The following is a 115,343-nucleotide window of genomic DNA, read 5'->3' as shown; positions in this document are numbered from 1 at the left end:
TCTACATGGGTCACAAAGATTACGGAGGTAAGGCGCACAGACAAGGAGTATTGCGATCGCTACTCTTGAAATGACAAGGATGGACTTCGTTCAATAGCCGGACATCTCAGCCGGGACAATATGAGTTTGATGCGATCGCTCTTCGCCATTGGTTCCGATCACCAAAAGTTGCCAAGACCCTTAATCCTGGCTGAAGTGGATGATTGCAGTCTCGGTTGCAGTTAATCCTGGCTCTGTTACAATTAATCCTGGCTGAAACACAATTATAGTTGCAGTTAATCCTGGCTGAGTTTTCTGGGAATTCTAAGAAAAGCTCCTCCCAGGGCTGTATTTCTTCACCACTCAACAAGGCTGACCAAATGACTTCCAATCCGCTCAAGCCAAATGTCCAATATCTGCAAACAGACGTTATCGAGTTACTGGGGCAAATCAGCACCCTGATGTATCGCGCCAGTACAGCCCTTAGCTCAGATCGGGATAGTAAAAAATATGCAGCCTTCAAAAAGGAAGTGGATGATGCTAACCGGAATGTGGACAAACTGGAATTGAGGATGGCCATTGTCGCGCCGATGAAGGCTGGCAAATCTACGATTGTCAATGCCATTGTCGGTCAGGATATCCTGCCCAGCCGTAACGCTGCAATGACAACACTTCCTACTGAGATTGTCTTTAATGCAGAGTTACTAGAGCCAGCTTTGAGGCTAAGTCCTGAAATTTTAACCGTATTCCAAGAAACACTTCTCACTATCCAGTGCCAAATTCGGGAACTAGGTACTGAGGGAATTGGGAAAAAGATGGAGCAATACCCTCATTTAAACGAGTTATCAGAGCAAATTCGGGATGGAATGTGGGGCTTATTAACCAGTCCAAAGACTTCTGGGCGCGAGCAGATTGTCAAAGCTCTGACAGGTTTAAACGATATTATCCGTCTGTGTAGTTTAATAGCTCCATTAAGCGATCCTTTAGCACAACTTACGGATGTACCTTGCATTGAGACTCCCTTCCGGCGATCTCAAGAAGCTGAGAAATCAGAAAAGCTGGGAAACCTCGCGATTGTCGATACACCGGGGCCAAATGAAGCAGGAGAAAACCTCAAACTAGCAGCGGTAGTAGAAGAGCAACTTCGCAAAAGCTCAATTGTTTTAATTGTCCTTGATTTCACGCAGCTAAAAACGGAAGCAGCAGAAAAAGTGAAGAAGGACGTTCAAAAGGTAATTGATTTACGAGGTAAAGAAAACCTTTACGTCTTAATTAATAAGGTTGACCAACGCCGAGAAGGAGACATGACCCCGGAACAGGTGAGGCAGTTTGTGGCAGCTGAATTCGGCATTGGAGATCCTAGCGATGACGAGCGGGTGTTTGAAATAGCTGGTAGGAGAGCGTTTGTCGCGGCTAACTTCATGCAGGAACTAGAGCTAAATCCAACTGTACCACCTAAACAGATGCAAACAGGACGCGCTTTGGCTCAAGAAGTTTTCGGTATTGATTGGGAAGATGACCTGGAAGACGCAACGATAGAAGAATTACAGAAAAAAGCTCAAAGACTATGGAAAAAATCAGGCTTTGACCTGTTTTTAGAAAAAGCAATAAAGGCACTGATAGAACGAGCGGCTCCTCAATGTATGAGTTCTGCTCTCAAACTCAGTCGTAGCCGACTTGTAGAACTACGGGATGATGTAGAACTCCGCAGTCGTGCCATTGCCCAAGATGCAGAGAAACTACAACGTGAAGTTGGCTCATTAGAAACAGATTTGAAAAGTCTTGAAGCTTGTCGTACACGCTTGCAGGAAGTAGACATAATTAAGACACAACTCAATCGAAATCTCCAAAAAATTCTTCAAGACCTCAAAAAAGCCGCTAAAGTTAGCCTTGAAGACTATTGTGTAAAAGAGGAATATCAACGGTCTGACTGGCTCAAGCAAAAAGATATAGAAGCAAGAAATTGGTTGCTGACTCCACTAGCTGACTTTGAGTTTTTCCCTAAATGGGTTTCTAAACGAATGAAGTCAGCGTTTGAGTTTAAACCTTCTGGATTGTTTGAATTTAAGACTCAAGCAGAAGCAGAAGAATTTGCTAATCAAGCAATTACATACGCTAAGCAAAGGGCTGACAGCTTGCTATCGGGAGTTCGTCAAGAAACAGCCAAAGAAATTGAACTAGCACGCACGGGTTTGTCCAACTTTTTAGAAAAAGAGACAAAGCCCATAATTGAAAGAGCGAGAACTCGTCTAAATGAAGCTTTTAATGTAAATCTTTCGTTACCACAACCTGCTTTAAAAGCTGACGAATTACAGTTGGTTAAACCTCGTGTCAATACTAAAACTCGTTATGTGGATCAGGGATATGAGGAAAAAACAGTAAAAAAACGTGATTTGTGGCATTGGCTTTGGATTGTTCCTTATGAAGAGAAAGTAAAAGTAAAGCGGGCTGACAAACAAGAGAGTTATTACAGTATTTCTTTGGATGAGTTAATTAAGGATGTAAACCAATCCATTGAAACCGGTATTAATAGTATAAGCCAGGGAATAAATAAATACCTTGACGAAGATTTCCAAGAACGAGTTAGTGAATTTTTTAAAGCTCTGGAAGACTATTTAGGTAACTACCGAAATAGTTTAAAACAAGCACAAAATGACCAACGGCTTTCTCTTGAAGAAAAAGAGAAATTGGTGGGCGAACTTAGTTCTTTAGTGCCAGAAGCTACCAGATATGTTGAAAAGGCAGACAACTATCTGAAATACACTATGGAATTGATGGAAAAGACAAAATGAAAGAAAACCCAGTAGATTCTGAGGCGCTGAAATTTCATCTTTGCTCTCTACAGAGAAACGTTATCGAGTTGCTGGGTAAAATCAGCGACCTGATGTATCAGACCAGTGTAGCAGTTGGCTCTGATGAAGCTAGCCAGAAGTATATAAAATTTCAGCAGGAAATTGTTCAAGCTAGCCGTAATGTACAAGACCTAAAACTGAAACTGGCGATTGTCGCACCGATGAAGGCTGGTAAATCCACCATTATTAACGCCATTATCGGTCAGCCTTTACTGCCAAGTCGCAATGCGGCAATGACAATGCTTCCCACTGAGATTTTATTGAATGCCAAACTAAAAGAGCCAGTTTTAATCCTAAGCAGCCAATTTCTCTCAACATTTGAGCAGACGTGGTTGGCGTTGAGGCATTCCATTACTGAATCCGGTATTGAACCAATACTCGAACAAACTAATCAATATCCGCATCTGGCAAAGTTAATACAAACAATATTTTTTCAGGAAAATTTTGCCCTGCTTGCCAAAGCTTCAGGGTGTAAAGCTGTCAACCAAACACTGACTCACCTGAACGATATTAGCCGATTGTGCCACCTAATTACACCACAAATAGAGCCTTTGGAATCTCTCACTGATTTCCCGCGCTTGCACACACCTTTTTGGCGAACTTCTCAGAAAATTGTCCAACCGGAACAGCTTGGAAATTTAGTAATTGTCGATACGCCAGGGCCAAATGAGGCGGGGACACATCGGCTAGCGGCTGTTGTAGAACAACAACTACAAAAAAGTTCAATGGTATTGATTGTTCTGGACTTCACCCAACTCAAAACGCAAGCAGCCGAACAAATAAAAGAAGAGGTACAGAAAGCAATCGAGTTAAGGGGTAAGGAAAACCTGTATGTTTTAATCAATAAAGTTGACCAACGCCGAGAAGGAGATATGACTCCAGAACAAGTGCGGCGGTTTGTGGCATCTGAATTAGGCATCGGTGATGCAGATGATACCGAACGGGTATTTGAAATATCTGCAAGATTTGCATTCGCGGCGGCTAACTTTTTTATGGAGTTGCAGCAGCATCCGCGTATAGCAGTGACCAAATTACAAACAGCACGTCCTTTAGCTCAAGAAGTATTCGGGGTAGATTGGGAAGAAGACCTAGAAGATGCAACGGTAGAAGAGTTACAGCAAAAAGCTCAAAAGCTTTGGAAAAAATCAAGCTTCGCTCCTTTCTTAGAAACAGCAATTGATGCTCTGATTGAACGCGCTGCCCCCCGGTGCATGAAATCAGCACTAAATATTAGTAATAGTCGCCTTTTACAACTTTGTAATGAAGCTCGATCTCTGCCTAGCTCTGTGACCAAACCTGCTAAACGTTTTAGGTCGGAAGCTAGAAGTATAGCTGAGGATTTGATTTTAATTGACCTATGGCGTAAAAGTTTGATTGAGTTGGAGGAAATTAAACCTTTACTCCACGAACAAATTCGGGAAGACTTGGAAATTATCAAGAATAAAACTTTGGTAAATTTGGAAAAATATTTCTTCTATGAAGAGTACCAGCGAGCTAGCGTTATCACAAGATATGCTACATCTTTTTTTGTGAAATTGAATAACTTAGAACGCTTTCCCCAAGCTCATATCGTACAGCGTTTTGGCCGTTGGCTACTATCTAGATTACAGTTTGCTCCCACAGGAGTAGTCTATTTAAAAACTCCTGAAGAGGCAGAAGAATTTTATGATTATGCTTTGAACTATACCAAGGAAAAATTAGATAATTTAATAGAAGTAAGCTCCCAAGATATCAGTATAAAGTTAGAGCAGAAGCGGCAAGAGTTACAAAATAGGTTAGAAGAGGAAATTTCTAAGTTTAGCAAAAAAGTAAGAGACTACTTTCAAAATAACTTTTCTTCAAATAGCAGTTCACCAAATATTTTTATTAAACCAGATGGAATAAAAATTTGGGGAAGTCAATTCAGGACTGAAATCGAGTCAGTAGAGAAATATCAAAAGAAACAAGTAAAAGCGTGGGGTAGATTGAGCTTAATTAAAATGAATCGAACAACGGCGGTTAAATATGCTGTTTCTTTATCAGAACTGAGCGAACAGGTTAACCAATTAATTGAGCAAAGAGGTGAAAGACTAAAGCAGCGGGCTAATGAGTATTTAGAGCAAGAATTTAAAATAGATATGGAAAATCTATTTAAAGAATTAATCCAACTATAGGTACTCCATTAAACAGCACAAGTTAACTGATATCGAACCAATGTCTAATACTTTTTATTCTGAACAATTTGGTTTACAGAAACCCCCCACTGGTTCTCCAAGCCCGTCTACACGCCATCTGGAAGAACTTCAGCACCGAATCCCTGTTGTTGGTGACAAAGCCCTAATTGACCTGGTTAATGGTATTCAAGTCAGTAAAGACATCATCCGCTATCGCAAGAATCGAGGTTTTTTTGGTCGATTGATGGACACATTGGATGGAAGCGATCGCCAACGCCAAATCCTCCTCGATGGCAACCTCATTGCAGGTCAAGAAGCCCTACATCAGTGGGTACTAGAACTGAGTGATTCCCTTCGCATTAGTCAAGTTGCCTTGGAAGTTACCCAGCAATCTTTACTAGAAGCGCGGGATGCCATTCGCCAACAAAAGCGAAGCTTACAAGAACAAAAACAAGCCCTGCTAGCACTCAGCAAACAGTTCGAGCGACTCGCTCAACAAGTTGGTACAAGACTCAACCAATTAGAAGCGCGAGTGCGTTCGTTAGAGGTGCGGGTTGCTGCTAATGAGGATTTAGACAGAATTGTAACAGCTTGGGCAGCAGAACAAACCTATACTAAGCTACCTTGGCCTGTGCAAGTTGTCTTGTTAGCGCGGGAAGTCTTTAGCAGTTCGGTCGCGATCTATGAATTAGAAACTGGCGATACAACCCGGTTTCGTCCGTTACTCGTGAATAAAATACTGTCTACCAGCTTCCAGATGCCTAAAAGTTTTTTTGGGCTGGCTGACTTGTTAGATAGCTCTTGGGGTGAAATGGGAGAGAGCGATCTCGTTCTTACAGCAGCCTTACTAGAAATTCGCTCGGTTCCAAAACATCGGCTCCTGAATACACCCCTTCTGTTTACCATCGGTACAACCCTGGAACTGGCAACCCTTCCAGAAGAAGCTAGACCTGCAAAACCCGGACAGTGCGCTCTGGCACTCTGTCGCACCCAAATTGATTCCATCTCTCGCACCACTGACGCACGGGAATTCGTCACTGCTGTGGTTGAAGAAACTGCCAATGATTGTTTAGCTATGACAGCCAGGAGTTGAAAGAACATGAAATCAGCTACTCCCGACTTTGGACTTGTACTTACTGGTGGCGGTGCTAAAGGAGCCTACCATGCGGGCGCTCTTAAGTATCTTGCCGAACTCGGAATAGAACCCCAAATCATTGCCGGAACAAGTATTGGCGCTCTTAACGGTGCTGTTTTGTCATCTCACGGGTCATTCCAACAGGGTGTTCGTCGTTTGAACGAACTATGGGAACAGTTGGGGACTGCCCCAATCCTTCGCCCGAATACTGGTGCCTTGCTCCATACCATAAGCTACGCAGCCCAAACTTTTGTCCCAACCCTGCGGGGGTGGATGCTTGATTTCCTGGTGTCGGAAGGGATAGTAAAAGACCGTACCGCCATTTTTGACCCAGAGCCAATTGAGCAGCTATTATACGAAGTCGTAAAGCCAGCCCAATTGCAACGGGGCATCGAGTTATGGGTGACAGTCTTTCCTTCTCTGAAAATTCCAGGTTTAGGATACGACTGGTTGATTGATTTCGTCCGCGCTCGTACTGGCACGGATGCCCACTGGCTCTGCGTACAGGATTTGACTGATGAAGAGGCCATCTACAATTTACTTCTTGCCAGTGCTGCCCTTCCTCTGGCATTTCCCAGCCGCGAAGTCAATGGTAAGGCTTATGTGGACGGGGGTTTGGCTGATAATGTCCCGCTAAGAGCGTTGGCAGCGCGGGGCATAACGAGTGCGATCGTCATTCACCTGCAAAACGGGTCGGTATGGAATCGCTACGACTTCCCAGACCAGACCATTATTGAAATTAGGCCAGAACAGCGAATTAACAAGTCTGATACACCGCTCATCGGCTTGGTTGATAGTTGGTTGGACTTTAGCGCCGAACGCATCGCAGAACTCAAACAGCGAGGCTATGAAGATGCTAAGCGTTGCCTTACGCCTATTATCCAAACCTTTAAAGCTGTTAATGACCAGCGTCAGAGTCACAACTCACTGGTTAATTCGACGTGGCGGCTTCTGAATGAGCCACTGCTTTAGAATTGAACTTTGGACAAAACCATCAGGCTAACGGGGGTAAATGAGCAGTCGATACTGTTGGCAAAAGCAATCTTTTATGTAATTAATCGTGCTACAATGACAAGAAATCTTGGCTTTGGGGGTTAGTAATACTCTACGTTAAGATGCCTTGTATTACTTTCGCCAACAGTATCTTCGCTATTTCTGGACCTGCTAGTGGCGATCGCCTTGCTGCTATTTCACCCAGGCGACAATATAGAACCCATTTGACATCTTTTCTTAAAAAATAAGGCGGATAAACAAGCCGTCTCACATAACTCAATAGCCACTTATTAAATAATCTGCTTACAGGTTAATTGTAGGAGACCGCAATCATAATCGCTCAAGACCGCAATCAGGATTTTTCCGAGACCACATTAAATGAAACTGAATCAAAACTTCAGACCAAATTAAGGCTGAAACACAATTATAGTTGCAGTTAATCCTGGCTGAGAAATGTTTTGATTGCAGGTTTGAGCGTTTATGATTGCAGGTCGCTACAACTACTGGTTGTGGTGTCTAGGTTTTCTTGTAGGCTACAAAAGCTAATTGATTTGGTTGCTAGTTCTACTCATGTAGGCAAATCATTAATGAGGCTCTCACATAGACTGATTGCCGATAGGCAATAAGCACTGGCGATACCGACTGTCACTTTGTCACGGGCGGTTGTATGTTGTCCAAAATCAGCTACTTCACGGATATGGTTAACCAAGAGATAGGTGGGCTTAGTGACGTATTTGGAGATTGGATTAAGTTCCTGTCGTGAACCAGTTATTAACTGTAAGATAATGCATTGTGCCCAGGGGCTTGCAGGAAGTTTGCCTCCATCACTAGGAAAGTTAATTGCTTTAGATTGCCATTCAGTAATCCAGCAGTTAGGCAAACTTCGATCAGGTGGTAACTCATGGAACCAGATAATATCTAGAGCGCGATTTACGACACGACGCATCCAATTTGTAGCGTCTACTGGATTTGGGGATATGTCTCGAATTGCTTTTCTAATTAACTCAAACAGATGTGGATCGCAGCCTTGAATTTGGCTGAGCCGTAATTCTAAAACTTCTTGAATGTTTGTCTCAAAATCCTTGTTGGTTTGAAATAAACGGCGTAGCTCTTTGACGCTTGGTGCTCGCAATTCAGCATATTTTTGCATGAGGCGGCAGCTTGATTTAAGTTTATTGCTGGAAAACTGAAGGAAACCACGTTGTTGCAATGCAGTCTTTCGTTCGTGAGGTAGCGTATTTGCGTCTATATCTTCTATAGCTGCTCTAGCTAAATCCTCCCTCATCTCATCCGTACAGTCATCCCATAAATCCTCTAAAAGTTGACGATGGCTAGCAATCATTACCTCACAAACTGTATCAATGTCACTTTTAGTGAGGTTAGTTCCATCTTCAAACTTTTCAGCTAATTCTCTAAGAAGAGCGACCGCAAGAATTGGAATTCCACCCGTCCAATTGCTGACTTCTTTACGGGCAGAATTATCAAGCAAAATATTTCTGACATTCAAAGGCAGCAGAAAGCCATCCCAATCTGAGTCCTCTAATTTTCCCACTAGCAGGGGCATTGGATTAAAAATTTCCCAGAAGTCTGAGACGCGGGAATCTGTTGGCATGAGATCGCGCAGGTTACGCAGATGCAGACGACTACCAGTGACTAGACGCAGACTGCTATGTTGAGCTAAGTTCCTTAGCTGATCCCATAAATTTCTGGTAATTCCTGCCTCTTTAAGAACATGATCAAAGCCATCAAGGATTACAAGTAAGCGATCGCCCTTACTATCCAAATCCTCAAAGACCAAATCTAAAAGCTCGTATATACTGCTGTTCTCATCTGGCTCTAAGTAAGCAGCTAAATCTGAGCTGATTTCGGATAACGTCGTCTTTAACTCTCTAGCAAGGCGTTGTTTGAAATCCTCGTCGGTACTTGGGGGAGAATGTCTTAAGTCAAGATAGACAGCCGCGATATAGGATTCATTACCTTGACGGTATCTCTGTGCCAGATGATGAAGTAAAACACTTTTTCCATATCGTGCAGGACCAACGACACAGACATGATCAGGTGTAGGTTTTAGGAGTTGGCGTTCCAGATTCTTCAGTAAATTTTCACGTCCCAAAAAAGAAGGAACATTTACTCCCAGTACTTGATATGAAATAATCATACTTCCTCCTCCGCCTCTTTCACGGCTTTACGCTGTAGATCAGCAAAATCAACATTTCTCCGAATCCACTCTGCCATCAGGGGAATTGCAAGAGTGTAGGCACCCTGGCGGTCTGACGAGTCAAGTTCTATCAGTTCAAGTTCCCTAAGGAATTCCAAGTCCGCACCCAGTCCAACCCGCCTAGGAATAGGAATCCCCAATTCCTCAAACTTCACCTCAAGTAACTCAAGGTTGACGGGATCGTCCCCTTCAGCCAATTGCTCACAAAGTGCCAAAATTACCCGTCTGCGTTCTTTCCCGGCATATCCCCATAAGGTTTGAAAATGTTCGTTGTCCCCTGCCATTTCCTCAATGGCTTTTTCAATATGTGATGGAGTGATCGTGCGATCGCCAGTTCGGGCGGCATTCTCAAAGACGTGATTGCAGAGTGACTGGACTAAAAAAGGTTGACGAGCACAAAGCTCTACAATGCGATCTCTAGCTTCGGTTAAATAGAGAAGCCTGCCTTCTACGGGCTCAGTGACGAGTGCCCTTGCGGCTTCCACAGGTAAATCGCTAATTCCAATTCGATATCCAATGCCAAACAAAGCCGACCAGTACTCTTCTCGAAGCCGTTTGAGCCTGCGAGAACCTGTGATGATTGCTGATAAATTGGGGTACTCATGCAGCAAGTAACGAATATTTTCTGGAACTTGCGGGCTGGTCACTCCAGAATCAATACCCTCCTGGAGCTTGTCAAACTCATCCAGCATTAGGAGAAGCCGACGGGGTTGGATGGCTTCCAGCACGGATTGTAGATAGAGTTCAAAGGTCTCAAAAGGATGCTCGGTGGAAAAAACTTTGCTTAAGCCTGAGGTAAACTGTGGTTTGAACGGTTTATTGTTTGCTCCTTCGGTTTGCCCAGGCAACCAAACATTAACACCAGCGTCATGGCAAGCCCACCCGATTTTACGAGCCATCAGACGGTAAACATCCTGGGTTTTTATCCCTACCTGGCTCTGATGTCCCTCTGCACCTTGAAAAGAGCAGTCTACTGGAATCCAGTCTGGTAGAACTCCAGGTTTTTGAAGTTGTTTGAGGATAGAGGTTTTGCCGGTGCGTCGATTACCTTCAAGGAGAATTACATTTGCGCGCTTGCTGGCTGAAAGTTGTCCTTTAATTCGTTGAATGACATCGTTTCGACCAAAAAACATTTCTTCCCGGTCAACTGGACTACCCACGATGTAAGGGCTAGTTCCTAACTCACTAGTTAATGCTGAGTTGAGTGTTGATCGAATCGCAAGGGTTAAAGGTACTTCTTCGTGCATAGTTGTCCCATCTAAGCGGGATGCCGTCCATATCATGTTGAAATTGAACGTACCAAATGCCTGCTGCGGTTCTATAAGCAGAGGAAACTTAACCTCACTGCCATCTTGAAGGTATGCTACCTTTCCACTTCCGACTGCTGGGTTAGTCTGAATTTGTAAATTCCTAATTGCGATTGAAGATGCATTTCGGATGTTTAGGGAAACTTCGTTAGGTATCCCAACAACAACGCTTGATGGAGCGAGCCGTGTTGCAATTTCGACTACTGACAAGATTGATTCAACCTCACGAGCAATTAGCTTAGTCACATTAAGACTAACTTCTCTTGCTCTTTCCACTACAGCAAGAGAGGTACTACCCAGCAATTCAAATGCATCTCTCATCCTACGATGAGCATTTTCCAACACTGCTACACGACCTGTTCCATCCGGAATTTCATGAAACCCTCTAAGAGAAGCAGCAGCAGTAGCGGCAGTAACTAACCAAGGTATAATCTCTGGAGAGAACGTTCCTTCTAGCCCATGCACTACTCGGTTTCTAAGGTCATAAAGTTCTTTACCAAAGCGATCAAACCACAGTGGCTCTGCCCTACTTCCGGCTTGTTCGGTTTCTGCGATCATTCGCACTACTTTGGACTGTTCAAGCCAGTTCAACACAGGGTCATCACTAGTACCCATCACCATGCGAACCAAGGCACTTAGAGCATCTGAAATCCGTCCTTGAGTACCTTGCCACAGCCGAGCTTGCATTTGAAGGGGGGGTACAGGTATTTTCAGATCCCTTAAAGCCTCCATCGAAAGATGCTGAATAGTGGCACCACGAGCGTGCCCCTTCAACCAAGATTGGTAGGCAGGAGAACGTAAGAGTTCAGCTAGAAATTGAGCCGTAATACCTTTTCTAGGGCGAATGACGGCAAGACCCTGTGTCGCGATCGCACCTATTGTTCCAGCAATATCTGAAATTAAACCAACTTTACCGATCGTCCCTGATTTTGTAACAACAATATCAAAGGGACGCAGGTAGTGCTTCTCTTTAGCCTTAGCTTCTCCAGCTTTAGTCAGAAAGAGTTCTGGAGCTTTAGCACCAGCACCTATCACATCAGAAACCCGAAGCAGCCCTGCTACAGCGTCAGGGGCTTTAGCATCTTTCGTGCTAATAGACTGGTTATAAGAAATTCCTGTGAAAATATCAGCAATTTGCTGAAGCGATCTCAGCTTAATAGTTGGATCAGTTTCAGTTAGGGCTTTTAACTGTTCAGCTAAGGCATCATCTCCTGTTCGCTTTACAATCAGTTCCCAGTCTCGCTGAGCAAGAGTGGTGATTGAAGTGCTCCAAAGATGTGTACTAGATTTGCCATCATGAAATGTCTGAGCAACTCGCTTTGCCAATAATTGTTGTTCACTAGGTGAGAAGAGTTCTCGTTTTCGTAGTCCAGACGGAAAATCTTCGACTAAGAAAAAGCGCACAGAAGAAGCAGGCTCCTCACGTCGAAAGACTATGAGGTTAGAGTTAAGTCCAGTAAATGGGGTAAAGGCACCTGAAGGTAACGCTAGAATTCCTTCAACATAGAAGTCAGACAGTAGCCGTTCACGAAGTTGTTTTTCGGCACCTGCACGAAAGAGAATTCCATCTGGAAAGGCTACGACGGCTCGACCACCTGGACGCAGAGAAGCCATAATGTGTTGTAGAAAAAGTGCTTCTGTGGTTGAGGTAGGGATTGGGAATTCATTTCGATAAGCATAGGCAGATGATCGTTGTCCCCAAGGTGGAACCGCCAAGATTAGATCGAACCCTTCAGAAGCTCGGTTATGGCGCACTGTTCTCTCTAAAGTGTCGCCGAGTTCAAGCCGAGGGCAATCAATGCCTGCTAGAACAATGCGGGTTAGTCCAACTGCGTAGGCAACAGGGTTGATTTCGACCCCAAAAATGCTATTCTCCTGAATCCCCAACCAGTTTCGGGGAGGAAGAAACTTAGCTTGATCCTGCAAGTGACGAGTACAAGTGACAAGCAATCCGCCCATACCAAAGCAAGGATCGTAGATACGATCGCCTGGTTTCGGATCGGCAAGTGCAACCATAAGATCAGCAACTGGTTGTGGGGTGGTAAATTGCCCTGTACTTCTACCACCCATAGAGTCTGAGATCAAAGCTTCTAGGATAGTTCCAGCATTAGCGCGATCGTCTGCTGAGTCAAAAGGCAAAGAATCGATCCAGCGAAAAAGCTCGAAGACTGGTTCTAGGGTAGTTAATGATTCAGATTGCTCAACTCCAATTTGTTCAAGAGCAATACCGATGCGGTAAAGCTGTTGCCCAAGGGGTGTTGAAATAGCAGATTTTAAAGAGGGAACAAGATTGTATTGAAAGATTTTGATAAAGATTTGAAAATTTTGTTGGCGCAATTTAGACCAACGTAAATAGTCCGGTAGTGCATTTGTGTAATGCAATCCATCAAATTCAGCGATTGCATTTTGTTCTTCTTCGTAAAAGTCTACCCACCGTAAGAATAATAGAGCAGCAGCATGAACTACAGCATCAGGAAATCTTCCGACTCTGTGGTAGCCGTTGAGTGCTCCTCGTAGCTCTTTGACTAAATCTCGCTGTTCTAAAGGGTTCATCCAGTAATCTTTAACTCATTTAGGGGCAACAATCATGATGGCAAGAGGGTTTTGAGTTTTGCAATGACTTCAGCCGTTAAAGTCGGTGGGGCTTTGCCAATAAACTCGGCATTGCGGGTTTGCCAATCTAGAGATTTGATTTGGTCATATCACTTGTATCCGATAGGGATTGAGCCGAGATCCGATACTGTTGGCGAAACATTTCTTAACATTAGGACTGACTAAGAACGCAAGCCACAGTCCAGATTTGCAGAAATTGATGAACTAACCGGCACTGCTACTCGGCGTAAATCCATTCAGGAACTAGGGCGATTATTACATCTGGCAGAACATCAAAATCAGCCATTGTGTTTTATTCTGGATTTAGATCGCTTCAAGCACGTTAACGATCGATACGGCCATGAGGCAGGAGATAGAGTTCTTTCCGTTTTGGGAAAACACTTAAAGCAGTTCTTTCGGTCTGATGATATAGTAGGTCGTTGGGGCGGCGAGGAATTTGTTTTAGGTATATATGGGATAACGCGAGATTTGTGTGCAAAGCGGCTGAATGACTTCCTAAAAACCTGGGGCGAGCAGAAGTTTACTGCTGTTAATAATCAGACATTTCAGGTGACTTTCAGTGCAGGGGTGGTTGAATAACATGAGTCTAATAGCATAGTACCACACTATTCTGCCCAATTGTTCTGGCGTATAAACAGATTTATCGGTATTAGGATGGTGGTAATAAAAGCGAGCGCGGGGCAACAGACTAATTACCAGCATTTCTCCCACCAACCTATTCAACTCTTAGCCAATACCGAACTGCACCAACTGGCTTGCGTCGTGCAATGCTCAGATGCCGAGTACCCAAGGCGACCTGTACACCAACGGGATCGCTCCTGGCTGGCCTAAAAATAGCGAAGCTGTCATCAACCGCAAAGTAGCACTTCAAACCCTTACCAGACGCGGGAACTCTGCTCAACCAACTCAAGAGCGATCGCAAAAAGTCCAGGGCTGATTTGGCAGATGTGGAGGCAATTTTAGAACTGTTGCCAGAGATGCCAGCACAACAGCCAGAGCTACCCGACCTCTATGCAGCGAGGGATAATCTTTTTGAGATGCCCTCTGTGGGTGGGTGGAAGTTTAGGAAGGGTGAGAATCGCGGTCGCTTCTATGCTTTTGCCTCTGCTCTAATTGCAGAGGCCTCAAAACTTGACCAAAATTACACCATAATCCAGCGCTTGCAATCTGACCTCAAGCAAGCAACCGAGCGGTGCGACGGATACGGCAACCAGTTGAGAGAAAAGACAGAAATTATTCGCAAGCTGGAGGCAAATCTAGGACAACGTCCGTTTTAGGTATTCAACCGATAGATTGATATGCAATAGCTGAAAGGCTATCACTTGGCGGCTATTAAAAAAGCAGCCTTAACAGCCTATTCGATTAGTTCTGCTTGCTCAATTGTGAAAGTACAGCTTGCTCTAAATGACACGAGTTACAAGCTTATTCCTTGAATTGGGATTGTAGAGCTTGCTGTTAAATTATTAAATTGATCTTAAGTGTACCGGAACAGTAAAAAACCTCAAAATTAACTTTTTGAGACTGAGTTTTCATGAGTTTTTTTGCATAATTTTGCATAAATTTGAGTTTTTGTGAGTTTTTTTGAGTAAAACTATGCAAGCTCATCTTGAATTATTAGCTGAAGTCGAGGCAGTATTTGCAACTAAAAACTCAAAATAATGCAAATTTATGCAAAATTATGCAAATTTATGCAAGCTGGGAAAGTAAGGAAAAGAACAGGGATGAGCGATAGCAAGCAATGTTTTTGTGATCACAACTTGGCTTTAAAACAGCAAGGCTTGTGCGTTCTGGCGATCAAACTAATGCAGGCTGCAAAACAACTGCATCAATCGGTACTGACTCCCATGCAATACGATCGCGCTTGTCCTTGTAAGCGGATTAGCATAAACTTCTACAGGCGCACATACGAAAAGCAGGTATGGGCAGTAGCAATAGCAATGTTGGGCGATATATTTATACAGATGCGAGGAAAGTTACAGCCGAGTGAATGAAATGGATGGTGCGATCGCAAATCGCTCGCTCCTACAACCGCTTTCTCAGCACAAGCGATCGCTGTACTCCCGAAATAGCTCACGCCCTTCAACGAGCGCCGAACATTAAATTAAAGTCGCCACATCTCAATTATTCGCTATTCGCGAATGTAGAATAAAGGAAAGAAAGCGATGCCAGAGGCTGGCTGAGCCTACGAATAAAGCTATGCTCAAACCGCAAGATATCGTTGCCATACTCAAAGTCCACTGTTGGGAAAAAGCAACCTGGACTTACAGCACCCTCGCTCACAGCTTGGGCATGAGTGCCTCAGAAGTTCATGGTGCGCTTTCTCGCTGTGAAGCAGCAGGCCTCTATGATAGTGAGAATCGCAGGATTTTGACCCAAGCACTACTAGAGTTCTTAGTTCACGGGCTGCGCTATGTATTCTATGCCCAACCCGGCCCCTTAAGTCGAGGACTGCCAACGGCGCATTCGGCTGAACCGTTGAAAAGCAAGCTGGTGGTCTCACCGTCTGAGGTGTATGTCTGGCCTGACCCTCAAGGTGTCGTCAGAGGACAGGCGATCGCACCCCTGTACCGTTCAGTCCCCCAAGCGGCTAAAAACGATCCAGAACTCTACGCCTTGCTTAGCCTGATTGATGCGCTGAGAGTAGGTCGAGTGCGGGAACAGCGTTTGGCGGTTAGCGAACTTGAAAACAGGCTCGTTACTCTATGAACCCGCAAATATTGATGCTAGAAACAGTTGCCAGGGTATTATCGATGGTTTCGAGCTGAGCTTGAAAGTTTGTGCTCCATCGTCCCTGCTTTCCTCTCGCCCGTTGCTAGAAATTCAGGTCGCGCTAGCTTGCTATTACAAAGTATTGAAGAGCAACTGGAGCGCACAAGCCAACTGAACTACAACTCTTGCTATAAAGCGGCTACCGCCCTTGTTCCGAAGATTGATACGAATAGCTGCATAGCGAATAACTGGGGGGCAATCTTTTAGGCAATCTTAACAGTCTATTCGATTAATTCGGCTTACTCAAGACAGTCTATTCAATTAGTTCGGCTTGCTCAAAACAGTCTATTCAATTAGTTCGGCTTGCTCAAGATTGAGATCAAATTATTAATCTTGAGCCAGTTTTGAATCAATTGCAATTTCCATTACTTCAATTCATAATTGCAGAGTTGGCTGTAAAAATCTTAAATAATTCTTAAGCGTACCAGGACGTGAAAAAACCTCAAAATTCACTTTTTTGGAGTGAGTTTTTTTGAGTTTTTCTGCATAAATTTGAGTTTTTTTGAATAAATTTGTGCAAGCTACAAATTGAAGTGTTCGCTGTTTTTGGCTTAATTAGCAACAAAAAACTCATAAAAACTCAAATTTATGCAAATTTATGCAAGGTAGAAAGCTTGCACAAAAAGCAGAGATGGACGGTAGCAAGCAATGTTTTTGTGATCACAAACCCTGACTAATGCGTGCACAACGAAAAATAATCCACCCATAAATACGGCATCCTAACCGCAAGGTCAGGTTTAATACTTTCTTAAGCTTTAATGACAAATGTAACTGTTTGTACTACAAATTAACTGAATATTGTCTCGACACAATAATGCTCCGTTTTTTGGCATAAAGCGATCGCTCGGCTCCGACTGCACAAAAATTACAATTCTGACCCCGGCATGGATAATGTATGCTCGCACCATCGGCTCGCGCAACATTGAGCGGTGGGACAGTTGTTGCCATACCCATAGATCCTCTCAACTTGGGACAGTGCGGTGAGTGTACTGACTTCAAAGAGAGCTGCTACGAATCGACTTCCCGCGATCGCAAGAGCCTCGCGCATAGAACCCACCACTACCACCAGCTTTTTGCTCGCTTGTGACTACCATCGCCGGAGTCAGAGGGCACGCGATCGCACCTCAATTAACAATTTATACAAATAAAGAAAATTATAGTAGTCAATCTCTACTTTAATAAACCCTAATAGCCCTCTCCAATTGGGGGGGATAAAATCACCAGAATAGCGGTGTTCAATTACAGTTGTTAACTTGTATATTTACAAACAGTGATTACCGATTAAAAGCTATGAAAAATTTACCGAAAGTCAGACCCAGAGAGCAGCTATCAAGCCATATCCACATCCGCTTGACTGACTCCGATTACAGCGAAATTCAAACACTAGCTCACCAAGTAAACTTGAGTATGAGCGACTTCATGCGTCGTGCAGCTTTGAGGAGAACTATGCCACACCCTCTATCTGTATTGGATTTGAAAGCCTATCAAGTTTTATGCCAAATTAATGCTCAACTTAAAATTGCCGCAAACAACCTCAATCAGATGAAGAAAGCTTGCAATAGTGCTCTGGTATTGGGAGAACCCGTTATTGTTAATAGAGGACTCTTAGAAAATGTACAGCAACTTATTCGAGAGAACCAAACTGCAATTAAAACAATAGTTGCCAACCTCACCAAATCTACAGTCCGCTAATTCTTAATAAGCCTCAGCAATTGATGTAATAAATCTACTGTGAAACGGCTATGATTGGCAAACAAATCAAAGGTACAGGCTTTCGTGGCTGTCTGAACTACGTGCTGGGCAAAAAAGATGCCGATTTAATTGGCGGTACTATGTGCGGACAGACTCCTGAAGAACTGGCTGCTGAATTTGGGATTGCCCGACAACTAAGACCTAACCTGAAAGTAGCAGTATTTCATGCTACTTTATCTGTCGATTCTACCCAGAAACTAGAAGTAGATGTTGACAATGACCAGCGCTGGCTGGCAATTGCAGCTAACTACATGAAAGCGATGGAATTTGACAATAATCAGTATGCAGTTGTCAAACACAGCGATACAAACCATGACCACATTCACATCGTTGCCAGTCGCATTCGTCTAGATGGGAGTGTCGTTGATGATAGCTGGGATTATTACAGAAGCCAAGAAGTAATCCGCCAGTTAGAAAGAGACTACAATTTAGAAGCTGTTACACCTAGTTGGGAAACATATAAGCGAGCTCCGACTACAGGAGAACATAGGTACTTACAAAGCAAGGGAAACAAAAGTGTCAGGGTGCAATTACAAGACCTAATTGATGAAGTCACCCAAGATAAGCCAACTATGCCAGAATTTGTTGAACGGTTGCAGCAACAAAGCGTAGAGGTGCAAGTAAAAACAACTCAAAGTGAACTAAGTCAAGGCATTTCTTACAAAATAGATGGAGTTGCTTTTAGCGGTACTCAATTAGGTAAAGCCTACACTTTTTCTGGATTGCAGAAGTATCGAAATGTTAGCTATGACCAAGGACGAGATATCGCCCTAATTGATGCTTTAATGCAGCCACAACACTTAGCAATTGTTAGGGGTGAAGCTCAAACAATTGAGTTAGAGTCGTTACAATCTGAGGTAGAAGCAACTGTACCTAAAATTCTGGCAACAGCAAATGAATTAGAGTTGCCACAATCTGAGATAGAAGTCACCGTACCTGTAATCCCTGCAACACCAAATAAATTAGAGTTACAACTATCAATGCTGCCAGAACAAAAGTCTCAGAAACAACAGAAGCAAGAAGAACAGAAACCCCACCAGTCTTGGGGAGATAAAATTGCACCAACTGTACTCGCTCTACTTGATTCTTATCAAGCAGATAGCCTTGAAAGTAACAACAAACGCTATCAAATCGATCGGCTTCCCGAAACCTGCGATGTTGTAGTTCAGCGTGTAGATACCCTTGAACCCGTACCGAATTGTACACAGGTACTAGGTTTTAATTACTCCAAAAAAGGACTAAAAGTTTGGCACAACCTGCTAACTCAAGAGGATGTAGAACACTTTCAGGCCGTTGACCAGCAGTTGTCGGATAAGCAGCAACAACTACAACAGCAACAAACACCGCAACAGCAAATTTTAGAAGCTCAACAAGAAAACCTACAAAACCGCACCCTAGCTGAAGCGATCGTTCCCATTGCAGGAGCAGCATTAGAGCATACACTACTTACTACTAAAACACCAGCACCAGCAATAGATTGGAACCAGTATCACATTAGCTGGAATCGTCAAGAGCTAGAACTTTCCATAACCGTTTCTGACGGTAGAGGCGAGATTCTTCGAGCCAGTTTTGAAGACGACGGAACCTATCACTTACCAGCTTGTTCCGTTACACCAGAAGATGTGAAAAACTTTCAAACTTTGCGCCAAGAATTGCAGGAGCAATTACCATACAAAGCACCCCAACCACAAAAAAGTTTATCCAACCAGCTACAGCGACAACCGCCTAACCGCAAACAAATTGAACTCGACTGAATTTATCCCCCCCAATTGGATCGCTCCGATTTTACTGTTAAGATTCACTCTCTTAGCCGTAGGCAAAAATCCATTTAATATTTTACAATCGTCGAAAGTTACCCGGAATTTATTCCGATTTACGCTGCAAAATTTTACCATGAAATCATCAGAAAATACACCAATAATTACCCCATACCGTTCCCTCCAAATTGGCGAATCTTTAATCGAAATTATCAAACTAGAAGACGAGTATTGCCTATCTCAGACTCAAGCAGAACGAGCTATTGGCAAACAAGATAACTCTACTTTAAGATACCAGCTAGAACGAGCGCAACTGTGGAAATCACCTTGGAATAACTCTCTCAAAGTTAAAAAGCAAGCCCCCAACGGCAAACTCGATCAAATCCGTACCATTCATCCCATCCCTCTCGAAATGGTCTATTTATATTGGCAGCTTCAAGCCCAAACCCGACCCCAAGCTAAAGCCCTAATTGAAACACTCGGAGAAAATGGCCTTGAACAGTTTAAACAAATTGTTGATAGTGCTTTCAGCAGTTCTGAGCAATCACAACCCCCTATTTCCTACCAAAGTAATCTGCCATTGAATCCAGAAAATATCGCGCCAACACACTCGAAAACGGAAACCCAAATTCAAATACAACAACCAGTGGCTTTCACAAATATAGACTATACAGAGGAAATTCCTTGTGGTAAATTACTCAAGTTCAACAACTTTGAGATAGAAATCTTCAAGTTCCATAACATCTACTGCCTTTCTCAAAAAGAAGTTTTTAAGACCATCGACAAATCACCTGCGGGAGCCGACATAGAATATTGCCTCCGACGATTTAAACTTTGGCACTCAACCTTACCGGAATTCATTATTATCAAAAAACTCTGTTGTCCACCTCCTAAATATTTTTTAATCAATTTCCGCCTAGAAGCTGAACGAAACAATCGCATAAAACCTGTTCCTTTAGACATGGCTTACCTTTACTGGAAGGTTCAAGCTATTAACGGTCAGCTTCCAGCTATTGAACTAATGGAAGCTTTAGGAGACAATGGTTTAGAACGACTCATGGAATTAGCTAACGATACTTTTAATGCCACTGTTGAAACCGAAGTAAAGAATGCCTTAAATCCCCAATCTAGCTATTCAGAAATAGTCACATTATCAGCCATTGACAAACCTGAATCTCTTCCAGTTCAACAAACAAGCCAAACTCAGAACTTTCATGAATGGCAGCAATTCAAGTTTGAAGGAAAACAAGTGCGGATGGTAGGAACGCCCGATACCCCTTCATGGATAGCTCAAGATGTTTGCGATGTCTTAGGGATTGCTGAAGCCAGATCCTCAATGCGGGATTTTGATGAAGATGAGAGAGGAGTGCATACTATGCACATCACCGAAATTACTGGAAAACAACGCTTACAGCCCATGCTAACTGTTACCGAACCGGGAATGTACAGATTGCTCTTAAAATCTCGCAAGCCAATAGCGAAGCGGTTTAAGAGATGGGTGTTCCACGAAGTGCTACCAGCTATTCGCAAAACAGGCTACTATAGTACCGATCGCTCTCGCGACAATTCTGAATTCTCTGAACTTGAACAGGACTTAGAGACAGCAAAGCATGAAATCAAACAATATCAAGCAGAAAGCTACAAATTGAGACTGTCAATCGAGCGAACCAAATTTTCTTTTAACCATTTAGTTCAAGAAACAACCCACGTTTTCTCTCTCTTAAATAGCCTATGAGATATTGAGGGTAATTGTAAAAACCGCTGTCCATGTCGGTGAGGGAGCCGCTGAAAGCGGCTTAGTAGAGCTCACTCAATCCATCAGGAAATGAACCTAGCTCTCACCCTAAAACACCTTCCCGGTCTTAGTCCCACTGAAGTTAAAAAACTGAGCCAAATGGGAATTCGCACCATTAGCGACTTACTCTACTATTTTCCCACAAAGCATCTCACCTATAAACGCACTCGCATTACTGAAGCAGTCGCGGGAAGTTACGTAACAATTGCAGGCAAAATTGTCAGTCACAGCATCTTCAACTGCCGAAACAACCCCAAACTCACCTTACAAAAGTGGATTATTCGCGATAAAACGGGTCGAATCACCTGCACTCAATTCTACCACCATAGCTATTACCAATCCCTCGCATGGCGTTCCGAGCAAATCGAACTTTACGCTCCTGGTTCAATTGTAGTAGTGACTGGCCTCATTAAAGAAGACAGCTATGGCAAAAACATCAACAATCCTACTATTCAAGTATTAAGTCTGAGTGATGCCAAAGCCAGCGCAACTTCCATTGTACCTGTCTACAAACAATGCAAAGGGATTGCGTCAGAAACAATCGGAAAATGTACCCGCATAGCAATTAACTGCGTTGGTAAAATTACCGATCCGCTACCCAAAAAACTTCGGGATCGCTTACAACTTACCCCTTTGAAGGAAGCGATCGCGTACATCCACTTCCCCCCTGATTATGAGGCGTTAGAAAGTGCAAGGCGGCGCTTAGCCTTTGACGAATTTTTCTACTTGCAACTAGGACTGTTGCAGCGCCGATATGCCTTGCAGCAACAGCCAGGATGCCCCTTGGCTGCAACGCTCGAATTGCTAGGCAATTTCTACAAAACCTTACCTTTTGCCCTCACCAAAGCGCAGGAACGAGCCATTCTTGAGATTTTAACAGACATGGAACGCCCTGTACCCATGAATCGCCTGCTGCAAGGGGATGTGGGTGCTGGCAAAACTGTAGTAGCCGCAGTTGCTATGCTGGCTGCCGTTGAATCCGGCTATCAAGCAGCACTCATGGCACCAACAGAAGTTTTAGCCCAGCAGCACTACCGCAAAATTAGCCAGTGGTTAGAACCATTGGGGGTAGAAGTCGCCCTACTCACTGGTTCCACTCGGACTCAACAACGCCAATACCAACTGAGGCAGTTAGAATTAGGGCAAATTTCCTTGCTAATCGGTACTCATGCACTGATTCAAGACACTGTGAACTTTAAGAAACTGGGAATGGTTGCAATCGATGAACAGCACCGATTTGGAGTTCAACAGCGGCTCAAATTGCAGCAAAAAGGCGTTAGTCCTCACATCCTGACAATGACAGCTACACCCATTCCCAGAACTTTAGCACTGACACTACACGGCGATTTAGACATCAGCTTGCTCAATGAACTACCACCGGGGAGACAGCCAATTCAAACTCGGCTATTTACAAGTAGAACTCGCCGTCAAGCATATCAAATCATTCGGCAACAACTCCAACTCGGCCATCAAGCTTACATCATTCTCCCTCTTGTCGAAGAATCTCAAAAGCTTGACCTCAAAGCAGCCATTGAAGAACACCGACAATTGAGTGAAAATGTCTTTCCTGATGTTAATATCGGGCTACTACACGGCCGCATGAGTTCAGCAGAGAAAGAAACAGCGCTCGCCAATTTTAACGCCAATCGAACTCAAATTCTAGTATCCACCACCGTCGTTGAAGTAGGAGTTGATGTCCCCAACGCCACCGTCATCTTAATTGAACACGCGGAACGATTTGGCCTTTCGCAATTGCATCAACTCAGAGGTCGGGTAGGACGAGGTACTGCACAATCTTACTGCTTACTGGTGAGTGATTCCAAATCTAGCAATTCCAGAGAGCGACTTACGGTGATGGAGACTTCGCAAGACGGCTTTTTCTTAGCTGAAATGGATTTGAGATTGCGAGGCCCTGGTCAAATTCTGGGTACTCAGCAAACCGGTCTTCCTAAATTTGCTACTTTGGATTTAGTCAACGACCAAGCAATACTAGAACAAGCTAGGAAAGCAGCACAATTAGTTACCAAAAAAGACCCTACTTTGAAACGGTGGCCTGAACTCTCGAAAGAATTGTTCCGGCGACAATAGGTTAATAAGGGGAGGGGAAGGGGAAGGGGAAGGAAGGATAAGTTTTCGCTTTTCTTCAATAAAAGCTAATAATAACCTGGATTTTTCCGTCCCTTTACCTTCCTAACTAATCAGCTTTTTCTCCCCTTCCCCCTTCCCTTTCGACAAGCTTAAATAGCTAAGGCGATAATTAGTTTTAGCCATCTTCCTAGCTTCTGCTGTTGTCCAAGGTTTAACCGGAAGCAACTCAGGTTCAGATTCTAACAGCTTATAGGAAAAGAGATCGCCCGTTACTTCAGCAATGACAAAAGCAATAAACTTGCAACAGCTTAACGGCGCTTGTACTACCTGCTTCTCAGTAAATCTAACCACAATCCAATTCCACTCTAAGAATAATTGATTGCGGCGGACATCGCCCTCAGCATCGCAACAGTGAGTCGGCTGCTTAGATTTACCTGCATAAGGTTCATCAATCTCCACATCAATTCCTATCCCCGATGGAGTGTGAATTACAATAAAATCTGCTGAATAGCTTCTTCGAGATGACGGAATTTTAAACTCTGCTGCTTGGACAACTTCCTTAAAATACCGTTGTAAGTATTGCAAAAAGCGCTCTTCACTCACCCCTTGTCGAGCTTGAGAACAGCCAATATAACTAACCCGAAGTGACATCAAATCCTTGAGCAATCTATTTCTGGAATCAAAGTCAACTTTTACGCTTTTTAAAACTGTCTGCAACCCTTCTTTTTCCAGCTTAAAACTAGAAAATTCCGGCTGCTTTTTGGATAATATCTCTTGTTGCTTATACTCCAAAACCTGCTGCTTATATCTAGATAACAGTTTTTGACGGCAACCAAACACATAACTATAAGCAGCCGCAATTAAACATGAATAAGCCACCACTATCAACAGCATTTCCCACCACAGCCAACCCCAAGAAATAGCTAACAGCGGGAGAGCGATCGCACCATAGAGCCAAAACACCCAAATTAACCACAGCAACTTGACAGGTAACACTACAGGCGGTTGAGGCGGAGTCAGCAAAACAACAGGCTGCCTGAATTGTTGAGTTTCTTGAACTTGGGATGAGGTAGCACCACTAGAATTTACCTCCGGCAAAGGATATTGATGGCAGAACTGCATTACTATTTTGGGGTAAAAAACTATGGGGTAATTCATCTCTTTAAATCCTCTTTTTTTAAGAGCGCTATCGCGCTATTTGTCAGAAAATATTTTTGACCTGTATGCCCAAACCACAAGCATCAAATTCCCAAAAAACAACTGATTTTCCACCAGTTATCAAGATTAAAAACCACAAACAAGATAGGCATCTTGCTCTTGAATTTGACCCAGAAACAATAGCTGCAATTACTCAAATTGAAGCTCGACATGATTACTACCACACCTGCATTAACGGACGATATTGATGAATCTTGCTACTCAATCTCTCGCTCAAACCTCCCTAGCTGCTGCTCAACTTTGGCATCAACTAGAATCAATAGAAACTCCTGAAGAAATTGACCAACTGCTGCAATCCCTTTGGCAAACCCAAGAAAGCCAAGAACTTGCTGTTGACACCCACGCGGACTTAGCTGACCAAATTGATGCCGAAATTGCTGCAATCAAGGCTCGGATGCAGTATTTGATAGAACTGCATTCCACAGCTATCAATAAACTCCAGGGGTGGAGAGAACGCTTAGATAAAACCGTTCTCTACTTCAACGAGTGCGGCGTGTTAACTTCAGAAACTATCGGTAAACACCACCGCATTACTGTTAAGGAAAATCCGCCTACCTGTGAAGTTTTAGTTGACGCTTCTCAACTACCAGAACCCTATCGCCGCACCGAGACAAAAATCGTAATCTCGGCTGACAAAAAAGCGATAGCAGATGCTTGGAAACAAGGAATGCCTGTAGATGGCACTAGGGTTTTCCGCAAACGCCGAGTTGTTTATAGCCTACTCAAAGGCAATAACTTGAATGCCTACCCAGCTAATTTAAACTCCCAGTTGCCAGCCGCAGCATCGACCACTCAACCAAAAGCAAAACGCCAAAAGCGCCACTCTCCTTAGATAGGAAAATGGGAAGTTAGGAGGACACAGAAATTTCATTCGTTGCGCCTTTTTCTTCCCTTTCCTCAGCTAAACCTCGCTCCAATAGCTCAAATCATCAAGCTCCTCTTCTGTTGCACCAAAAGTATTAATCCACCTCATAGCTCGCTCAAATAAGTGGCTATTTAACCGCCGCTTATCGGCATCAGACTGAGGCGGATTAGACCCCTGCCAACAATTATCACCCAGCTCAATTTTATCAAGGCATTGAGGGGACTGTGATTCAAATTTATTCTCTTGCATTCTTTAACCCTACCTAATTGTTACCTTCAGTTTAACCCACTTTATAGGGAGTGGGAAGTTGGGGAGAGTGGGAGAGTGGGGGAGGGGGAGTTAGGGAGAATTTGACGCTTACTTCCTAAACTGTACGGCATTAAAATTTGGTATTTTTTAATGCCAGATAAAAACTCGTCAAATCCTCTCCCACTCTCCCCTTCTCCCCAACTCCCACTCCCACTCCCCCACTCTCCCCCTCCAATTGAGCGGGTAACTATCCCTCAATCATCGGATGTCTTTTCACTTCCAAACTTGTACAAAAGAAATTGAGTGTGTGGGCAAAAAGACATAAATTTACCTACTCTCACTCATGGTTTCACGCTTCCATTGATTAACCCTATCCAATCCATTAGCATCGAAATTCTCAAGTCGAGGTCAATGATTCCCCATTCCCTTTTCATACTCCGCATTCCCCACTCCCCATTATTCCGGTACAACCGGAATTGATATCAATCATCACAACTAACTTTTCAGGTTTCAGGAGATACTCATAATGACCAAAAAGCATTCTCAATCACTAGAGCCTACCTGCCAGTATACTGAGCTTCTAGCAGGAGCTGGGCTAAAAATCCCTGTCTTTGATATGTCCTTCGAGAACGGCAAAGAAAAAGGACGCTACCAAAGAGAACCGGAAATCCTCCGAAATTCAATGCTTGAACTACTCTTTAAACCCGAAGAATTAGCAACACTAACCATCGTCAAACCAGACCCAGATGATAGCAGCCTTGACCCTCTCAAAAACATCGACTTCGGAGACGGTATTGCTAGAAGAGTTGCCTTTAGTTCTGGCAAAAATGTGTACTTTGCTGACAAAGAACTTTCAGCCAAACTGTTAAGCGTATTCACAACTCAACCAGATCATTCCTGTCGCTACGGCTCTCTGCTAGTAAGCAGTTGCACTCAAGGAGTCCAGTTGTTAGACTGCTCTGTTAGTGGTGAAACATTGCGAGTCAAAATTGTTGATTCCCAAAGTGATGACCCTTCTGAAAAAGCTTTAGCTCAACGATATCAAACCGGAGACTGTCACGGCAAGATTTCACCCACATTAGCCCAACAATTAGATGGCATTCACAACCGCCCTTTTCAATTTCGATTTGCTTGGCTTTCAGACTGGGAACAAGAGAATTGTGTCACTCCCCAAATTAACTTCCTTGCTAAAGGAACGCTACTTCCCGATTCCCAATTAACTGATAATTTAGGCTATGATATCATTATGGATCGCTCTTCCATCAAAGGAGTTGCCGCATTGCAATTAGCTGAATTAATCCCTTGCGGAGATTACGAATTTCCCAAAGCGGTACTAGGAAATCGAGGCAATGCCAAAGTAACTGAATACGAAAATTCCTGGCAATTTTCGATTTGGTACTCCGAAGCAGCTATTCAGACTGACATCGCCACCCCCACCAAACTTGAAGCCCAAAAGTTAGCTGACTTGCAAAACAATCGGTTGCAACTTGCTAAATACTTAGTAGAGCAACATGACAAGAAAGTGGCTTTTCAATCTAACATTCACGAAGACAACAACGGATTAGAAGATGAAACCGATGAAAAAGCTCAACGCAACGAATATCGGCTAATTTCTATTTTGAGAAACGACAAACTCGGTCAACTCCTTGACTTTCCCAAAGTCGTCGATTTCATGCAAGAACAACTAGCTAAGAAGTGGCGAGACTTAGCAATTAAAGGAGCAATTCATCATGGTTCAGCAATGGCTCAACCCTGCGAAGACCTAAAACCTGGTACAATTGTTGCCCCCCACTTGAAAAACGGCACAGAAGTCATCGTTACCCGATACCCAATTGTCAGTAAAGATAACATCCGACGCTACACAGTAGACAATAAAAGCCATCCCGAATTAATGCAGTACAAAGGATGCGCCTTCATTCGCCCCGACCAAGCTATGCAGCACCACCAGTGCGATTTTGATGGAGATCAATTAGTAATTACTCCCGCCTCAAAACTGCCCAATATTGCCTCTGAAACCAGACACGCTAATCAAGAAAACGAGTACGAAGCTGTTTCCAAGCGCAGTAAAATTGATTACACCAAAGCTACTGATGAAGAGGGCAACCGTAAGTATACCAAACTGCGGCAAATTGCCGTAGCGATCGCACACAACAAAATCGGCTGGGTTGCTACCTTAATTGGACGAGTACAGTCTTCTGTACCCCAACCAAAACAACCTACAAACTTATTTAACCACAAGAAGCAGAAACTACTCGGTCAACTGTTTGATGCCCTACAAATTGAAGTGGACAGCCCCAAAAGCGCTACTCGCACAGAAGACTACCACCCCAATTTGCTAAACCTTGCTAAGGAATGGTCAAACGAATACCCCTCTTACTTGTTTGACTTCAAAGACGACCCCCGGCTTTACAAAACAGTACCACTGCCCGCAGAAGACAACGCTGCCATCAGTTGCATCGCTCGCAGTGCGGTTAATCCTGAGTGGGAACCCACCCGCTTAACCAGCCGCCACCGCGACGAATTTCGCTACCTGTTCCCCTCTCCTAAAGATTTAGATGAGAGAGAAGATTGGGAGAAATACTACGTGACATGGGCCAAAGATACTAAAGAGCGATATCGAGAACGGATGGCAGAAATCTACGAGCAACAAGGCGATGACCTCAAAGCTATTAGAGAAGCTGTTGGCAAATTGTATGAGAGTTTAAGAACCGACGTAGCTGACGCATTTCCTCACCCCAAAGAGCGGATGTTAGCTGCTAGCGCATTGTGGCACGTAGAAACTACAAATCCCAATTTAGACGTGCCTCGCAAAGCTTGTCTTGAACTGTCGCGCCAACTGAAAATTGAGTTCCACCTCGAATCTGACTATGAGCGGCTACATGAAGCTCTGCCCAAGGATACTTACATTTTGAGCGTCCCTTTTCAAAAATTAGCAAGAGATGGAAGCGGTCAAATTAAAAGGGATAGCAAGCGACAGCCAATTAGCACTGACTTAGCTGGTGAATGGAAGGAAAAGCTAGACAATAAAGGCATTAAATACGAAGCTAGTTTACATCCCAGCTTGCCGATGGTTAACTTTGCCTTGCTCGACCCCAATGAGAAATTGGTAGAAGTCCTAGATCAGGAATTTGGCAACAATGAAAATGACATCGACTCTCTCAATTTAACTTACCGAGATCGCTTGGGTCGAACCCAAACTGCCACTTCGCGTATTGTAGCTCCTGCCAGCTACAATTGGGTTGAATCTAAAGACAGCCAAACTCCCAAAGCTGCATTGGTTCTTAACTTGTTCTCCGATGAAATTTGCCAGCAATTGCAGACTTTTCAGTTTGAAACTGTTGAACTAATTGGTCAAAAGTACAACGATTTCAAAGATGTTGATTTTAGCAGCGAGAAGTGGAAAGGAAAAAGATTGACTTTTGAAGTCGATGCTTTTAAAAGCGACACTGGTAATTACCGAGATGGCAACCCAATTGTCAAGCTCAACGACCGTCAACTAGCCATGTTTTCGCCTAATTCTCCTAAACTGCCTATTGGTGCAACCTTTGAAGCAACTATCGAATCTTCACCCAAAAGCAGTGCTCTCATTTTAAACATCGATCCGGCATCGCTGAGGTTAATTGAAGAAGCGGCTGAAGTGGAAATCCTGTCAGTAAAAGGCAAATCTGCACCCAATAGAGAGGGCTTCGGCGAAGACATTCGACCGGGGAAATCGCTCTCTAAAAGTTCCCAAGAGCAACAGTCCAAACCTCAAGAAAAAAATTGCGATTCCGCAACTATTTCTGAATTAATGCAAGCTGCGATTGGCAATGCCTATCAGAAAACAGGCGCTATTGAATTTCCAGTTGGTTCTTGGGGTGTATTCGTCAACAGCAAAACCCAAAAATGTACCGTTGAGGATGAAAGTGGCGCTATTATCTTTGCTGCTGACTTGAAAAGTGAGCGAATTATCAAAGGATTGTCTGAAGAAAATAGCGCTAAGTTTGTCGCAGAAATCTTAGAAAATTCTAGTCCTAAACGCCATTCGTCTGTTGCTGTCGAACTTTAAATGATGCGGAATGGGGAGTAGAGAAAGAGGTATAGCCGAGATTAACGTGAGTTCGAGGCGATCGCCCGCGTCAAGCTGGGGTGGGGCGGGTTCACCCATATCTTCCTATCAAATGATGAATCCAGAAAACCCGCCCCTCCACTTTAACCAACGGTAGCGCGCTCGCCTGTTGCTTTGCCTAAAGGGTACAAAATCTTTCTACCTAGCTTAACAGTTCCAGTTAGGGTAAGTACGAAAGAAGCAAGTGCGATCGCCTTCTCTAAAAAATCTGCGCTCACACCCCAACCCCAACCCACAGCAGCTATTAAGCCACTGAAAATTCAGTAAATTGCCGCACATAAGGCGTTCTAAATCCCAAAACAATCTCTGTTTTTGGTACACCTAATTCTACCAATTCGTTAGCAATTCCTGCTTCAGTTCAATCGCGCTGAATCCAAATTTTTCCATCTTTGATATCTACATGAACTACACAACCATAAACCCTCTCTTGGTTTTCCCAACCTAAATGAACTAAAAGATAGCGATCGCTCTCTTTATCGAAAATTAACTCTTTTTCCGTATCTTCAGATAAATGATTGGCTGTATGTCTTTTTAAGACAGTCTGGACTAACTCTGAATAGTTTATTCCTTCCATAAAACAATCTCCTGTTGGCTTGCTCTCCACTCACAATACAGGTCAAATGTAAAGTTTTATTAAATGTGCAAAAAGCCCAGGAATTTTACAAATACATTCAGGATTTACGCAATTGCTCCCTTGCACTCATCACACTATACCGCTCCATGAAACCTACTCAAATCTACCTACGGCAGACTTGATGTTCACTTCCTGCTTCTACCAAGGGAGTCGGCTCCAACTTGTCCACAGGCGTAACTTCAGACCGAGCTGGTCTTACTAATTGAGAACGAGACAAATTGATTGCCGCGTTCAAATCTCGATTAATTAACAAATTGCAGTAGCCACAATCAAACACTCGTTCCTTTAATGGCATCGATTGAACATGACCGCAGTTTGAGCAGGTTTTAGAAGAAGGGAACCATCTATCTACTAACTCAACCTTCGTGCCATACATAGAAGACTTGTATTCTAACTGACGACGAAATTCATAAAAACCACAATCAGAAATAGCCGCCGCTAACTTATGGTTAGCCATCATTCCGCTCACATTCAAATCTTCGATGCGAATGTGAGCATATTTTTGGCTAATATTTGTCGTCGTTTTCTGTAGAAAATCTCGACGAACATTTGCAGTTCTCCCATGAATCTTGGCAACTCTAAGATAGTGCTTATGAGCATTCTTTGATGCTTTCACACCCAACTTTCTGTTGCCCAATTGCTTTTTCCGATTTCTCCACTGTTCTTTACTCAGCTTGGTTTTCGCTTTCTTGAGTGGACGAGGAGACGAGTAAGAATTACCATCAGAAAGAGTAGCAAAGGTTGATACTCCTAAGTCAATTCCCACTGGTAAGGCAACGGGATGAAACATTGGTGGGATTTTGTCGGCTTTGAGCGTAAAGGATACATACCATTTATCCGCCGTGCGCGAGATGGTAAATGTCTGCGCTACGCAAGGGAATGGGATGGATTCTTTGAGCCGAAATGTTCCTAACGTGGGAATCTTAATTGATTTGCTAGCTGCCAATAAAATTGAGTGATTCCAATCAGCAGCATCTACAGTGAATGAATCACCATCTTTTTTCCTTTTAAATTTAGGGAATTTCCCCAATCCTTTGAAGAAACGAGATAAAGCCGAGCTAAAATGCCGAAATGTCATCTTGTAAACCCTAGAAGACAGGGTGTTAGTCCATTGATATTCCGGCATCTTTTTGACATGGTTTGTGAAAACTCTTTCGATTGCTGCTACCTTTTTGCTGCTACCATCTGGGAGACTTTTTACTTCTTGATAAAGACTCAATGCGTAGTTGTAGCAAAATCTGGCATAGCCAGAATGTCGCGCCATCAAGGTGCGTTGCTTGTTATTAAGTTTGAGTTCGAGTTTGATGGCGTACATATTCGGTAAAAGCTTTCGCAGCACTTTCTTTGAGTTCTGTGATTATCTACTTGTTTTTTAACTTACTCATGCGGTTATTTTAGCGCAACTTATGAGTAGATATAGGGAAGTTTGGGTAAATTTTTGTAAACAGTTGCAACCCCCCCAATTGGATCGATCCAATTGAACCAGTAAAAAACACCTGTTGTCAGGAAGCCAGAACTCATAGAAAGAATTTAGGTTTGAAAAAGGAAGGGGAGGGGAGTGGGGAGTGGGGCAGAATGGGAGAATTTGACACTTATTTCCTACGAATGCTTGTCTAACTGTACGGCAAAGCCTTCCCACTCTCCCCCTCTCCCCATTCCCCTTCCCTATCCAAGGAGAAATTCAATGGTTACTTACGCCCACAAAAAAAAGTCAAACCAATACATCACGGCTGAAACAGAACAGGGAGAAAAAATACTAAAGTACCTTAAAAGTCGGTGTGAAAAGGCTTTAAATTACTGCCAAGAACAAGGCCTGACTGCTGTTGAAGATTTTGCCGAAGCGGTCGAAGAGTTGACTGAAGCTGACGGCAAACCAGGTATCAGCGTTAAAGTCACACAAGGTGGCTTCGTCCTCTCCCTCACAGACAGACCTGAATATGGTTCTACCACTGGCAAATACATGATGGAACACCTGGGAGAACCAGATGACAACCGATTCACCGCCGTCGGCATTAAAGCCACCCTCACCCCAGAAAAGAGTAAATCTCAGAGGAAAAATAAGCCTTCAGACTTAGACGAACTACTCTCCGAAATTGAGGAAACTGATTCAGTACCCAAGCAAGCGTCAAAAGCTAGTTCCACTGCTAAGAAAAAACTGGAATTAGACGAATTCGATGAAGATCATGACCTTCTCGATGAAATTAATGGCAGCGAACCAACCATCAAAACTAAAGCTAAATCTCAAACCAAAAACAACAGCGATTGGGAAATAGCGGACAGCCGTCATTCTAAGTCCCAGGCTAAATCTAAAATCACTGAAGTCGAAGTTGACGAAGAATTTGTGGTAGATGACCTTGAGGAAGAGGATAAAAAACGTATACCCAAAACTAAATCTCAGGCTAAGCCTAAAACTAAAAATAAAAATGTAGAAAAATTTGTCACTGCTGAAATTGATGAAGAGGAAGAACTTGCACTCCCGCAACAAGTTAAACCAAAATCCCGCCAAAATGAAGAAGAATTTGCAGGTGAAACTGAATCCCACAACCAATTTCGTAGTAAAAAACTTAATCAAAACCAGTTTGAGACAGTTGATAGCATCGACGACCTACTTGAGGACACCCTAACCAAAAGTCCTACAACACAATCCTTGCCATCCGATGCCAATCCCAGAACCCAACGCCGCAAAAAATCAAACGAATTGGATATTGATAGCCTGCTCAAAACAGGCGCACAAACCAGCGAGAGAATAGCCACTTCAGGAAATGAGATAAACGGTACAACCCTCTCTGGACTGAGTGCTCAAGCTGCATTTCTAGCCACCATTGTAGGCATTGATGCAGCACAAAAAGTTATTGGTGCAGCCAGGGAAGCTGGACAAGAACACCAAGTTACTCAACTCATCAAAAGGCTTAAATCTCAAAGCCAGCGTGCCGATCGGCTAACTGAACGAGCCAATCATTTGCCAGCACTCATTGATGAACAAGAAGCATCTATTGATGAACAAGAATCAGAAAATACACCCCTATCTCCTCTCTCCCAAGAAGAACATCAACTCGAAAATCAAGCCTTATCTCAAACTGAAACTTCTGAGTCAGTTGGAGCAATCTTAGCCAAAGCCGTTAATCATGTGACCCACAAACTTAAAACCATCCCTCAACCGGATGATAAAGGTAGAAAACTTAACCCAATTGAGATTAATCCTCATGCTAGTTTTGAAGAACAACTCAAACAAATTAATCAAGCCCTCGACCGCTTAGAAAAACGACTCGATACCCTAGAAAGCCGCATCGAAACTTTAGAAAAAGCACTTCAACAGCACTCTTTGAGCCAAACACCGCCTGCTGCGGAAGTTATGCCAGAAGAAAATAAGGATGATTTTGCCAAACCTACTAACGGAGGAAAACGCTCGCCTTCCCCAGAAAACGAGAGGACGGACGCAAGAGTACCTGCTTTTGCTCAAGGTCGAAATCCGTTAGCTACAGAAAATTCTACCCCTCAAACCGAGCGACTTCCCTCAACTGATGAAGCACTGATTGCTGAAGCACTGGTGCAAATTTATCATGCTGCTGTTGAAGAAGCTGCTCAATATGAAGGCGATCGCTCTCAAGCTACCCCAGCAGCAGCTAATGGTGGTGTTGACCTGGGAAATACCAAACTTTACGTCTTTCTTGAAGGTGAATTGACTACTGTCACCCTAGAAACCAAAGATGGCTTTGAAGTCTTTGAGGCTACCTCAGATGAGACGAGAAAATGGAACGTTACCGCTGACAAACTGACTCCTAAAGACAAACAAGAAATTTTGAAATTGCCTCACAGCTTAGAAGAGTTCCAACAAGTCAGTAACCAAGAACACCTCGCTCTGCTAGTAGCCGAAAGGGGCAAAGATGCCATCAGTTTAACTGACTCTCAAGGCCACAAATTCGAGTTTGAAGCCGGAGAGGGAATCGTGACTGGCTATACAGAACACGGCGAAGTAATTTATGAAGCCATCCTTCAACCAGACCAGGTAGAGGTACTACAATGCGACATCCCCGGCAACGAACTAGAAAGTTGGTTAGAACGAAGACTTCAGCAAACGCCGACTTCTAACTCCCACCGAGAAACTCACAAAGCCAATCGAGAAGTTCAAATCTAGGGAAGTCTAGGATGCTATTTCAATACGGTTCATTTAAGGCTGACAGCATGAGTGGTGATGCGAACTTGTGAGCCTTAACTGAACCGTAATGGATGCTATTTACCTTCTACTTTATACTTCCTCAACGACAACCCCCTCCCAATGGATCGATCCACTTTAGTTACTCAAAAATACCGACTTTGGTGATGTCAAAGCTTAGTGGCAAAACTTAGAGTAGTAATAAGGAAAATAACTACACTATAGAGAGGTTTGCATGACTATTCGTTCCTCATCCCGCTATTTATTCCCAACGGCAAAAGGCTCACAAAGCCCCGCCTTTCAATTTCTGAAACAACACAAAATCCGCCCAGGCGACTTCCTATTTATCGGGATTTGCCTCGCCTCACTTGTCTATTTTACTATCCATGACCCGCTCTTAATTGCGACTTTAGGCTGCTCCAGCATACTCTTTTTAAGTTTATGGCACATCACTAGAGCTATTCCCCTTGTAGAGCGATATATCGGCTGCAAAATCCGCTTTTGGCACATTGCCACAGCTATTATCACCTCTACTGCACTTTGCTCCGTACTCGAATCCCCAGCCAACGCCATCTTCCTCTCCGGCTTAGAAGAATTTATGAAAGAACTCGCAGAAGGAGCCTCTTCAGCAGGAGGGGAAGCTATTGATGCCGAAGTCATTGAACTGATTTTCAACTTAATTCGCGGAGCCTTCCTTTTATTAGTAGCATCCGCGTCTCTTTTTGCTTACAACCAAGCGCAACAAGGCAATGACTGGCGACCAATTGTCACCCAAGTTGCCTTAGCTTTTGCCATTGTAATTGCCATTGATGTAATAACTTTCCTCTTCGTTGGCAATGGCGGAGGCGGGGGTGGAGCCTAATTATCTAAAGGGGAGGGGTTTTCTCTTCCCCAAACCTCTACCTCAAATCTAAACCCGTTTAAATTATGCTCAAAGATCCCGATAAAGACTTTATTTCCGTCAACCAAATTCTTGGTAAACAAGCCAGCATTGGCATCATTCCAGCAGAACAGCTAATTCCGTGGATGCTAATCACCGTAATTTCCTACATCCTCACCAACGGCTTATTCAGCTTAGGAATGCCTTGTTTTTTCACCACTACTTTCTGGCTAATTGCAAGCTGGTGGCTCCTGACAGGTAACAAACCTCACCTTTTTGTAGACAGGTTTAGACCTCCGCCGGGGAACGAGTGGTACAACGGTAATCTTTTATACCTTTCTCCCCTTCCCCAACACCGACCAAACCCGATTCGCCACCGAATCAGCGATTCACAAGTCCGAGTCAAACTTAAACCCAAACTTGCTCCCAATCAACAAGGAGGTAACAGCCGACTTATGCCCTTCCAAAACTACCAAAACCTCCTGTGTTTAGTCACTATCAAAAAGGATGGTCGAGAAGTTTCTGGTTACTTACTGAATGAAGGCAGTCAATACCAAATTGTATTCGGATTCGAGACGGCTGGCTTTCACAACATCCTCTACCGCCAGGAAGTAAACAACGCAGCTACCGCCTTAGAAGAGGGACTAAAAGACATTGCCCCAGGCGAAAAAATGACCTTTCACACCGGCTGCTACAGCAGCGATTGCGTTCGCCAGCAACAGTTAACTGAATTGGCTGACAACTGTCACCTCAAACCCATTTCTGTACTCGTTCGTAACGAACAGAAACGCATTCAAGAACTCAACTTAGCAGGCACCAGACAACTGTGGAACCAAACTATTTTCTGCACTTGGACATTCAACGCTCAATCTGGCTCCAAATCCAACGACCCTCTGAGTAAATTCATCAATGGAATTATCAACACAGCCAACAGCATTGCTGCACAATTTACAGGCAACCAGCGCATCTACTCTGAACGCTTTTACAAACAACTGCTGCTCGATGCTTTCGAGCAAGGCTACATCCGGTGGGAACTCTTGCTAAACACCAAAATTGGACTGGAAATTCAACCCATGAATGCCCAAGCATTGTGGGGATGGCTGTGGCAAAAATTCAACAGCGCACCCGTACCCCCTATTCCCCAACTTCTCACTTTAAAAGAAACCGCATCTGACTACAAACTAACCGAAACCATCAACAGTCACAAACACGCCTGCACCATTTTAATTGAAGGTATGAGCGGCCGTTCGAGCTGCCCCGAACACAGAAAAGCTAGCTCACGCATTTTGCTTCCCGGCAGAAACGCAGAATGCGGCGTGCTAACAATGGAAGAGGGCCCCGGCGGCTGGCTCAATACCAGAGAGCAACTGCAATGGCTCTGGAAAATTATGAGCAACAGCTACGTCCGCGATACTGAAGCCGTTGTCGAAATTAGCGCCGCTCCCAACTTTATTATTCAAGACAACTTAGCAAGGCAAGCTAAACAATCTAAAACTGCCAAAAAACGCGCTTTAGAAAAAGGTCAAGGTCGCGATGTAGGAGCAGAAGTCAAACAGGAAGAATCCTTTGAAGCCCAGAAAAAAATGTACAAAGGTGCAAGAGCAATTCACGCTGCTGTCACCTTCTTAGTCTACCGACCAACCCCGGAGCAACTAACACACGCTTGCCAAATGCTCTCCCACAGCTTCGGCTCTGCCAAGGTATTAAGAGAGCGCAACATTGCTTGGCAACTGTGGCTAGAAACTTTGCCCATTACTGTAAGCTGGCTGTTGCACAGCAGTTCGCTAATTAACGAACGCCGCCTCACCTTAGACACCGAAACTGTCCCCGGTATTTTGCCCTTAACTGCTGTAAGGGACATGGACTCAAAAGGAGTTGAATTCCTCACCAAAGGCGGCAAACCCGTGTACGTTGACCTCATGCACAACCAAACTAGCCGCGCCGTTATTACAGGTGAATCCGGTTGCGGTAAAAGCGTTGTAGGATGGCGATTTGCGGTCGATGCTTTAGCCGCTAATATCCCAGTAGTCGGTATGGACATCTCAGCAGGAAGCGGCAGCACCTTTGAGACAGCAGTGAAACTGTTAGGCGACGACGGTGCTTACTACGACATCACCTCTGGTAGCTCAAATTTACTCGAAATACCCGATTTGAGGCGTTTTGATAGAGAAGAGCGATCGCGCCGACTAGACCAATGGAAAGAGTTTATCAGAAAAGCGCTGACTATTATCAGCATGGGCAAAGTCCGCGACCCAAAATTAGCGCAGCGAGTCGATGCCATTTTGCTGCTAACTCTGAAAAAATTTCTGGAAGACCCAGACATTATCGAGCGCTACAATACGGCCTTTGAAAAAGGCTGGAAATCGACCGCTTGGCAAGAAATGCCAACCCTCACAAACCTCCTGAAATTCTGCACAAAAGAGCAACTAAACCTACAAAACTTTACCGACTTCGACCGCATTGCCATCAACCAAATTATCACTCAATGCAACGCATTACTAGCCTCACCTTTAGGGAAAGCAATTGGCAGACCGAGTACATTTTCACCCGAACCCGCTGTTAAGTTTTTTGCCCTTAGCGGTCTGGGCAACGAACAAGACCAATACCTGATGGCAATTAACGCCCACGCTGCTTGCATTCGCAACGCACTTTCTCACCCTAAAAGCCTATTTATCGGAGACGAACTTTCGATTTTGTTTAAAAAAGACGGATTTGCTGAAGTAGTAGGCGAACTCTGTGCAGTGGGTAGAAAAAATGGCATTTCAGTGCTCTTGCTATCCCAAGATATCGACAGTATTTGCGATTGTAGTGCGGGAACTATGATTATGCAAAACATGGTGTATCGAATTACCGGAAGATTGACATCAAACGGAGCCACTTCTTGGATCAAAAATTTGGGATATCCGGCTGAAATTATTAGCCAGAATGCCACAGAAGCTTTCCTTCCCAGAGCTGCCGACCTTTATTCCAATTGGCTAATTGAAAAAGGAGGTCGTTTCTGGCAAAGCCGATACTATCCAGGCGAAATGATATTAGCAAGTGTCGCTAACAATCAAGCTGAATTGATGGCTCGCGCACGAGTTATGGCTCAATATCCCAATACGTTAAAAGGGCAACTGCTAGCACTCAAACAATTTGCATCGGAATATGTACAAGCCGTTAAAGAAGGGCGTTCATTAGCCAATATTGGCAAGAATGCAGTCACAGATATCAAGGAACACAAATCTCATCAAGACCTTATTGCTAGCTAGACGGAGAAAAACCGATGAAATCACCGAAATTTCTTGTCAAACTTGCCCTCAGTATTCCTGCAATTTGGCTGAGCTTAATACTGAATTCTGTTGAAGCAAAAGCTCAAACATCTGACAGCAATCCGACTGCTACACAGCTTCCAAGCTTAAGCAATCCTAACAGCAGCACTTTCAACCGCTCCAGCTTCACAGTTCCCAATCAACAAATAGAAAGCCAAATCCAACAATCAGCTAATAACTTCTTGAGCAACCCGAAAGAAATAGGAGGTATAGAAAACACAATTAGCGACATAACAGGCGAAATTTCAGATACCATCTCCACCATCTCCGACAGCATCTCAGGCATCTGGGACAATTTGTTAAATAAAGTCGAAGAATTCAGCAGTGAAATAGAGTCAACCCTCTCTTCATTCCTGGGAGAACTGAAAGTTCCAGACCTAAAAGAAGCAGTTAAAAGCATAATGGACGGCAACACCTCCGAAAGCGAAGGGACAAAACTATCCGCTGCTTTAGAGAAGAAACCGCAAGATTCTTACAGCCTCAAAGAGAATACCGCAGAACTCGCAGAAAGAGAAAGTGCTGTCAGTGAAGCCAATAAAGCCACTCTCAGTAAAGAAGCTCAACAAAAGCAAGCTCAGATGAAAGAAATTGTCCAACAAAACGTAGAGAAAACTAATCGCGAGAGCCAAAATTCAATGGAATTGGGTGCTGATTCAGAAGGTCAAGATGTCACACAGAACATTATGAGAAACATATCTCAACAAAGTGCGATCGCAGCTAAGCAAGCAGCCTTATCAGCAGAAAATCAAAGTGCCTTAGTCATGCAGGGCCAGCAAGCTCAAATCGATCGCAGTTTTGCCAACATTCTCAACGCTCAACAAGCTGAAGAACTCAACGAAATTAACACAGCCCAGAGACGGCAGGATGCGGAGGCTGCTACCGCTTCTTCTACTCAAGCCGGACTGTTTCAAATGCCGGGAGGCATCACCTTGGGTGAATAAGGGGAGGGGGAAGGGGAAGGGGAAGGGGGAGGAAGGATAAACTTTCGCTTTTTTGAGTTGCACCTTCTTCTGTCACTTATCAAATTGTAAATAATCAGCTCCCCAATGTAGAAAATGACGCGATTTTCCCCAAATTTTTCTACCCTTCCCCTTCCCCTTCCCCCTCCCCCTCTCTTCCCCCTTCCTCAACTCCGAAACTACCACTAATTAGTAGCGAGCAAAGCTAATAATAACCTGGTTTTTCCTTCCCCTTCCCCTTCCCCCTCCCCCTCTCTCCCTCTCCTTCCCCTTCCCCTTTCCCCTCCCCTTCTCTTAACCTTCCCCTTCCCCTTCCCCCTCCCCTTCCAAAAATGCTGACACAACTAATTGCCCAAACTAGCACAGCAGGACAAGCCCTGGACACTCTATCTGACGCCATAGAAGTCTCTCAAAAAACCGTCGAGTCGTGGAATTTAGTTTGGTTTAACACCTTCAACACTCAAGAATCCTCTCTCTGGATTGCCTTAGTCAAACTAGGACTAATTCTGGCGGGAATATCTGTTACTTACCTCGCTGTCACCAGTGGCAAAGAAATCATCGAAAAACAGTCTTGGTCAGAGCTAGTAGCCATGTTTATCTGGCCGCTTGTGATTGTAGTATTTCTCAGCAACAACGGTAAAGTCTTAGCTGAAAGCGTCAAATTCATCAAAGCTGTAGGCAGCACTCAAGTTCAAGAAATTATGAAAATTCAAGTCGGAGAAATGACCTTCAGAACTGCCCTGAGCGACGTTAACCTCACCAGTGCTGGCAAAGAAGAGATTGAGAAACTCTACAGCGAATGCCAGGGCAAAGTTGGATCGGGTTTAGTGGAATGCTGGAACAGCAAAAAAGAGCCTGCTCAACAAATTCTCCAGGCAGCGGAACAGCAAAATGGAGGCCCCCTCAAAAGCTTGCAGCGGTTTGTTGAAAACTTAGGCAATGTTGCCAATCTTCAGGATATAGGAAATGGCGATTTTGCAGGGCAAGTTTTTAGGTCTACTGTCTTGCCCATCATTCGCTTAATTCTTAGATCGGTACAGTGGGCATTTGTCAATATTTTAGAAGCAGCATTGTTGCTAACAGCTTTATTCGGGCCTCTGGCAATGGGCTTGTCGCTGCTACCGCTGCAAGGAAAACCCATCTGGGCTTGGTTAATAGGGTTTATGTCGTTATTTGGAGTGCAATTGGGCTACAACATCGTCGTTGGCTTAGTCGCCGTAGTGATTGTCAAATCTGATGCAGAGCTAGTTACAGATATCGCCTTTTTATTCTTTTTAGCTGTGTTTTCTCCCGTTCTAGCCGTGTTAATAGCCAAGGGTGGAGGAACTGCTTTGTATAGTGCGATCACTAATAGCACTAAACAGCTTACAGACCTTGCCAGTAACGCGATTGGTCTTGTTGCCGGAAAACTCCTTTAGGACTGAATTCGTCCACCCAAATTTGTTCAAATTCACCACTACTCAACATTAGAATTTATGAATGTCAAACTTAAGCAATCTCAACCCTTACTTCCCGAATCTAAAAACACCTTAGCCTTGTGTTTTATCCTGCTAACCAGCTTTGTTTTTTTACTAACAATTGCTGTTTTAGTTAACACAGTTAGTTTGAGAGCTTTATCTCAAAAAAAAGTTACATTTGTTCAGCTCAAAGACGGAACGGCAGCCCGAATTGCAGAACAAGATGAATTTTACAGAGAGCCTAAAACTATCCAAACTTTCGTGTCAAGTTGGGTGAATTTAACCTGGGCTTGGTCAGGCAAAATACCCGGCACAAATGACCCCGACCCCGGCATTAAAGTTAAAGGCAGTACCAAAGTTCCTACAACTGCTTGGATGGGTTCATTGATGATGGAGTCAGAGTTTGGAAAAGCTTCCCTTGTCGAACTTGCCCAACTCGTTCCTAACACCATCTATTCAGGAAAAACCCGCTCTGGAGTCTATATCTCTCACATAGGAGAACCCAGAGAAATAAAAAGAGGAGTTTGGGAAATAGATGTAATTGCTACTCGCGTAGTGCTAGAGCAAGGCATTGGAGAAAGCCGAGAACAGTTTAATCGAACCTTCACCATCAAAGCCGTAGAAATTCCCAAGTCCCCTCTCCAAGAAAACGCTAATGAATTAGAGAAAACTATTCACTCTTTGAGAGCAGCCGGATTAGAAATTTCCCGAATTGTTGAATTTAAACCTTAGAGGGGGAAGGGGAAGGAGTACCGCCCCTACAGAAACCGATTTGTTTGTATTTCACTTACCTGACAAGTGCTGTATATGAACTTCAAGCGGTTGTATTTAACAACAAAGAAGTCGTGATTTTCTGCTCTTTCCCACTCACAGAAAAGCCAATCATTTGTTAATTAACCATCGTAATAAGCAACAACAGAGGTAGCCATGAGTAATAGACAAGACTCTTCAAACAATTCTCATCAAACAAAGTTGACAACCGCAGAAATTGAGCCAAATAATTCACTCCCTCTTGATAGCGAAAGTATCCTTAATAACGATAGTAGCAAGATGTCAGAAGACAACTTTTCCCTTTCCCCTATTTCCCCTTCTCCCAATCCTTCCCCTTCTGACGATGACATTGACGAGAACTTCATTGCTAATTTCGACCCCAATGCACCCCTAACACTTGAAACTCAATATCAACTCGCTCAAGATGAGGAAAGACCACTGCCTCCGCCTGTTTCCGAAAGAGGCGTTCCTAGAGCAGTGACAATGCTGCTGTTGACTGGTGGAATACTATTGCTAGGACTGCTGATTTGGCAATTTATCAAGCCTAAATCACCTCGCGAACCTATCGCACAATCAACACCAAAAGAAAGCTCTTCTGGCACCATTAAAGATGAAAAACCGGAGTTGCTGGCTAAATTAGCTTACCAAGACCAACAAAAACTGTTAGCCGAAAAACCGCAAAAAACCGCAAAACCCAAAACAGAACCGTCGCCCAAACCGTCAAGAGCCCCGCGAAATCCGCGAACTCCGCGTCTAGTCGCTACCCGGAGCGCTGCACCGCCACCTACTCCTCTACGCGAACCCCTACCCGCACCCCGAACAGTAGTGCGGACGGTAACAGTACCCGCACCCATACCGCAAAGAACACCCGCGCCCCCACCAGCCCCGGCCCCTATACCCAAACCGTTAGTACCACCACCTTTAATTCCAACTCCAACATCCGAAAAAATCGACCCGTTTGAGCGGTGGAACCAACTCGCCCAACTCGGACAAATTAGGGGAAATTTTGACCCTAACCGAATAGCGAATGCCGTGAGTGCAACACCAAGCACTCCAGCGACAACAAGTGCTACCGCCGCCGCTCTGACAAAGCCAGCTCCAACAACTGAATTCCTAACAGTCAATATCGGCAACCAAAAGTCGCAACCCTCATACGTTTCTTTCGAGCAAATCCCAGAAAAACTATATAGCCACCCAAATAACGCCAGCGGGGAAAGGCTACACCCGGAGTTTCCTTATGGAGGGGACAGCCTCGAAACCACCGACAACTCCCAAAACCCCACTAACCAATTAACTCCGGCTCCCTTTTCCCCCCAAACAAGTTCCGATTCTACTGATAACTCAATCGAGACGGAGGCTCGACTGAGCGCGAGCCGAACGTCCTTGCCCGCCGATACAGAATTTCAAACCCTTTCCCCTGAAGCTGCTCCAGAGGCTTCTGCCTTAACAAACTCCCCAACCCTAGAACAAGTAAACTCCCCAGGGGCAAAAGGCATTCTCAACCGCACGCCCCAAAGTTCCTCAACCTCCCAAACAGCTCAGGTTCCCCTTGGAACCACAGCCAACGGCATAGTTTCGGTTCCCCTGCTGTGGGATGAAGGCTCAGGCAAACAGCTTTACGACAAATTTGCCGTCACTCTCACAGCCGACTTCACGGCAACTGACGGCTCTATTGCTTTTCCTGCCGGCACAGTTGTCATTGCCAAAGCCAACACCGTCAGCAAAACCAATCGCATGGTACAAGCTAGTGCTGTGGCGCTCGTCTACTCAGATAGAAACGGTCAGATTAAACAGCAGCCCATTCCAGAAGGCGCAATTTTGATTGCAGGAGAGGGCTCTGGGCCGCTGATTGCTTCAGGCTACTTCGACCCAGGGAACGATATTGCCGGACAGGATATCCTCACCGCAGTGCTGTCGGGAGTTGGACGAGTCGGTCAAGTATTCGCAGAGCCTAAAGTCAGGAGCTCTAGCAGTATTAGCGGTAGGTTTGGGGGCAGTACAACCACCGTTGAAAGTCGAGACCCCCAAATTTGGTCAGCCGTCCTCGATGGCTTTTTCAGTCCCTTGGCAAAACGGATGGAAAGCCGCTCAGATAGAGCAACTGAAGAACTTTTAAAACGCCCCAATGTAGCTGTGGTTAATAAAGGAACCCCGGTTTCTATTACTGTTAACAGCTTTCTCAACATTTACCGTTGACCGAGGCGTTGGTAAACGGTTAAGTCGCCCCAACGCGACTGCGATTAGTAAAGGAAATCCCCGTTTTTACTGTCAACAATTTTCTCAACATCAACCGATAACTGCCATGACTACTCGCATCCAATCTCCAAGAATGCTTTCCCTCGGAGGGCTTTTGTTCACAGCAGTGTTCGCTGCTGCAAGCTACCCCGACTGTGCTTTTGCTCAATCAAGAGTAACAGGCTATCAAACTGTGGGTCGAGATATTGCCGTCAATAGTGCTCACGATATTTTAGTCTATTCCGGCCGCGCAAGTGCGATCGACTTCAGCTCAACCGACGAAGCTCTCGCCTACGTTTTAATTGCCGACCCCTCAAAAATAGTTTTCAGCACCGACGCACAGTTGGCAAGTGGCAAAGCCAAAACTGTTTTCTTGCGTCCCATTCAAGCGCTCAATTTTCCGGGAGCTACCACAGCTACCATCACCAATATCTCAATCAAAACTGTAGATTCAAAAGGGAAACAGCGACTTTACAACTTCAACATCGTTCCTACCAACAAAGAACCCGAACACTTAGGAATTCGCATCGTTCCCCTAACTCCGAGAATGGAGCCGACTGTGAACGTTGATAGAGGTCGCGCCCCCGCAGCATCAGATGTCGAAAAAGGATTGCTGATTGCCATTCAAAAAGGCTACACAGCAGCCAACGACCCAGTAGTCTACAGCGTGCGACAATTTTTAGCTCTGGTAAGAAATCAAAATCTATCGGCGGCCGATGCTGCTGCACGAGCCGGAGTAGACTTGTCTGTGATTGTCGAGCTAGCCAAAATAGCTTTTGAATCAAACTACCGCTCACACAAACCTACTCATATCTAACCAATGTTAGACAGAGTTAGGTAAGTGCATTCGTTCCGGGGTCAAGCACAGAGCGGGATAAACGGCAATCCCATCAATTTAAAATCTCAAATCTCAAATCTTAAATTGTTCCAATTACCCATTACCCATTACCCATTACCAGTCTAGAGCGGCTTTAAGTACGCAACTTGGGTTAGTTGAGATGCAAATCCTCTCCTCAATACTGCCAAGCGGGAGCCAGTGTCGCTAACCGCTCGCTCTGAGAACTTATGGCTTTTGACTGATTCAGATTCGTTTGAGGCTGCGCTATAAATAGCGATTAGTCAAAAAGCATAACAAAAGCGAGCGGGGATGGTAAGGGAAAATAGCAGAATTCTTCTACTTCCTGCTCAACGCGAAGCTTTGATTATGAGTTGTGAATTGACCTTTCAAATATTTGTTTGTGGAACAATTCGGCAGTAATACTTTCTCGGAAGAACGTTTTTTTCCTCATTCCCCACTCCTTTTTTCAACCAATGTTCAGCCCAAAAAGCTCAGTTCAAAAAAAGTCTGCCCTCCCGCTGCGCGTTGTGCTTACAGTCCCCAACGCTCTTTTGATTTCAATCTTACTAGCTCTAACGGGATGGCTTTCTTTTCAAACAGGGCGGCAGACAATGAATGACTTAGTTGCACAGCTATTGGGAGAAGCAACGAGTCGCATCTGGGACCGCCTTGACAACTACTTAAAAGAAGGGGTTGGGAAAGGAGAAGGGACTTATAAAAAAATGCAAACTGGTTCGGTAAACCAACTTCCCCCAAGTCAAACAGCCGGAGTCACAATCAAATCAAATGGGGAAAGAAATGGGTCAGACTCTCCAAAAACAATATTCCGTCAACAAAAAACAAATTCTGCTTTTCCCACCCCAACCTCAACATTCAACTTGCGCGATTTCCACATCAGCCCTAACTGTCAAGTCTTTATCTTAGACCGAGAGGGACGCTCTGTTGCTTGGAACGAGGTAACTGAACCAAAACCGTCTATTTCTGTTGACGGACTGCAGCGAGAAAGCACCCAAGCTCTACAACAAAAAGTAATCCAGCTTTCAACAGAGTATTTGCTTAAACATTATGGCAGCCTCGCTGCTATTAACAGCAGCCAAAATCTTAACTTTACTGCCAGCAACTCACTATACTTGCTACAAGTCAGACCTTTTAAAAACCCGAAAGGCTTAAATTGGCTGATTGTGGCAGTTGTACCCGAAACCGACTTCACCCAAAAAGTTCAGGCCAACACCCGCAACACTATTTTGCTCGTGCTACTGGCTTTGGTTCTTTCTATCTGCCTTTTGCTGTCCATTTCCCTAAGAATAGAACAGCGGCTGCTGCGGTTAATTTCGGCAACAGAGGCGATAGCTGGTGGCGACTTCGACTCAACAGTTTTAGGTAGCGGTATTGCCGAACTCGAAGCCCTAGCCTGTGCTTTCGAGCGCATGAATTGCCAGTTAAAAGCATCTCGCCAGCGGTTAGAAGAATATTCTGGCGATTTAAAGCGGCAAGTTGCACAGAAAACTATTGAACTAAAACAAGCTAAAATTGCAGCCGAAAGTGCCAATCGCGCTAAAAGTACCTTTCTGGCCAATATGAGCCACGAATTGAGAACGCCTCTGAATGCGATTATCGGCTTTGCCCACCTCCTTGTGAACTCTAAAAAAACTGCACCGGAACAGCAGTCGAGTTTAGATATTATCAATCGCAGTGGCGAGCATTTGTTGAAACTAATCAACGATATTTTGTCGCTGTCCAAAATTGAAGCAGGTCAAATCACCCTCGAAGAAACTGCTGTTGACTTGTACAGTTTGCTCTCGGACATAGAACGGATGTTCCAACTCAAAGCTCAGTCGTCGGGATTGCAACTTGTTTTTGAACTCCGGAAAGATGTACCGCAATACGTCCGAACTGATGAAAGCAAGCTGCGCCAAGTTTTGATTAATCTGTTGGGTAATGCTGTTAAATTTACTGAGGCCGGTAGGGTGAAGCTGACTGTAAAATGCCTTCAGTCTATGGCTAAAAAACCTTTACCCAAATTCTTTCTCCAATTCTCTGTGAAGGATACAGGCCCAGGCATTGCGCCTGATGAGGTTAGCCGTTTGTTTAAGCCGTTCGTACAAGCTTCTGCTGGCAGAAAATCGCAAACGGGAACGGGTTTGGGATTGCCAATCAGTAACTCTTTTGTGAAGCTGATGGGTGGCGAGATTAAGGTCAAAAGTTCTGTGGGGAAAGGTACGGTTTTTAGTTTTTACATTAAAGTCAGTCATGCAACTAAGAGCGAAGTTTATGACAGATTGCCGCAAAAACGAGTGAAGGGGTTGGCACCTAACCAACAAATATATCGCATTCTGGTAGCGGATGATGAGTCGGCAAATCGGTTGCTGCTAACTCGGATATTGAAGTCGGCTGGCTTTCTTGTGTGGTTCGCGGATAACGGAACCCTGGCTGTTAAATTGTGGCGAAAGTACAAGCCGCATTTAATTTGGATGGATTTGAGGATGCCTGTTCTAGACGGCTTTCAAGCTGCTCAAAAAATTCGAGCACGGCCGAACGGTTCTAACACTAAGATTATTGCTTTGAGCGCTAATGCTTTTGTTAAAACCCAGGAACTCGCCATGTCGAACGGCTTCGATGACTTTGTTGCCAAACCGTTCCGAGAAACAGTAATTTTTGAGAAGATGGCGCTTCATTTGGGAGTTCGCTATATCTATGAAGAGGAGTCGTCTAGGAAGTCCGAACAGGATGAGCCTGTTGTGCAACTGACTTCTAAGTCGCTGTCTGTGTTGCCGAGGGAGTTGATTGAGAAGCTTTACAAAGCAGCCGCTTGTGGAGATGAGCAAGCGGTAAGGCTGTTGATTGAGCGAATTCCCCTGTCGCAGAAGCAAATTGCTCTGGCTCTGACTAAATTAGTTGACAATATGAGCTTAGATATTATCAGCGATTTGACTCAGAATTGCATTTCGGCCGATTGTACTATCGCAAAATCCCAAGACTGCGATCAAAGTTAACTCGGTTTTTAGATTCGTACCTCATATATCAATATATGAAGTTCAACCTTAGTCTATCGCCACATCCCAAGACTATTCTCAAAGTTAACTCGGTTTTGAGAATCGTACCTCAGATATCGATATATGACGTTCACCGAGTGCATTTCGGTAGATTAGGCGAGCTCACCATCCCAAGATTGCGATCAAAGTTAACTCTGTGTTTACAACCCGTACCTCCGATATCGATATATGACGTTCGGCAGATTGTACGATCACCAAATCCCAAGACTGCGATCAAAATCAACTCTGCGGTGAGAGTCTGTACCTCAGATATCGATATATGACGTTCGGCAGATTGTACGATCACCAAATCCCAAGACTGCGATCAAAGTTAACTCGGTTTTTAGAGTTCGTACCTCAGATATTGATATGTGACGTTCGGTAGATCGCAAAGCATTAGGACGATTTTGTTCAGAGCAGCACGATTTGACAGAGCAATGCCGAGCAGAGGTACAGCCGATAATCTGCTAACAACTCACGCTCACTTGATTGTTTACTCCATGCTATCGGCTGTACCTGTCTGTACGTAACGACAGATGCGGGTTCGATCCGCAGTAGCAAGTCAGCGGATTTGGTCTGGGTGGAATGTGGCAGCGGGTCGAGCAGATTAGCGCTCAGTTGGAGATTCAGAGCGAGCTGGGATCGGGAACACAGGTTATTATTGGTCATATCTGTTGGGAACATCCGTTCGTAAAAACCTACCAAAATCGGGACAAAGCTATGAATAGCTTCCTGGCTTAACGAACGCGATCTAAATATAAAATTAGAGCGACGGAGTGAAAGGTGCAACTATTATGTCTTATAGCGAATTTTCCCTAGATGATATTAAGCATAAACTCGGCTTAACAATTAGAGAAGTATCTGAAGTCTTTACGGCTGTAGAACCGATCGCACCCAGTCAGCTTTTAAAGGAAACCTTAGCCGAAAATATTCCCTTAGCCTTGGGAATTGACACGGAAAAAGCGCGATCGGAGATGATAGTCGCTCCGGTATTGATTGAACTCCGCAGGCGGTGCGATCGTCAAATCAGCCTCTTTTCCGGTACGGAATTTAATATTGATCGAGTCAAAGGACTGAATGGCATTTGTGACTTTATGATTAGTCATTCACCAGAACAATTATCTTTAAATGCTCCCGTGTTTACACTTGTCGAAGCCAAGAATGACAATATCAAATCGGGAATTGCCCCGTGCATTGCAGAAATGTTGGCAGCCCAGATTTTTAATATTCAAAAAGATAACAGCATTTCCTGTGTTTATGGTGCAGTGACAACAGGCAGTATCTGGAGGTTCATGAAACTAGAAGATAGGACGGTTTATATTGAAACAACAGAGCATTTTATTGAAAACATTCAACTAATTCTAGGTATTTTAATGCAAATTGTTCAGTTGACTCGCCCAACCCTTCCGTGCCTTTGAAGTTCCCTAGTACATTGTACGATCGCACCGTCCCAAGACTGCGATCGAAGTTAACTCGGCGGTTAGATCCCATACCTCAGATATCGATATATGACGTTCCGTGTTTCAGTCTAGCGATCGAACTTAAATTCTTTTCAACAATCTTCCCCGTACTAAACTTGACGATAATCTACTCGTCAGACTAAATATTAACTTGCTGTTTCACCGTGGGGCCCAACGGTGGTTTACCGCGATGCTCTCATATATCGATATCTGATGCCGACTCTCGATATATGATACTTAAATCATCTACTTAATTCAAAACCATGCAAATTCGACTAGCAGTCATCAGCAATGCTGGTGGCACTGGCAAAACCACACTTTCAGTTCACCTCGCCTACGAACTGGGGTTAAGGGGTTTGAAAGTAGCCATTATGGATCTCGACCCCCAAGGCTCCCTGACCCTTTTTTGCGGTCTAAATCCGCCAGAGCCAGAACACACACTGTCCGCCATAATGCGAGAAAGCTTCAATGGCTCTTGGCCTCTTACTCCTAGCTGGAGTTCCCACACCAATAATATAACCGTTTGTCAAGGCGGAATGACGCTGACGCAAACAGCAGACGAGTTAGTTCTGCACAAGCGTGGCGCTTATCTTCTGGGCGATTGCCTGAGTGACTATCCAATGGATCACGACCTAATTATCTTCGACTGCCCCGCTACCCTCGGCCCCTTGCCCTTGATGGCACTAACTGCTTGCACTCATATAATAGTGCCCGTACAGCTCGAACCAAAATCAATTCAAGGAGCAGCTCACCTGCTGGAGTGGTACTACCACCATTGCAAACAATTACGCCTCAAGCCGCAACCAGAAATCTTAGGGTTTGTACCCAACCAATACGATACGAAACGAGCCGTCCACCGACAACTTTTAGAGTCATTGCCAGCCCAGCTAGAGCAGATGAATATCCGCGTTTTTCCACCTATTCGGGACAGTGCAGAATTTGTCAATGCCAGCGGTCAAGGGTTGCCATTACACCTTTATCGCCCGCTTCACCCAGCTTTAGGCGACTTCAAAGAAATTGTTAAACAGTTAGCTACTTTAATGGGAAATGGAGTTGCTCCGGCTATTGCCAAAAAAGGAAAAAAAAAGAAATAGTGTTTGATTCACAGTCACAACTTGCGCCGGCGAAAACGAATCCTTCGTTTTTGGCTTATAGGCATGAACTGACTTCTTCCAATCCCCAATTTAAAATCTAAAATCGCTATGGCCACCCGTAAAGCTCCCGACTTGGGAAATTATTTTTCATCCGCCAAGCAGTCAATGCACCTCTCTGAAGCTGAATCCGAGATTCAGGAACTCAAAGCAGAAATTGAAGAACTGCGAAAATCGGGTTCAACGGAATTGGAATCTCAATTGACTGCACTGCGAGAACAACTAGAATCCGCCAGCGGTATCCTCTCCATTTCACTAGACCAAATTCAGCCTAATCCTGAACAACCCAGACAGACTTTTTTGCCAGAAAGTATCGAGTCCATGTCCCGTTCCCTCGCTAGTGACGGACAACTGCAACCCATTATCTTGATTCAACGGGGGGATTTGGTGATATTCGATGGAGAGCGGCGCTGGCGCAGCGCTAAAAATCTGGGCTGGGAAACTTTACAAGCTGTGATCGTTCCAGAACCCGCGGCTTTGCACCGCAAAGCACTGCTGACTTCCCTGCACCGGGAAGATCTCAATCCCCTCGATAAAGCAGAAGCTATTGTGCGGGAGTTGTCTGAAAATACGGGTTTGGAAGCTGCAACTATCCCCCGCATTCTCTCGACAGTGGTGCGACGCTTGAACGCGCAAAAACGGATGAACTTGGTTTCCGAGTTGGTGACGGTGGCACCTGACGAGCAGCAACAGGGTTTGGCCGCTGTGGGTTTGGATGAACAAGAGTTGGCCGTTTTGCGGACACTGTTGGATTTGCAGCTCAATCCCGCTTCTATCGATGCCAACATTTTCCCGATGCTGTCTTTGGCTGATGACCTTAAGACTGCTATCAGGCAATTAGGACTTAAAGGGGTTCATGCAATGGCTCTTTCTAAACTCTCTGCTAAAAATTTAGTCTTGCCAGAGGAAGAAGCGCAGCCGATTAGAGTTCAAGCAACCGATCGAGTTATTGCCGAGAAATTGTCGGTGACTCAAACTCGTAAATTGGTGCAAGAAATTATCAATTCTAATCTGGATGATTTCCCAGGGGCAGCCCGCCAATTCAAGCAGGTTAAGTTGGCAGCCGGGAATTTGAAAAAGCTCTCACCTCAAGTGTTGGAGCAAGCTGAGGTTGACCAACTTGTGGAGTTGCAGGAGGTTTTGCGCCAAAAGCTGGCGGAAATTGAGGCGGTTTTAAAGCAAAATACTGAGAAATAACGGCAAAGTTTCGATCGGTCTGCTTGCTAAAATCGATCGAGTGGAAACACTCGCCGTTTTCATCGCTCCGTATGCCTCTAATCTTGGCAAACCAGGGTACGAAAAAACCGCTGAGATACGAGCGGGAAGGGGGTTGGTTGATGATTTCTGCGGCGTGGGCTTCGTCGTCGGGGATGGGGCCGATCAGGTCGAGTTGTAAGGCGTCGATTAGGTCTTGGCGGACTTGGGCGGGGGTTGTTGGGGTTGCATTGATATTCATTATATGCCTTTACCTTTAATTAGATTGTTTAATAATTAGTCCAAACTTTAATCCCTAAATGATTCCTTACTTGTATCAAAGGAATCTTTTTTTTTGAGTCATAGCTTGCACAGATGTATGAAGGTTTCCTAATTGAATCTTTGTTTTTTTGCCAATAAAACGCTGACCTGTAGTAATCACTGTATAAGGTTTGACTGTCAGCACTTGAGTGCTGGTGTTATACGAATTCGGCTTCATCAATTCTTCATAAGTAGTGACAAGATTAACTGTTCGCAGGTATCCAGGGTCTTCCAACGACAGTTTTTCTCCTTCTTTTTTGATATTTTTATAAGCTTTTTCTAAGTTAGAAAATAAAATTAGAGCTATCCCCATAGATTGTGGATTCACTGTACCAGGAATCGCTACCCATTCGAGACTTCCCAGAATTTCCCCTTGATCCTCTTTTAGGTGAGTAAATATCCAAGGCATATCTACCAAATTAATTGTTTCGCTTTGGGTAATCACTCCAATTTCATTAATTACGACAGGATTATAGCTTTTATTTATAACTTTAAGCAAAAAATAATTTATTAAAGGCTGTTGTATTGCTGGCAAGCTATCACGCTCACGTTCAACTGTAACTATTATTTTGATTCTATCTTTATTCAAGTCATAAATAAATCTAATTACAGTAATTAATATAAGTAAAGTAGTAGTAAACGCAGTATATTCTTGAAATTGAATCGGTGTTAAAGATGATAGCCACGATTTTAAAATATCAAACATTATGTAATTCCTCTGCGCTCAATGCTTCGGCAAGAGCTAGATTGGTAAAGTCATATAGCTAGGGCTAGCTAGTAGGGTGCGTCAGTTGTAAATCCTTGGCTAACAGCGATAATTTTCTCCCTGATGCACACTACTTGTATTGTGCTTAGCACGACCGGCATTGTTTTATGCGGCAACAAGGACTTGATCGGGTGACAGAAAAGCTAAGATGATATCGTTTTGAGGAATGCCTTCCTCAATTAAATCTTGGGTAATGCCGCATTCCATACCGTCATATTCAATGTAGATTTTACCAGCTTCCAACGTGATATAAATGAGGTTTCCTCTGATTCGCCGCCCCCGATCCCAACCAACTTGCATCAAGGCGTAGCGATCGTGAGTTTCGTCAAACACGGGATCAAGTCGGATCTCTCCGTGAGAAGGCTTTAATTGGGCATATTTCCCGATTACCTGTTTGACAATTTCTCGGTATGTGGTTGCATTATCCGTTAAGTTATCCATTGTTGAACCTCTATTTTTTCTAAATCGATTACTACCAAATTTAAGGGTATTTCTGTAATGGCGAGTTCGCCAATAGGTTCGCTGAAAATGCCGTTATAGGCCAGAGTGGGAACGGCTAAATAAATTATCCGTTCTGGGTCAACTTGGCCTAGCAATAACCGATAGAGTATATATTGACCAAGAGCTTGTTCCAGATCGGCAATAGGTGACACTCCTCGAAATTCTTTAATTTCAATGGCGATGCGGGTATTTTCTCGCTTTGCGCCAATAAAACGCCCTTCTATTTTGTTGTTGACTTCGGACGCTGCCGCTGCCAAGTCTACAAAGAGAAATCGCTCTCCGTAAGAAATTACATAGGGGTCGTTAGTGATTTCCCAACCATCTTTTATCAGCGCTTCTTTAACGATATTATGGATTGTATCTCTTGCCGGCATTCTTTCCTCAAATTGTCTCGGTTCGCTTTTGCTGAGTAGATGTAATTATTCGTAAATTTTGTTTGGCGAATATGCCATTTTTTATTAACGACTTGACAAAGCAGGAGATAATGTGTTACGGCAAGCGCCCCAAGCTGAACAAAACTCCTATTTGTGTGATAATTGCAATTTTATCATAGATGAGATTTGCATAAGTAGTTAGACAGAATTAATTACACAAATACATAGTAGAATGATATTCCAGGCAAAATTATGAGTTAATTAGAATTTCATATGTTTATCAGGGAAATAAATCCTCTTTCGTCTAAATTGCTCGACTCGAATTTATCGCCAAAGCCGACATCATCAGGTACGTCAGAGAGCACATTGCCTCATATTAGCTTCGCAAGGAGTAAAAAAAGGAGAGTTAATGAATATTTTTAAAATAAGTTATAAGACCCTCTATAACTGGTTCAATCGGTGGGAATTAGAGGGAATGATAGGACTTTATAATAAACCAGGAAGAGGTTCTAAGCCACTATTTAACTCTTCGCAGAAAGCCCAAATTAAAGAATGGGCTAAACAAGAGCCAAGGCAATTAAAAAATGTTAGCCAAAAAGTTCAAGAGACCTGGGGCATAACTCCCAGTACAAAAACAATTCAAAGAATACTAAAAACTCTAAACATGAGTTGGCAACTCCTTCGTAAAGGAGTTGCCGGAACGCCTCCAGCCCAGGAATATCAAGAGAAAAAGGCGCAATTAGAAGAATTAAAGCAATTGGATGATCAGGGAAAAATTGATTTATATTACTTGGATGAAACGGGATGTTGTTTGATTCCTTGTGTCCCCTATGGCTGGCCGGATATCGGAGAATATTTAACAATTCCTAGTCGTAGTCAGCGAATGAATGTACTAGGAATCATGAATCGAAATAACCATCTTGAAACTTATATTTCATCTCAAAGTATTAATTGCGATGTGGTTATTGCCTGTATTGATGCTTTTTTCCCCACAGTAGATAAGCCAACGGTGATTGTCACAGATCAAGCTTCTATTCATACCAGTGATGCTATTGTTGACAAAATAGAAGAGTGGAAACAACGTAATATTACTCTTTTTGAGTTGCCTTCTTACTCACCTGAATTAAATTTAATTGAAATTTTATGGCTGTTTATTAAGTATGAATGGATTGAAATATCTGCTTACAAGAGTTGGGGAACTTTTGTTACATCTGTGGAAAAAATCCTGAAAGAATTTGGAGAAAACTATGTAATTAATTTTCTCTAGCTACTTAGTGGATATTTTTAATCGAATTCCTAACACTCGTATCTCACCGATTGCAGCCGAGTTTGCCCAAAAAATTCTTGAATTCAATCAACACAGACTGCTTAACTTGAGGAAAACGCTACCGTGAAAACACACTCAACGCTTTTTTTGGCTTGGCAAGATCCAAACAGCCGTTCCTGGTTTCCCATTGGCAGGCTAACATTTGACGGAACCAACTACCAATTTACCTACACGCAAGGCGTTTTAGAAGCTCAACAGAAGTGCGGTTTTGAACCCTTGCCCTCGTTTCCGCGCTTAGGTAAAGTATATACATCAACCTACTTATTTTCCGTATTTGCTAATCGGTTGATGCCGACAAATCGCCCCGATTACTCAAGTTTTATTCACTGGCTGGCTAAATCTGACTCAAAATGAAAGCGATCCAATTGCCATGTTAGCTCGCAGCGGTGGGCGGCGAGAAACAGATACTCTAACTGTTTTTCTCATTCCTGAACCAGATTCAGAAGGGCGGTATCGCCTCCACTTTTTCTCGCATGGGTTGCGCTACTTGCCACAATGTGCGATTGAGCGAATTAACTGTTTAGAACCTGGAGAAAAGTTGTGGTTGGCTCACGAATTTCAAAATCATTATGATTCTAAAGCATTGACTTTAAATACAGAAGACCACTACATTGTCGGGTATTGTCCGCGATATTTGAAGAGTGAGATTTTTGAACTTCTCTTGAGGAATCCTAGTTTTGTAGAAGTGCGTGTAGAGCGAGTAAATCAACCGCCAACACCGTTTCAGTTTCGCCTGCTGTGTAATATAACTACTCAATGCTATAATGACTTCCGCCCATTTTCAAGTCATGAATATCAGCCGCTCAGCAGCTCTTAGGTACTGGAAAACCCTTGCAACTTCGAGTTAGACTCCTCTTGGCAAAGTTGAGCCAAACATTCATCACTGCAAGTCGCTCAGGAGCCTTTTCGCAATCCGGCTTGCTCGATCGGCGCTTTCTTCCCCAATCCGGTCTCACCGGAGTGCTACTGAAGTGGGGACTTATAGCAATTTAGTATCAATTGCTACATTCTGCACCAAATATCCGAGAGAGCCCAACTGCTAAAAGCCGATCAACTGCTTGCGAGCGATCGCCCTCAAGATCTCAAAGCGGTTCTATACTGGGCTTTTTTCTTGTTGGTGCAAAGATTCGGCTTCTTCACGAAGTTGGGCAAGCGCTTCTTCGGATAAGTTTTCAAGCATTGAATTTAGCTGCTTTTTATTACCATTTTCGGGGCTGCTGGTGGCGAGAGATTGTGTCGGCATCAAGCGAGGATTCGCGCTGTAAAAAATTTTCAAAGAGCTGAAAAAATGTATCAAGCGCTTGGGATTCATCTTCTGAATACAAAAGGATAATTCGCGCCCAAGACCGGGTAGATTGCTGGTTAAATTGCTTTTCTATCCAGTCTTGAAATTCGGCAAATTCTTGTTCCTGTTCAGTAACAGGAATTCCGAGTTGGCGACAGGCACAAGTGTAACCGTCTAAAAAAGCTTGCAGACTAAAGATAGAACGCTTGCCGAGATAAAGGGCGGTTCTAGTTTTGATTTTATCTAAAAGCTGATCAAAATTGTTTTCTGCTGTAATTGGGGGTGTAGCTTGAGGATTTTTCCAGGCATATTCTTTGAGGGATGGCAGGGTGGATTAATTGTCGAAAAAATAAACTAAGCTGATTGGGCTATTTGTTGATGCTACGTGAAGGATTTAACTGGTTGATCTCGGTTAGAAAAACCGAAAAGCAACTCACTGATATTTTCAAGTTGGTTAGCCATCAATCTTAAAGCTTGAGGAAGAGTATTCGTACCACTCATCCGAGCTCTCTTATACTAAAAGTGGAATAATAGTGAGGAAGGCGTTAAGAGATATGGAATATTGAGCGAATTTACAGCACTCTTTGACTTGATGGCTTCTGAGTGATGGCAACAAAAGCGAGCGCCGCAAGAGTGAGAAATGAGCTATGACAAAACCCAAGAGGTATCCCGACAATTGGCACTCTTATTGCGCTCTCCGTGAAAGAAAGTGCGCTCTGGCGCTGTACTAAATGCAACCAACAATGCCTCCGACCCGGTAAGAAAAGTGGCTTAACCAAGTCCGAACGCTGTGCCTTAACTTTGACAGTGCACCACCGCAACCGGATACCGGAGGACAACCGTCCAGAAAACTTAATAGCCCTTTGTACTGCGTGTCACCTTTCTTATCACAATCGCGGGCAATCCAACGTCTCGCCTGGACAATTATCGCTGTTCCCCGATGATGACATTGATTGGAATATAATGGATGGTTCTCTGGAATCGGCACGGGGCGATTTATCAGATCGCAATCCGCCTCCATTAGTTTGACAAGCTCGAAGGCGGTCATGCAATCGAGCGAGTATAATAAACTTAACAGAACTCTACTCCCTACCCCACGAAACTTCTAATTAAGCTACCTCCCATTAAAAAATAACCTATGACATACACCCCATCCAAACTACTTAGCTTTGAGGAGTTTATTGCCCTATATGGGGATAATACACGATATGAACTCATTGATGGAGAACTCAGAGACATGGAACCTACTGGTCCTCACGAAGCGGTTGCAGGTAGTATTGCTGGTAGAATTTACGTAGAAATTTTTCGTGGTAATTTCAATTGGTTGGTTCCCAAAACTTGTTTAATAAAACCCCTATACGCTGAGGCCACAGCACTGCGTCCTGATGTAGTTGTTTTAGATAAAGCAGAACTTAGTAGTGAACCCCTTTGGCAAAAAGAACCAGTGATTTGTAAAGATAGTACAATTAAGCTGGTTGCCGAAGTTGTCAGCACTAATTGGCAAGATGATTATGCAAGAAAAGTGGAAGAATACGCTTTTTTGAAGATTGCAGAATATTGGATTGTGGACTTTCGAGGCTTGGGGGGTTTGCAATTTATCGGCAATCCCAAGCAACCTACTTTCACGGTCTGCCAGTTGATTGATGGAGTTTACCAGCAGCAACAATATCGCTTGGGAGAGCCGATTTCTTCTTACCTCTTTCCCAATTTACAATTGCAACTTGACGACATTATGCCGACTTAAAATTCTAGAATTTATTAAAACTACAGTGATTAAAATACTAGGTTCTAACTATTGACTAAAACTATGAGTGACAGCACCAGCTCAGAAAGTCTGGCTGAAGTTAGAGATACCCCAGACAAACCCATTACAGAACCTCGTCTGTACCAGAGTAGACCGATCGCCCCTGTCGCGACACCCCCTCCTATGGTATCCAGTCTCCACGCACAACTGAGAACAGACTTGTGGCAGCAATACCCTTCAGGTGTCGGGTACTTCCAACACCGAGCCAAGGGCAACCCCAACAACATCATCGAGCACTACATCGCCAACCCCGGCGACATCACGCTGCTGCCTTTAGAAGAGGCCATGCAAATTATTGACAAGTTTGGGCTGACCGCTGCCAAGTTACACCTGATTTTTGCCGCTCATATTATGAGACAAGAAGAGCCGTGGGAAAGCTTATTCACTCTCGAAGGCAGTGACTTAATCAAGGAAATGGGCTGGGACAAACGCACAGACTTGCCCGCGTCTAAAAAACTGAATGAACTAGCTAAAACAGCGTATGCTCTAGGTTGCCTAGCAATCAAAGCCACATGGGTTGAAGGCAAACACAAAAAAGGTGGAATTAGAGCCAGCGTTGACACCTCGCGAATGTGGAATATTCAAATTCAGTTAACAGGTCAGCAGAATCTGGAGGGCAAAATAGAGCAGCCTGATGAAGTCTACATCACAGTCCAACCGGGGCTCTGGACTCATGCCTTCTTGAACAAAGCAGGTTACTTCGCCAAAGAAGCCTTGTATCAGTTTGGCTATTTAGCCCAGGAGATTCTCAAAATCGATGCCTACCATGATGAACTGGCTTTGCGCTTAGCACTTCATCTGACGATGGAAAGCCGATTTCACACCAGTGGCAGTTACAAAGTGGAAACCCTTCTAAAAGCGCTCCTATCCCAAACGGTAATCGATATAGCCCGGTCTGACCGTAGAAAAGCTTACACGCTGATGAATAGCTGGAATCACACCCTGGAAGTGCTGTTGAAACTCCAGCGAGCGTTTCAAATCGAGTTTGACCAAGAGACCTACCCAGAATGGCTGAGACCCGGTAGCAAGGATCGAAAAAAACGAGGATACTTTGACACGCTATTGGCAGCCAAAATTACCATCCATCCGCCAGCACCTATCCCCCAACTCCTGGCAAGCAAAGCTGAACTCAAACAGGTTCAACCCCGCCTGAAAGAAGCTCCCAAACCTAAACTGACAAGCAATGAGATAAAAGAAGCAAGAACAGCCAAAGGTTGGACTCAAGCACAATTGGCTGGCTGGCTAGGGGTGTCGCAGCGTTATGTATCCATGTTGGAACGTGGGGAGCGAATCCCTGCACCAGAACTGGAATCCCAAATCTGGCATCTGTTAAGCATTTCAGATTGACATATTTAGGACTTACGCACAGCCTCAATATACGGTGTGAAAGTAGGGGCAACCCCCCCTGAAGAGCCTCTATCCTGATGATGCTTAGCCTTAGTCCTAATTTGACATACTCCCCGCTAGTCAAGAGACGGGGATTCTACGCTCAAACAGCGACAGCAAGCAGAGCTTGACTAACATCGCCATCACCTTAGTTTTTTCCCCGGTTCAAGGGCTGTAGCCTCTGTATTCTCGTCCATCAAACTCAGGTGATGACCACTAGCCCTGTCTGGCGTGAGGAACGAGGTTACTAAGTTTCAGCGTTTTGATTGTGAGTCCAAGTTCCGAAAAACAATTTTTTTTGATCGAAGTCTCAAAAACCCGAACGTGAAATAGCGGTTTTATCCTTTTTCTCCGGTTCTGATTTAACACGCCAGACAGGGCTAGGTGATGACCACCCGTGTGTCCAGGACATAACTCTCACCAAAGCGACCCTACAAACCCACCTTTCCCGGCTGGTTTTTTTTTCGGCAAAAGATGCTCCGACTGTTCTGAAACTTGTTCTAAAAAAAATAGGTATTTAAAATCGCTCTCAAATCCATACCCCATACAAGTTTGACCGTTAGAACAAAACCTCTAGAATGCCGCGACAAAACCTCTAGAATGCCGCGACAAAACCTCTAGAATGCCGCGACAAGTCATTTTTGAAACTCTTACCACGTAAAGTTTTCAGCTTTTAGAACAACTCTGATCAGTCTTATTAGACTGATTCGCCACCAAATCCCGTATCGGCTGGTCTGGCAGGATTGAAAAAATAGTCGCGCACCCTTTCTCATCTTTTAGCGGGGCGGTCAGTCTCAACACTGCTGGATTTAGGACAACTGCATCGCTACAAAAAAGCGATCGCAAAAGTACAAGACCTTAAAACCGCTTCGCTAAAGTTTGCCGATAGTTCAAGCGACGGCGCTATGAATCGAGTTCCGGCGGAACTACTACCACACCTGGTTGTTGAAGCCAACCCGAAATCCTGTTGAGTGCAGCGAGCGCTGCATTCGCGCTCAATAGCCCGCGGTCAAATTCACAACAACCGCTCTGGCAAACCTTGCGGCTGTCACAGTCGCATGAAGGGACATTTACGCTCATTTTTACCCCGGAACAAAAAATGGTTGCAGATACAACTACCTGGCACAAACCGCCATTCGCCCGACACGCCGCAATTTACGAAGCCCTAGCCGACATACTAGAAGGCGCTACCCCCAGCGCCCTCAAACTCGCCCTTTACCTGTACAGAACCTGCATCGGCGGCAAACCAGAGGAAATCGACATCAATTGCATCCCCTTGGGCGAAAAACGAGCCACAAGAGTCCGAAACGGCAAGCCCTACAGCCCCAACACCAGGCGGGCAGCCCTCAAACAACTCGAAAAACTTGGTTTGGTCAAAATCCTTAAAAACTATGGGTGCGGCATTTTCCGCATAGCAGTGCAGCACCTGGGCGACGTTCGCCCCTTCACTCACACCAATTCAAAATTCCAAAAACTGAGCAAACCGTCAAAAAATCGACTGAACCAGCCAAAAATTGAGCAAACAGGGGGTTCAAACCCTGATGGTGCCGTACTCTTTACAGAGGATAAAAAAGGACAGCAAAGCACTGAAAATGTTGCTGCTGTTTTTTTTAATTTTTCTCAAGAGGAAGAAAATTTAACATCACCAGATAAAAAACCACAGCTTGTAACTGGGATCAAATCTAAAAGCACTGAATTAAATAAAAATTCAGAACAAGAACTAAAAACCCTTAGTGAAAATAAATGTTCCGCCCCAACCGCTGAATGTCTGAGAATTAATTCAGATAACAGTCAGGCAGTCGATGTGGCAATGCCTTGCACTCCAGAACAAAGAGGTTTGACCTCTAAACCCCCGCAAAAACTGGTGACAGAACTCAACAGCCTCGACAATCCAACAATCTCTGCCGCCAAATCACCAATACCTACCAATAAAGCTGTTCCGTTAAGTCCTGAAATATCTTCGCCCGTTACTCCCCAAGTTCCTGAAATTGTCGAAGCGGTTGCAATTGCCAACCCCGATGCGACTGAAACTGTCAAAGCCGTTCCAATTACTAATCCTGATGCGACTGAGATTCTCAAAGCTGTTCCAATTGCCAATTCCGAGACAACTGAGATTGTCAAAGCCGTTCCAATTACTAATCCTGATGCAACTGAGATTATCGAAGCGGTTGTAATTGCCAACCCCGATGCGAATGAAATTGTCGAAGCTGTTCCAATTGCCAATTCCGATGCAACTGAAATTGTCGAAGCGGTTGCAATTGCCAATTCCGAGACAACTGAAATTATCGAAGCGGTTCCAATTACTAATTCTGATGCGACTGAGATTATCGAAGCGGTTGCAATTGCCAACCCCGATGCAACTGAAACTGTAGAACCAATTGCAATTGCCAATTCCGATGCGACTGAGATTGTCAAAGCCGTTCCAATTACTAATCCTGATGCGACTGAAATTATCGAAGCGGTTGCAATTGCCAATCCCGATGCAACTGAAATTGTCGAAGCCGTTACGCGAGCCACAGGAGGCATGAATTCTGAATTAAAAATTTGTGTCCTCCAGCACAGCTTAAACGAAATCCAAGCCGCCATAAACTTGCTGCAAGTCCGAAGCCAAACAAAGCAAATATCCAACCCTTCAGGGTGGGTCGTTGATTGTTTGCGCGGTCGCTGGTGGGAAAAAACTAACGGTTTTCAAAACTCGAACCCAACAAATGTTGTTTCGTCTCCAGCTTCAACCGGCTCTTCTCCAACTCCAAAAGATTCTCCTTCTGCACAGACAACAAGAATAACTGAGGATTATGTTGACCCTCATTATATGCCATTAGAAACTCACCGGACGTTATGCGAACAGTTCCAGCAACTAGGCAAAGAAGCTTTTGCAGCGCTAGGTATTCAGCAGCAAATTTACTTGCAGTGGATGCTTCGATTTCCTCAGCAACTAAAACAAATCTTGAACAAATTGTCTACTACTTAGCTATGAGGCCTAGCTGTGAAAACACTAATTATTCAATTCCTGTAGACCGCTGACAATCCTGTAGGCAACTAAAACACAGTTCAAGTAACAACAATCTCAAAGGAGTACCAGATATGGCAGTCAGTTTTGTTGACAAAATTATGCCGACTAACATTGATGCAGAGGAAGCAATTTTAGGCGGAATTCTGATCGATCCAATCGCCATTAAAAGAGTCGCAAATATTCTGCGTCCCGAAGCGTTGGCAATTACAGTCCACCAACATATTTATCGGGCCGCTTTAGCGCTGCACTCTAAGGAGCAGCCCACAGATTTGATGAACGTCACCACTTTTCTCGACGACCACAATCTGCTGGAAGTAGTAGGGGGTCAAACCAAACTGGTAATGCTGGTAGACCGAACTGTTTCAGCCGTCAACATCGACCAATATGCCTTGCTAGTCGTGGACAAGTTTGTCCGGCGCGAACTCATCAAAATTGGTAATGACCTGGTGCAGCTTGGCTACGAAACTTCCACCGAATTGGATGCCATACTAAATGAAGCCGAGCAAAAGATTTTTGTCCTCAATAAGTACAAAGAAGAGCGACAGAAAGCTATTCGGCCTCTTTCGGAATACTGCCACGAGCTTTGGCGATATCTAGATGAAATTGAGGAACAGCGCTTGGAGACTGCTAACTACTGTCCTGGAATCAGCACAGGGTTTTACGACCTCGACGACCTATTGGGAGGGGGATTTTACCGAGGCGAATTGATTGTCATAGGAGGTCGCCCCGGCAGTGGCAAAACAGCTTTGGCTTGTGCCCTTGGCTACAACATTGCTTCCCTTCCCACGAACGGTCGAGTTTTGATGTTTTCGATGGAAATGCCAGGTCGGGACTTGGCAGCGCGACTAATGGCACTTGAGAGTGGGGTGTCGGTGAAAGATATCAGGAAAGTTAACCTAGCTGGTAAGTACGAAGTCCTAGCTTCGGCTTTAGGGAAAGTTAGCGATGCTGATTTTTGGATAGACGAAAGTTTGGAACCGTCTCCCTTGGAGATTCGTTCCAGAGTTAGGGAGTTTGTTTGTGAGCGCGGCCCCTTGGGTTTGGTAATTGTTGATTACTTGCAATTGATGGTCAATTCGGCAGATGAAAATGTGGTCAATAAAATCAGCGAAATTACGCGGCAGATGAAGATTTTGGCTCGCGAGGTTGACGCGCCTGTTTTGCTGCTTTCTCAGCTCAATCGGGGGGTAGAGACTCGCACGAACAAGCGTCCAAGTTTATCGGATTTGCGTGGCTCTGGTGGGATTGAACAGGATGCGGATGTTGTGCTTGGAGTTTACAGGGACGATTATTACAATCCTGATTCTCCTGATGGGGGAACGGCTGAAATTATTGGATTGAAAGGACGGAATAGCGGAACGGGAACGGTTAAGTTGCTGTTTGATGCTGAATGCTGTCGGTTTCGGAATATCTATAAACTCCGGTAATATTAAAGGACAGGAAAATATTGAACTCTGTCGTCCTACTTCAAAAGCCCGATCGCCTTGACAAGCTGTTCCGGCTGTACCTCCAAATAGCGCTGGAGACTCGACAAATTTTTGTGTCCCGAAATCTCCATAATCACCCGCAGCGGCACCCCCGCATTGCTCAAATTAGTCAGCGCCGTCCGCCGCATCGAATGTGTTGAAGCCCCCTTAATTCTTACCCGCTTGCAAGCTTCTTTAAAAATCACATCCGATGCGGCGCGAGTCAAAGGCTTCGTATTGTCTCGCCCCGGAAACAAAAAACCTACATCTGGATTGTAAGCCTTTAAATACTTAGCCAGCATAGGATGGAGCGGCAGCGTTCGCGTTGCTGACGAACCCTTTGTCGTCGCTTTCCGCAACGTGACTGACCCCCCAACAATGTCGTGAGTTGTTAAAGCTAACGCCTCTGAAATGCGGCAGGCGCAGTAAAAAGTTACAGCAAACAAAAGCCTGTCCCTTGCTGTAATAAAACCCCGGTCAAACAGTCGGTCAATTTCTGCGGGCGTCAAAATCTTAGCGCGCCCATTCCCAAGAACCTTCACGGCGCATCCTTGACGGGTAAATTCCTTCATTATTGGACGAAAGGGAGATTACGTCAAGTAGGCTAACTGGCTTCTATTCTTTGATGGCAAACCAAATCCGGCTCAATCGCTTTCTGGGCAATCGGAGGCGCTTGTTGCAACTCACTTCCCGCTTATTGCTATTCAACTGACTCGAATTTTCGGGAAAGTTGATAACCGGCAAGGTGGCGATCGCGTCGATGAGGTCTCTGAAGGTAACAGGTTTTTGGGCGTTCATAACACCGCGCCACCAAGAAAATTATTAGTAACTAATCTAATTATACTATTGTTTGATTCTACCTGCAACCTTTTTTGCTGGTTGGTTATATTCTGAAGAACAAGTCATCAATATTCTCCAATAGTCCTTCTACTTCCCGGTGTGGTTCGATTTGGAGACGTTTGTCGATCCTCGCACCTCGCTGACGAAAGCAACTACACCTTTACTATACCAGTCTGCTGCAACCGGACTTGACATCAACGCGATTGGGCGGGGTCTCAAAAAAATCATAGCCTAGTCAGAGTTTGACTTTGAAAATAGTCGCTCAAATATAGATTCCAATTGATTGATTTAAGGAGATGTCGCGCTGCAATTTCTTTATCAAGAAATTGATCGGAAAACCTATCAAAACAAATCAGTTGCAGTCGATGCACAGTTAAGAACTCATGTCAATCTCAAAAGGAAAGCGAGATTTGATTTCGGGCCTGCCACTAAAACAGTTGAAGGATATACCACCTTCAACTGAGTTGCCTGCAAATTTTGCCAAAATTCATCCCCCGCGCTTTGAGTGCGGCGAGATGGTGCGCTGGACTGATGTTGGCGAAGAAGGTGACAGAGGAATGGTTATAGGCAAATTTTACAACTATGAACAGCGTCAGCGTTGTTGGATGTGGTGCTACATCATTTGCCTTACTCCTGATTCCAAGAGTGCAAAGTGGTGTCAGTTTGATGCTGCCTGGGAAGAAGATTTGGAGAAGTTTGAGGATGATAAAAAAGCAGCAGACTTTGACAGATAGAGAACGCAATTTGATTGCAGTTTACAGTGAATGCCAATTGCGAATGACACCGAGGCAGTTTTATGCAAAGTGGGGAGTGAGTTATGAGGAAATTGCTTTTATTTGTTCTCGTTCTGATTCTACAGTGCGGGGTTGGTTTAGAAAGGGGGAAAATCGCCGATTCCCTACTGCTGTCGATTTGCGTCATTTGGCTTTAATGGATTTTCTGCTGGAGCATTTTGAGGAAATTCCAGAGGGATTGGTGGCTTTCCTGTGTCCGCCTTGCGAAGAGAATAGCCTGGATTAATAGTAGCGGCGCGTATAACGGAAAGACTGTTTAGGGCAACGACTGTATGCGTTATCACAAGCATATACTGCTGACTTGTTCCAACAGTTTAGGTGGCTGCCATACACCAAGCTTTTTCAGCATCAAAAGATAATTTGAGCTTGTATTAGCACAAACCTTGTCAAATATCAATGTCACCGTGACCTGTCTTTGACAAGATTATTCAATTACTGTCTTGGCAAGCAATGAAACAAGAGCACAATCTGTTACTTTTACTGCTGAGGTACTAAAATGACCTACTCTGAAAAATTGCACCCGTGGTGTATCATTAGCCTGCTTCCTAATTGTCAGCGTGTTATTGTGGCACGATTTCGTAAGAGAAACGATGCAGACGATCATCTACGGGTTTTGCAGCGATTAGTGAAAACGCGCACATTTGTGATTATTTTTGACATGCAACCAAAGCCTACTGTGCCTAAAGAATAACGGCGAATGCAGCGAAGGTTTGAAATCGAATTAATCAAGATACCTGCGTTAGTTGAATAAACCGACTTTCCAGCGATTTCTCCCAGCGACAGAACCTACTGATAGCTGGGAGAAGTTTTTATCAATTGAATGGTGTTAACTTAATAAATTGTCAGTAGCCGACTTTTTAAAGTGTACTAACTACAACTTGTTATCATAGTCTAGATTGACGCAAAGGAGCTATCGCATTTGTACGGATAGTTACAATTGTATGAGTAAATATACTCGGATTGATAGCTGTGCGATCGTAGATGTGGCTAATAGTAATATAGCTTGCGAGCGCAATAGATATTCCTTCTCTATCAATACTTCGGAATTTTGAAGAGTTTTTTTGGGAGATGGCTCTGGCGCAAGGTTCGTAGGTGGCTAATGTTGCGCTGAGTTTTTGGATTTCTTGCCATAGCTCTACTATCAAGGCTTCTTTTGCCTCGTTCAATAGTTGCTTGATTGTCGGGTAGTTTTTCCATTCCTTTATCTAATGTCTATCTCGTCTTCTTGTCAAGGGGGTTGAGCAATTACAATCAAAGAATCAATAGAGACAAGTGCGACCGCATCTTGTCGGACAGATAATTAATGGGAATTAATTAAGAAATTTCTTGGGAAACACGCTTACCGTTAAAACTTTACAAAAAATAGATCGTTAAAAGCAAGGCCGCGATCGCGGCAATTTTTGAGAATAAGCTGCACTTGCTTGTACTGCGAATCCAGCCATGACCCAAATAGAACCAAATTCCGAACCAACTGGAGAGGATATTCCACTTTCAGCTACTCAAAAAGTGGGTGAAACCATCAACAAAACTGAGAACATTTCACAGAGTCCTGACTTACTTGATGAAGGAGAATCAGAACCTTATGAATTCAATTTTTGTACAATCAAAATCCACATTGTTATGCGACCAGACGATGGGCATCCAGAAGGGCGAATCGTAGAAATTACAGCAACGAGCCATGACGACTTACCACTATTAGTACAAGTTAGAGAAAACTCGATTGGAGCTTGGCCAAACCATTTACAAGAATTGCTCCAGCGCTTAGCCTCTAACCTACCTAACCGAAAAGTGAGCGCTCAAATTCGTTCTTCTGTTGGTCAACCCCGGAAACAAGCCAAACCAAATCTTCAAAATCCTGCTAACCACCCCGTCAACAAAGGTGAAGCTGGAGTACAAATCCCCCTGTTTTAAAGAGGTAATAATGAGTCTAATAGAATATGAAGGCAGGCAAATCGAACTGCCCAACGAAATTACTTCAAATGATGAAAAATTGCTAGAAGTCCTACTTCCTTACTTCCCTGAATTAAGCTCCGCTACAATTGAACGAAAAACAGGTCAACCCATTAAAATCATCAAACAAGCCAAGACAAAGGGTGTAGAAGAAGATTGGAAAAAAGAACTATGCGTACTGCTCACTCCCCATTCCCCACTCTCCTCACTTATGGCAGCACCAGAAGAACCGAATCAAGCTGTCCAACTCACTTGGGCTCTCCAATGTGAATCTATCAACGGTTATGTTACTCCGCTAACCTTAGCAAGTCGCACTCAAGAAATCTCTCAAGCAATAGCGAGAGGTGAACAAGAACTACAGCGATTTAAAGCAACTCTCAAACAACTGCAACTTGCGCCAGCTATTGCACATCCCCAAATTCCCCTGAATTTTTAATGCCTGCAACCATTTTGTCTGTGTCGCAAGCCATCGCTGGTTTGCGACACTCCTACCCAGTAACCAAGCCAATTGAAGCGATTGAATTTCTCCAGCAAACGCTTAATAGTATTCAAATACTAAACCTTTACCAACACTTTTTTCCAACTGAATTTACCACCACTACCAGTTCTATTTACTCTGATAGTCCTGACATTCATAGCCCCCGCGAATTAGAATTTTTCAGTCGGCTTGACGAAACAGAACTTATCCCTATCAGCCCCTGGCAATTAGAAATAGCCCAAGAAGAACGCCTCGACGAACTCCTGATAGAGCCTTGGGGGTTAGATTGGTTGAGCTATGAAGATTATGATATTGAGTCATTAGCCCCTGAGTGGCAAATCTTGCTGCCTCTAACTTCTAAAGGACTAGATTGGCTAACTGAAAATGACGCACAAGATTGGTATGAAGAGGAATTTAACGTTTTATTTTCTCACGTTTTACCACCCGATAGTATCAATTATCTGCAATTCCAAGAGCTTTGCTCTCTGGCTGACTTTCCCATAAAATCGGTGCCAATTGTACTAAGTTTCCTCAGTTATTCAACAGGTAACATTTGGCTAGACGGCTGCACTCAAGACGAGTATCAATTTAGAGAATGGACTGTCGAAAACTTGATATCTTTATCAGCGCAATGGCAAAGTGCTAAAGAAGTAATAACCCAAGCTCAACAGGTTATCGACTGGCTTGCTACTGACCGCCCTCGACGTTTTCAGCAAATTCTTGAACTCTGGAACAAGAGCACTTTGTCAATTTGAATTACCTATGAATCCAAATAATTACGATTGAAACTCTCAAGTCTAAAAATGCTGAGCTCCCCGCTTAAGCGTATTCATTGTGAAGCAGCAACCGCTAGTGCGGTTGTAGCTGTTGGAAATTGAGGTCTTAACCATGACTGAAACTCTAACAACAACCGAAAGAATTGCACGTCTCAATGACCAGTTGCGTCAAGGAAATACCAAAATTGGTGAAATTCGGATCACTCAAACTGTAAAAGCTCTTCCTCCTGAATACCAACAAAAATTACTGCAATTAGTAAGAGATTTTAACAGTTTTGAATCGGGCAACGACCCCTACGGAGAACGAGATTTTTTTGCCATTCAACTGGATAGCAAAAACTACTTTTTCAAAATTGATTATTTTGACAGAAAAGCTTGGCTGGACAACCAAGAAGTGAGTTCAGAATGCCCAGAAAACTCGGATAAAACTTGGAGAGTTGCTACCCTAATGAAATCGAATGAATACTAATTTTCAAGTAGGAGCTAACCTTACCTATCGGGTTAGCTCTATAACCTCTATCAATTTTAAGCTATTATGTATGCAACATTTGTCAGGAGAAGCCTTCCGTGAAATTCTGCAAATAGCTCCCCGACAGCTAACAGAAATTGATGCTGAATTACTGTTCATCAAAGAACAATACCTGTTCCATTATCGAGAAGGGACAAAGGAACACTACAAACTACTCTCCTCTGTCAGTTTGAGAACTGCATTTTCTCACGAGCCAATTGATACAGGTTGGATGCCTCCAGGAGTCATAAGGTGGGGAACTAATTCTCAAGGAAATTGGGTAGTAAAATTCATACCTCCTGCTCAATATAACCTCCACTTTGATGATATTGAACCGATTACTATTCCGCTAACCGCTTTGGTATTGGTAGGACAGAACACTCAATATTGGGTATGGGCAACTGATGTCGCCACCTTCAACCCAGAGGCGAAAGCTTACCATACTCCCTTACCAAATATCCACCCAAACGGTTTAATTTGCTGGGGACAAAATACTCCCCCGGTTGCTTCAACTCAAACCATTGATATTGCTTGGCAAACTTTCATCACTACTCCTTTCAATGCTGACTTATCCAGCCAAAAAAGCCGAAAGTTTCCCCAAGATGTCAGAGAACATCTGAAAAGTTTAGCCTTGAGAAAAAGGCGTTCCTATCCTGTTAAAGATTTAGTTGAAAGCAGGTGCAACCAGTCAATTAACTCTTTAATAGAACACCTTTTATTGATTGCTAACCCTATCTAGGGATTGCACTCAACATTTTTCTTTCAACCGCCAAGTTTAAGTTAATGCTAAAACTTTTTAACCACATTCATGCCTCTATTCCCTTGCCTCCCATTGCTACTGGAGTATTCTGCGAATACGTTACAGCTTCTAACGGCGTGTTTGTGCGTTCAGTTCGCCCCGGACTAGAGGCAATGATTCCTGTTGCAAATTCAGCGCCCAATACTATCAAAGGGTTGCCATCTATAGAACCGTACTTGCACCTTGACACTCGTTCAGTACCATTAGAATTAGTCCTTTCTATGTGTACAAAATCTGCATTTAGCAAAGATAATAGTGGGAATCTCACAGAGATTTTATTTCACCTATCCCTTGACAGCCGCAATCAATGGCAACTGACAATTCCACTCCAAACAACTACACGAACAAGCTGCCAACCTCTTGATAATTTATCCTGCTCAACTGCCTTAATTGAATGCCACTCTCACGGAGAAATGCCTGCTTTCTTTAGCAGCACAGATGATGCTGACGAGCGGGGTTTTCGCCTCTATGCAGTATTGGGTAAAGTTAATACCTTGACTCCTGAGATTTTAGTCAGAATCGGAATTTTTGGACACTATAGCTTAATTAAAGCTAATTCTGTATTTGAAGAGCCATATTTTATCACCGATGCTTACCAAAACTCCCTTAAACCTTGACTTTGAGTACGCCAATTCTACCCCTCTCCTCATCAAAGATTACTCTCACCTACACTTGTGGCTCGTTGGCTGTGGGGGCACTGGCTCTTATGTAGCTGAAAGTTTAGCACGATTAGCTTACGTTTTCAAACAACGTGGTAAAAATGTCAATGTTGCCTTTGTTGACCCTGACATTGTTGAAGAGAAAAACTTGGGAAGGCAGAGATTTTGTCAATCTGAACTCGGATTGAATAAAGCCGCTACTCTTGCTTTGCGTTACAATCTTACCTGGGGGCTAGAAATTAGTGCAATTCCTGACTATTTTGACCCCAAATTGGTAAAATCATACTGGAATGATTTGGTAATTATCACTGGCTGCGTTGACAATAGTGCGGCTCGTCGTTCCCTCGGCAAAACACTAGAAAGTAACCGCCACTCTGATATTCCAAGAATCTGGTATCTTGATGCTGGCAATAACTTTGATAGCGGTCAAATTCTACTAGGTAGTCATAATTGTGGTGAGGGGTTAATTACTCACCTAGATCAATTTGAGAAAACAGGCATTATGGGAGCGTTACCCTCTCCTATTTGGCAGTGCCCCAATTTGAGAGAATCCCAGCCTGAAGAACTGGCAAATACCTATTTATCTTGTGCTGAGTTAGCCACTATTAACGCTCAGAGTCTCACAATTAATCAGGCGATGGCCTCCATTATTGCTGACTATTTATTCCGTCTCACTTTGACGAATGACTTGCGGAGGTTTGCCACTTTCCTTAACCTTAAATCGGGTTCTATGCGCTCGGAATTTATCAGTTTTTCATCTCTTAAAAGGTTTGCAAGAGGGGGAGGGGGAAGGGGAAGGGTGGAAAAAGGAAGGGAAGAGGAAGGGGAAGGGTAGAAAAAGCTGATTATTTGCGGAGGGGAAAGGAAGGCTTCGCCGTGAACTATGCGGCTCGACTGAGCGACATTCGGCTTGCGCTCAATCGAGCCACAATTCGGCTAAGCTCATGGTCGAAGCCTCACGCCGAAGTCCGACGGGAACCCCGCTTACCGAACGTCCGAATGGAAAGTTATAGGTTATTGTTAGCTTTTATTAAAGAGAAAAAGCTAAAATTTATCCTTCCTTCCCCTTCCCCCTCTTTTACTTTAACGAGATTTTTTCGGATTTAATACTGTGTGAATTGCCCGGTCTAAAAACTCGATAAACTCACTGGGATAAGTATAAAATTGACTCTTTCTGGCTCTTCTGGGTTTGAGGGGATTAATGTATAATGAGATACAATGAATACGTGGTGATAGGCATGGACTTGCATCTTGATAGGTTGCTAAATTTACCAAATACAACCATCGAAAGTTTTACGGAAGAAGAAAATAAAATTATTCTCAAGCTGAGATTCTTACATGATGAAGCTCCTTGCCCCCATTGTAATACGCAGAGTAGAAAATTCAAACAAAATCGACCGATACTGATTCGAGATTTATCAGTATTTGGCAAAGTAATTTATTTAAATACGCCACGCCGCCAATTTTATTGTCATCAGTGTCAAAAACATTTTACGGAAGAATTACCCTTTGTAGATTGGGAAAGACGATACACACAAAGATCTGAAGAGTATGTTTATCAACGAGTGCAAAGTGCGAGTGTAGAGCAGGTAAGTCGAGATGAATTTTTGAGTTGGGATCAAGTACAGGGAATATTTAACCACCAATTTTCTCTCAAAAAAAAGGAGAATTTGGAAGAAGTAAAACGGGTGAGTATTGATGAAGTGAGTAAACGCTGCATGACATCAAAATTTGGTCACGGTCGTATCAAATATTGACTTAGGAGAATTGCTAGAAGTGATTGATAGTCATAAACAAGATGACATCATTGAAATCCTTAAGCAGCAACCAATTGAGATCAGAGAGAAAGTTGAGGAAGTCAGCGTTGATATGTGGGGAGGATTTCCAAAAGTTGTAAAAGAGGTATTCCCAAATGCCAAAATTGTCATCGACAGATTTCATGTCATGCAGCCTAAGAATCAAGTTGAGCAAGTGCGAGAAAATTGGTAACACAGTAGCCGTTATCTAAATTGAATAAAAAATCAAATAAGGAGTATGAGAAAATTGGCAACACAGTAGCCGTTATACCAGCCTTGACAGTCGCGTAAATTGCTGTTGTCGGACTCGCGCTTTGCAATCGGCTAAACTGTTGTTGTCTGATAAAGCTTGACAGTCGGCTAAACATTTATTCCCTGACTTGGTTTACAGCAGTCGCTCGACTCCTAGCTATTAATGGCGGTTATAATTCTCCACCCTATTAGTCCAGGTAGTAATTTCTAAGTAGGTAGGCGGGATTAAACCGAATAATGTAACAGTATGTAAATAGGCTTAAGTCAGCCAGTAGAGAGCATTTGAACACTTTACATCGTTTGCCGGATATTTTCGGATAAAAACAGGTAGAGGCCAGTCCCTGCAAATGTCTGTATTCTCACTGATTTTGTACAGTACACACCTGATTTTGTACAGCAAATGACTGACTTTAGTGCTCCCCAAAAATTAACGGGACTTAAACAACTTTTAAGCCCAAACAAAACCCCAACTGGCTTTATATGCAGCTTGAGCGTCCATATTTTGTTGTAGCCAGCGCACAAATCTATAAGATATAGCTGTTCTCAAAGCTTCTAAGACTTCAGTAAAATGTTACTTTTATATCACAGATAGATGGCTAGTTTACCCAAGGTTTATTCCCGATAAAGACCAAATTATCTATAAAAGTTACATGACCAGACTAGAGGGCGAGAATACGCGACTACGACATTACGCACAATGTCATCACTTTGGTATAATTGTGAGAGTATGAGTGCGATATTTGGAGACATTACTACCGGGAGCGTGGCGTTTGGCAGAATTCTATTGAGCTTACACTTTCCAGCAGCGATCGTCCAACAATCTTAAAATCTGTGCAGCAACTCGAACTTTTTCCGCAACCCAAACCCAGCTCCGCTAAATCTCCTCAACTAACGATGAGTTCCGAGGCTTTGTATTCTTGGAAACAACGCATTTTTGAACACCAACAATCTGAAAGTGCGCCACAACCGCGACAGGGAAGTCTATTCGAGCTAGCAGTAAATCCTTGTGAACCCAACAACATAGACCCGTTTGCCCTGCAATTGCACAATCTCTCATTCTGTGAGAAACCGGATTGGGGCGATCGTACTTGCCTCTATTTTGTTATTGACAACGAGCTTCCATTGCTGCTGTATGTAGGAGAAACTGACCGCACTCCCAAGCAACGATGGATGAGCCACGATTGTCATAGCTATATTGCCAAGTACATCGAACTGCACCGCCGCTACTCCCTGGATGCGAGTGTAGCCATAGCATTTTGGTACGGAGCGCCGGCTAATCGAAAAAAGCGGCTGCAACTAGAATCAGAGCTTATCTACAAGTGGCGATCGCCTTTCAACAAAGAATGTTGGCAGTGGTGGGGACAACCCTTTGGCAAGTGATTCAGATGCCAGGAAAACTGCTGATGCACCCTAAGTCTTCCGGGAATCCCATCCGGCCAAGAGGTAATGTATGTCAAATATTCGGGAAATTGAAGAGAGTCCAGGCGACACTTGGGATGATTTGAGTTGGACAGATTTGAACGATGCCGAGCAAGCTTTATGGAAAACTTTAGGCTGGAATGAAGCAAGTTGGGAAGAAGAAACTGATGCTCCCGATTCTAATGATAAATATTGGCAGGACTTAACCCAAAATGAACGTACTGCCGCTGCACAACTCGGTTACGACCAAGCTTCTTGGGATGAGGATTGAATAGGTTCCCAATCGCCCGTTTAGGCAATAAAGCGTATCCCAGCCATTTTTCTGGGGACGAGCTACCAATTTGCCTGATGTTGCCAGGGAGGATCTTTTGGCATTCTGAGGAAAAGCATTGAGTAACTGCCATGACAACTCTATCAACTTTCTCGGATGAACTGGCGGATGCCATCGGACGCTCCACCGAGACGATCGTCGCTTTGCCATCAGGTCGCTTGACGCTCAGCGGGGTGTACTGGCGTCCGGGTATCGTTGTCACTACCATTGATGTAATGCGCTGCCGTGGAGAGATAACGCTGATGACCCCGGATGGGGAGGCAAAGCCGGTCAGCTTGGTAGGTGCAGATCCGGGAACGGATATTGCAGTGCTGCGCGTCGGTGCCACCGACAACCCAATGCCCGAGCTAGCAGATTTAGATGCACTGCGCCTGGGGCATTTGGTACTGGCTCTCGGACGCTCGAATGACGGCAACGTGCGAGCCAGCTCTGGCATTCTGGCATCGCTAGGCGGAGCGTGGCAAAGTTGGACTGGAGGGTATATCGATCGCCTAATTCGTCCAGATATCAAACCGTTTCCGGGATTTGCCGGGAGCCTATTGCTCGATACTCAAGGTCGGGCGCTGGGCATCAATACCACCCATTCGCGGGGTCGTTTTGCCGTTACCATTCCCGCGACGACGGTCGAGCGCGTAGTAGACCAAATGCTGCAAGGAGGACGAGTCACGCGAGGATACCTGGGTGTCGGATTGCAGCCGGTGGAATTGAACCCGCAGTTGAAACAGTCGCTCAACCTGGGCCAGGACATCGGCGTGCTAATTGTGAGCGTGGAAACGGACAGTCCAGCCGAACGGGGTGGGGTACTCATCGGTGATATTTTATTAACGCTGGAGGGTTCAGCAATTTCCAGCGTACAAGCCCTGCGAGCGCAGCTGAGCCCGGAGCGAGTGGGTCAACCCATTACGGCACGGACGATCCGGGGCGGACAGCTCATCGAACTGACCCTGACGGTCGGTGAACGCTAGTGTTTGGGAGGAAACTTCATTGATTCGCGTTCTCATCGCCGCTCGTTCGCCGATCGTGCAGGCAGGGTTGGAGGCAATGATCGCCCGCGAACCAACGCTCCAAGTAGTCGGACGGATTGCCGCTCTGGCAGCGCTGGAGTCATCGTTGTGCTCTGGACACCCCGACGCGATCGTACTGGAAGCGGCCCTGCTAACTGACACCAGTCTGGAAACGCTCGCGGTTCTTCAAGAGGAAGTGGCGATCGCCCTCTTGGTTGCGCCGACCGAATCTTATTCTGCGACAACGCTGCTGCCGTTGGGGGTTAAAGCCATTCTCCCCACCGACGTTACGGCCGAGGAACTGATTCTGACTGTGGAGGCGATCGCGGTAGGTTTGGTAGTTTTGCATCCCGATGTATCCGGTGCTCTGCTTCAGGAACTACCCTCATCAAGCGGGTCGGAGTTACCGGACGATCTTGTTGATACTCCCCTCACTCCCCGCGAACTAGAACTGCTGCAACTCTTAGCAACGGGGCTGGGGAACAAAGCGATCGCCCGAGGGATGAACATCTCCGAGCACACCGTCAAGTTCCACATCAGCTCAATTTTTTGCAAGCTCAACGCTTCCAGCCGCACGGAAGCGGTCATCCTGGGAATGCGCCTGGGATTAATTTTTATTTGAGAGTGCTGGCAGCGGTGGGGACAGCCGTTCGGTTCGTGAAACTGCTGGAATTTGGTACTCTAAAAGTTAGAAAACGTATCGGAACAATCAGCCATCTCCGAATCAAACATGGATAGATTTGAATTTCAGCTAGCAATGCTGCAAAAAGGAGCAGAGGAACTAGAGAAAAAAATAGCTAACTTCAGTACAATTTTGCAGCAGTTAAAAACTGCGGCAGTTACCATTTGGGTAGCGTTGATCGGTTGGGTGTTTGCCAGCAAAATAGATGCGTTGGTTCCGCTGGGATACGTTATAATTTTGGGTTTTTGGTTTTTAGAAGCTACCTACTGGAAGGTGCAATTTTATTATATGGAAAGAGCCAGTGCAGTCACCGAATTATTGAATGATAAAAGGGCCTTAGATGAAAGTTTTAATACCCGTTCTATACCGTTCGGTCTAGTTCACCCGCTCGGTTCTTTGAAAATATTTAAAATGCCTTCTTTAGGTCGAGCTATGTGCGCTCCATCAATCTATATTTTTTATACATTTTTGTTTGCTGTTAATTCGGTCGTTTGGTTGATAAGTCTTAAAACAGCTCTTTAAGTAGGCGAGTTCCGAACGTGCGATCGACCGAACAATATCTTCATCCCAACTAACTAGAAGTAGACGCATCTCCACCGACCTATGAAAAAGTACCTCAACCTCGCCACCGCCCTCATCGCATCACTCAAGCCCAAATCCAAAATACCCATAATCGACACTTACGGTGAATCCACGCTTAACCAAGACGAGCAGCAAGCTCTCATGGAATGGCTCTTTGCTAGTTTGATGAGCGCTGGGTACTTCGGCAAAGCTCACCTGATTTGGGATGATGGTAAAGACAGAGAGCGGGAGATTTTTACCGCATTGATACGGCACGAACCGATATTCCTGTACCGCCAAGGAGCGCGACCTACACCAATTGTTGAAGGATATTGCTGGCAATTGATTGGTGAACATCCGAGTTTGAGGGTGTATGAGTTGCAGGTGGAACTTGAAGGAGATTGAGGGCGATCGATATCGCGATCGACAAAGAAAGTTGCCAAGGTTGCCGTGACGTAACTAAACACCAAAACTCACCCAGCGTCATCACCACAGGCAGTTTCAGGAGTTTCGGGATGTCCAGAGCGATCGCCTCCAAGTCCGCTGTCCCAAGGCAGTAATCGGCTATACCACCTTTGTAGACTCTGGTTCATTGCCCAGTAGCATTGTCTCAAGCTGATAAAGAGGCGCGGTATGCTTGAGTAACTGTGAGGAAATTAGGGTGCTATTCTACTCTTACCTTCGCCACTCCCCAGTCCATAAGCAGCAGTTCCGGGAACTCCAACTTTTCTGGGAGTCAAACAAGTAGGGATTGCGGTATTGAGCTGTTGCTTCACCTGCATTAATCAGTGCTGATGAATTTGCTCTAATTGATTAAAAACTAAATAAACTTAAATTTATGAATAAAAACTTGTTTATATCCGTTATTATTTCCTCTTTTTTTATCGTTGCCCTTCCTGCTAAAGCAGTTGAAACTAGGTGTGGATGGTTGCTAGTTCCTACACCAGGTAATAGGTACTTAATTGACAAAGATGGTACTTGGACTATTGGAGCGCAAGGTGGATATCAAGCCAAAGGAATAGAAAACATTCCCAATGCTGATGACAAGGAAGTTGTGCGAACTAACGGCAATTATGGATATAACTGTACTTGTTTGAATGTTACAGTCAACAGCAATCTAAGGAGAATTCTGGAGATTCTAGGCGGTGAAGCATTGCCGCTGTCAACTTGCCGCGAAGACCCGAATTTGCCAAAAAGTCCTTAGTTTCAGCCGACACCAACTGTACAATCACAGTAAAGCTGAGGAACCACCGCAACCATGACCGAATCGATCGCCGACCAACTCCAACAAGCTTCCGAGGGCTTACTCTTCGGAAGCGAAACCGATGCTTCCTTCGAGGTCATTCATTGGCCGGCACAGGGAGAACTCACTCCGACGAAGCTGCTGCAACTTACCGAACATTCACCCGACATTCCAGTAGAAATAGTGAGTGTGGACGAGTTCTTTGATACCCCCACTGCTGAAGAAGATTGGCACGATGAAGATGAAGAGGAAACGGCGAAGCGCTTTCAGAACTTGGTCAGCATCCTAAAACAGAACCTCTCCCAGTTGCAGGTTTACCGAGTTGGCAGCATTGAGATTGATGTCTACATCGTCGGGGTGACGGACGGTGGCGAATTGGCGGGGCTGTCTACGAAAGTGGTAGAGACTTAGCAAGCTTTCCTTCCTTCAGTTAGCGTGTTTGCCAAAATCAAAGCCAATTTAGTTGGTTACACATATAAGCTGTAAGGATATAGCTAAAAACTTAAAACTTAAAATTGAAAAAATAAAGAAAGATTTTTTCCTTTTTCCTCTTTCCTTATCCAGCTCGTACCGCGATCATTTGGATGGACTTGATATTGCTTATCCAAGCTTAACTCCTGTCACTTTCTCACGAAAGGTTACAAGATCAACACTGACTCCACAATAATGCGCTAATTTCTCCCTTGCAGTCAAATTGCTTTGAGCGTGTTGAAGCAGCTTCATAGGAACCAGTGCAGCAGCCCCTACTCCATAAGCTTGAGTTTCCTGCGATTTCTTGCAGCTTCGCATGGCTGTTCTGTTCTTAAAAACAATAAGGCTGCTGGGTGTATGACCGAGGAAGACATGAGCGAGTTCCTCCATTAAAGTGGCTCGTTTTCTGGTTTCAGAGTGATTGGGATTGAGGACAACAATAGTTTTACCGTTAGGCAATGGAAGAGTACCCCCTGACCAACTGTCTGAGTCTTGGACGAGAAGCTGATCGAGGAGACCGGGAGCGAGTTCTAAAATGTCTAACGGTGAGACAACTCTCACTTCCATCGTCTGAGCTAGTTTATAAGGATTTAAAGCTGCCGTTGGTTCCAGACTCAGGCGACAGCGCAATTCTTGCCCGCGTCTCTCAATCCAGTCCAAGAAGTGTTTGCTCACAAATAGAAGCCCCTCTGACTGTTTATCTGGCGTTACATTGCTTTCTCTCCTAGTTGGACTTCTCATCGGCTTGGTGATGAGACACTGCACTAGAAGCTAGCTAACCACTATATATAGCATAACAGAGAATTTAAAGACCATATATAGTGGTAGACTAGCTTAATCACGTGGCTACTGAGTGAATTGCTCGTAGAGGATACGAAACATTTCAGCCAAAGCCTCAGCCGTTTTTGGAGAGAGGCGCTTATCTGCTCGAAGATGAACTTCCACCACCTCGGGCGTAGTTAATTCCGGCCCCTCTTCATTACCTTCTTGGTTTTGCTCCAGCAGTAGAAATCCAACAGACACCTCAAGCCAGTGCGCCAGCTTAGCCAGAGTATCTGCATCCGGCAGAGAGGATGAGGCACCCCGTTCTAACCTGGACAAAGTAGACGGGCTTAGCCCGCATTCCGAAGCTGCGGCTCTCAGCCCCAGTTTTTTTTCTCTCCTTTTTGCCTTAACTAGAGCGCTGATACGGGCTAAGGCTGATTCATAGGTCATTCTCAGCATCCTAAAGCTTCCGTAGTAAAAGTGTACCCCAACCTTGTTGCATCAGTAGCACAGTGTCAGAATTAACACAATTGCTGTCTGACTGTGCTAGCCTAGATACTGTGCCATTAATGACACGGTTCAAGACTTAAAACAGCACTCAGGAGGTTTTATGGAAAAAAGCGTCAGCGACAAACAAGATTTTTCTGACGAAATTATCGACGTTGAAGAATATGCCAAAGCTGGCAAGGAGCTTCCGCCCCAATGCCATGCTTACCGCATCCGAATTGACAAGCAAAAGTATGTTGTCACCCGCCCAGCCCTGACAGGTCGCGAACTGTTGGAACTAGCCGGGAAAAACCCGCCAGAGCAATATCGAATTGACCAAAAGCTCTGCGGTGGCAAAACGGTCAAAATTGGTTTAGATGAAAAAGCCGACTTTACAGCACCAGGCGTTGAACGCTTTATGACCTTACCCCTCGATCAAACGGAGGGTTAAACAGATGCGCCGACAATTTCGCCTCCCATCTGACGATGAGGAGTACCTAAATGCTTGCGGATTTTCTTGGGAAACTGTGAATGACAACCAAGTTCAGAGAGTTGTCATTCACAGTTTCCCCGTCCCACCTGGATACAACCATTGTGTTGTCGATCTCAATATTCACATTCAATCGGGGTATCCAGATGCACAAATAGACATGGCGTACTTTTACCCTCCCGTGGCTCGTAACGATGGGCGACCTATCAACAAGGTGCATATTACTGACAATTTTGATGGTAAGCAGTGGCAGGGATGGTCTCGACATCGGACACCAGCCAACCCTTGGCGTCCGGGGATTGATTGTATCGGGACGCACTTAGCACTTGTTGAGGAGTGGCTGAAAAAAGAACTAACTAAGAGCTAAATCATGAAAACATCTCTAAGTTTGACTGCGGCCCAAATGGAGCAACTAAAAGCGCATTTGTTCCCTGGTGACGGTCAAGAAGCAGTTGCTATCGCGCTTTGCGGTCGTGTTGCTGGAAATGGCACCCATCGCTTGTTAATCCACAAAATTGTGCCAGTCCCTTACGAATACTGTTCCCTTCGTACTCCTGACAGGGTTAGCTGGTCAACTGATATCCTGATACCGCTTCTTTGCGAAGCTGCCAAGCGTGACATGGGAATTGTCAAAATTCACGGACACCCTGAGAATTTTCCTCACCATTCTGACATTGATGACGAGGCTGACCGCCAGCTTTTCCCGTCCATATACGGCTGGATGGAAGACGACTGTCCTCACGCCAGTGCCATCATGCTGCCATCAGGACGTATCGTTGGTCGAACCGTTAGCCCTTCTGGGGAATTTGAACCTTTGTTCGCCGTTAAAGTTGTTGGTGATGATCTGTCATTTTGGTATGCCGCAGACAGCTCCGAACAGGTGCCGGAATTTGCGCGTCGAACTGCACAAGCTTTTGGTGAAGCTACTTTTGCACAGCTCAGAAGATTAAAAATTGCGGTTGTTGGATGTTCTGGTACCGGCTCGTGGGTAATCGAACAACTCGGACGATATGGAGTTGGTGCCTTGGTACTCGTTGACCCTGACCGAGTTGAGGAAAAAAACCTCAACCGCATTGCGGGTGCAACGATGCGAGATGCACAATGCCTTGCCCTTAAGGTTGATGTAGCCCGGCGCAACATCGAACGCATGGGGCTAGGGACTGAAGTCATAACTTTCCCAGAAAGCCTTTTCAATCCAAAAGTTGTCAAGGCGATCGCCGACTGCGATGTTGTCTTTGGCTGCATGGACAGCATCGACGGTCGGTGGCTGTTAAACCGTTTGGCTACATTTTACGTGCTTCCCTACTTCGATGTAGGCGTGAAGCTCGTTGCCGATGGTAAAGGGGGAATTGAGCAGATTTGCGGGGGCGTGCAATATCTCCAGCCGGGAAGATCGAGTCTTTGGGGTCGGGGAATGTTCTCTCTAGAGCAAGTGCGGGCTGCTGGTATGAAAAGGACAAATCCATTGCAGTACGAACAGCAGAAAAAGTTAAATTACATCGTCGGGCTGCCAGACGATAACCGTCCTGCCGTCATCAGCGTCAATATGAACTGTGCATCGTTGGCGGTACTGGAATTGCTGGCGCGATTGCATCCTTACAGAGATGAGCCGAATTCTGAGTATGCGTCTTATACGATCAGCTTCAGCCAAGCTCGACTTTGCTCAGACCGAGAGCAAGAACCTTGCCCCAGTTTGGTTAAGAACGTGGGGAGGGGTAACATTATGCCGCTGCTCGACAATCCCGAATTGAGCGAAGTAGAGGTTGGAGTATGAAGCGGTTCTGGTACTTTTTGCGAACGCTCAAGCGGCGGCTGTTCGGGCAACCGATTCCAAAAAGAACCATTATGGTTCAGGAATTGCCCGACCGTTTGCACCCAAACTGCGTCTATGTAGCGGGGGAAGGGAATTATCTTTGGTATGCGGCCATGCTTTGCCCTTGTGGTTGTTCTGCAACGCTGCACATGAGTTTGATGCCAGAAGGTCGGCCTATGTGGCATTTGAAAGAACATAATGACGGTACTATTACACTTCACCCTTCAGTCTGGCGAAAAAAGGAGTGCCAGAGCCATTTCTTTTTGCGTCGCGGATTGATTGAATGGTGCAATTATCGCTAAGAATTGCCTTAAAAGATAGCTCACCTCAGATGTATTTCTTACACCTACCTGTTGAGTTCGCGATTTTCTAAATCTGTATTAAATTGGGCAATTAAAAAAAACTAGACGATACTTGAGAAAGCTTACGCTTTCCCCTTACAACATAAGTAGCCAAACAATTATGCACTCAGATAATCAAACATTTGTTACAGCAATTCACTCTAAGAAAAAGCTAAAACTTACATTTTTCAGCAAACAGGATAGAGGACAGCTAATTAGAAGGTGCGCTCCGATGGACTTTGGACCAAGCCGTCGCACTAAAGACAATTTAGATCGCTACCATTTTTGGGATTATGAAAGCGACACGCGAAACCATGTACTTAGCTTACTTCCAGAGCAGATTATTCAGATGCAATCTACCGAAGAGTCTTTTGACCCTATCGAATTTATTACATGGGATGTAAAGCAATCGCCCTGGTTTCTACAGCGTAATTGGGGAGTGCTTAGCTGAGACACTTTGACCGCTAAAAAATTTAATAAGCATTCGTTTATCGAGCAATCCTTATTGGCTGTCCACTTTGCTCTCAATGACTTGCTGAACCTGTGGCGGCACATTAGACAAGAAATTCAGCCCCGTCTCCCGCTCAACTCTTGCCACGGAAACTCGAAAGCTTTTCCATCCTTGGCCTTTGACGCTGGCATCGTTGGGCATCATCACGGTGATCGTCCTGGTGTTTGCGTCAATTCCCTGCATCCCCAATCCTTGTCTATCCAGCACCACGATAACTTTCCAATTCTTTGCGGGTACTGCAATCTTCTCCTTTCTGCCAATGCTGCCTTTCCTTCCCACGGGCCCCGCTACGATGTAAAGTTCCTTCCCTTGCTGCACCAATTCTCGACAATACTCTTCCAAATCACCCCACAAACCTCGGTTGAGTTCTGGCACTTGAGGCATCATATTGGTCATCAAAAAAGTAGCGCTGTTATCGGCTTCGTTGCGGGTGCGATCGGCACTGGGGGCAATATGTCCCCTGTCGTAACCGCTTCCGGTGTAATCGTTGGGGCGGACTTTGTACCAAGCATCCGGCAGGGCATCATCGGGACGGAAATTGTCTTGGCGATCGGCTGCTCCAATCCAAGAGCGATTCAGTTGCCACGAAACCCAGTTAGCGGTGTGAGTTTTGCTGTTGTAGCTCATCACGTACTGCGGTTTCACCATCAGGTAATTGTCAATGTTGGCAACACTGGGAGCTGCATTGCTGGGATTGCCCAGCAGCAAGTTGCGGTTGTTGGTTGCCGAAGTGATCTGTGGCTGCGTTATGGGTTTCTGCACTATTGGTTTAGGAGAAACTCGCGGCAGTGAAGATGGCGGGGGTGATGTCAGATTGCAGCCAGCCATCATCCCCAAAATCAGAGCGATGGCCCCCAACTGCCATATTTTCTTCATGCTGCACCGCTCCCTTACGAGTCCAGTGCCAGCTTACCAACATATGCACCCAACAGTACACGAACTCAAGGAATGCAGCGATTGACGGAAAAGGTAACTGCTGCAAATAAGAGAAGAAACTCGTAACATTTAAATGTTCAAACATTTAAATGTTTGAACATTTAAATGTTTTTGTTGGCATTGAGTTGCTGGAGGTATTGAGCGACGGACTTTTCAACCAGCTCGCTGATTTCTTCGCCTGACTGTGCGGCAGCAGATTTGAGGTCGCGGTGCAGTTGTTTGGGCAGGTAAACAGTAGCCCTGACAAAGTTTGGGTCTTTGCTTTTGGGTAACGCCGGAGCGGGTGCAGGGGCGATATCTGGTTCACCGGGTTGGAGTTTTTTCGCCTTCAGTAAATCATCAAAGCGGCTCATGGGAGTATCTCCTTGCCGACAGCGGCATAACAACCCCAAGCAGCTTTGGCGTAGGCATCTTTGACAGCACTTACGGGAACCCCGGCGAGCGCTGCTTTTTGAAATACTGCTAGCCGCCTGACCTCAGCTTTGAATATCGGCAACTGAGCTTTCTCGATCGTTCTGCGAGACTCCATCCCGACTTTGCTAGGAGCAGGTGGGATGAGGGTGAGCAAAATGCGGTAATTCGATTTTAGGGAATGCAGAGCTTCCACCATTTGCACCATCGCGGTGAGGGCCATTGCATCGGGAGAACTCGGCAAAATCAACAAGTCACAACCTTCAGCTACAGTTTTGAGTTCATCGGGGTCTGGTCGGGCAGGCGTGTCTATTACGATGTGCTCGTAATCTCTGGCAAAGCGAACTCCTTGCTTTTCATCCACCACTTTGAACGGGAGGGAACCCCGCGCAGCCCAATCCAAAGCACTGCGGTTAAGGTCGCCGTCTACCAAAAGCGTGGGCGCTTTGGTTTGCAGATAAGCTGCTAAGTGCAGCGCTGTAGTTGTCTTGCCGACTCCGCCCTTGAATGAGGCGATTGTCACGATCATAGGTTTATCGATACGTTGATTAACTCAACTTTAACCCTTAATCATCTAAATGTCTAGATGCTTGAATGTTTGAATGTTTGAAGTTTTCCTGTATCTTGCCAGTTATAGAGCGGGTTGCCTCGGTTAATTAACGATAACAAAGTAGCGCTCGGTTGCAGAGGATTGGAGGAGGTGGAGCTTCCCAAAAATTAAGCAGTTGCCCCGCTGCAATAGTGTGCCTATGTCCCTCATTCGCTCAAATGGTGTGATACTGTTGGGGGCGACATCACCTGTGATTTAATCATCTAAACATCTAGATGTCTGGTTGAATAATTCACTGAGGAAATTATTCGACTACTAGATGTATCGAACTGCAAAAAGCAGAGGTCACTACGAAGTTGTTTCGCTCGGTAGATGATCGCTCATAGCTCCCATGAACAAGGGAGCGCACGCCTACTGCTTCGAGTTACTGTTGAATAGAGAGAAAGCAACGAGGTCCCGATGACACCCAGTCACAGAACCAATACAAATTCAACCACTCCCCCACGAGTGGGGATGCTTGCCACAGTCCGCAACCGTCGCGCTTTGGTCGCCTCAGTTGAGTCATTCGATGGTACTCTGGAAGGCCGACTACACCTCGTTCGCTTAGAATACACTGATTCGGATGGTATCCCAGAAGATACCCTCATCTGGGAACGGGAACCCAATGCCACCCTCCTAGAACCAACCGCCCTCCCTCAAGTCGCGACTGATCCCCCCATGCCTGAAGCCGACTTTGATGCCCTACAACGGGCCACTCGCTGGACGGCACTCTCTCCTTTCCTGAACCCCGATCGCTCCGCTCCACTGCCCCACTCCCCCATCGCTTCGCCTTTTTTTGGAGCCGTACAGGTGGAAGACTTTCAGTTAGTCCCCCTGCTCAAAGCTTTGCGGATGCCCCGAATTTCCCTGTTACTCGCCGATGACGTTGGGTTGGGCAAAACCATTGAGGCGGGGTTAATCCTGACGGAACTCCTGCTGCGCCGGCGAATTCGGCGCGTGCTGATTCTCTGTCCCGCTGCCCTCCGCAAGCAGTGGCAGCAGGAGATGAAAGCCAAATTTTCCCTCACCTTTGACGTCATCGATCGCGCCGAAACTCACGCCCTGCAAAAGCGCCTCGGACTCGATGCCAACCCCTGGCGGACTTATCCCCGTATCGTCACCTCTTACCATTACCTGCGCCAACCCGATGTCTTAGAGCAATTCCGAGCCGCTTGCAGCCAGCCAAATAGCTCAGCGCAACTGCCCTGGGATTTATTGATTGTGGATGAAGCCCACAATTTGATGCCGTCAAACTTTGGCGAAGACAGCGACTTGTCAAAAATGTTGCGCTCTATTTCGCCTTGGTTTGAACACAAGTTATTTCTGACGGCAACGCCCCACAACGGTCACACCCGCTGTTTTTCTGGATTGCTCGAACAGCTCGATCCCGTCAGATTTACGCAAACCAGCGAGTTTACAGACGCACTCAAACAGCGAATTTCAGAAGTGGTCGTGCGCCGGCTCAAGCGAGAACTCAACCAGCTCGACGAGCAAGCCGGCCGCGCGCCTCGGTTTGGCGATCGCATCCCCGAACCGATTCCCCTCTATTTTGGAGCCAAAGAAAAACGACTCTCCGCCGCTTTTGGGGAATTTCGCGCGGCTGTCAAGTCGGCAATTGCCAGTGCCAAAAAAACCGACCAGTTAGCCGGGTCGTTTGCCGTGGAGGTGCTGAACAAACGCCTGCTGTCTTGCCCTTATACCTTGGCGAACTCTTGGTATCGCTTTAAAGAAGGAATCGAGCGAGACGAATTAGCAGAACTGGCAGAAGTTCAAGCTGCAAAACGAGCGACTTTGGAAGATTTGGATGATGATCGCGAAACGGAAGGTCGCTTGCAACACGCCGCTAAAACTACAGGGGCTTGGCTAAAACCTCTAGTTCCTCACCTGAGTGAAGAAATTGCCAAGGTTGACAGGGCTTTGGAACAATTAAATTTAGTTCCCCCGACTCCCGACTCCCAACTCCCAACTCCCTCAGAAGATGAGCGGTGGGAACGCCTACTGAAAGTTATCAAGCAGTATCTTCGCAACGGCAGCGAGTGGGTTAAGAGCGATCGCCTGGTTATTTTTACTGAATATAAAACCACGCTAGACTATCTGGAACGCCGCCTCAAGGAAACTTTCAAAAAAGACCCCCAAGCCATTCGCGTCTTGTATGGTGGTTTGCCGGACAAAGACCGGGAGGAGATTAAGCAAGCCTTTAATGACCCTGACGACCCCGTTCGCGTTTTGGTCGCGACTGATGCGGCATCAGAAGGGTTGAACTTACAAGAAACGGCCCATCTTATTTTGCATTACGATATTCCTTGGAACCCGGCCCGTCTCGACCAGAGAAATGGACGTTTAGATCGGCACGGTCAGGCGCGGGATGTAATTGTTTTTCACTTTACCAGTGAAGATGATGCTGACTTGAAATTTTTAGCACACGTTGTTAGTAAAGTCAATACTATTCGAGAAGAATTAGGCTCGATGGGGGAAGTGTTCGATGCTGCATTTCAGCGCCGATTTGTCGATTTAGAAGACACTCATTCCATCATCCGAGGATTGGATGAAGCGGTAGCAAAACGGCGCGATCGCGTCCAGATTCCGCGACAGTCTCCTGTAGAAAATGAGCGCGACTGCGCTATCGCTCTCAAAGAATTTGAACGAGAAATTGACCTCACCTCAGAAACGCTCAAAAGTACCTTAGAAATTGCTTTGGGATTGGGGATTGGATTGCCAAGGTTTGAAGGGCCAGACGAACAAGGAAAACTGCGATTGCGAATTCCGATTCCCCCAAAATGGGAACCTTTGATTGACGATTATTTGCGGGTGGAAACGGATAGCGGTCAGCGAGGCGCGCTGCCAGCCCTCGTTTTTGACCCGCAACATTTTATCCAAAATCGCAGCGGTCGCCCCGTATTTCGCCCTGCCAAAGATACGGTATTGTTGCACTTGGGACACCCCCTCTTTCACCAAGCACTGGCGATGTTTGCGCGGGCGAGATTTCCCGGCAGCGTTGAAAATCAAGTGGCGAGTCGGTGGACGGTGCGTTATGGGAAAATTCCAGCGGGGGCAGATGCTTTGCTGCTGCTAACTGTGGAAGAATTGGCAGTCAGTGAACTGCGGGAACCTTTCCACCATTGGGTGCGAACGGTGCGATTTCTCGTGAAAAATGGAGAGTTGGGCGAACCGCTGGCACACGTTCCCGCCTCGGACGATCGCCCCCGATCTCGTCCAGTCAGCGAAGCGGATATTCAGCGATCGCGCGATTTGTGGGACGAGATTTCCTTTGACGTGAGGGACATTTCTAGGCAACTGGAGAAGGAGTTAACTGAACGCCTGCAAGCTCAACTAAAGGTAAACAAGGAAACTGCCCTCAAGGAAGAAAAGGAACGGTTTAAGTCTCGCTTGTCTGAAGTGGAACGGGCGATGAAAGAGACGTCGCTACAGAAAATCGAGAAAGAGCGGGATAAACTATTGGAAGATATGCAGCAATTGTCTTTATTCCCTGAAGATACTCGCTCGAAAGAAGAACGCCTGCGCGACTTAGAAGATGAACTGAAAAGGCGACGCAGCCACTATCAGGAATTGCTGGATTTTCTGAAAATAGAGCAAACCCGCGTGATGGAAGGAATTTTGCCCAAACGCTATACTTTGCGAGGCACTGCCCGAGTTTTCCCCGTTACAGTTGAAATTCGCCTGCCGGAGGTGGCAAAATGATGGCAAATTCCCTACAAACTGTAGACCGTTATTCCTGGTGGGCTTCTTTAAAACACGGGGGGCTGTTGGTTGCGCCGTCGAAGCTGGCAGAGTTCTTTCCTGACGAGATTTCGCCCTTGCCGCGTCACGTTGAAGATCGGTTGCGGCGAGACGTGAATCGAGTTCGCAGCGGCGACGAAGGGGCGATCGCCTCTTTGCTTGATACTGTTTTAGAAGACCTGCTGCAACTATCGAAAGACTGGTGGATTAAAGGCAGTGCGGTCGATAGAAGCTGGACGCAACAAGCGATTACTAAAGAATCGATTAAACCGCGTCGCGTCTGGTTAGATCCGCAGGGGGGAATTCTGCCTGTTTTTGTGGCAGATGCAGAAAGCAGAGTGGTGGCGCGGTTGGGAATTGGCAAAGGACGGCGTGCCGTTTCCCGCGCGATCGAATGGTTGCGAAAAGCCAATCAAAAAATAGCTTTATTAACGAATGGCCGCCAGTGGCGGTTAATTCACGCCGGGACGGATTACGATGCTTGGTGCGAGTGGGATATTGACCTGTGGTTTGAAGAGGGGCAGCCGGGGTTGCAGGTAGCGGCGCTGCGCTTGTTGTTGGGACACAGTTCGCTGCACCCGGAAAAAGTAGAGGCCCCCAGTCGGCTGATTGCCGCGATCGCCGCTTCTCGTCAAGGTCAAGCCGAACTGTCTGGCGTTCTGGGAGAACGGGTTAGATTGGCAGTTGAGCTGTTGATTCGGGAGTCGGGGCTCGGCAGTCGCGAGTTGGGAGTCGGGAATCGCGATATTTATATAGCTGCCACCCGCATTATCATGCGCTGCGTGGTGATTCTGTTTGCGGAGGCGCGGGACTTGCTGCCTCGAAACAACCCGATTTATCATGGTTCCTACGGCATTCAAGGATTGCGCGAACAACTTGATCGCCTCGCTGGGGGACGGGCAACGGAACGGTTGCGAAATGGCTTCAGCGCTTGGCCCCGGTTGCTGGCGTTGTTCCAGTTGGTTTATCAGGGGTGTTCTCACGAAGCGCTGCCGGTGCCGCGATATGGGGGAGGGCTCTTCACACCAGGCAACCCGGACGCGAAAGACGCGATATTGCGATCGCTCTCGGCATTCGAGCACCCGGAAAACGCGCCTTCGGATGCAGTGATTTATCGCATTTTAGAATTGCTGTGCCGCAGCAAGGTGAAAGTGCGTCAGGGGCGCAGCACTACTTGGGTGGAAGCGCCGGTGGATTTTTCCGATCTGTCCTCGGAGTATATCGGCATTCTATACGAGGGGCTGCTGGACTTCGAGTTGCGTCGCGCTGGTGAAGATGACCCGATGATATTCCTCAATTTGGGCGACGAACCCGTTCTCCCTCTAGCGCGTCTGGAAGGGATGGATAATGCAGCTTTATCGAATTTGGTAGAGAAGCTGAAGAAAAAGTCAAAACTGGCGGCGGGGGAAGATTCCGAAGCGGAGGAAGAGGAGACTGAGGAAGTTGAAGAGGAAGCTGAGGAAGAGATAGAAGAGGACGCTGCCTTAGAAGCTGACATCGAGGAACTGGAAGCAGATCTCGATAAAGTTCAGCAGTTGAGAGAACGTACCCATCAGTGGGCGATGCGGGCGGTGGAAGCGGGTAAGCTGGTGGCTAAACCCAGAGGTAAAAAAGCGGAAGCTTTGACACGGTATCAGCAGGAAGTCAGCAAAGCAGGCGATCGCCTGATTGCGCGAATCGTGTTGCCGGGTGAGTGGTTTCTGGTGCGGTGGGGAGGGACGCGCAAGGGTTCCGGGACATTCTACACTCGCCCTCAATTGGCAATTCCTACCACGCGGCGCACGCTGCAACCGCTGGCCTATCAGGGGGAGTTGCCCAAGTTGCCAGAAGAAATTTTAGCGCTGAAAGTCTGCGATCCGGCGATGGGTTCGGGGTCGTTTCCCGTAGCGGCGCTCAGGTTTTTGACTGATGCCCTGTATGAAAGTTTGCACTATCACAACCGCATTGAAGCGCACGGGGATAAAAGTTTGTGCCGTTTGGCAGATGGAGAGGGGACAAACTCGCTGCTGGAAGAGACGCTGCCGGTTTTGCCGGATGCCGATGATTTTGAGGAACGGTTGAAAGCGCGACTCAAGCGGTATATTGTGGAGCGGTGCATTTATGGGGTGGATATTGACCCCTTGGCGGTAGAGTTGGCGCGTCTGTCCCTGTGGGTGGAAACGATGGACAGGACGCTGCCGTTTAGCTTTCTCGACCACAAACTCAAGTGTGGGAACTCGCTAGTGGGTTGCTGGTTTGACCGCTTTCAGGATTATCCGGCAATGGCGTGGGAACGGAAAGGGGGAGACGAAAATCACGAGAAATTTATTTACCATTTTCGCGAGTTTGTGGTCACCCAGGGAAAAAAACAAGGAGAATTCCGCCAAAAGGGAGATAAGTGGAATCAGGCAATTAAAGACATTAAAAATAGCGTGGTCAAAAAAGAGTTGAAAACGTTATTAGAGTCACTAATGCCCGGAAAACCGCGTTTGCCGTATAGTAATTTTAAATTGCCTGCTCAACCGACAGAAATTCACGATGAAGCGCAGCAAATTTTTCAGGATTTGCACGGGTTGCCTATTGACTATTCCTCGGAAGAGCAAAAAGAAAATCGTTATCAAAAGCAATTTCGCGAAAGTGAAGCGATTCAGTTATTGAAGTTTGCCTTTGATAGTTGGTGTGCAGTGTGGTTTTGGCCTGGAGAAGAGATTGAGATTGCCCCAACACCTGCGCGCTTTTTCAATCCCCCACCGGAAACGGCGGCAATTATTGAGCAGCTAGCCCAGAAATATCAGTTTTTCCACTGGGAGTTAGAGTTTCCTGACGTATTCGCCAGTGCTAATGCGGGATTTGATGGGATTATTGGCAATCCGCCTTGGGAAATTCAAAAACCAAATTCAATGGAGTTTTTCTCTAATGTTGACCCGCTTTATCGCACCTATGGGAAGCAGGAAGCGTTAAACAAGCAACTGGAGTATTTTAAAAATGACGCAGCGGTTGAGCGCGATTGGTTGGCGTATTGCGATCGCTTGAAAGCGCTGTCAAATTGGAATAAATACGCTGCCTTTCCCTTTGGGGATGAAGCAGACGGGGGCGAAAAATTCAGTTTGTCTAGGTCCAAGGAGGAAAATCAAAATTTGCACGAAGTCTGGCGCAGGGAGCGCCGGAAACGTCAGGGTTATGCCGAACCGCGCCACCCGTTCCAGCATCAAGGCTCAGCGGATATTAATACTTATAAAATGTTCTCGGAACTCGGCTATGCTTTACTGCGGGATGGCGGACGCTTCAGCTTAATTATTCCCTCTGGGATATACAGCGACAAGGGTACGGGAAGTTTGCGGGCTCTGTTTTTGAACCGATGCCAGTGGACGCATCTTTATGCTTTCCAGAATGAGCGATTCGTCTTCAGTGATATCGACCACCGCAACAAGATGGTTGTTTTTACTGTTATCAAAGGAGGCAGTACCTCTGCGATTTTAACTCGTTTTCGTCTGGGGCCAGGAGATTCCCCGGAAGCACACGAGCTAGAAACGGATATTCTGGATTCTAAGCGCTACCTATCCGTACCGGCAAAGCAAATAGCGAAGTTTAGCCCGAAAACGGGGGCGTTACTAGAAGTCCGAACAGATCGAGACTTGGCCATTTTAGAGAAAATGTATGCCAACAGCGTTTTACTGGGGGATGACAGCCCGCAAGGTTGGGGCATTCAGTACGCCACAGAGTTTCACATGACCAATGACTCGAAGTTATTCCCGCCTCGCCCCCAGTGGGAAGCAAAGGGTTATCGTCCTGACGAGTACGGTCACTGGTTAAAGGGAAATTGGCAACCTTATGAGGCGGCGCGTTCTATTTTGCAACGTCCAGAAGGGCTGATTTTATCTGCTGATGACAGTAGCGCACTTCATATTGATGAGGTTGAAGATGTAGCGCTGCCTTTGTATGAAGGGCGGATGATTAATCACTTTGATTTTAGTTTGAAAGGTTGGGTAAGGGGTAAAGGTAGAACTGCTGTATGGCGAGATATCCCTTGGGAGAAAAAAGTTATTGAACCTCAGTTTTTGATGGGCAAAGAAACTTTTTATTCCTCTCCTAATGGCTATCTTCATCCAAAAATTGCTTTTATGAGTATCAGCGCCTCAACCAACACGCGCACAACTATCTCAACCTATCTCAATTTGGTTCCCGCAGGTAATAGTATATCGTTTTATCAAACCGTTATTCCTTCTAGCATTGACTGCCAAATACTTTCTAGCATTTTAAGTAGCTTCATGTTTGATTATCCTATCCGCTTACGGTTGGGGGGATTAAATATGAATCAATTTGTGATGGCTGAAGCTTTTTTGCCTAAAAAAGATAAAGTAGCGAAAATCAAGGAGATAATACTCAGATTCATTAGCAGTGTAGCCATTCCCCATCAATTTTTTGCTACTGATTGGCGAAAATTACGAGCAATTCTTTCAACTCAGCAAAACTGGTATCAACTTTGGGCAATTACCCCCTACGAACGCCTGCGCCTGCGCTGCATCCTTGATGCCACCGTTGCCGAACTCTACGGATTAGAAATCGATGACTTTGCCTGGATATTGCGAGGCTGCGACTATCCTACTGCCCAAGTCTGCGATAAAAAATTTGCCCGCACCCTCGAACCGAAAGGTTTTTGGCGCGTGGACAAAGAAAAAGACCCGGAACTGCGCCACCCCGTTTTATCCCTTGTCGCCTTCCACGAACTCAAACGCCTTGGACTGGAAACTTTCCTCAACCTCAATGACGGCGAGGGGTGGATGCTACCCGAAACCTTGAGGTTAGCCGATTATGACTTAGGACATGATAACCGCGCCAAGGAACCGCAACCCGTCGCCGCCAGATTGGGCGATCGCTTTTTACCTTGGCAATTAGAAGGTACAGTCGAGGAATCGTGGCAAGAGTGCGATCGTCACGCCCAGAACCTGAAGCGACTGCTAGGGGATAAACCTATAGCAACCGAAACAGAACCAGTAAGTGCGATCGGCGAATCTGGGATACAACTAGACTTTTTCAATTTGCTAGAATCACAGGACTCTTAAAGGTAAAGAATTATGACAGTAAGTGCGACTCAATATCGAGCTAAGAGCGAAGTAAAATGCTTAGATAACCACCCTAATCTGAAAAACACTTTTCTTCCTTTTAAGCGATTTTGTGCTCTAATTATCAAAGATTTGGTAAAGATATAATGCTGCTTTGTATATTCGAGCTGCCAAGGCGGGTGGGCGATCCGCTAGTCAGAATGCTTGTCAAGTGAGTCCAACTATCCCTGAGCGATTTGTAAAAATATTTACCTGAGCGACCTCATTCTTTATTGCACACAACTTAAATATTTGGAGAGTGCCCATGAGCCTTTTTTTCTTTAACCAATCTAAGAACACCTCATTATCAATGACTTTAAAGGAGTTAATTGAAAAAATATCTAAAGATTATCCAGACGATAAATGGATATTTTACGCTATGACTTGTTATTTTAAGCCCGATATAGCCAAAAATGTGACAACATTTCTACGTCAAACATTGAAAAATTTATCAGGCGTTCATATACTTATCGATCGTGAAGAATGGATTAGAAATTTTATAGATATCGATATGTTTGTGAAAGATATATGCGAGCGAACGGGCTTACCAAAAGACAAGATTTCCTTGACTCCAATTAAAGCCTCCACTTTATTTCATGCTAAATCTTACGCACTTATTAGCGAAGAAAAAATTAATGATATTCATCAAGGATTCGCGATAATTACTTCAGGCAATTTTACTCAGTCTGGCTTCTCTAGAAATCTTGAAATCGGGCAAATTACTACCGCTAAAGATTCTCCCTACTTTTTAGAAGAATTCATCAAAATTTTTAGAGAAGCGAAAACAAATCACGGCATTACAAATTTATCAGAAGATAAAGAACTGCTGTTTGCTAGTAAACTATTATCTTTAGGAGTATTTTATCACCAATGGGATCAATCCCATCAAACAGATTTAATGTTTCGTTTAACACTTTCTGAAACAGAAATCCAAAGACGCAAAAAATTGGCAGATCGTACAGAATATAACAATTGGAGCGTAAAACAAAGTGGTATTCTTTCGGACGATCCAATCAATATAAAATCTTTTTTTGAAGATTACCCAAAACCTATTCCTGATGGTTTTTTGCGATCTTTTAGTATAGAAACTTTATTGGGTAAATGGGTTCCCCTGAATATTAGCAATCTAATTGAAAAAGAATTAGATATTTTTGTAAATTTTTACTGTAAAATTCTAAAAAATTTTATAGAAGAGAAGCTGCAAAATCATTTGAGAATCATAGAACACGAAATCCGACGCCTACAAGAACTTAATATTATAAAAAGTTTAAAGGAAAATGAAGTTCAAGAAAAAATTCGAGAGTGGGAAAAAAAAGTAAAAAGAGTAACTGAAAACTCTAATCTTTTAAGACTTTTAATCTGGGATTACGAAAAAGTTAATATATCTATCTCAAATCTTGATATGACGTTTATAACCGTTTTTGCTGATAAAATTCAAAGTTTCTACCCCAAACAATTAGATTATTTAGATAATAATGAAAATTTAGACAAGCGAAACAAACAATCAAAAGCTCGGATAGGAGTTGGTAAAATTATCTCCAAGCTTAACTGGGAGGAATCTGAGACAATCAATGATGAATTATTTCAAGAAAAAATTGATTCGGCACAAGAAAAATTAGACAATAATAAGCTTGGAGATTTAGAAACTCTTATTAAGCAACAAAAATCAGAAAACAATACTTCTAAAAAAACGAAAACAAATCAAATTGTTTTTCTTGAAAGTCCAGAATCAGAATCAGACAAAGATGCAGAAAAAGATGCAGAAAAATCCCAAAATTTTGTAGCAATATTGAACAGTAACACAATAGTTAAAGGCATTTTTGTAAAATGGGAACAAAAAGAAAAAGGTTTTTATTATATAGAACAAGAAGGAGGTGAAGAATATTTTTTAAAAAAAGACGAGTTAAGAACATTTAAATGCAAAAAAATAAGTAAATAGATATACAAGTAATTATGCTCAACCCCATCTCCTACACCGAGAAAATTGTCAGCGACTTTCTCAAATATCAACTTACCGCGTATCCCTTTGCCGACACCAACCTCTACGCCCAGATGCGCCAACTCCTCAACTTAGAGGAAACCAGGCGCACTCCCCTTTTTAAAGGGCCATATATCAGCCTCAGCCGCATCTTTCGCAAAGGTGCCAGTCTTGCTGACTTAATTTCCGAAGGCATCTTACACCCGTACCTCCGCCAAATTGCCCCTCACCCCAACGTCTACGGACATCAAGAAACAGCCATCCGAGCGATCGCCGATAGCAAAACCACCTTAGTTTCCACCGGCACCGGTTCCGGCAAAACCGAATGCTTCCTCTATCCCATTATTAGCCACTGCTTAGAACTACGAGACGAAGAAGCACCAGGGGGAATCGTCGCCGTCATTGTTTACCCCATGAACGCCCTCGCCGAAGATCAACTCGGACGCTTGCGGGAATTACTCGCCGGAAGCGGCGTTACATTTGGAATGTACGTCGGCAAAACCCCAGAGAAAACAGCAGACGCCCCCGGCAAACGCCTCAAACAAGGCTCCTCGCACCTCGACTACCGCAAAGAAGCCGAAAAAGCCCAAAAAGAAAAACAATCCTACGCCGTCTATCCCCCAGAAGAACGAGTCTCCCGCGAGGAAATGCGGAAATCTCCACCCCGCATCCTTCTCACCAACGTCAAGCAATTAGAACTGCTGCTTACCCGCCAGCGGGATGTCAAATTATTTAATAACGCCCTATTAGAATATCTGGTATTTGACGAAGCCCACACCTTCACCGGGGCTGCTGGTGCCGAAACCGCTTGCTTAATTCGCCGATTGCGGACATTTTGCGGCAAAAGCGCCACTGAAACCACCTGTATTGCCACCTCCGCCACCATAGCCGACGCCCAACTGGGTAAAGAAGCAGGGCGAGACTTCGCAGCGCGGTTTTTCGGGGTTCGGAAAGATGGCGTCGCGATCGTCGGTGAAGAATACGAACCCGACATCTGGGAGACTTCGCGGCAAATTCCCCTACCCCTGGCTGGCAACCCAGCCGTTCACCTGAAAAACGTCCTCGAAGCGGTAGAAGCCGGTGAACAGGCGGGCATTCTAGTCAAAGCCGTTTTCCAAGGAATGACGGGAACTTCCCTCGATGCCACAAACTGGCAAGAAAGTCTCTACCACCACCTAGCCAGCAACGAACTGGTATTCCAACTTGCCGAAGCTTTAAGAAATCCGCGCTTGCTTTCAGAATTGATTGCTGACTTGGAACGGCGAGTCAGACGCCCCGTACCGGAAACCGAAGTTCTAGCCTGGTTGGCATTGGGTGCCACTTCTCGCAAAAACAGCCGCCCCCTGCTGCGCCCCGTCATCCACGGCTTCATCCGGGGTGTCGGCGGTGCTGTCGTCACTTTTCCGTCAAGTTCGGGAGTCGGGAGTCGGGAGCAAGAACGCCCGCGATTGTGGTTATCTGCCGAAGATGCAGCCGGAGAAAACGGCGACGGCTTATTTCGACTTCCTGTAACCACCTGCACCACCTGCGGACAGCACTATTTCATCCATCAGGTTGCCGACTTCAAATTCTTTGACAAAGACAAATTGCCACAAGGCGGTCAATTAGTTGAAAATCAAATTGTCTGGAAACCTTTAAGCACCGAACAGGGAGGAACTCGCGTCATCCTCCTCGATCGCCTCGTCAACGACGATTTCGATGAAGAATCGGCAGATGATAGTCGGGAGTCGGGAGTTGGGAGTCGGGAGTCGGGAGGCGGGAGTCGGGAGTCAGTTCGTGGGAATCAACTTTATCCCAATTCAACGGTTCCAATTTACTTGTGCCGGTACTGCGGCACCCTCCATTCAACCGGCCAAGATTCAAAATCTAACATTCTCAAGCGCTGCGGCGGGTGCGATCGCCCTAGCAACCTTGTCACCCTTCTCGCCGTCCGCCAGAAATCGAAACACCCCGGAAAACTCGCATCTTGCGTCACTTGTCAAGCCTTGGGGCGTAGCAGTGTCGGCGGTTTCCGCGAACCCACCCGCGATGTCCGCGCCGTCACGGTGTCTGACGTTCATGTTTTGGCGCAAAATATGATTCACCACGCCGAACGCCGTCGCTTGCTCGTCTTTGCCGACAACCGACAAGATGCTGCATTTCAAGCCGGGTGGATGCAAGACCACGCTCGTCGCTACCGCCTGCGAAGTCTCATGTACAATCGCATCCAGCAAGGTGCTGTCTCGATTGGCGACTTAACCGCCTACCTGGACGATCTCCTAGACGCCGACGACGAACTCAGTCGTACCCTCGTCCCCGAAGTCTGGCGCGTTCACCGCAAAGAAGCTGAAGGCGTCAGACACAGCGAAGAACGCAAGCGATTTTTGCGAATTCAGGTACTCCGAGAAGTCGCCACCGGCGTCAAGCAGCGCATCGGTTTGGAACCCTGGGGGCGGATGCAAATTGAATATGCCGGACTTGTCCCTACCTTGCCATTTATTCTCAAATGGGCGGTACAGTTGAGAATTGCCCCAGAAGAATTAGTCAGCGGGATTGCTTCCCTGCTAGATGTCACGCGGCGGGGGGCAGTGTTGTGCGATCGCGAAGGGCGGATTTTTTCCCGGTTCTGGCAAGAAGGCGACTTCGAGATCCAGCGCGGCTATCTCCCCCTATTGCAAGGCGTCCCCAAAGCCCTCAAACTGCAACGAGAATCGGGAGATGATAAAAACCGCGTCCAGCAATGGCTCAGCAATAAAGGCAACACCCTAGCGCGTCAAGCCGCGAAGCGCTGGGGCATTCCCATAGAGGACATCCCAGAATTTTTTGAAGAACTCTGGCAACTGCTAGCGGAAGACTTGCAACTTCTCACCCCCGTCACCCTGACAGGATGGCGCAACCGAGCCATTTCTGGCTGTGCGGGCGTCCGGCAAATCGATGCCGACAAATTGCGCCTCGCCCCCCACAAAGGCATCTACCGCTGCAACTTGTGCCGCCGCGCCCACATTCGCCCCACCCCTAAAATGGCGTGCATGGCTTGGCGCTGCACCGGCACCCTGCAATTTGAAGCCGAAAGCGGCGATGATTACGATTTGATGGTGCTAGACGAGCAGTTTGCCACGATTCGCCCCCGCGAACACTCCGCCCAGGTGCCGGCTAAAGACCGAGAAATTTTAGAGCTGATGTTCAAAGGAGAGAACGAGCTGGTAAATACCCTCGTCTGTACTCCCACCCTAGAACTCGGCGTCAATATCGGCGCTTTGGATGCAGTCTTGATGCGGAACGTGCCGCCCCTACCCGCCAACTACTGGCAACGTGCCGGACGTGCGGGACGGCAGCACCGCATGGCTGTTAATTTAACCTATGCCCGTCAAGCCAGCCATGATCGCGCCTATTTTAACGACCCCCTAAAATTGCTGGGAGGTTTGATTACTCCCCCTCGCTTCAATCTCCGCAACAACCTGATGATCGAAAAGCACGTCCACGCTACAGTTCTGACGGCGCTACACCAGTTGGTGCGATCGGCGGGAGTTGGGAGTCGGGAAGGGGAAGAAATTAACAGGGTGCTGGAACAGTGCTTTCCTAACCAGGTGAAGCAATACCTCTTTGATGAGAAAGGACACGTCCGTTCTCAAGCCCTCGATGTCAGCGCCTTTACTGAATTAATTACCAAACACGAAACGGCGCTATTCGACTCGGTTCGCCAAGTCTTTGCCCAGGAATGGCCACCAGAAATTGCCAATGTCGTCTTGGATGAAGTGCTGCGCGACTATATTGCAAAAACCGGCGAACACCTGAGTGAAGTCATAGAACGAATCTGGCGCAGGTTGCAGTGGGCGCTAGACCAGATGAGTCGCCTAGATAACGTGCGCCAGCGCAAGGGAACTTTAGATCCCGATGAAGAAGCTCTCAGACAGCGGTGCGATCGCCTCGTCAAGCGGCTCAAGGGCATTCAATCCCGCAAGAAACGCGAAGCTGAGGGGTTCGACGACACGAACACTTACAGCGTCCTGGCTTCCGAAGGCTTCCTCCCCGGCTACGGTTTGGAGGGGGGTTCGGTGTCAGGAACCGCACAAGTGCCGCGACATTTAGTAGGGGTGTCGGACTTTGAACTGCCTCGACCTCCGGCTATGGCCCTGCGGGAATACGTTCCGGGGAATCTGATTTATGCTAATGGCAATCGTTTCGTGCCTCGCTTCTACCACTTGGAACCGCAACAGCAGATTACGCTGTTCCAAGTAGATGTGGCTAATGAGGCGATCGCGGAAGTGGGAATAAAAGCTTCTGGAATTAGCGCCGGTTTGGGAGCTACATCCCTACAAGCCGTGCCTGTCTGCGATGTAGATTTGCCCCACCAGTCTCACATTACCGACGAAGAGGACTACCGCTTCCAACTGGCTGTATCGGTGATTGGCTACGAACAAAATCGGCACGGCGGTGGCAAAGCGTTTCACTGGGGAGAGAAAACGGTGCAGTTGCGTTCTGGGGTACACCTGCGCCTGGTCAACGTCGGCGCAGCGAATTTGGTTTACAGCGGAACTCTGGGGTATCCCGTTTGCTTGGTTTGCGGTCAAAGTCGGTCGCCCTTAGCATCACCAGCGGATCGGGAGAATTTCGCCAACGAACACGCAGATCGCTGCGGTCAGCCAGTGCAGAATACGGGATTTTTTGCCGATGCGATCGCCGATGCTTTGAGCGTACTCGATTGCAGCGATCGCTCTTGTGCTTACAGCATTGCCGAATCACTGCGAGTGGGCGCGTCCCTGGTACTGGACATGGAATTGGAAGATTTGCAGGTACTCGCGATCGCCCATCCCGGTCAAGAAAAAGTGGACGTGCTGCTCTACGACCCTATGCCGGGAGGTTCGGGGCTGCTAGAGCAAATGATTGAACGCTGGACTGATGTAACTTCTGCTGCTTTAGAGGTTGCGGCGCGCTGCTCTGGAGCCTGTGACAGCGCTTGCATTGATTGCTTGTTTACCTACCGAAATTCGTACTACCACCGCTACTTAAACCGCCACAAAGCTGCTGAAAAACTCAACGATTGGGGGCACAGTCTAACATTTAGCCACGATATTCCGCCAAAATTACCCAATACCTATGCTGAGGGAGGAAAGCCTGTTAATGACAAAGAAACTATTCTGCGAGATATGCTGCTGCGGGCAGGTTTTCCTACTCCTATCGCACAGCATCCGATTGACTTGGGCAGACCGCTGGGAACAAGCATACCTGATTTCTTTTATGAAGACCCGTTAGAACGTTCTGACGGCATCTGCATTTACCTCGACGGCATGAGCCGGAATCTTCACGGAGATCCAGACAGACAGCAGCGTGATCGAGCCATTCGTGAGGAATTGCGGAACCAGGGTTATGAAGTATTTGAAATTCCTGTCGGCTCTTTGGATGACCGTCAAGCAATGGCTGCCCATTTCTTCCGCATTGGGCGGATTTTATTGGGTAAACCAAAGGCAACTACTATTCGGGATCGTCCTGATTGGTTTTAGTCGCCTGTTACAAGGAGTAAAGGTAGCGAAGCTGCAACGAAGTGCCATGTGATGGCTGAAACCTGGACGAGTAGGAGAGCGAAAAATTTTAGGGGAGGCTGACAAGTACCCGTCGCCAGATCATGGGGCTGATGCCCAGCAGCACCACCTTAAGTTGATAAATGAAAGGGAAAGATGACTCGGACATTAGGTCATCTTTCCGTACTGCCAGTCCCTATCTCCCCCAAAATTTTTCGCTCTCCTTTATGATTTGATTGCAGAGCGATCGCGCTGGGATACTTGAGAATTCGCGACCACCAGACGAAAGGGGGGTAGTCCTTTAGATCCGAAAAAGGGTACTCTGAGTTATTAAACGTATACGTTAGTTTCTGCACGATTGCTACTCAAACACCGTATTTGTATCTCGGCTCAATCCCATTTAGACTTTTTGCTTTCCATAGAAGTTTAGAAACTGTAGACCTTGATTTCTAGATCACGGATTGAGCTTTCGATATCCCTCACCTTCTCGTATTTCGAGTCGATCTTACGCTGGATATCTCGAATCTGCTCCTCCAAATGCTCTCGAATTTCTGAAGCTCTACCGCCAGGACGTAAGTTGGAGATGGTATCCCATTTCTGGTTGATAATTTGCTCATCATGACGGATAGAATCACGAATACGGTTCGCTTGCTCCTTTTTATTGGCAATAATCTCCTTCATTTTTTCCCGCCATTCCGCCTGCTTGCGTTCCCGCTCTTGTCGATCCCACTCAAAAACTTTGTTACAAGCTTGACGGAAGCGGTCTTGTACCTGTTCCCGTCGATCTCGAGGAACATGACCAATTGTTTTCCAATCAGCTTGAAGTTGCTTTATTCGCTGAACAGAGTCCCGAACGTTTCCTGCTATTCTTGCACCGATAGCAGAGATATCTTCTGCCTCGGCACACATTCTGAGCTTACGATCTAAGTTTTCAAGTTGTTCTCGTTCTTGGTGATTGAAATACTCACTTCTCCGTTCATGAAACTTGTCCCTAGCTGACTTGAATCGCTGCCAAAGTTTCTCCTCATGGTCTCGTCCAGCAGAACCTGTTGATTTCCAGCGAACGCTTAAAGCCTTAAATGTATCTCCAGCTTTTTTCCAGTCAGTAAAGTAGAGCAGCGATTCTGCTTCTCTGCAAAGTTGCTCCTTCTTGCGTTTATTTTCCTCATACTCACACTCCTTCTGAGCAAAATGAGCTTTACGGCGTTCGTAAAACGCATCGATCGAATTCTTAAAACGAAACCAAATTGCCTCGTCAAACTCTTTTCCCGCAGATCCTAATTGCTTCCACTCAGACTGTAACTGCTTTAAGCCCTCCTCAGCTTCCTTCCACTTGTCTGATTTATTCAATGCCTCAACTTGGCTACAGAGTTCACTTTTTTTTCGTGCAAAATAAGCCCTACGACGTTCGTAAAACGTATCTATTGCATATTTGAAGCGCCCCCAGGCTACGTCATCAAAAAATTTTCCTGCAAACCCTAATTTTTTCCATTCAGCCTGCATCTTCTTCAAGCGTTCTTCGCCATCTTTCCAGTTCGTTGAGTTACTCAATGCCTCGGCTTGATTACAAAGCTCACTCTTCTTATGACGGAGCTCAGAAATCCTAATCTCCAAGGCATTACAGAGATTAAGAATTAAGTTTTCTTCTACTTTTTCTTTAGATTCAACTAGACCAATCCGCTCAGCTTCTTGCAAACATGAAAGTAGGTCAACCTTATCAACCCCCCTCTTCCATTCACATCTCCCGTTGTACCTGGGAGTCAAAACGACAATAGCAATCGACTCTGAAAGATCTGGATCTCTAGACAGTATCCAGCGCAGAGTAAAGGTTTTGCCACTAGCAATATCCGCAGCAATTCGAGCATTGCCGTATCCCTTAGCCTCCATGTGCTCCTGTAGGCGAGTATCAATGGAATTGGCTTTCCCCACATACAAAATTTCATAATCACTTCCATCAGAAATTAGATAAATGCCTGATTTACCTCGACAACTCCAACGACTAGTAACATCGGGGTTGTCCTTGCCACCAGTAAATCGATGCAGTCTCGACCAACCCTTATCAAAGTTCACTCTTGGCATATCAATTCACCACAAGTTTGACGTTCATTAAAATTAGAGTTTAGACTAAGCAGGTTAAAAAGTGCGATCGTCACCCAACTTTTGAATCTCCCTCGAAGAACGTCAACGGTCGCTGGTATTTATTTTCTGGTTGAGTCTGATAGCTTTTCGCCAGCGACCATTGCCCTTCTTGAGAACTGTTCGCTAGTCTCACAGCGCTCGCACTTTTTGACCTGCTTAGTCTAGTCTAAACTCCAAAATGTTTTGATTGCAGGGGTTTAAGCGTTTAGTATTGCAGGTCGCTACAAGTAAGGATTTGAGGCTTTTAAATTTCAGATAGATCAATTGGTACAGGTTTATAAGAAACCATCGCAATATTCAAAACGGCACAATCATTTCCTTAGCGTAAGTTTCTGTTCAACTGCTCATTTCACCCCGATCTCTTAGCAAGCATAACGTTTTTTCTACGGTTTTTAGCCCAATTCCCTCTGTTTCTAGGAATGCGGCGAGACTGTATGTACGAGCACCCTCTATTACTTCCCGCACTCGTTTGATATAAGCCTTACCCAAACCCGTCACCTCTATCAGTTCACTCTCAGATAGCCTTAGAAATTCTGTCTTTAAGTCGGTAAACAGATCATCAGGCGCGTCAGGGTCAAAGTGGTAAATCTCAACAGGGATGTCGCAATGGCTTAAATATTTCTGCATGATCGCTAAAGATTCATCTGTAGGGATTCCCCCATTCTGAGTACCGAGTAGAGGAAAAGCGATCGAGGTAATCCCTTTTTCTTTGTAAGTATTGACGAACTTCTGTAAGCCTAGCTCAAGAAACTTTGCATCTGAAGGTTTTTCCCAATGGTTTTTAGTCGGGAAATTCAGCACCCAAGAGCGATCGCCTGTCGAAATACAAGTTGCAACAAATCTTCTGGCTCAGACATTACTTGCTCTAAAGATTGCATAATATTTTCAATTTTCTCGTTAAGCTTATCCCAAATACGGGTTTCAACAGTATCGGGATTACGCAGCGTAATTACTTCCACAGGATGCTTCTGCCCATAGCGATTTAAACGTCCAACACGCTGATGTAAACGCATAGGATTACAAGGTAGATCAACATGAATATAGCCTTTCTCAGAAAGATGAGGTACAATAACAGCAGTGTGTAAACCAGTTAAAAATATTTGATGATGTAACTTGACTGAACGCCAAATTTATGGCTTTGGCTAATTCTTTATAATTAGTAGTCTTGATAGAACGGAGAATATTTTTAAGTTTTGACCAGAGATTTTCTATTGGTGAAAAATCTGGTGAATAAGGTGATAAGTATATTAATTTTGCTCCTTTTTTTTCGATAGCTTTTTTCACTTCTTCTCCCAAGTGAATAGAACAATTATCCATGACTACACAAGCCCCTTTCCATAGTTTTGGTACAAGCTTTCTGATAATAAAAGCTTCAAATGTAATTGCATCAGTTGGGCCTATTAGATTAACTGATGTCAAGATTTCCTTGACTGACATGGCTCCAACTATTGAGACATTTTTGCCACGTTTAGTTGGTCTTGGCCCCTGGGCTCTTTGACCTTTCAAAGCTCTAGCATATAACCTAACCATTGCCAAATTAACTCCCGATTCGTCAATGAATATTAAGTCTTTCAAACTAATCTCTTTAATTTTTTGCCAGAACTCACATCGCAGAAGTTGAACTCGGTCGGTGCCTTTGCCTGAAGGGAAGAGAGTTTTTTTTTTGACAGTAATATCTAAGAGTTTTATCATTCTTGCTATTGTCGATATACTAACAGAAAATCCAATTTCCCCATAAAGTAAATAACGCAGTTCTTCAAGAGTTGCATCATTGTTTACTTCAATCAATTCCCCCAATATGAGTAGTTGCTCTGCATTCAGTTTGCCCTTCACTCCACATCGGTCAGTTCGGGGAGTAATGTTTTTTGTTTCACGATATTGTTTAAGCAATTTTTGTACAAAGCTGAGGGCTACAGAAAAACGCTTAGCTATTGCTTTTTGTGAAATCGGTTCAGTATGATAAGTATCAAGGATCTTTTGCCTAAAATCAATCGAATAAGCTTTCATTTTACCAAGGTATGAAGAGGAGTATAAGTAAACGTGTTATGAGTCAACTTTTTCGTGCTGTCAAATAAATGCTATCATGTGTGGTATCGCTTTCGTGTGGCTTTACTGAACCATGTAATTCTAGTTGATTTGATCTGATTTTCTCTGTTTGATCCTCACGAGTGAGTGTCAGTAACATGATACCTCATATTTCTGAGAAAGGCTATAAGCGAGTAACAATTATCTTGTAAATCAATCCCTTCACCACCAGCTTCTGTAGAAACAAGAAAGCGATTGCCACATAGATAGGGTCTGCTGAAAAAGCCTAGAAATTGAATCTAGGAGTCACAGAGCTTAAAAAATCTTAGTTTGGGCGATTGATCCCCAAAATTACCCCTTGGAATTTAAAAAGCTTTTATGAAGAAACTTCTTCTATATTCTTACTCAAGCCAGTTTTCACCAGCCTTTTCCAGTTCAACAATATGTCATTATCTAAACCATTTGAATTACGTTGTAGCCCAATTAAAACTTCTTGATCTTTTTCAGCATACTCACAATTAGTGAGGGCTTGCTGATCGAGCTTTGAAAAGACTTCCTGTAATGTTTTCCATGCAGACTTAATCCGAATCCTATTCGTGATTAATTCCCCACTGTGGCAGACTATGAATAATTCATATTTGTCTGAATTCGTAATTTTACACATTTCTCTGCACTCGTTGCGTGTAATCCGAACTATATTGCTATATCTAGGATTAATTGTTTTTACTTCTACAAATAACTCACTGTCTGCCTTGACACATTTAAAATCATAACCATCTTTATCTGGCTGTTTGGTAACATGATAACCAAGTTTTTCGTAAAATGGCTTTGCTGCATCTTCACCAAATTTACCCCATTCTTCTGGGTTGTCTCCAAGACCTTGTTGATTGTTCTGGACAATACTACCTGTGGGTTTTAGCTGATCTTCTTTTTCTCTACTATCTGTGGGTTCTGGCTGATATTCTTTTTCTCCCTCAGTTATAACTTCCCTCATTAATTGTAGAAGTCGATTTATGCTCTGATCTTTTTCTATCCAAGAGTCTTGAGAATTTTCGTGAAGAAGTTTTGCTAGTTGATCTCGATGTTCGCCTTTTGATAAATAGCCGCGTATTGCCTGCCGTTTCTCCGTCGTTTCTGCCTGTAATACCCAATCTTTAATATCTTCTACAGAAATACTTTTTCTTTGCAAGCTACAAGCATCGAAGAACTTAATGGCAGTGTCGGTATAGTCAACGTGCAGTAAGCGATTGTCAGGTGCAAAACCAACTAACAGTTTCTCTTCGGCTTGGGTTTGGTCAGATGTGGCTGAAAGCAATTGTTCAGAGGGTAGATAGTTGTCAGCTTTTGATTGAAATTTAATCTGAGGCAGGAATTTTTTCAGGCTATCACACTCGGAAGAGTTGTTAAAGCTATTCAGAAAAGGTTCTGAGATAAGCTTGCCTACTTGTCTTGCCTTTTCAGGCGTTACTTTTGCTTCAATGACTCCAACTTCGGTTTTCAGTGCCTTAAGCAGTTGTATATCGTCAATGTCAATGGTGCGCTTATCAAACAATGATTTGTCTAAGAGTTTTGTGGCTTCTTCCCATTGAGTATCAACAATCAGAGTACGTGGATCACTACTTTTCTGGAAGCTTGACCAACTAGCGACTTTGCAGAAGCAAGACTCTTCAGCAAGTTTGCCTGTCACTTTGGAGTATTTAGTATTACTATTGATACAAATCAGTTGGCGATACTGACCATATAATCCGTTTGGTAGGGCTTTACTGCGGGTGATGAGATATCCCATGCCGCGATCCCCGCCTAAAATACCGCTAATCAGGTCACGCTGCTCATTAGTATCGATTTTTTGCCAATTAACGGCTAGTTCTTTCCAAAGAAATTCCCAAAAGCTGTAACTATCTACGCTAGAAAAACCTAGAGCAACTTTTACATCTTCCCAGTTGGCTTCACATAATTTCTTTAGGAGTTGACCGAGCGCAATGCCAATATTATTAGCAAGTTCTTTGTTTTGTCCTGTTGGATCTAACCTTGTCCTTCCTGGTGTCACCTTAAAGGCTGCATTCAGTATAAAACCAACGTTAAGTTTTTCTTGTGTTGGTGCTGTTACCCAAAAAGTCGGTGCACTCTTAGGAGTAGTGCAACTAAGCCTACCGTCTCTCTCGGTCATGTCTAATAGCAGAGCAGATCCCGATGCTGTTCGCAGGCAAAGTCTTAGTGAGTATTCACCGTTGATTGTAATTCTATTTATTTCAACACCTTGAATACCCATAAAAGGTTTTCTTTCCCATGTAAATGATTTTGAGTCATTATCTTGAATATCGTTAATAAAACGATATTTTGTAATAGCCCGTGAAAAAACAGTTAAAATACCTGCTAGTTCTTGAAACTCCCTGATAATTTCTTGCGGCTGAAGACCCTGATCTAACTCTAGTTCGACAATTGTTGCATCTGAAGGCATCTTGTATAAGTCTAATTTTTCTTGCAAGTCTTTAGTTTCTTCAGGAGAGAGGCGTGATGGAAGTAGTCCACCCTCGACAGCAAACCCTAAACGCTTGCTTAAAATGCGCGGTCGTTTACATAAGAGATAAACACTTTTGAATCCTAAGCCAAACTTCCCTGTTACGCCAACTCCCTTGTCAGAAATGTTAAATTTCAGCATCTTTTCAAGGTCGCGATGGTACCCCTCATCGCGATAGTCTATCTCTGGATTATCTGAATGTTGGAAACACCCAATCGGTCTACCCGCATGAATAAATAAAAGCTGGCGATCGCTCATAACCACCACAAACTGTTTTCTTTCTTCCTCAAGTTCTGTGGGTGATGACATTTTTTGCCATTCAACTACGGCATCATCGGCATTTTGAAATAGCTCAAAAGGGATACTCTGTGGACGATAGCCATTCTGCGTTATCTTTTTTCGTACAGACTTTAGTAAACTATATTTTACGCCTTCATTATTTTTTAGCAGATTTGACAATTCAGAGAGTTTTGCTCGAATCTCTTGTTGAGTAGCTTGTTTTTTTTCATCCAGACCGTCTAGTTCGTCGTATTCGGTTTCGTTGTGATCCAAGTCGTCTAAGTTGTTCAAGAGAATTTTTACACTGATCTCCTGTATTCCAAGCTCCCTCAGAATATGCGAAGCATTCTTTATCACCAATTTTTCAGCTACTCGGATATCAAGCTGATCGGAATTTAGCAAATCCTCCCAAATCGCTTCTATATTTGGTTCGACTCCATAAACTTTTTTAAGAAGAACTCTAGTTGAGTCTTTAAGAATTCTCACTAACTCAGGACGAGCAATTTTTTTGGGTTGTATATCCAACAGTTCTAGCCGTCTTGGATTGCTGGCTAATTCACCTTCATTGACGAAAAAATGAGGCGGATTAGGTAGATTAGCAAGTTCAGCTTCAAAAGTACATCCCAGTATTGAAGTCACCTTGCACGTCCGTTTTTCAGCTTGACCAATATGCACTTGAAAAACTCGAATGGGTCTTGCTGTATTTTCCAGCAAGCGTGCTTGCAAATGTTCTATATTACGTCTGCCTAGATAATATTTCGCCTGTTCCTTAATCTTATTGTCAATCTTATTGTCAGAACTCTTGACAAGACTCAGAAACGCTCCAATGGGTTCTAATGGACAGTAATCCTCCCATTTTTTAAAGTAATTTATCAAGATGTTATTTTCGTCTTCTAAAGCTTCATCTGATTCTGGTAAATCATAATTGCTTTGAGTCCCTGATTTCAAGAATGAATGTATAATATCTAGCTGCCCTTTATCTAATACATAAGTATTATCAATATTGTTGCCTTCCTTTATTAACTTCTTAGGACTTTTCCACTGATCTTTACGATTAAGAAGACGGATGTGGGGTAAAATATCTGTGCTGAATGTTCCGTAATTAATAGCTAATCCAAGATAAGTATTGAAAATTTCCACATTAGCGGCATTAGCAGCATCGACTTGAGGCTCAGGACTAGAGAGTAATATTAGAAGATCGCGGAGCTTTGCCACCTCCATTTTATCTAAGAGGTTTGGCAACAGATATCTTTTGAATTTCTCTTGTGATGATAGATTCTTGGCAAAGTTCCAGGCTGGCAGGAAGCTAACATCAAACTGCTTGAAAGCTTCTAAGCATTTATCTAAGGGAAACTCTTCAAAAGAAAACTCTCCAATCTGATATTCTGGTGCTTGCTTCAGAAGTTTACCAATTTCAATTAATGCTTTATCTTCTGTGATGAATAGTTTCTCAGTAAGCCACTGATAACAGTCATTATGATCGCGAAACTGCTTCGCTAATTGGGAAGATGATATATAACAATCAGGAACTAAATAGACTAAGCCCTCAATTTCGTCATTTAGAGATGGGTAGTGCAGAATCATAATGCTCTTAGGATCGATAGCATTCCCCTGTTTATCTACCAACCAAGCCAGCGTGCTAAGTTTTTGAGTGTTTACATTATTAGGAGTAGACTGCGGTAAAAGACTGCTAAGGGTATCCAGAATAATTTCAAAATACTTGTGTGGTTCGCTTTGATCTAGAATAAACTCAAGAACATCATTCTCTTTCCATTGTGAAAAAAACTTATTGAGGAATGAAAAATTCTTATGGTTCGTAATTTCTTTAGGCAATTGGCTTATTTCGGCATATTCACGAGCACTCAAATGCACCAATGTTGATAGGTGTTTCTGGAGTTTATTTCGAGGAGTTTCAATAATTTGAGATAGACAGACAGTACGATCGCCTAAAAATAACCAGCTTTCTCTCGTAAGAATTGTTTTTAATTCATCTGAAATATTTGTAGATAGCGCATCAAGGATAACTGGACAAAAACTTTGCCAATGTTCAATATTTTTCTGATTATGAGTTAATATTTTCTTAATTACTATTTCTGCATTCCAAACTGTAAATAAGCTCTTAATCCAATGCTCTACTTTACTCTTTCTGACTGATTCATGTAGAACCTGTTGAGGATGTTTACTCTTATCTAAACTAGCAATCTCTTTTGCATATTGCTCCAAATTATTTGGGAGTTTGAGTATATCTTGTGGACAATATCCATTTGGAGGAAGCCACCCAGAACTTTTTAAAGACTCTTTGTGCGATTCTTTTGTTTCATCAGTCATCCTTTGCAGTGCATCGAGAATGATGCCATAGTATTGATGAGGATTCGGTAGGCTAAGAACTTTTGCGATCGCTGCATCAGGAGTCCATGACGGAATCCAGTGTTGCTGAATTTCTGTATTTTGTCGAATTAAAACGATGTAGTTTTTTAGTCGTTCATCTAAAGGAAAGTCTGAATTCTCTAAATAAACGCGATTAACTTCGATGCTTTCTAAGCGATTAGGATTATTAGCATTTTCATGCAATCGTAATGACTTCCATAGCTTTTCATTACTAGGTTTCTGGCTGATGTAAGCGAGAAGTTCATATCTCTCAGATTTGTTCAGCAAACTTCCATCGACGGACTCTGGGTTTTGGCGAATTAAATCAACAACTTGTTCAGCTAGAAGTTTTTCAATTCCCAATCTTTTCAAATTAGCTGTAGGAGTAGGAAGGGAATCAATAAATACTGAATTAATTAATCGCCATTTTTCTTTCCGACTGGTGAGAACTTGTAACCCAATATTTTGCCATAGCGTACTTTCTTGAGGGATGATGTATAAGGGTGTTTGTACATCATCATATTTTTCCTTATTTCCATGCAGCAAGTAACGTAATTCTTTAGACATGACGAATTAACTCCTTCAATAGATTTATGCGTTGTTCAGGAATAGCCAAAATTGGTTTTTTGTCAAGCAGGTTTTTACAGCTATCAAGTGTGAGTGAAGAAATACCTTTCATACTTGGAATTTTGTTAAGTATGCTTGCGAGATCCTCCTCAATGAATATGAAGTCATAATCAGGAATGGCTTCATTTAGGGCAGCCGCTATGGTATTGTATTTACCTGTGAAAAGAAGGTTTTTGGAGCGACTTTCGCATAGTTTAGCATAACTCCAAAGGTAAGTCTTTTTCTCGCGATATTTATAGCCGTAAAATAAGATTTTATCAGCTAGTTCACCAATAATAATTAAAGGAGAATCAAACTTGCTAAGAATTTGTTTAATCAGGTTACAAATTGCTAGGTATATAGACTTATCTTCTTTCAAGATATCACTAAGACAAGTAAGTACGTCAACTGCTTGCTCAGATTTCAGTATTGCTTGACTAGATTGTGATGCAGGCTCAAAAATTTCATAGATAAGTAGCACATCGAGGTTGAGTGCATAGAGCTTGTTAAGAACATTATGCACGGCGGTTTGCTCGTTTGCGTCGAATTTCACGGAGGTTGGCTCATTCACGGCAAATTTGGCGATCGCGTAACGATTTTTCGGTAACAGAAGTTCTACTAATTTCTTTACAAAGGGAAGAATTTTATCCTTTTGTAGTTCTGCTATACCAAGTTTTGCAAAAGCTTTATGAAGAAGTTCTCTAAAAGCTTTATGAAGAAGTTCTCTTAAGCTTACCTGCACTTTTTCATCATTGATAACCTTAGTTTCTTGCTGACTTAAAAAAGCTTGGAGGAAGCTAAGATTATCTATATTTGAGAAAATTTCGCTAGGTTTGAGTGAATCTAGAATATCACATATTTCCTCTGATTTCCATGTGAGAGTATTTTTTCTTGCAAGTAAGTTCGGTTTTCCTTCAACGGTTAAGTAGTATTGCTCGGGAAGTTTTTTAAGGTGTGGGAAAGATGCCCAGTTTGGTGGGATTTTAGGAAGTATGCGTAGATGAACTTGCCCTGAATCAATTAATTGCCAGCGTTCTTCTTGGGGATTAATTCGATAAATCCATTGTTTCTTTTCACAGATTTCTTGACTGTTTTCCCTAAATAAGGGTTTTGCGTGTAAAGCTTTACAAAATATCTCAATCTCATCATTATTTAAGCCCTGGGAAAAATCTTTTAGAGCATCTAAAATGGTACCCAGCAAAGATTTATATAGATGAAAGTTCCACTCTTTTTTTAAGACAGTATCATCATCGTCACCCTCAAAACGCTGAATAGCGATTATATGCCGTTCATTATTCCATCCCAAAATTCCTGTGCGAGCAAAGTCAACAAAGAAATATCCATGCAGCGTTAAGCAAAAGCTATTCTGTGAGGAGATATTGCTCGAACTGCTTGCTATTGGTAAAAATACGGCTGTGCGTATCATTAAATTTGCAGGTTGCGATGATTGCCAGCGACCAAAAATTACAGCCGTGTGTGGTTGGATATTCTTGAATTTTGTGGGAAAATTGTCACGCTCGCGAATATCGGTAAAAGTATAATTTTCATGAATAACATGAATAATTTCTTGCCCACTAAACTCAACATCAATACAAGAAGACCTTGAAGTAAGGTTTACTGTTCCTTTTAAAGCGTGAGCTTCAGAAGGATTCAGTTTTGATAAAGCGGCATGGCGGCGCTCTCCAGAATTAATAGTGATCAAATATTTTTCTTGACCACAATCCAAATCATTTTCCCAGTAACGAATAGTTTTCAATGAATGGAGTAAAGGGAGAAGAAGAGTAAATTCTAACTTAGTTGCTTCCTCTGACAAAAAACTGGGAATCTCTTTATTGAAAAAATCTGCTTTACCATTTTTAATATATCCTAGTTGGATACCTTCTTCTTCTAGTTCATGGGTTTGATGGCTGATGTGTCTTAGAGGTATCCATAGAATAAACCATTGGGATTGATACTCTGGTTGTTCAATAATTTTGTTAAGAGCATCTTTTACTTTCTTGCAATCCTCTGGATCGAATTCGCCCCATTCAGGGTGGTATAGATCTCCATCTCTATCTGCCCAAGGATTAAAAATGTCAGCGCGTTTGGATCGTGGGTTTTGAATCTCAGAACCGATGTAAAAAAATGCCTCACATAAATGAAATACACTTTTTAGTCCGAGTCCAAACTTTCCAATAGCATCTTGGTCTTTGGGCTTATTACTTCCCCCAATTATGTAGCGAATCGAACGAGCATTTTCGTTAGTAAATGTACCATCATCTACTATAAATAAAGCAGGTGTGCGTAATAAAGGATGCTTTGCATTTGAGATCCCTTCGATCCAACCAAAATCAAAGTGGGTCGAACCTGCATCTTCAGCATTTTGAACAAGCTCTTTCAGAACAGGGAATCCTGGTTTATAATTTTTTAGCAAATTCTCTCGAAGATATTCTATGCTACCTAGTGGATGATGTTCAGCCATATATAGTTTCTTTTACTTATGTTCTAAATTCTCAGTTCTTGCGATCAATGGAAACCATTATACGACATCTTAGAATATCTCGCCCGTGGCATGACGGAAACAGAAATTCTCGAAGATTTTGCCGAACTAGGGGTACAGCCGAGATACCTGCATTCCGAGGACGTGATATTAAGAAACGGAACAAATAAGTCCCTACGTAGCTTTCGAGGAAGCTTGCAAGCACAAAAGCATCCTAAATTAGCTGACTATTCAATCAAGTTTGAGAAGGCAGAGTATTAGTTATACTCTGCCCTCGTACCGACCCAAACAGCGGAAATCTTTTACTGCTAAACATTTCAGGCTTTGCTACTCGGCGAGCCCTCTAACCTGTGGTTAATACTATTCCTCCTTCAACCGTCGCAAAAGCTACCTGTGGGTGAATAGCACCAATGAGGTCGTGAATTCAAATTAAGGGGAGGATTTAAGCTTATTTGCAAGTCCTGTTCGATAGTAGGAATATAACCATACCAAGCTTCGGACATAGCCTCAAAATAGAAATGGTCGCCCCAAATGGCATCGCATTTTTGGCATCCAAACGACATATAAGAGCGCCTGACTGTTTTACTGTACCGTTTTTTGATCTCTCCCATGTGGATTGTTTGACCGGCCTCTGTTCTTAAATAGTTTTTGACTGCTTGGATAAGTTCAGGTCTAAACAGCCAAAAGTTGCTGTCGAAAGCCCCAAAAGCTCCCTCATCTATTTTTATTCCGCATTCTGAATAATAACCAGCATTGGGGATGTAATAAAGGTAGTGCTGTTGTTGGCATCTCCAACAAATCACAGCAAAAAAAACTACCTTAACTTGCTGAGTTTGACGGACTCGGTAATGAGAAGCAAATTTAAAATGCCTTGACAGTAGAGCTGCCATAAATTCAGAAAGCGTCAAGGTTATCGTAGGGGCATCAACCATTAGAGTATCCTTTGATTCCAGCCACAACTTAAACATAGGTAAGTCTTGGCAACTCAAATCAGGAGATGTAGGAAGTTTACGAAACAGCCAGCAGCAGCGGATGCCATCCCGCTGATATTTGGCTTGCCTTGCAGCAGTTTCTTCTAAAGTTTGCGGACTCCACTGCACCTCAAAAGCTAGCTTGATTAACTTTCCCCGGTCTGTTTTGGTGGCTAAAACATCCGCTCTCCAATCAGAGCCTGAAACTTCAGTTTTTGCGTCGTAGCCGAATTGCTGGCAGACTCGAACAATTTCAGTCTTGGCTAATAGGTGCTGCCACGTTTCCGGTGCCCAATTACAAATCCTGTCTTTGCCGTGAACAAAATGCTTGGTGCCGAGCTTAGACGTGCGTAAGTATCCAGTTGAGTCACAACAGCACAGTCTAACTTTTGGGCGCTGAGCTTTTAAATTCAGCCATTCTTCATCGGACATCAGAGGGGCTAATAGCTCTCGACCTTCAAACAATGCTCTCAATGGCATCATTTCACCTCAACCGCAGCGCTTGTATTATTAACCAAACATATCAACAAACCGGAGTGCGATCGCCCTTTCTTTCCCCTCGCTCTCGCTCAACCGCCACATTAAGAAAT

General features: G+C 44.6%; 90 protein-coding genes and 2 pseudogenes. 67 read left to right on the top strand and 25 right to left on the bottom strand.

Features of this window, described 5'->3' with window-relative positions; translation table 11 throughout:
• Nucleotides 1-359: 359 nt before the first annotated feature.
• From QUB12_RS00460 to QUB12_RS00445, 4 genes are read left to right on the top strand one after another with little or no spacing between them, the layout of a single operon-like run.
• Complete coding sequence (locus tag QUB12_RS00460; protein ID WP_333304900.1) at nt 360-2,771, top strand: dynamin family protein; 2,412 nt, start codon at nt 360-362, stop codon at nt 2,769-2,771.
• The gene (locus tag QUB12_RS00455) at nt 2,768-4,984 is read left to right on the top strand and encodes a dynamin family protein (RefSeq protein WP_333304899.1); all 2,217 of its coding nucleotides are present in this window, start codon (nt 2,768-2,770) and stop codon (nt 4,982-4,984) included. Before QUB12_RS00460 ends, QUB12_RS00455 begins: the two co-directional genes overlap by 4 nt.
• Nucleotides 4,985-5,024: 40 nt before the next feature.
• Nucleotides 5,025-6,077, top strand: coding sequence for a diguanylate cyclase regulator RdcB family protein (locus QUB12_RS00450; protein WP_333304897.1), 1,053 nt, complete (start codon nt 5,025-5,027; stop codon nt 6,075-6,077).
• 6 nt (nt 6,078-6,083) lie between these two features.
• Nucleotides 6,084-7,091, top strand: a complete 1,008-nt coding sequence (locus QUB12_RS00445) for a patatin-like phospholipase family protein (protein WP_333304895.1) — start codon at nt 6,084-6,086, stop codon at nt 7,089-7,091.
• A gap of 589 nt (nt 7,092-7,680) precedes the next feature.
• On the opposite strand, the gene QUB12_RS00440 is transcribed toward QUB12_RS00445, so the two are convergent.
• Together QUB12_RS00440 and QUB12_RS00435 are read right to left on the bottom strand one after the other, a co-directional pair.
• Complete coding sequence (locus QUB12_RS00440; protein WP_333304893.1) at nt 7,681-9,270, bottom strand: ATP-binding protein; 1,590 nt, start codon at nt 9,268-9,270, stop codon at nt 7,681-7,683.
• Nucleotides 9,267-13,190: an N-6 DNA methylase gene (locus QUB12_RS00435; RefSeq protein WP_333304890.1), complete on the bottom strand. Its 3,924-nt coding sequence runs from the start codon at nt 13,188-13,190 to the stop codon at nt 9,267-9,269. Before QUB12_RS00435 ends, QUB12_RS00440 begins: the two co-directional genes overlap by 4 nt.
• A 255-nt stretch (nt 13,191-13,445) precedes the next feature.
• Here QUB12_RS00435 and QUB12_RS00430 point away from each other — a divergent pair, with 255 nt between their 5' ends.
• The 11 genes from QUB12_RS00430 (at nt 13,446) to recG (ending at nt 23,411) form a co-directional block, all read left to right on the top strand.
• The gene (locus QUB12_RS00430) at nt 13,446-13,829 is read left to right on the top strand and encodes a GGDEF domain-containing protein (protein WP_333305022.1); all 384 of its coding nucleotides are present in this window, start codon (nt 13,446-13,448) and stop codon (nt 13,827-13,829) included.
• A 196-nt stretch (nt 13,830-14,025) separates the two neighbouring features.
• Entirely contained in the window at nt 14,026-14,187 is a 162-nt protein-coding gene (locus tag QUB12_RS00425; RefSeq protein ID WP_333304888.1) for a hypothetical protein, read from the top strand.
• 10 nt (nt 14,188-14,197) lie between these two features.
• Complete coding sequence (locus QUB12_RS00420) at nt 14,198-14,527, top strand: hypothetical protein (protein WP_333305020.1); 330 nt, start codon at nt 14,198-14,200, stop codon at nt 14,525-14,527.
• Between the two features lie 525 nt (nt 14,528-15,052).
• Nucleotides 15,053-15,241, top strand: a complete 189-nt coding sequence (locus QUB12_RS00415; protein ID WP_333304886.1) for a hypothetical protein — start codon at nt 15,053-15,055, stop codon at nt 15,239-15,241.
• Nucleotides 15,238-15,399 carry a hypothetical protein gene (locus QUB12_RS00410; protein WP_333304884.1) on the top strand — a complete coding sequence of 54 codons (162 nt, stop codon included), beginning with the start codon at nt 15,238-15,240 and terminating at the stop codon, nt 15,397-15,399. Before QUB12_RS00415 ends, QUB12_RS00410 begins: the two co-directional genes overlap by 4 nt.
• Before the next feature lie 47 nt (nt 15,400-15,446).
• Nucleotides 15,447-15,956, top strand: a complete 510-nt coding sequence (locus QUB12_RS00405; RefSeq protein ID WP_333304882.1) for a hypothetical protein — start codon at nt 15,447-15,449, stop codon at nt 15,954-15,956.
• Between the two features lie 958 nt (nt 15,957-16,914).
• Nucleotides 16,915-17,106 carry a hypothetical protein gene (locus QUB12_RS00400; protein WP_333304880.1) on the top strand — a complete coding sequence of 64 codons (192 nt, stop codon included), beginning with the start codon at nt 16,915-16,917 and terminating at the stop codon, nt 17,104-17,106.
• Between the two features lie 203 nt (nt 17,107-17,309).
• Nucleotides 17,310-17,711, top strand: coding sequence for a plasmid mobilization protein (locus tag QUB12_RS00395; protein WP_106331493.1), 402 nt, complete (start codon nt 17,310-17,312; stop codon nt 17,709-17,711).
• Nucleotides 17,712-17,761: 50 nt separating this feature from the next.
• The gene (locus QUB12_RS00390; RefSeq protein WP_333304877.1) at nt 17,762-19,525 is read left to right on the top strand and encodes a relaxase/mobilization nuclease domain-containing protein; all 1,764 of its coding nucleotides are present in this window, start codon (nt 17,762-17,764) and stop codon (nt 19,523-19,525) included.
• 139 nt (nt 19,526-19,664) lie between these two features.
• Complete coding sequence (locus tag QUB12_RS00385; RefSeq protein WP_333304875.1) at nt 19,665-21,263, top strand: BRO family protein; 1,599 nt, start codon at nt 19,665-19,667, stop codon at nt 21,261-21,263.
• A gap of 78 nt (nt 21,264-21,341) precedes the next feature.
• Nucleotides 21,342-23,411, top strand: coding sequence for an ATP-dependent DNA helicase RecG (recG, locus tag QUB12_RS00380; protein ID WP_333305018.1), 2,070 nt, complete (start codon nt 21,342-21,344; stop codon nt 23,409-23,411).
• 102 nt (nt 23,412-23,513) lie between these two features.
• On the opposite strand, the gene QUB12_RS00375 is transcribed toward recG, so the two are convergent.
• Complete coding sequence (locus QUB12_RS00375) at nt 23,514-24,569, bottom strand: hypothetical protein (RefSeq protein ID WP_333304873.1); 1,056 nt, start codon at nt 24,567-24,569, stop codon at nt 23,514-23,516.
• Nucleotides 24,570-24,634: 65 nt separating this feature from the next.
• Here QUB12_RS00375 and QUB12_RS00370 point away from each other — a divergent pair, with 65 nt between their 5' ends.
• The 3 genes from QUB12_RS00370 (at nt 24,635) to QUB12_RS00360 (ending at nt 29,791) form a co-directional block, all read left to right on the top strand.
• A complete protein-coding gene (locus tag QUB12_RS00370) occupies nt 24,635-24,817 on the top strand; it encodes a hypothetical protein (RefSeq protein ID WP_333304871.1) in 183 nt (60 codons plus the stop codon).
• Nucleotides 24,817-25,461: a siphovirus Gp157 family protein gene (locus QUB12_RS00365; RefSeq protein ID WP_333304869.1), complete on the top strand. Its 645-nt coding sequence runs from the start codon at nt 24,817-24,819 to the stop codon at nt 25,459-25,461. The genes QUB12_RS00370 and QUB12_RS00365 overlap by 1 nt, the downstream gene beginning before the upstream one ends.
• Before the next feature lie 808 nt (nt 25,462-26,269).
• Entirely contained in the window at nt 26,270-29,791 is a 3,522-nt protein-coding gene (locus QUB12_RS00360; RefSeq protein ID WP_333304867.1) for a hypothetical protein, read from the top strand.
• Nucleotides 29,792-29,934: 143 nt separating this feature from the next.
• On the opposite strand, the gene QUB12_RS00355 is transcribed toward QUB12_RS00360, so the two are convergent.
• The 3 genes and pseudogenes from QUB12_RS00355 to QUB12_RS00345 all read right to left on the bottom strand — a co-directional run bounded on the left by QUB12_RS00355 (nt 29,935) and on the right by QUB12_RS00345 (nt 31,824).
• On the bottom strand, nt 29,935-30,069 hold the full coding sequence (locus QUB12_RS00355) for a hypothetical protein (RefSeq protein ID WP_333304865.1): 135 nt from the start codon (nt 30,067-30,069) through the stop codon (nt 29,935-29,937).
• A gap of 26 nt (nt 30,070-30,095) precedes the next feature.
• Nucleotides 30,096-30,425: pseudogene (locus QUB12_RS00350) on the bottom strand (XisI protein).
• Between the two features lie 163 nt (nt 30,426-30,588).
• Nucleotides 30,589-31,824, bottom strand: a complete 1,236-nt coding sequence (locus QUB12_RS00345; RefSeq protein ID WP_445243065.1) for an RNA-guided endonuclease InsQ/TnpB family protein — start codon at nt 31,822-31,824, stop codon at nt 30,589-30,591.
• Nucleotides 31,825-32,169: 345 nt separating this feature from the next.
• Here QUB12_RS00345 and QUB12_RS00340 point away from each other — a divergent pair, with 345 nt between their 5' ends.
• The 12 genes from QUB12_RS00340 to QUB12_RS00285 all read left to right on the top strand — a co-directional run bounded on the left by QUB12_RS00340 (nt 32,170) and on the right by QUB12_RS00285 (nt 51,929).
• Nucleotides 32,170-34,620, top strand: coding sequence for a hypothetical protein (locus QUB12_RS00340; protein WP_333304863.1), 2,451 nt, complete (start codon nt 32,170-32,172; stop codon nt 34,618-34,620).
• Nucleotides 34,621-34,873: 253 nt separating this feature from the next.
• Entirely contained in the window at nt 34,874-35,500 is a 627-nt protein-coding gene (locus QUB12_RS00335; RefSeq protein WP_333304861.1) for a hypothetical protein, read from the top strand.
• A gap of 65 nt (nt 35,501-35,565) precedes the next feature.
• Nucleotides 35,566-38,769 carry a hypothetical protein gene (locus QUB12_RS00330; RefSeq protein WP_333304859.1) on the top strand — a complete coding sequence of 1,068 codons (3,204 nt, stop codon included), beginning with the start codon at nt 35,566-35,568 and terminating at the stop codon, nt 38,767-38,769.
• A gap of 14 nt (nt 38,770-38,783) precedes the next feature.
• Nucleotides 38,784-39,770 (top strand): hypothetical protein, encoded by a 987-nt coding sequence (locus QUB12_RS00325; protein ID WP_333304857.1) that lies wholly within the window; start codon nt 38,784-38,786, stop codon nt 39,768-39,770.
• A 350-nt stretch (nt 39,771-40,120) separates the two neighbouring features.
• Nucleotides 40,121-41,206, top strand: coding sequence for a hypothetical protein (locus tag QUB12_RS00320; RefSeq protein WP_333304855.1), 1,086 nt, complete (start codon nt 40,121-40,123; stop codon nt 41,204-41,206).
• Between the two features lie 57 nt (nt 41,207-41,263).
• Complete coding sequence (locus QUB12_RS00315) at nt 41,264-41,977, top strand: hypothetical protein (RefSeq protein ID WP_333054919.1); 714 nt, start codon at nt 41,264-41,266, stop codon at nt 41,975-41,977.
• A 195-nt stretch (nt 41,978-42,172) separates the two neighbouring features.
• Nucleotides 42,173-44,212, top strand: a complete 2,040-nt coding sequence (locus tag QUB12_RS00310) for a hypothetical protein (RefSeq protein WP_333304853.1) — start codon at nt 42,173-42,175, stop codon at nt 44,210-44,212.
• A 106-nt stretch (nt 44,213-44,318) separates the two neighbouring features.
• A complete protein-coding gene (locus QUB12_RS00305) occupies nt 44,319-45,068 on the top strand; it encodes a hypothetical protein (RefSeq protein WP_333304851.1) in 750 nt (249 codons plus the stop codon).
• A 632-nt stretch (nt 45,069-45,700) separates the two neighbouring features.
• Nucleotides 45,701-48,082: an ATP-binding protein gene (locus QUB12_RS00300; RefSeq protein ID WP_333304849.1), complete on the top strand. Its 2,382-nt coding sequence runs from the start codon at nt 45,701-45,703 to the stop codon at nt 48,080-48,082.
• A gap of 833 nt (nt 48,083-48,915) precedes the next feature.
• Nucleotides 48,916-49,539: a hypothetical protein gene (locus QUB12_RS00295; RefSeq protein WP_333304847.1), complete on the top strand. Its 624-nt coding sequence runs from the start codon at nt 48,916-48,918 to the stop codon at nt 49,537-49,539.
• 305 nt (nt 49,540-49,844) lie between these two features.
• Nucleotides 49,845-50,675, top strand: a complete 831-nt coding sequence (locus QUB12_RS00290; RefSeq protein WP_190655507.1) for a ParA family protein — start codon at nt 49,845-49,847, stop codon at nt 50,673-50,675.
• 108 nt (nt 50,676-50,783) lie between these two features.
• Nucleotides 50,784-51,929, top strand: coding sequence for a ParB/RepB/Spo0J family partition protein (locus QUB12_RS00285; protein WP_190655504.1), 1,146 nt, complete (start codon nt 50,784-50,786; stop codon nt 51,927-51,929).
• Between the two features lie 334 nt (nt 51,930-52,263).
• Here QUB12_RS00285 and QUB12_RS00280 read toward each other — a convergent pair whose 3' ends face one another.
• The 3 genes from QUB12_RS00280 to QUB12_RS00270 form a co-directional block, all read right to left on the bottom strand.
• A complete protein-coding gene (locus QUB12_RS00280; RefSeq protein ID WP_190655503.1) occupies nt 52,264-52,953 on the bottom strand; it encodes a hypothetical protein in 690 nt (229 codons plus the stop codon).
• Between the two features lie 165 nt (nt 52,954-53,118).
• Entirely contained in the window at nt 53,119-53,454 is a 336-nt protein-coding gene (locus QUB12_RS00275; RefSeq protein ID WP_015179643.1) for a XisI protein, read from the bottom strand.
• Nucleotides 53,442-53,888: a XisH family protein gene (locus tag QUB12_RS00270; RefSeq protein ID WP_015179644.1), complete on the bottom strand. Its 447-nt coding sequence runs from the start codon at nt 53,886-53,888 to the stop codon at nt 53,442-53,444. Before QUB12_RS00270 ends, QUB12_RS00275 begins: the two co-directional genes overlap by 13 nt.
• A gap of 292 nt (nt 53,889-54,180) precedes the next feature.
• On the opposite strand from QUB12_RS00270, the gene QUB12_RS00265 reads away from it, so the two are divergent.
• The 3 genes from QUB12_RS00265 to QUB12_RS00255 all read left to right on the top strand — a co-directional run bounded on the left by QUB12_RS00265 (nt 54,181) and on the right by QUB12_RS00255 (nt 56,032).
• Nucleotides 54,181-55,155, top strand: a complete 975-nt coding sequence (locus QUB12_RS00265; RefSeq protein ID WP_445300645.1) for an IS630 family transposase — start codon at nt 54,181-54,183, stop codon at nt 55,153-55,155.
• A gap of 123 nt (nt 55,156-55,278) precedes the next feature.
• Nucleotides 55,279-55,569, top strand: coding sequence for a hypothetical protein (locus QUB12_RS00260; protein WP_333304844.1), 291 nt, complete (start codon nt 55,279-55,281; stop codon nt 55,567-55,569).
• Nucleotides 55,570-55,585: 16 nt separating this feature from the next.
• Nucleotides 55,586-56,032 carry an HIRAN domain-containing protein gene (locus tag QUB12_RS00255; RefSeq protein ID WP_333304842.1) on the top strand — a complete coding sequence of 149 codons (447 nt, stop codon included), beginning with the start codon at nt 55,586-55,588 and terminating at the stop codon, nt 56,030-56,032.
• Between the two features lie 276 nt (nt 56,033-56,308).
• On the opposite strand, the gene QUB12_RS00250 is transcribed toward QUB12_RS00255, so the two are convergent.
• On the bottom strand, nt 56,309-56,458 hold the full coding sequence (locus tag QUB12_RS00250) for a hypothetical protein (RefSeq protein ID WP_333236883.1): 150 nt from the start codon (nt 56,456-56,458) through the stop codon (nt 56,309-56,311).
• 741 nt (nt 56,459-57,199) lie between these two features.
• Between QUB12_RS00250 and QUB12_RS00245 the strand changes: the two genes are divergently transcribed.
• The 5 genes from QUB12_RS00245 (at nt 57,200) to dnaB (ending at nt 64,130) form a co-directional block, all read left to right on the top strand.
• Nucleotides 57,200-57,529: an HNH endonuclease gene (locus QUB12_RS00245; RefSeq protein ID WP_333304840.1), complete on the top strand. Its 330-nt coding sequence runs from the start codon at nt 57,200-57,202 to the stop codon at nt 57,527-57,529.
• 109 nt (nt 57,530-57,638) lie between these two features.
• Complete coding sequence (locus tag QUB12_RS00240) at nt 57,639-58,244, top strand: Uma2 family endonuclease (protein ID WP_333183569.1); 606 nt, start codon at nt 57,639-57,641, stop codon at nt 58,242-58,244.
• 63 nt (nt 58,245-58,307) lie between these two features.
• Nucleotides 58,308-59,651 carry a helix-turn-helix transcriptional regulator gene (locus QUB12_RS00235; protein WP_333304838.1) on the top strand — a complete coding sequence of 448 codons (1,344 nt, stop codon included), beginning with the start codon at nt 58,308-58,310 and terminating at the stop codon, nt 59,649-59,651.
• Nucleotides 59,652-60,789: 1,138 nt separating this feature from the next.
• Complete coding sequence (locus QUB12_RS00230) at nt 60,790-62,661, top strand: hypothetical protein (RefSeq protein ID WP_333304836.1); 1,872 nt, start codon at nt 60,790-60,792, stop codon at nt 62,659-62,661.
• A gap of 113 nt (nt 62,662-62,774) precedes the next feature.
• Nucleotides 62,775-64,130 carry a replicative DNA helicase gene (gene dnaB, locus QUB12_RS00225; RefSeq protein ID WP_333304834.1) on the top strand — a complete coding sequence of 452 codons (1,356 nt, stop codon included), beginning with the start codon at nt 62,775-62,777 and terminating at the stop codon, nt 64,128-64,130.
• Nucleotides 64,131-64,165: 35 nt separating this feature from the next.
• Here dnaB and QUB12_RS00220 read toward each other — a convergent pair whose 3' ends face one another.
• Together QUB12_RS00220 and QUB12_RS00215 are read right to left on the bottom strand one after the other, a co-directional pair.
• Nucleotides 64,166-64,741: a site-specific integrase gene (locus QUB12_RS00220; protein ID WP_333304832.1), complete on the bottom strand. Its 576-nt coding sequence runs from the start codon at nt 64,739-64,741 to the stop codon at nt 64,166-64,168.
• Between the two features lie 43 nt (nt 64,742-64,784).
• Nucleotides 64,785-64,967: a hypothetical protein gene (locus QUB12_RS00215; protein WP_333304830.1), complete on the bottom strand. Its 183-nt coding sequence runs from the start codon at nt 64,965-64,967 to the stop codon at nt 64,785-64,787.
• A gap of 425 nt (nt 64,968-65,392) precedes the next feature.
• On the opposite strand from QUB12_RS00215, the gene QUB12_RS00210 reads away from it, so the two are divergent.
• Both QUB12_RS00210 and QUB12_RS00205 read left to right on the top strand, forming a co-directional pair.
• Nucleotides 65,393-65,743 carry a hypothetical protein gene (locus QUB12_RS00210; RefSeq protein WP_333304828.1) on the top strand — a complete coding sequence of 117 codons (351 nt, stop codon included), beginning with the start codon at nt 65,393-65,395 and terminating at the stop codon, nt 65,741-65,743.
• Nucleotides 65,712-66,029: a helix-turn-helix domain-containing protein gene (locus QUB12_RS00205; protein WP_228056889.1), complete on the top strand. Its 318-nt coding sequence runs from the start codon at nt 65,712-65,714 to the stop codon at nt 66,027-66,029. Before QUB12_RS00210 ends, QUB12_RS00205 begins: the two co-directional genes overlap by 32 nt.
• A gap of 658 nt (nt 66,030-66,687) precedes the next feature.
• On the opposite strand, the gene QUB12_RS00200 is transcribed toward QUB12_RS00205, so the two are convergent.
• A complete protein-coding gene (locus QUB12_RS00200; RefSeq protein WP_333304824.1) occupies nt 66,688-66,969 on the bottom strand; it encodes a hypothetical protein in 282 nt (93 codons plus the stop codon).
• Between the two features lie 274 nt (nt 66,970-67,243).
• On the opposite strand from QUB12_RS00200, the gene QUB12_RS00195 reads away from it, so the two are divergent.
• From QUB12_RS00195 to QUB12_RS00110, 18 genes and pseudogenes are all read left to right on the top strand, one after another.
• Nucleotides 67,244-67,714, top strand: coding sequence for a hypothetical protein (locus tag QUB12_RS00195; RefSeq protein WP_333304822.1), 471 nt, complete (start codon nt 67,244-67,246; stop codon nt 67,712-67,714).
• Between the two features lie 10 nt (nt 67,715-67,724).
• Entirely contained in the window at nt 67,725-68,189 is a 465-nt protein-coding gene (locus QUB12_RS00190) for a hypothetical protein (protein ID WP_333304820.1), read from the top strand.
• Nucleotides 68,189-68,986 (top strand): hypothetical protein, encoded by a 798-nt coding sequence (locus QUB12_RS00185; RefSeq protein ID WP_333304818.1) that lies wholly within the window; start codon nt 68,189-68,191, stop codon nt 68,984-68,986. The genes QUB12_RS00190 and QUB12_RS00185 overlap by 1 nt, the downstream gene beginning before the upstream one ends.
• A gap of 133 nt (nt 68,987-69,119) precedes the next feature.
• Nucleotides 69,120-69,476 carry a DUF3768 domain-containing protein gene (locus tag QUB12_RS00180; protein ID WP_194060237.1) on the top strand — a complete coding sequence of 119 codons (357 nt, stop codon included), beginning with the start codon at nt 69,120-69,122 and terminating at the stop codon, nt 69,474-69,476.
• 70 nt (nt 69,477-69,546) lie between these two features.
• Complete coding sequence (locus QUB12_RS00175) at nt 69,547-70,254, top strand: hypothetical protein (RefSeq protein ID WP_333304815.1); 708 nt, start codon at nt 69,547-69,549, stop codon at nt 70,252-70,254.
• Between the two features lie 44 nt (nt 70,255-70,298).
• Nucleotides 70,299-70,931, top strand: a complete 633-nt coding sequence (locus tag QUB12_RS00170; protein ID WP_333304813.1) for a Mov34/MPN/PAD-1 family protein — start codon at nt 70,299-70,301, stop codon at nt 70,929-70,931.
• Complete coding sequence (locus tag QUB12_RS00165; RefSeq protein WP_333304811.1) at nt 70,903-71,808, top strand: ThiF family adenylyltransferase; 906 nt, start codon at nt 70,903-70,905, stop codon at nt 71,806-71,808. The genes QUB12_RS00170 and QUB12_RS00165 overlap by 29 nt, the downstream gene beginning before the upstream one ends.
• 373 nt (nt 71,809-72,181) lie before the next feature.
• Nucleotides 72,182-72,730 (top strand): transposase family protein, encoded by a 549-nt coding sequence (locus QUB12_RS00160; protein ID WP_333304808.1) that lies wholly within the window; start codon nt 72,182-72,184, stop codon nt 72,728-72,730.
• A 19-nt stretch (nt 72,731-72,749) separates the two neighbouring features.
• Nucleotides 72,750-72,962 carry a transposase gene (locus QUB12_RS00155; RefSeq protein WP_333304806.1) on the top strand — a complete coding sequence of 71 codons (213 nt, stop codon included), beginning with the start codon at nt 72,750-72,752 and terminating at the stop codon, nt 72,960-72,962.
• Between the two features lie 625 nt (nt 72,963-73,587).
• Nucleotides 73,588-73,713, top strand: a pseudogene (locus QUB12_RS00150) (IS1 family transposase); the annotation flags it as partial.
• A 139-nt stretch (nt 73,714-73,852) separates the two neighbouring features.
• Nucleotides 73,853-74,401: a hypothetical protein gene (locus tag QUB12_RS00145; protein WP_333304804.1), complete on the top strand. Its 549-nt coding sequence runs from the start codon at nt 73,853-73,855 to the stop codon at nt 74,399-74,401.
• A gap of 70 nt (nt 74,402-74,471) precedes the next feature.
• Entirely contained in the window at nt 74,472-74,711 is a 240-nt protein-coding gene (locus QUB12_RS00140; RefSeq protein WP_333304802.1) for a hypothetical protein, read from the top strand.
• 131 nt (nt 74,712-74,842) lie between these two features.
• The gene (locus tag QUB12_RS00135) at nt 74,843-75,736 is read left to right on the top strand and encodes a S1C family serine protease (protein ID WP_333304800.1); all 894 of its coding nucleotides are present in this window, start codon (nt 74,843-74,845) and stop codon (nt 75,734-75,736) included.
• 19 nt (nt 75,737-75,755) lie between these two features.
• Nucleotides 75,756-76,397 carry a response regulator transcription factor gene (locus QUB12_RS00130; RefSeq protein ID WP_333054889.1) on the top strand — a complete coding sequence of 214 codons (642 nt, stop codon included), beginning with the start codon at nt 75,756-75,758 and terminating at the stop codon, nt 76,395-76,397.
• A 108-nt stretch (nt 76,398-76,505) separates the two neighbouring features.
• On the top strand, nt 76,506-76,979 hold the full coding sequence (locus QUB12_RS00125; RefSeq protein WP_333304798.1) for a hypothetical protein: 474 nt from the start codon (nt 76,506-76,508) through the stop codon (nt 76,977-76,979).
• 81 nt (nt 76,980-77,060) lie between these two features.
• The gene (locus tag QUB12_RS00120) at nt 77,061-77,423 is read left to right on the top strand and encodes a hypothetical protein (protein WP_333257694.1); all 363 of its coding nucleotides are present in this window, start codon (nt 77,061-77,063) and stop codon (nt 77,421-77,423) included.
• A 433-nt stretch (nt 77,424-77,856) separates the two neighbouring features.
• Nucleotides 77,857-78,222 carry a DUF4087 domain-containing protein gene (locus tag QUB12_RS00115; protein ID WP_333304796.1) on the top strand — a complete coding sequence of 122 codons (366 nt, stop codon included), beginning with the start codon at nt 77,857-77,859 and terminating at the stop codon, nt 78,220-78,222.
• 54 nt (nt 78,223-78,276) lie between these two features.
• On the top strand, nt 78,277-78,672 hold the full coding sequence (locus QUB12_RS00110) for a nuclease A inhibitor family protein (RefSeq protein WP_333257701.1): 396 nt from the start codon (nt 78,277-78,279) through the stop codon (nt 78,670-78,672).
• Nucleotides 78,673-78,861: 189 nt separating this feature from the next.
• Here the strand turns inward: QUB12_RS00110 and QUB12_RS00105 are convergent, their stop codons facing one another.
• Together QUB12_RS00105 and QUB12_RS00100 are read right to left on the bottom strand one after the other, a co-directional pair.
• Nucleotides 78,862-79,407 carry an ImmA/IrrE family metallo-endopeptidase gene (locus QUB12_RS00105; RefSeq protein WP_333304794.1) on the bottom strand — a complete coding sequence of 182 codons (546 nt, stop codon included), beginning with the start codon at nt 79,405-79,407 and terminating at the stop codon, nt 78,862-78,864.
• Between the two features lie 171 nt (nt 79,408-79,578).
• Nucleotides 79,579-79,947, bottom strand: coding sequence for a helix-turn-helix domain-containing protein (locus QUB12_RS00100; RefSeq protein WP_333257710.1), 369 nt, complete (start codon nt 79,945-79,947; stop codon nt 79,579-79,581).
• Between the two features lie 160 nt (nt 79,948-80,107).
• Between QUB12_RS00100 and QUB12_RS00095 the strand changes: the two genes are divergently transcribed.
• From QUB12_RS00095 to QUB12_RS00080, 4 genes are read left to right on the top strand one after another with little or no spacing between them, the layout of a single operon-like run.
• Complete coding sequence (locus QUB12_RS00095; RefSeq protein ID WP_333257711.1) at nt 80,108-80,434, top strand: multiubiquitin domain-containing protein; 327 nt, start codon at nt 80,108-80,110, stop codon at nt 80,432-80,434.
• A 4-nt stretch (nt 80,435-80,438) separates the two neighbouring features.
• Complete coding sequence (locus QUB12_RS00090) at nt 80,439-80,840, top strand: E2/UBC family protein (protein ID WP_333304792.1); 402 nt, start codon at nt 80,439-80,441, stop codon at nt 80,838-80,840.
• A gap of 3 nt (nt 80,841-80,843) precedes the next feature.
• Nucleotides 80,844-82,247 carry a ThiF family adenylyltransferase gene (locus QUB12_RS00085; RefSeq protein ID WP_333304790.1) on the top strand — a complete coding sequence of 468 codons (1,404 nt, stop codon included), beginning with the start codon at nt 80,844-80,846 and terminating at the stop codon, nt 82,245-82,247.
• Complete coding sequence (locus QUB12_RS00080) at nt 82,244-82,588, top strand: DUF6527 family protein (protein WP_333304788.1); 345 nt, start codon at nt 82,244-82,246, stop codon at nt 82,586-82,588. Before QUB12_RS00085 ends, QUB12_RS00080 begins: the two co-directional genes overlap by 4 nt.
• A gap of 541 nt (nt 82,589-83,129) precedes the next feature.
• Here the strand turns inward: QUB12_RS00080 and QUB12_RS00075 are convergent.
• The 3 genes from QUB12_RS00075 to QUB12_RS00065 form a co-directional block, all read right to left on the bottom strand.
• The gene (locus QUB12_RS00075; RefSeq protein ID WP_333304786.1) at nt 83,130-84,014 is read right to left on the bottom strand and encodes a DNA/RNA non-specific endonuclease; all 885 of its coding nucleotides are present in this window, start codon (nt 84,012-84,014) and stop codon (nt 83,130-83,132) included.
• A 161-nt stretch (nt 84,015-84,175) separates the two neighbouring features.
• Entirely contained in the window at nt 84,176-84,427 is a 252-nt protein-coding gene (locus QUB12_RS00070) for a CopG family transcriptional regulator (protein ID WP_333304784.1), read from the bottom strand.
• A complete protein-coding gene (locus QUB12_RS00065) occupies nt 84,424-85,014 on the bottom strand; it encodes a ParA family protein (RefSeq protein WP_333304782.1) in 591 nt (196 codons plus the stop codon). Before QUB12_RS00065 ends, QUB12_RS00070 begins: the two co-directional genes overlap by 4 nt.
• A gap of 480 nt (nt 85,015-85,494) precedes the next feature.
• On the opposite strand from QUB12_RS00065, the gene drmD reads away from it, so the two are divergent.
• The 4 genes from drmD (at nt 85,495) to QUB12_RS00045 (ending at nt 101,351) form a co-directional block, all read left to right on the top strand.
• Nucleotides 85,495-88,773 (top strand): DISARM system SNF2-like helicase DrmD, encoded by a 3,279-nt coding sequence (gene drmD / locus QUB12_RS00060; protein WP_333304780.1) that lies wholly within the window; start codon nt 85,495-85,497, stop codon nt 88,771-88,773.
• The gene (locus QUB12_RS00055; RefSeq protein WP_333304778.1) at nt 88,770-93,854 is read left to right on the top strand and encodes an Eco57I restriction-modification methylase domain-containing protein; all 5,085 of its coding nucleotides are present in this window, start codon (nt 88,770-88,772) and stop codon (nt 93,852-93,854) included. Before drmD ends, QUB12_RS00055 begins: the two co-directional genes overlap by 4 nt.
• Before the next feature lie 304 nt (nt 93,855-94,158).
• Entirely contained in the window at nt 94,159-95,832 is a 1,674-nt protein-coding gene (locus QUB12_RS00050; protein ID WP_333304776.1) for a hypothetical protein, read from the top strand.
• Between the two features lie 14 nt (nt 95,833-95,846).
• Nucleotides 95,847-101,351, top strand: a complete 5,505-nt coding sequence (locus tag QUB12_RS00045) for a DEAD/DEAH box helicase (protein ID WP_333304774.1) — start codon at nt 95,847-95,849, stop codon at nt 101,349-101,351.
• 444 nt (nt 101,352-101,795) lie between these two features.
• Here QUB12_RS00045 and QUB12_RS00040 read toward each other — a convergent pair whose 3' ends face one another.
• From QUB12_RS00040 to QUB12_RS00015, 6 genes are all read right to left on the bottom strand, one after another.
• A complete protein-coding gene (locus QUB12_RS00040) occupies nt 101,796-103,448 on the bottom strand; it encodes a DUF349 domain-containing protein (RefSeq protein WP_333304772.1) in 1,653 nt (550 codons plus the stop codon).
• Nucleotides 103,449-103,844: 396 nt separating this feature from the next.
• Nucleotides 103,845-104,309, bottom strand: coding sequence for a macro domain-containing protein (locus QUB12_RS00035; RefSeq protein ID WP_333304770.1), 465 nt, complete (start codon nt 104,307-104,309; stop codon nt 103,845-103,847).
• The gene (locus QUB12_RS00030) at nt 104,303-104,521 is read right to left on the bottom strand and encodes a hypothetical protein (RefSeq protein ID WP_333304768.1); all 219 of its coding nucleotides are present in this window, start codon (nt 104,519-104,521) and stop codon (nt 104,303-104,305) included. The genes QUB12_RS00035 and QUB12_RS00030 overlap by 7 nt, the downstream gene beginning before the upstream one ends.
• Nucleotides 104,522-104,558: 37 nt before the next feature.
• Complete coding sequence (locus tag QUB12_RS00025) at nt 104,559-105,515, bottom strand: IS630 family transposase (RefSeq protein WP_333304766.1); 957 nt, start codon at nt 105,513-105,515, stop codon at nt 104,559-104,561.
• A gap of 394 nt (nt 105,516-105,909) precedes the next feature.
• Nucleotides 105,910-111,264 carry a DUF3883 domain-containing protein gene (locus QUB12_RS00020; protein WP_333304763.1) on the bottom strand — a complete coding sequence of 1,785 codons (5,355 nt, stop codon included), beginning with the start codon at nt 111,262-111,264 and terminating at the stop codon, nt 105,910-105,912.
• Entirely contained in the window at nt 111,257-113,764 is a 2,508-nt protein-coding gene (locus tag QUB12_RS00015) for a sacsin N-terminal ATP-binding-like domain-containing protein (protein ID WP_333304761.1), read from the bottom strand. Before QUB12_RS00015 ends, QUB12_RS00020 begins: the two co-directional genes overlap by 8 nt.
• Nucleotides 113,765-113,854: 90 nt before the next feature.
• On the opposite strand from QUB12_RS00015, the gene QUB12_RS00010 reads away from it, so the two are divergent.
• The gene (locus QUB12_RS00010; RefSeq protein ID WP_333304759.1) at nt 113,855-114,043 is read left to right on the top strand and encodes a hypothetical protein; all 189 of its coding nucleotides are present in this window, start codon (nt 113,855-113,857) and stop codon (nt 114,041-114,043) included.
• Between the two features lie 110 nt (nt 114,044-114,153).
• Here the strand turns inward: QUB12_RS00010 and QUB12_RS00005 are convergent, their stop codons facing one another.
• Nucleotides 114,154-115,236, bottom strand: a complete 1,083-nt coding sequence (locus QUB12_RS00005) for a competence protein CoiA family protein (RefSeq protein WP_333304756.1) — start codon at nt 115,234-115,236, stop codon at nt 114,154-114,156.
• Between the last annotated feature and the right edge of the window lie 107 nt (nt 115,237-115,343).

The organism is Microcoleus sp. B7-D4 (genome assembly GCF_036705125.1).
Lineage (GTDB): Bacteria > Cyanobacteriota > Cyanobacteriia > Cyanobacteriales > Microcoleaceae > Microcoleus.
The sequence above is the reverse complement of the archived record's forward strand: the minus strand, read 5'-3'. Positions and strand labels throughout refer to the sequence as shown.

Excerpts from the sequence above, each read along its gene's own strand:
- QUB12_RS00335 (WP_333304861.1), top strand. The coding sequence starts at position 34,874 with ATGACTATTCGTTCCTCATCCCGCTATTTATTCCCAACGGCAAAAGGC.
- QUB12_RS00120 (WP_333257694.1), top strand. The coding sequence starts at position 77,061 with ATGAAAAAGTACCTCAACCTCGCCACCGCCCTCATCGCATCACTCAAG.
- QUB12_RS00220 (WP_333304832.1), bottom strand. The coding sequence starts at position 64,741 with ATGAAGGAATTTACCCGTCAAGGATGCGCCGTGAAGGTTCTTGGGAAT.
- QUB12_RS00065 (WP_333304782.1), bottom strand. The coding sequence starts at position 85,014 with ATGATCGTGACAATCGCCTCATTCAAGGGCGGAGTCGGCAAGACAACT.
- QUB12_RS00095 (WP_333257711.1), top strand. The coding sequence starts at position 80,108 with ATGGAAAAAAGCGTCAGCGACAAACAAGATTTTTCTGACGAAATTATC.
- QUB12_RS00195 (WP_333304822.1), top strand. The coding sequence starts at position 67,244 with ATGACCCAAATAGAACCAAATTCCGAACCAACTGGAGAGGATATTCCA.
- QUB12_RS00400 (WP_333304880.1), top strand. The coding sequence starts at position 16,915 with ATGCTCGCACCATCGGCTCGCGCAACATTGAGCGGTGGGACAGTTGTT.
- QUB12_RS00215 (WP_333304830.1), bottom strand. The coding sequence starts at position 64,967 with ATGAACGCCCAAAAACCTGTTACCTTCAGAGACCTCATCGACGCGATC.
- QUB12_RS00080 (WP_333304788.1), top strand. The coding sequence starts at position 82,244 with ATGAAGCGGTTCTGGTACTTTTTGCGAACGCTCAAGCGGCGGCTGTTC.
- QUB12_RS00190 (WP_333304820.1), top strand. The coding sequence starts at position 67,725 with ATGAGTCTAATAGAATATGAAGGCAGGCAAATCGAACTGCCCAACGAA.
- QUB12_RS00310 (WP_333304853.1), top strand. The coding sequence starts at position 42,173 with ATGAGTAATAGACAAGACTCTTCAAACAATTCTCATCAAACAAAGTTG.
- QUB12_RS00385 (WP_333304875.1), top strand. The coding sequence starts at position 19,665 with ATGAAATCATCAGAAAATACACCAATAATTACCCCATACCGTTCCCTC.
- QUB12_RS00370 (WP_333304871.1), top strand. The coding sequence starts at position 24,635 with ATGCCCAAACCACAAGCATCAAATTCCCAAAAAACAACTGATTTTCCA.
- QUB12_RS00415 (WP_333304886.1), top strand. The coding sequence starts at position 15,053 with ATGCAGGCTGCAAAACAACTGCATCAATCGGTACTGACTCCCATGCAA.
- QUB12_RS00325 (WP_333304857.1), top strand. The coding sequence starts at position 38,784 with ATGAAATCACCGAAATTTCTTGTCAAACTTGCCCTCAGTATTCCTGCA.
- QUB12_RS00115 (WP_333304796.1), top strand. The coding sequence starts at position 77,857 with ATGAATAAAAACTTGTTTATATCCGTTATTATTTCCTCTTTTTTTATC.
- QUB12_RS00100 (WP_333257710.1), bottom strand. The coding sequence starts at position 79,947 with ATGACCTATGAATCAGCCTTAGCCCGTATCAGCGCTCTAGTTAAGGCA.
- QUB12_RS00305 (WP_333304851.1), top strand. The coding sequence starts at position 44,319 with ATGACTACTCGCATCCAATCTCCAAGAATGCTTTCCCTCGGAGGGCTT.
- QUB12_RS00050 (WP_333304776.1), top strand. The coding sequence starts at position 94,159 with ATGAGCCTTTTTTTCTTTAACCAATCTAAGAACACCTCATTATCAATG.
- QUB12_RS00055 (WP_333304778.1), top strand. The coding sequence starts at position 88,770 with ATGATGGCAAATTCCCTACAAACTGTAGACCGTTATTCCTGGTGGGCT.
- QUB12_RS00340 (WP_333304863.1), top strand. The coding sequence starts at position 32,170 with ATGGTTACTTACGCCCACAAAAAAAAGTCAAACCAATACATCACGGCT.
- QUB12_RS00390 (WP_333304877.1), top strand. The coding sequence starts at position 17,762 with ATGATTGGCAAACAAATCAAAGGTACAGGCTTTCGTGGCTGTCTGAAC.
- QUB12_RS00160 (WP_333304808.1), top strand. The coding sequence starts at position 72,182 with ATGAGATACAATGAATACGTGGTGATAGGCATGGACTTGCATCTTGAT.
- QUB12_RS00240 (WP_333183569.1), top strand. The coding sequence starts at position 57,639 with ATGACATACACCCCATCCAAACTACTTAGCTTTGAGGAGTTTATTGCC.
- QUB12_RS00165 (WP_333304811.1), top strand. The coding sequence starts at position 70,903 with ATGCTTACCAAAACTCCCTTAAACCTTGACTTTGAGTACGCCAATTCT.
- QUB12_RS00090 (WP_333304792.1), top strand. The coding sequence starts at position 80,439 with ATGCGCCGACAATTTCGCCTCCCATCTGACGATGAGGAGTACCTAAAT.
- QUB12_RS00010 (WP_333304759.1), top strand. The coding sequence starts at position 113,855 with ATGACGGAAACAGAAATTCTCGAAGATTTTGCCGAACTAGGGGTACAG.
- QUB12_RS00290 (WP_190655507.1), top strand. The coding sequence starts at position 49,845 with ATGCAAATTCGACTAGCAGTCATCAGCAATGCTGGTGGCACTGGCAAA.
- QUB12_RS00030 (WP_333304768.1), bottom strand. The coding sequence starts at position 104,521 with ATGCGTTTACATCAGCGTGTTGGACGTTTAAATCGCTATGGGCAGAAG.
- QUB12_RS00275 (WP_015179643.1), bottom strand. The coding sequence starts at position 53,454 with ATGGATAACTTAACGGATAATGCAACCACATACCGAGAAATTGTCAAA.
- QUB12_RS00300 (WP_333304849.1), top strand. The coding sequence starts at position 45,701 with ATGAATGACTTAGTTGCACAGCTATTGGGAGAAGCAACGAGTCGCATC.
- QUB12_RS00255 (WP_333304842.1), top strand. The coding sequence starts at position 55,586 with ATGTTAGCTCGCAGCGGTGGGCGGCGAGAAACAGATACTCTAACTGTT.
- QUB12_RS00425 (WP_333304888.1), top strand. The coding sequence starts at position 14,026 with ATGCCGAGTACCCAAGGCGACCTGTACACCAACGGGATCGCTCCTGGC.
- QUB12_RS00315 (WP_333054919.1), top strand. The coding sequence starts at position 41,264 with ATGAATGTCAAACTTAAGCAATCTCAACCCTTACTTCCCGAATCTAAA.
- QUB12_RS00075 (WP_333304786.1), bottom strand. The coding sequence starts at position 84,014 with ATGAAGAAAATATGGCAGTTGGGGGCCATCGCTCTGATTTTGGGGATG.
- QUB12_RS00185 (WP_333304818.1), top strand. The coding sequence starts at position 68,189 with ATGCCTGCAACCATTTTGTCTGTGTCGCAAGCCATCGCTGGTTTGCGA.
- QUB12_RS00210 (WP_333304828.1), top strand. The coding sequence starts at position 65,393 with ATGTCAATCTCAAAAGGAAAGCGAGATTTGATTTCGGGCCTGCCACTA.
- QUB12_RS00085 (WP_333304790.1), top strand. The coding sequence starts at position 80,844 with ATGAAAACATCTCTAAGTTTGACTGCGGCCCAAATGGAGCAACTAAAA.
- QUB12_RS00175 (WP_333304815.1), top strand. The coding sequence starts at position 69,547 with ATGCAACATTTGTCAGGAGAAGCCTTCCGTGAAATTCTGCAAATAGCT.
- QUB12_RS00375 (WP_333304873.1), bottom strand. The coding sequence starts at position 24,569 with ATGAATTACCCCATAGTTTTTTACCCCAAAATAGTAATGCAGTTCTGC.
- QUB12_RS00445 (WP_333304895.1), top strand. The coding sequence starts at position 6,084 with ATGAAATCAGCTACTCCCGACTTTGGACTTGTACTTACTGGTGGCGGT.
- QUB12_RS00125 (WP_333304798.1), top strand. The coding sequence starts at position 76,506 with ATGGATAGATTTGAATTTCAGCTAGCAATGCTGCAAAAAGGAGCAGAG.
- QUB12_RS00020 (WP_333304763.1), bottom strand. The coding sequence starts at position 111,264 with ATGTCTAAAGAATTACGTTACTTGCTGCATGGAAATAAGGAAAAATAT.
- QUB12_RS00180 (WP_194060237.1), top strand. The coding sequence starts at position 69,120 with ATGACTGAAACTCTAACAACAACCGAAAGAATTGCACGTCTCAATGAC.
- QUB12_RS00435 (WP_333304890.1), bottom strand. The coding sequence starts at position 13,190 with ATGAACCCTTTAGAACAGCGAGATTTAGTCAAAGAGCTACGAGGAGCA.
- QUB12_RS00280 (WP_190655503.1), bottom strand. The coding sequence starts at position 52,953 with ATGTTTGATATTTTAAAATCGTGGCTATCATCTTTAACACCGATTCAA.
- QUB12_RS00440 (WP_333304893.1), bottom strand. The coding sequence starts at position 9,270 with ATGATTATTTCATATCAAGTACTGGGAGTAAATGTTCCTTCTTTTTTG.
- dnaB (WP_333304834.1), top strand. The coding sequence starts at position 62,775 with ATGGCAGTCAGTTTTGTTGACAAAATTATGCCGACTAACATTGATGCA.
- QUB12_RS00360 (WP_333304867.1), top strand. The coding sequence starts at position 26,270 with ATGACCAAAAAGCATTCTCAATCACTAGAGCCTACCTGCCAGTATACT.
- QUB12_RS00395 (WP_106331493.1), top strand. The coding sequence starts at position 17,310 with ATGAAAAATTTACCGAAAGTCAGACCCAGAGAGCAGCTATCAAGCCAT.
- QUB12_RS00140 (WP_333304802.1), top strand. The coding sequence starts at position 74,472 with ATGTCAAATATTCGGGAAATTGAAGAGAGTCCAGGCGACACTTGGGAT.
- QUB12_RS00070 (WP_333304784.1), bottom strand. The coding sequence starts at position 84,427 with ATGAGCCGCTTTGATGATTTACTGAAGGCGAAAAAACTCCAACCCGGT.
- QUB12_RS00295 (WP_333304847.1), top strand. The coding sequence starts at position 48,916 with ATGTCTTATAGCGAATTTTCCCTAGATGATATTAAGCATAAACTCGGC.
- QUB12_RS00025 (WP_333304766.1), bottom strand. The coding sequence starts at position 105,515 with ATGAAAGCTTATTCGATTGATTTTAGGCAAAAGATCCTTGATACTTAT.
- QUB12_RS00235 (WP_333304838.1), top strand. The coding sequence starts at position 58,308 with ATGAGTGACAGCACCAGCTCAGAAAGTCTGGCTGAAGTTAGAGATACC.
- QUB12_RS00460 (WP_333304900.1), top strand. The coding sequence starts at position 360 with ATGACTTCCAATCCGCTCAAGCCAAATGTCCAATATCTGCAAACAGAC.
- QUB12_RS00270 (WP_015179644.1), bottom strand. The coding sequence starts at position 53,888 with ATGCCGGCAAGAGATACAATCCATAATATCGTTAAAGAAGCGCTGATA.
- QUB12_RS00005 (WP_333304756.1), bottom strand. The coding sequence starts at position 115,236 with ATGATGCCATTGAGAGCATTGTTTGAAGGTCGAGAGCTATTAGCCCCT.
- QUB12_RS00410 (WP_333304884.1), top strand. The coding sequence starts at position 15,238 with ATGAAATGGATGGTGCGATCGCAAATCGCTCGCTCCTACAACCGCTTT.
- QUB12_RS00455 (WP_333304899.1), top strand. The coding sequence starts at position 2,768 with ATGAAAGAAAACCCAGTAGATTCTGAGGCGCTGAAATTTCATCTTTGC.
- drmD (WP_333304780.1), top strand. The coding sequence starts at position 85,495 with ATGACACCCAGTCACAGAACCAATACAAATTCAACCACTCCCCCACGA.
- QUB12_RS00135 (WP_333304800.1), top strand. The coding sequence starts at position 74,843 with ATGACAACTCTATCAACTTTCTCGGATGAACTGGCGGATGCCATCGGA.
- QUB12_RS00250 (WP_333236883.1), bottom strand. The coding sequence starts at position 56,458 with ATGCCGACACAATCTCTCGCCACCAGCAGCCCCGAAAATGGTAATAAA.
- QUB12_RS00170 (WP_333304813.1), top strand. The coding sequence starts at position 70,299 with ATGCTAAAACTTTTTAACCACATTCATGCCTCTATTCCCTTGCCTCCC.
- QUB12_RS00320 (WP_333304855.1), top strand. The coding sequence starts at position 40,121 with ATGCTGACACAACTAATTGCCCAAACTAGCACAGCAGGACAAGCCCTG.
- QUB12_RS00045 (WP_333304774.1), top strand. The coding sequence starts at position 95,847 with ATGCTCAACCCCATCTCCTACACCGAGAAAATTGTCAGCGACTTTCTC.
- QUB12_RS00405 (WP_333304882.1), top strand. The coding sequence starts at position 15,447 with ATGCTCAAACCGCAAGATATCGTTGCCATACTCAAAGTCCACTGTTGG.
- QUB12_RS00285 (WP_190655504.1), top strand. The coding sequence starts at position 50,784 with ATGGCCACCCGTAAAGCTCCCGACTTGGGAAATTATTTTTCATCCGCC.
- QUB12_RS00365 (WP_333304869.1), top strand. The coding sequence starts at position 24,817 with ATGAATCTTGCTACTCAATCTCTCGCTCAAACCTCCCTAGCTGCTGCT.
- QUB12_RS00330 (WP_333304859.1), top strand. The coding sequence starts at position 35,566 with ATGCTCAAAGATCCCGATAAAGACTTTATTTCCGTCAACCAAATTCTT.
- QUB12_RS00205 (WP_228056889.1), top strand. The coding sequence starts at position 65,712 with ATGATAAAAAAGCAGCAGACTTTGACAGATAGAGAACGCAATTTGATT.
- QUB12_RS00040 (WP_333304772.1), bottom strand. The coding sequence starts at position 103,448 with ATGCCAAGAGTGAACTTTGATAAGGGTTGGTCGAGACTGCATCGATTT.
- QUB12_RS00015 (WP_333304761.1), bottom strand. The coding sequence starts at position 113,764 with ATGGCTGAACATCATCCACTAGGTAGCATAGAATATCTTCGAGAGAAT.
- QUB12_RS00110 (WP_333257701.1), top strand. The coding sequence starts at position 78,277 with ATGACCGAATCGATCGCCGACCAACTCCAACAAGCTTCCGAGGGCTTA.
- QUB12_RS00230 (WP_333304836.1), top strand. The coding sequence starts at position 60,790 with ATGGTTGCAGATACAACTACCTGGCACAAACCGCCATTCGCCCGACAC.
- QUB12_RS00450 (WP_333304897.1), top strand. The coding sequence starts at position 5,025 with ATGTCTAATACTTTTTATTCTGAACAATTTGGTTTACAGAAACCCCCC.